The sequence below is a fragment of the Blastococcus sp. SYSU DS0616 genome (assembly GCF_054051015.1).
In genome coordinates, this window is sequence record NZ_JBJHAJ010000004.1 from 1 (window position 1) to 111263 (window position 111263).

General features: G+C 75.0%; 112 protein-coding genes, 2 tRNA genes and 1 pseudogene (1 of these 115 running past the window's edge). 74 read left to right on the forward strand and 41 right to left on the reverse strand.

Annotated features, from left to right (window positions below; translation table 11 throughout):
- Positions 1-74: 74 nt before the first annotated feature.
- Genes ACI79K_RS03795 through ACI79K_RS03810 form a run of 4 tightly spaced genes read left to right on the forward strand, consistent with a single transcriptional unit; the run spans position 75 to position 4246 of the window.
- Positions 75-1079: an ABC transporter permease gene (locus ACI79K_RS03795; protein WP_456588241.1), complete on the forward strand. Its 1005-nt coding sequence runs from the start codon at positions 75-77 to the stop codon at positions 1077-1079.
- 31 nt (positions 1080-1110) lie between these two features.
- Positions 1111-2052 (forward strand): ABC transporter permease, encoded by a 942-nt coding sequence (locus tag ACI79K_RS03800; RefSeq protein ID WP_456588240.1) that lies wholly within the window; start codon positions 1111-1113, stop codon positions 2050-2052.
- On the forward strand, positions 2049-3092 hold the full coding sequence (locus ACI79K_RS03805; RefSeq protein ID WP_456599014.1) for an ABC transporter ATP-binding protein: 1044 nt from the start codon (positions 2049-2051) through the stop codon (positions 3090-3092). The genes ACI79K_RS03800 and ACI79K_RS03805 overlap by 4 nt, the downstream gene beginning before the upstream one ends.
- On the forward strand, positions 3089-4246 hold the full coding sequence (locus tag ACI79K_RS03810; RefSeq protein WP_456588238.1) for an ABC transporter ATP-binding protein: 1158 nt from the start codon (positions 3089-3091) through the stop codon (positions 4244-4246). Before ACI79K_RS03805 ends, ACI79K_RS03810 begins: the two co-directional genes overlap by 4 nt.
- A gap of 73 nt (positions 4247-4319) precedes the next feature.
- On the opposite strand, the gene ACI79K_RS03815 is transcribed toward ACI79K_RS03810, so the two are convergent.
- Positions 4320-4682: a Rieske (2Fe-2S) protein gene (locus ACI79K_RS03815; protein WP_456588237.1), complete on the reverse strand. Its 363-nt coding sequence runs from the start codon at positions 4680-4682 to the stop codon at positions 4320-4322.
- 120 nt (positions 4683-4802) lie between these two features.
- Here ACI79K_RS03815 and ACI79K_RS03820 point away from each other — a divergent pair, with 120 nt between their 5' ends.
- Positions 4803-6866, forward strand: coding sequence for a TPM domain-containing protein (locus ACI79K_RS03820; protein ID WP_456599015.1), 2064 nt, complete (start codon positions 4803-4805; stop codon positions 6864-6866).
- 59 nt (positions 6867-6925) lie between these two features.
- Entirely contained in the window at positions 6926-7684 is a 759-nt protein-coding gene (locus ACI79K_RS03825) for a VOC family protein (protein WP_456599016.1), read from the forward strand.
- A gap of 48 nt (positions 7685-7732) precedes the next feature.
- On the opposite strand, the gene ACI79K_RS03830 is transcribed toward ACI79K_RS03825, so the two are convergent.
- From ACI79K_RS03830 to ACI79K_RS03840, 3 genes are all read right to left on the reverse strand, one after another.
- Positions 7733-8167 (reverse strand): PPOX class F420-dependent oxidoreductase, encoded by a 435-nt coding sequence (locus ACI79K_RS03830; RefSeq protein WP_456599017.1) that lies wholly within the window; start codon positions 8165-8167, stop codon positions 7733-7735.
- 14 nt (positions 8168-8181) lie between these two features.
- Positions 8182-9150 (reverse strand): pirin family protein, encoded by a 969-nt coding sequence (locus ACI79K_RS03835; protein WP_456599018.1) that lies wholly within the window; start codon positions 9148-9150, stop codon positions 8182-8184.
- A gap of 108 nt (positions 9151-9258) precedes the next feature.
- Entirely contained in the window at positions 9259-10257 is a 999-nt protein-coding gene (locus tag ACI79K_RS03840) for a pirin family protein (protein WP_456599019.1), read from the reverse strand.
- Positions 10258-10452: 195 nt separating this feature from the next.
- Between ACI79K_RS03840 and ACI79K_RS03845 the strand changes: the two genes are divergently transcribed.
- The 3 genes from ACI79K_RS03845 to ACI79K_RS03855 are packed head-to-tail and all read left to right on the forward strand — an operon-like array spanning position 10453 to position 14191.
- On the forward strand, positions 10453-11055 hold the full coding sequence (locus ACI79K_RS03845) for a helix-turn-helix domain-containing protein (protein WP_456588231.1): 603 nt from the start codon (positions 10453-10455) through the stop codon (positions 11053-11055).
- Complete coding sequence (locus ACI79K_RS03850) at positions 11052-12344, forward strand: MFS transporter (RefSeq protein WP_456599020.1); 1293 nt, start codon at positions 11052-11054, stop codon at positions 12342-12344. The genes ACI79K_RS03845 and ACI79K_RS03850 overlap by 4 nt, the downstream gene beginning before the upstream one ends.
- Before the next feature lie 26 nt (positions 12345-12370).
- Positions 12371-14191 (forward strand): ABC-F family ATP-binding cassette domain-containing protein, encoded by a 1821-nt coding sequence (locus tag ACI79K_RS03855; RefSeq protein ID WP_456599021.1) that lies wholly within the window; start codon positions 12371-12373, stop codon positions 14189-14191.
- Between the two features lie 136 nt (positions 14192-14327).
- Here the strand turns inward: ACI79K_RS03855 and ACI79K_RS03860 are convergent, their stop codons facing one another.
- Entirely contained in the window at positions 14328-15032 is a 705-nt protein-coding gene (locus tag ACI79K_RS03860) for a hypothetical protein (RefSeq protein ID WP_456599022.1), read from the reverse strand.
- Positions 15033-15177: 145 nt separating this feature from the next.
- Here ACI79K_RS03860 and ACI79K_RS03865 point away from each other — a divergent pair, with 145 nt between their 5' ends.
- The 8 genes from ACI79K_RS03865 (at position 15178) to mnhG (ending at position 23666) form a co-directional block, all read left to right on the forward strand.
- Positions 15178-16356 carry a sensor histidine kinase gene (locus ACI79K_RS03865; RefSeq protein ID WP_456599023.1) on the forward strand — a complete coding sequence of 393 codons (1179 nt, stop codon included), beginning with the start codon at positions 15178-15180 and terminating at the stop codon, positions 16354-16356.
- Positions 16353-17012, forward strand: a complete 660-nt coding sequence (locus ACI79K_RS03870; protein WP_456595771.1) for a response regulator — start codon at positions 16353-16355, stop codon at positions 17010-17012. Before ACI79K_RS03865 ends, ACI79K_RS03870 begins: the two co-directional genes overlap by 4 nt.
- Before the next feature lie 86 nt (positions 17013-17098).
- Complete coding sequence (locus tag ACI79K_RS03875) at positions 17099-19984, forward strand: Na+/H+ antiporter subunit A (RefSeq protein WP_456599024.1); 2886 nt, start codon at positions 17099-17101, stop codon at positions 19982-19984.
- A complete protein-coding gene (locus tag ACI79K_RS03880) occupies positions 19981-20511 on the forward strand; it encodes a Na(+)/H(+) antiporter subunit C (protein ID WP_456588224.1) in 531 nt (176 codons plus the stop codon). The genes ACI79K_RS03875 and ACI79K_RS03880 overlap by 4 nt, the downstream gene beginning before the upstream one ends.
- The gene (locus ACI79K_RS03885; protein WP_456599025.1) at positions 20508-22298 is read left to right on the forward strand and encodes a Na+/H+ antiporter subunit D; all 1791 of its coding nucleotides are present in this window, start codon (positions 20508-20510) and stop codon (positions 22296-22298) included. The genes ACI79K_RS03880 and ACI79K_RS03885 overlap by 4 nt, the downstream gene beginning before the upstream one ends.
- A complete protein-coding gene (locus tag ACI79K_RS03890) occupies positions 22295-22897 on the forward strand; it encodes a Na+/H+ antiporter subunit E (protein ID WP_456599026.1) in 603 nt (200 codons plus the stop codon). Before ACI79K_RS03885 ends, ACI79K_RS03890 begins: the two co-directional genes overlap by 4 nt.
- The gene (locus ACI79K_RS03895) at positions 22894-23220 is read left to right on the forward strand and encodes a monovalent cation/H+ antiporter complex subunit F (RefSeq protein WP_456588221.1); all 327 of its coding nucleotides are present in this window, start codon (positions 22894-22896) and stop codon (positions 23218-23220) included. Before ACI79K_RS03890 ends, ACI79K_RS03895 begins: the two co-directional genes overlap by 4 nt.
- Positions 23217-23666, forward strand: a complete 450-nt coding sequence (mnhG, locus tag ACI79K_RS03900; protein ID WP_456588220.1) for a monovalent cation/H(+) antiporter subunit G — start codon at positions 23217-23219, stop codon at positions 23664-23666. The genes ACI79K_RS03895 and mnhG overlap by 4 nt, the downstream gene beginning before the upstream one ends.
- 69 nt (positions 23667-23735) lie before the next feature.
- Here the strand turns inward: mnhG and leuA are convergent, their stop codons facing one another.
- The 3 genes from leuA to ACI79K_RS03915 all read right to left on the reverse strand — a co-directional run bounded on the left by leuA (position 23736) and on the right by ACI79K_RS03915 (position 28086).
- Positions 23736-25475 carry a 2-isopropylmalate synthase gene (gene leuA, locus ACI79K_RS03905; RefSeq protein WP_456599027.1) on the reverse strand — a complete coding sequence of 580 codons (1740 nt, stop codon included), beginning with the start codon at positions 25473-25475 and terminating at the stop codon, positions 23736-23738.
- Between the two features lie 228 nt (positions 25476-25703).
- Positions 25704-26345, reverse strand: coding sequence for a helix-turn-helix domain-containing protein (locus ACI79K_RS03910; protein WP_456588218.1), 642 nt, complete (start codon positions 26343-26345; stop codon positions 25704-25706).
- Between the two features lie 145 nt (positions 26346-26490).
- Positions 26491-28086 carry a phospholipase D family protein gene (locus ACI79K_RS03915; protein ID WP_456599028.1) on the reverse strand — a complete coding sequence of 532 codons (1596 nt, stop codon included), beginning with the start codon at positions 28084-28086 and terminating at the stop codon, positions 26491-26493.
- Between the two features lie 74 nt (positions 28087-28160).
- Here ACI79K_RS03915 and ACI79K_RS03920 point away from each other — a divergent pair, with 74 nt between their 5' ends.
- From ACI79K_RS03920 to ACI79K_RS03930, 3 genes are read left to right on the forward strand one after another with little or no spacing between them, the layout of a single operon-like run.
- A complete protein-coding gene (locus ACI79K_RS03920) occupies positions 28161-29429 on the forward strand; it encodes an aspartate kinase (protein ID WP_456588216.1) in 1269 nt (422 codons plus the stop codon).
- Positions 29426-30478, forward strand: coding sequence for an aspartate-semialdehyde dehydrogenase (locus ACI79K_RS03925; protein ID WP_456599029.1), 1053 nt, complete (start codon positions 29426-29428; stop codon positions 30476-30478). Before ACI79K_RS03920 ends, ACI79K_RS03925 begins: the two co-directional genes overlap by 4 nt.
- Before the next feature lie 52 nt (positions 30479-30530).
- Positions 30531-31007 carry a hypothetical protein gene (locus ACI79K_RS03930; RefSeq protein WP_456599030.1) on the forward strand — a complete coding sequence of 159 codons (477 nt, stop codon included), beginning with the start codon at positions 30531-30533 and terminating at the stop codon, positions 31005-31007.
- Here the strand turns inward: ACI79K_RS03930 and ACI79K_RS03935 are convergent.
- From ACI79K_RS03935 to ACI79K_RS03945, 3 genes are all read right to left on the reverse strand, one after another.
- A complete protein-coding gene (locus ACI79K_RS03935) occupies positions 31004-32797 on the reverse strand; it encodes a prolyl oligopeptidase family serine peptidase (protein WP_456599031.1) in 1794 nt (597 codons plus the stop codon). The two genes, ACI79K_RS03930 and ACI79K_RS03935, sit on opposite strands and share 4 nt — an antisense overlap.
- An 85-nt stretch (positions 32798-32882) precedes the next feature.
- A tRNA-Pro gene (locus tag ACI79K_RS03940) sits at positions 32883-32956 on the reverse strand.
- Positions 32957-33005: 49 nt separating this feature from the next.
- Complete coding sequence (locus ACI79K_RS03945) at positions 33006-33917, reverse strand: metallophosphoesterase (protein WP_456588212.1); 912 nt, start codon at positions 33915-33917, stop codon at positions 33006-33008.
- Positions 33918-33968: 51 nt separating this feature from the next.
- Between ACI79K_RS03945 and ACI79K_RS03950 the strand changes: the two genes are divergently transcribed.
- Positions 33969-34421, forward strand: coding sequence for a GatB/YqeY domain-containing protein (locus ACI79K_RS03950; RefSeq protein WP_456588211.1), 453 nt, complete (start codon positions 33969-33971; stop codon positions 34419-34421).
- Between the two features lie 64 nt (positions 34422-34485).
- Here ACI79K_RS03950 and ACI79K_RS03955 read toward each other — a convergent pair whose 3' ends face one another.
- The 3 genes from ACI79K_RS03955 to ACI79K_RS03965 are packed head-to-tail and all read right to left on the reverse strand — an operon-like array spanning position 34486 to position 39009.
- Positions 34486-36759 carry a transglycosylase domain-containing protein gene (locus tag ACI79K_RS03955; protein WP_456599032.1) on the reverse strand — a complete coding sequence of 758 codons (2274 nt, stop codon included), beginning with the start codon at positions 36757-36759 and terminating at the stop codon, positions 34486-34488.
- A gap of 40 nt (positions 36760-36799) precedes the next feature.
- Positions 36800-38017 (reverse strand): ArsA family ATPase, encoded by a 1218-nt coding sequence (locus ACI79K_RS03960; RefSeq protein ID WP_456595783.1) that lies wholly within the window; start codon positions 38015-38017, stop codon positions 36800-36802.
- Positions 38017-39009, reverse strand: coding sequence for an ArsA-related P-loop ATPase (locus ACI79K_RS03965; protein ID WP_456588208.1), 993 nt, complete (start codon positions 39007-39009; stop codon positions 38017-38019). Before ACI79K_RS03965 ends, ACI79K_RS03960 begins: the two co-directional genes overlap by 1 nt.
- A 94-nt stretch (positions 39010-39103) precedes the next feature.
- On the opposite strand from ACI79K_RS03965, the gene ACI79K_RS03970 reads away from it, so the two are divergent.
- The 3 genes from ACI79K_RS03970 (at position 39104) to ACI79K_RS03980 (ending at position 40656) form a co-directional block, all read left to right on the forward strand.
- The gene (locus ACI79K_RS03970; RefSeq protein ID WP_456588207.1) at positions 39104-39274 is read left to right on the forward strand and encodes a hypothetical protein; all 171 of its coding nucleotides are present in this window, start codon (positions 39104-39106) and stop codon (positions 39272-39274) included.
- Positions 39271-39741, forward strand: coding sequence for a RidA family protein (locus ACI79K_RS03975; RefSeq protein WP_456588206.1), 471 nt, complete (start codon positions 39271-39273; stop codon positions 39739-39741). The genes ACI79K_RS03970 and ACI79K_RS03975 overlap by 4 nt, the downstream gene beginning before the upstream one ends.
- A gap of 126 nt (positions 39742-39867) precedes the next feature.
- The gene (locus ACI79K_RS03980) at positions 39868-40656 is read left to right on the forward strand and encodes an NUDIX hydrolase (RefSeq protein WP_456588205.1); all 789 of its coding nucleotides are present in this window, start codon (positions 39868-39870) and stop codon (positions 40654-40656) included.
- 62 nt (positions 40657-40718) lie between these two features.
- On the opposite strand, the gene ACI79K_RS03985 is transcribed toward ACI79K_RS03980, so the two are convergent.
- Both ACI79K_RS03985 and ACI79K_RS03990 read right to left on the reverse strand, forming a co-directional pair.
- Complete coding sequence (locus ACI79K_RS03985) at positions 40719-41393, reverse strand: Crp/Fnr family transcriptional regulator (RefSeq protein ID WP_091929288.1); 675 nt, start codon at positions 41391-41393, stop codon at positions 40719-40721.
- A gap of 177 nt (positions 41394-41570) precedes the next feature.
- Positions 41571-41810: a hypothetical protein gene (locus tag ACI79K_RS03990; protein ID WP_456588204.1), complete on the reverse strand. Its 240-nt coding sequence runs from the start codon at positions 41808-41810 to the stop codon at positions 41571-41573.
- A 98-nt stretch (positions 41811-41908) separates the two neighbouring features.
- On the opposite strand from ACI79K_RS03990, the gene nth reads away from it, so the two are divergent.
- From nth to ACI79K_RS04015, 5 genes are read left to right on the forward strand one after another with little or no spacing between them, the layout of a single operon-like run.
- Complete coding sequence (gene nth / locus ACI79K_RS03995; protein ID WP_456599033.1) at positions 41909-42709, forward strand: endonuclease III; 801 nt, start codon at positions 41909-41911, stop codon at positions 42707-42709.
- Positions 42709-43278, forward strand: a complete 570-nt coding sequence (locus ACI79K_RS04000) for a TlpA family protein disulfide reductase (RefSeq protein WP_456588202.1) — start codon at positions 42709-42711, stop codon at positions 43276-43278. The genes nth and ACI79K_RS04000 overlap by 1 nt, the downstream gene beginning before the upstream one ends.
- The gene (locus ACI79K_RS04005; RefSeq protein ID WP_456588201.1) at positions 43275-44036 is read left to right on the forward strand and encodes an NUDIX hydrolase; all 762 of its coding nucleotides are present in this window, start codon (positions 43275-43277) and stop codon (positions 44034-44036) included. Before ACI79K_RS04000 ends, ACI79K_RS04005 begins: the two co-directional genes overlap by 4 nt.
- Positions 44033-44533: a plastocyanin/azurin family copper-binding protein gene (locus ACI79K_RS04010; protein ID WP_456588200.1), complete on the forward strand. Its 501-nt coding sequence runs from the start codon at positions 44033-44035 to the stop codon at positions 44531-44533. Before ACI79K_RS04005 ends, ACI79K_RS04010 begins: the two co-directional genes overlap by 4 nt.
- A 2-nt stretch (positions 44534-44535) precedes the next feature.
- On the forward strand, positions 44536-45717 hold the full coding sequence (locus tag ACI79K_RS04015) for a MarP family serine protease (protein ID WP_456599034.1): 1182 nt from the start codon (positions 44536-44538) through the stop codon (positions 45715-45717).
- 70 nt (positions 45718-45787) lie between these two features.
- Here ACI79K_RS04015 and ACI79K_RS04020 read toward each other — a convergent pair whose 3' ends face one another.
- The 3 genes from ACI79K_RS04020 to acs form a co-directional block, all read right to left on the reverse strand.
- Positions 45788-46714, reverse strand: coding sequence for an alpha/beta fold hydrolase (locus ACI79K_RS04020; protein ID WP_456599035.1), 927 nt, complete (start codon positions 46712-46714; stop codon positions 45788-45790).
- 4 nt (positions 46715-46718) lie between these two features.
- Positions 46719-47219 carry a phage holin family protein gene (locus ACI79K_RS04025; protein WP_456588197.1) on the reverse strand — a complete coding sequence of 167 codons (501 nt, stop codon included), beginning with the start codon at positions 47217-47219 and terminating at the stop codon, positions 46719-46721.
- 165 nt (positions 47220-47384) lie between these two features.
- Positions 47385-49334 (reverse strand): acetate--CoA ligase, encoded by a 1950-nt coding sequence (gene acs / locus ACI79K_RS04030; protein WP_456588196.1) that lies wholly within the window; start codon positions 49332-49334, stop codon positions 47385-47387.
- 133 nt (positions 49335-49467) lie between these two features.
- On the opposite strand from acs, the gene ACI79K_RS04035 reads away from it, so the two are divergent.
- Complete coding sequence (locus ACI79K_RS04035) at positions 49468-50166, forward strand: (2Fe-2S)-binding protein (RefSeq protein ID WP_456588195.1); 699 nt, start codon at positions 49468-49470, stop codon at positions 50164-50166.
- An 86-nt stretch (positions 50167-50252) separates the two neighbouring features.
- Positions 50253-51104 (forward strand): 4,5-DOPA-extradiol-dioxygenase, encoded by an 852-nt coding sequence (gene ygiD / locus ACI79K_RS04040; RefSeq protein WP_456588194.1) that lies wholly within the window; start codon positions 50253-50255, stop codon positions 51102-51104.
- Between the two features lie 83 nt (positions 51105-51187).
- On the opposite strand, the gene ACI79K_RS04045 is transcribed toward ygiD, so the two are convergent.
- From ACI79K_RS04045 to ACI79K_RS04055, 3 genes are read right to left on the reverse strand one after another with little or no spacing between them, the layout of a single operon-like run.
- Positions 51188-51478, reverse strand: a complete 291-nt coding sequence (locus tag ACI79K_RS04045; RefSeq protein WP_456588193.1) for a helix-turn-helix transcriptional regulator — start codon at positions 51476-51478, stop codon at positions 51188-51190.
- 3 nt (positions 51479-51481) lie between these two features.
- Positions 51482-52336 (reverse strand): ABC transporter permease, encoded by an 855-nt coding sequence (locus ACI79K_RS04050; protein WP_456588192.1) that lies wholly within the window; start codon positions 52334-52336, stop codon positions 51482-51484.
- Positions 52333-53211 (reverse strand): ABC transporter ATP-binding protein, encoded by an 879-nt coding sequence (locus ACI79K_RS04055; RefSeq protein ID WP_456588191.1) that lies wholly within the window; start codon positions 53209-53211, stop codon positions 52333-52335. Before ACI79K_RS04055 ends, ACI79K_RS04050 begins: the two co-directional genes overlap by 4 nt.
- Before the next feature lie 190 nt (positions 53212-53401).
- On the opposite strand from ACI79K_RS04055, the gene ACI79K_RS04060 reads away from it, so the two are divergent.
- Positions 53402-53560, forward strand: a complete 159-nt coding sequence (locus ACI79K_RS04060; protein WP_456599036.1) for a hypothetical protein — start codon at positions 53402-53404, stop codon at positions 53558-53560.
- On the opposite strand, the gene cobA is transcribed toward ACI79K_RS04060, so the two are convergent.
- A complete protein-coding gene (gene cobA / locus ACI79K_RS04065; protein WP_456599037.1) occupies positions 53557-54780 on the reverse strand; it encodes a uroporphyrinogen-III C-methyltransferase in 1224 nt (407 codons plus the stop codon). The genes ACI79K_RS04060 and cobA overlap by 4 nt on opposite strands.
- 11 nt (positions 54781-54791) lie before the next feature.
- On the reverse strand, positions 54792-55910 hold the full coding sequence (gene cobC, locus ACI79K_RS04070) for an Rv2231c family pyridoxal phosphate-dependent protein CobC (protein ID WP_456599038.1): 1119 nt from the start codon (positions 55908-55910) through the stop codon (positions 54792-54794).
- 63 nt (positions 55911-55973) lie between these two features.
- Here cobC and ACI79K_RS04075 point away from each other — a divergent pair, with 63 nt between their 5' ends.
- From ACI79K_RS04075 to ACI79K_RS04090, 4 genes are all read left to right on the forward strand, one after another.
- Positions 55974-56438 carry a hypothetical protein gene (locus ACI79K_RS04075; protein WP_456599039.1) on the forward strand — a complete coding sequence of 155 codons (465 nt, stop codon included), beginning with the start codon at positions 55974-55976 and terminating at the stop codon, positions 56436-56438.
- Positions 56435-56728 (forward strand): transcriptional regulator, encoded by a 294-nt coding sequence (locus tag ACI79K_RS04080; protein WP_456599040.1) that lies wholly within the window; start codon positions 56435-56437, stop codon positions 56726-56728. The genes ACI79K_RS04075 and ACI79K_RS04080 overlap by 4 nt, the downstream gene beginning before the upstream one ends.
- Positions 56729-56867: 139 nt before the next feature.
- On the forward strand, positions 56868-57932 hold the full coding sequence (locus tag ACI79K_RS04085; RefSeq protein WP_456599041.1) for an AbrB family transcriptional regulator: 1065 nt from the start codon (positions 56868-56870) through the stop codon (positions 57930-57932).
- A 146-nt stretch (positions 57933-58078) separates the two neighbouring features.
- The gene (locus ACI79K_RS04090; protein ID WP_456588184.1) at positions 58079-58294 is read left to right on the forward strand and encodes a hypothetical protein; all 216 of its coding nucleotides are present in this window, start codon (positions 58079-58081) and stop codon (positions 58292-58294) included.
- Positions 58295-58302: 8 nt separating this feature from the next.
- Here ACI79K_RS04090 and ACI79K_RS04095 read toward each other — a convergent pair whose 3' ends face one another.
- Complete coding sequence (locus ACI79K_RS04095; RefSeq protein ID WP_456588183.1) at positions 58303-58812, reverse strand: type II toxin-antitoxin system PemK/MazF family toxin; 510 nt, start codon at positions 58810-58812, stop codon at positions 58303-58305.
- A 184-nt stretch (positions 58813-58996) separates the two neighbouring features.
- Between ACI79K_RS04095 and ACI79K_RS04100 the strand changes: the two genes are divergently transcribed.
- Positions 58997-59194, forward strand: a complete 198-nt coding sequence (locus tag ACI79K_RS04100) for a hypothetical protein (RefSeq protein ID WP_456588182.1) — start codon at positions 58997-58999, stop codon at positions 59192-59194.
- A 21-nt stretch (positions 59195-59215) separates the two neighbouring features.
- Here the strand turns inward: ACI79K_RS04100 and ACI79K_RS04105 are convergent, their stop codons facing one another.
- Both ACI79K_RS04105 and ACI79K_RS04110 read right to left on the reverse strand, forming a co-directional pair.
- Positions 59216-59641, reverse strand: coding sequence for a VOC family protein (locus ACI79K_RS04105; protein WP_456599042.1), 426 nt, complete (start codon positions 59639-59641; stop codon positions 59216-59218).
- Positions 59642-59682: 41 nt separating this feature from the next.
- Positions 59683-60306, reverse strand: coding sequence for an MSMEG_1061 family FMN-dependent PPOX-type flavoprotein (locus ACI79K_RS04110; protein WP_456588180.1), 624 nt, complete (start codon positions 60304-60306; stop codon positions 59683-59685).
- A 40-nt stretch (positions 60307-60346) separates the two neighbouring features.
- On the opposite strand from ACI79K_RS04110, the gene ACI79K_RS04115 reads away from it, so the two are divergent.
- The gene (locus ACI79K_RS04115) at positions 60347-60736 is read left to right on the forward strand and encodes an acyl-CoA thioesterase (RefSeq protein WP_456588179.1); all 390 of its coding nucleotides are present in this window, start codon (positions 60347-60349) and stop codon (positions 60734-60736) included.
- Here ACI79K_RS04115 and ACI79K_RS04120 read toward each other — a convergent pair.
- The 5 genes from ACI79K_RS04120 to ACI79K_RS04140 form a co-directional block, all read right to left on the reverse strand.
- On the reverse strand, positions 60723-62225 hold the full coding sequence (locus tag ACI79K_RS04120; RefSeq protein ID WP_456588178.1) for a cobyric acid synthase: 1503 nt from the start codon (positions 62223-62225) through the stop codon (positions 60723-60725). The genes ACI79K_RS04115 and ACI79K_RS04120 overlap by 14 nt on opposite strands.
- A complete protein-coding gene (locus ACI79K_RS04125; protein ID WP_456588177.1) occupies positions 62222-62887 on the reverse strand; it encodes a lysophospholipid acyltransferase family protein in 666 nt (221 codons plus the stop codon). Before ACI79K_RS04125 ends, ACI79K_RS04120 begins: the two co-directional genes overlap by 4 nt.
- A 122-nt stretch (positions 62888-63009) precedes the next feature.
- The gene (locus tag ACI79K_RS04130; RefSeq protein ID WP_456599043.1) at positions 63010-63723 is read right to left on the reverse strand and encodes an ANTAR domain-containing protein; all 714 of its coding nucleotides are present in this window, start codon (positions 63721-63723) and stop codon (positions 63010-63012) included.
- Between the two features lie 147 nt (positions 63724-63870).
- Positions 63871-65319, reverse strand: a complete 1449-nt coding sequence (gene yczR / locus ACI79K_RS04135; protein WP_456599044.1) for a MocR-like transcription factor YczR — start codon at positions 65317-65319, stop codon at positions 63871-63873.
- 250 nt (positions 65320-65569) lie between these two features.
- Positions 65570-66514 (reverse strand): cobalamin biosynthesis protein, encoded by a 945-nt coding sequence (locus tag ACI79K_RS04140; RefSeq protein WP_456599045.1) that lies wholly within the window; start codon positions 66512-66514, stop codon positions 65570-65572.
- Positions 66515-66577: 63 nt separating this feature from the next.
- Between ACI79K_RS04140 and def the strand changes: the two genes are divergently transcribed.
- The 5 genes from def to ACI79K_RS04165 all read left to right on the forward strand — a co-directional run bounded on the left by def (position 66578) and on the right by ACI79K_RS04165 (position 69960).
- Entirely contained in the window at positions 66578-67135 is a 558-nt protein-coding gene (gene def, locus ACI79K_RS04145) for a peptide deformylase (RefSeq protein WP_456588173.1), read from the forward strand.
- Between the two features lie 90 nt (positions 67136-67225).
- Positions 67226-67720, forward strand: a complete 495-nt coding sequence (locus ACI79K_RS04150) for an FBP domain-containing protein (protein ID WP_456588172.1) — start codon at positions 67226-67228, stop codon at positions 67718-67720.
- Between the two features lie 52 nt (positions 67721-67772).
- Positions 67773-68951: a glucose-1-phosphate adenylyltransferase family protein gene (locus ACI79K_RS04155; protein WP_456588171.1), complete on the forward strand. Its 1179-nt coding sequence runs from the start codon at positions 67773-67775 to the stop codon at positions 68949-68951.
- 43 nt (positions 68952-68994) lie between these two features.
- Positions 68995-69324 (forward strand): tetratricopeptide repeat protein, encoded by a 330-nt coding sequence (locus tag ACI79K_RS04160; protein WP_456588170.1) that lies wholly within the window; start codon positions 68995-68997, stop codon positions 69322-69324.
- A gap of 120 nt (positions 69325-69444) precedes the next feature.
- Positions 69445-69960, forward strand: a complete 516-nt coding sequence (locus ACI79K_RS04165; protein ID WP_456599046.1) for an FKBP-type peptidyl-prolyl cis-trans isomerase — start codon at positions 69445-69447, stop codon at positions 69958-69960.
- A 307-nt stretch (positions 69961-70267) separates the two neighbouring features.
- On the opposite strand, the gene ACI79K_RS04170 is transcribed toward ACI79K_RS04165, so the two are convergent.
- The gene (locus ACI79K_RS04170) at positions 70268-70819 is read right to left on the reverse strand and encodes a histidine phosphatase family protein (RefSeq protein ID WP_456588168.1); all 552 of its coding nucleotides are present in this window, start codon (positions 70817-70819) and stop codon (positions 70268-70270) included.
- A 65-nt stretch (positions 70820-70884) separates the two neighbouring features.
- On the opposite strand from ACI79K_RS04170, the gene ACI79K_RS04175 reads away from it, so the two are divergent.
- Positions 70885-71673: an oxidoreductase gene (locus ACI79K_RS04175; RefSeq protein ID WP_456588167.1), complete on the forward strand. Its 789-nt coding sequence runs from the start codon at positions 70885-70887 to the stop codon at positions 71671-71673.
- Positions 71674-71683: 10 nt separating this feature from the next.
- The gene (locus ACI79K_RS04180; RefSeq protein WP_456599047.1) at positions 71684-72652 is read left to right on the forward strand and encodes an aldo/keto reductase; all 969 of its coding nucleotides are present in this window, start codon (positions 71684-71686) and stop codon (positions 72650-72652) included.
- Positions 72653-72655: 3 nt separating this feature from the next.
- Here ACI79K_RS04180 and ACI79K_RS04185 read toward each other — a convergent pair whose 3' ends face one another.
- The gene (locus tag ACI79K_RS04185) at positions 72656-73492 is read right to left on the reverse strand and encodes an HAD family hydrolase (RefSeq protein WP_456588165.1); all 837 of its coding nucleotides are present in this window, start codon (positions 73490-73492) and stop codon (positions 72656-72658) included.
- A gap of 125 nt (positions 73493-73617) precedes the next feature.
- Here ACI79K_RS04185 and ssd point away from each other — a divergent pair, with 125 nt between their 5' ends.
- The 7 genes and pseudogenes from ssd to ACI79K_RS04220 form a co-directional block, all read left to right on the forward strand.
- Positions 73618-74700 carry a septum site-determining protein Ssd gene (gene ssd, locus ACI79K_RS04190; protein ID WP_456599048.1) on the forward strand — a complete coding sequence of 361 codons (1083 nt, stop codon included), beginning with the start codon at positions 73618-73620 and terminating at the stop codon, positions 74698-74700.
- Entirely contained in the window at positions 74697-75836 is a 1140-nt protein-coding gene (locus ACI79K_RS04195; RefSeq protein ID WP_456599049.1) for a TadA family conjugal transfer-associated ATPase, read from the forward strand. Before ssd ends, ACI79K_RS04195 begins: the two co-directional genes overlap by 4 nt.
- The gene (locus tag ACI79K_RS04200; protein WP_456599050.1) at positions 75833-76624 is read left to right on the forward strand and encodes a type II secretion system F family protein; all 792 of its coding nucleotides are present in this window, start codon (positions 75833-75835) and stop codon (positions 76622-76624) included. The genes ACI79K_RS04195 and ACI79K_RS04200 overlap by 4 nt, the downstream gene beginning before the upstream one ends.
- The gene (locus ACI79K_RS04205; protein ID WP_456599051.1) at positions 76621-77349 is read left to right on the forward strand and encodes a type II secretion system F family protein; all 729 of its coding nucleotides are present in this window, start codon (positions 76621-76623) and stop codon (positions 77347-77349) included. The genes ACI79K_RS04200 and ACI79K_RS04205 overlap by 4 nt, the downstream gene beginning before the upstream one ends.
- 119 nt (positions 77350-77468) lie before the next feature.
- Complete coding sequence (locus tag ACI79K_RS04210; protein WP_456599052.1) at positions 77469-77723, forward strand: DUF4244 domain-containing protein; 255 nt, start codon at positions 77469-77471, stop codon at positions 77721-77723.
- Positions 77724-77726: 3 nt separating this feature from the next.
- Positions 77727-78101, forward strand: coding sequence for a TadE family type IV pilus minor pilin (locus ACI79K_RS04215; protein WP_456599053.1), 375 nt, complete (start codon positions 77727-77729; stop codon positions 78099-78101).
- Positions 78098-78424: pseudogene (locus tag ACI79K_RS04220) on the forward strand (Rv3654c family TadE-like protein); the annotation flags it as partial. The gene ACI79K_RS04215 and the pseudogene ACI79K_RS04220, both read left to right, overlap by 4 nt.
- A gap of 36 nt (positions 78425-78460) precedes the next feature.
- Here ACI79K_RS04220 and ACI79K_RS04225 read toward each other — a convergent pair.
- Positions 78461-80944, reverse strand: coding sequence for a DEAD/DEAH box helicase (locus tag ACI79K_RS04225; protein WP_456588158.1), 2484 nt, complete (start codon positions 80942-80944; stop codon positions 78461-78463).
- A gap of 187 nt (positions 80945-81131) precedes the next feature.
- Here ACI79K_RS04225 and ACI79K_RS04230 point away from each other — a divergent pair, with 187 nt between their 5' ends.
- The 3 genes from ACI79K_RS04230 to ACI79K_RS04240 all read left to right on the forward strand — a co-directional run bounded on the left by ACI79K_RS04230 (position 81132) and on the right by ACI79K_RS04240 (position 87342).
- Entirely contained in the window at positions 81132-83399 is a 2268-nt protein-coding gene (locus ACI79K_RS04230; RefSeq protein WP_456588157.1) for a sodium-translocating pyrophosphatase, read from the forward strand.
- A 266-nt stretch (positions 83400-83665) separates the two neighbouring features.
- Positions 83666-86530 (forward strand): type I DNA topoisomerase, encoded by a 2865-nt coding sequence (gene topA / locus ACI79K_RS04235; protein ID WP_456588156.1) that lies wholly within the window; start codon positions 83666-83668, stop codon positions 86528-86530.
- Positions 86530-87342: a class I SAM-dependent methyltransferase gene (locus tag ACI79K_RS04240; RefSeq protein WP_456588155.1), complete on the forward strand. Its 813-nt coding sequence runs from the start codon at positions 86530-86532 to the stop codon at positions 87340-87342. The genes topA and ACI79K_RS04240 overlap by 1 nt, the downstream gene beginning before the upstream one ends.
- Before the next feature lie 17 nt (positions 87343-87359).
- Here the strand turns inward: ACI79K_RS04240 and ACI79K_RS04245 are convergent, their stop codons facing one another.
- On the reverse strand, positions 87360-88184 hold the full coding sequence (locus tag ACI79K_RS04245) for a trans-aconitate 2-methyltransferase (protein WP_456599054.1): 825 nt from the start codon (positions 88182-88184) through the stop codon (positions 87360-87362).
- 196 nt (positions 88185-88380) lie between these two features.
- On the opposite strand from ACI79K_RS04245, the gene tmk reads away from it, so the two are divergent.
- The 3 genes from tmk to ACI79K_RS04260 all read left to right on the forward strand — a co-directional run bounded on the left by tmk (position 88381) and on the right by ACI79K_RS04260 (position 92032).
- Complete coding sequence (tmk, locus tag ACI79K_RS04250) at positions 88381-90660, forward strand: dTMP kinase (protein WP_456588153.1); 2280 nt, start codon at positions 88381-88383, stop codon at positions 90658-90660.
- A complete protein-coding gene (locus tag ACI79K_RS04255; protein ID WP_456588152.1) occupies positions 90657-91853 on the forward strand; it encodes a DNA polymerase III subunit delta' in 1197 nt (398 codons plus the stop codon). The genes tmk and ACI79K_RS04255 overlap by 4 nt, the downstream gene beginning before the upstream one ends.
- A gap of 106 nt (positions 91854-91959) precedes the next feature.
- Positions 91960-92032 (forward strand) — tRNA-Thr (locus tag ACI79K_RS04260).
- Between the two features lie 171 nt (positions 92033-92203).
- Here the strand turns inward: ACI79K_RS04260 and ACI79K_RS04265 are convergent.
- Positions 92204-93271, reverse strand: coding sequence for a hypothetical protein (locus tag ACI79K_RS04265; protein WP_456599055.1), 1068 nt, complete (start codon positions 93269-93271; stop codon positions 92204-92206).
- A gap of 125 nt (positions 93272-93396) precedes the next feature.
- Entirely contained in the window at positions 93397-93891 is a 495-nt protein-coding gene (locus ACI79K_RS04270) for an inorganic diphosphatase (protein ID WP_456588151.1), read from the reverse strand.
- A gap of 56 nt (positions 93892-93947) precedes the next feature.
- Between ACI79K_RS04270 and dacB the strand changes: the two genes are divergently transcribed.
- The 12 genes from dacB (at position 93948) to ACI79K_RS04330 (ending at position 104911) form a co-directional block, all read left to right on the forward strand.
- Positions 93948-95372, forward strand: coding sequence for a D-alanyl-D-alanine carboxypeptidase/D-alanyl-D-alanine endopeptidase (dacB, locus tag ACI79K_RS04275; protein ID WP_456599056.1), 1425 nt, complete (start codon positions 93948-93950; stop codon positions 95370-95372).
- Positions 95373-95420: 48 nt separating this feature from the next.
- Complete coding sequence (locus ACI79K_RS04280; RefSeq protein ID WP_456599057.1) at positions 95421-96503, forward strand: zinc-dependent metalloprotease; 1083 nt, start codon at positions 95421-95423, stop codon at positions 96501-96503.
- Positions 96504-96508: 5 nt separating this feature from the next.
- Positions 96509-97537, forward strand: a complete 1029-nt coding sequence (gene tilS, locus ACI79K_RS04285; protein WP_456599058.1) for a tRNA lysidine(34) synthetase TilS — start codon at positions 96509-96511, stop codon at positions 97535-97537.
- Positions 97534-98118, forward strand: a complete 585-nt coding sequence (gene hpt / locus ACI79K_RS04290; protein ID WP_456588147.1) for a hypoxanthine phosphoribosyltransferase — start codon at positions 97534-97536, stop codon at positions 98116-98118. Before tilS ends, hpt begins: the two co-directional genes overlap by 4 nt.
- A gap of 400 nt (positions 98119-98518) precedes the next feature.
- Positions 98519-100486: an ATP-dependent zinc metalloprotease FtsH gene (gene ftsH, locus ACI79K_RS04295; protein ID WP_456588146.1), complete on the forward strand. Its 1968-nt coding sequence runs from the start codon at positions 98519-98521 to the stop codon at positions 100484-100486.
- 13 nt (positions 100487-100499) lie between these two features.
- On the forward strand, positions 100500-101117 hold the full coding sequence (folE, locus tag ACI79K_RS04300) for a GTP cyclohydrolase I FolE (protein WP_456588145.1): 618 nt from the start codon (positions 100500-100502) through the stop codon (positions 101115-101117).
- A 13-nt stretch (positions 101118-101130) separates the two neighbouring features.
- Entirely contained in the window at positions 101131-101994 is an 864-nt protein-coding gene (folP, locus tag ACI79K_RS04305) for a dihydropteroate synthase (protein ID WP_456599059.1), read from the forward strand.
- On the forward strand, positions 101978-102349 hold the full coding sequence (folB, locus tag ACI79K_RS04310; protein WP_456588143.1) for a dihydroneopterin aldolase: 372 nt from the start codon (positions 101978-101980) through the stop codon (positions 102347-102349). The genes folP and folB overlap by 17 nt, the downstream gene beginning before the upstream one ends.
- Complete coding sequence (gene folK, locus ACI79K_RS04315; protein WP_456588142.1) at positions 102346-102852, forward strand: 2-amino-4-hydroxy-6-hydroxymethyldihydropteridine diphosphokinase; 507 nt, start codon at positions 102346-102348, stop codon at positions 102850-102852. Before folB ends, folK begins: the two co-directional genes overlap by 4 nt.
- A 7-nt stretch (positions 102853-102859) precedes the next feature.
- A complete protein-coding gene (locus ACI79K_RS04320) occupies positions 102860-103375 on the forward strand; it encodes a DUF3180 domain-containing protein (protein WP_456599060.1) in 516 nt (171 codons plus the stop codon).
- A gap of 70 nt (positions 103376-103445) precedes the next feature.
- On the forward strand, positions 103446-104372 hold the full coding sequence (locus ACI79K_RS04325; protein ID WP_456599061.1) for a helix-turn-helix domain-containing protein: 927 nt from the start codon (positions 103446-103448) through the stop codon (positions 104370-104372).
- Positions 104366-104911, forward strand: a complete 546-nt coding sequence (locus tag ACI79K_RS04330) for a dihydrofolate reductase family protein (RefSeq protein WP_456588139.1) — start codon at positions 104366-104368, stop codon at positions 104909-104911. Before ACI79K_RS04325 ends, ACI79K_RS04330 begins: the two co-directional genes overlap by 7 nt.
- On the opposite strand, the gene ACI79K_RS04335 is transcribed toward ACI79K_RS04330, so the two are convergent.
- Positions 104908-106098 carry an ABC transporter ATP-binding protein gene (locus ACI79K_RS04335; protein WP_456588138.1) on the reverse strand — a complete coding sequence of 397 codons (1191 nt, stop codon included), beginning with the start codon at positions 106096-106098 and terminating at the stop codon, positions 104908-104910. The two genes, ACI79K_RS04330 and ACI79K_RS04335, sit on opposite strands and share 4 nt — an antisense overlap.
- A gap of 17 nt (positions 106099-106115) precedes the next feature.
- Between ACI79K_RS04335 and ACI79K_RS04340 the strand changes: the two genes are divergently transcribed.
- The 3 genes from ACI79K_RS04340 (at position 106116) to ACI79K_RS04350 (ending at position 108705) form a co-directional block, all read left to right on the forward strand.
- Positions 106116-106835: an ABC transporter permease gene (locus tag ACI79K_RS04340; protein ID WP_456599062.1), complete on the forward strand. Its 720-nt coding sequence runs from the start codon at positions 106116-106118 to the stop codon at positions 106833-106835.
- Positions 106832-107566, forward strand: coding sequence for an ABC transporter permease (locus tag ACI79K_RS04345; RefSeq protein ID WP_456588136.1), 735 nt, complete (start codon positions 106832-106834; stop codon positions 107564-107566). The genes ACI79K_RS04340 and ACI79K_RS04345 overlap by 4 nt, the downstream gene beginning before the upstream one ends.
- A gap of 140 nt (positions 107567-107706) precedes the next feature.
- A complete protein-coding gene (locus tag ACI79K_RS04350; RefSeq protein WP_456599063.1) occupies positions 107707-108705 on the forward strand; it encodes a glycine betaine ABC transporter substrate-binding protein in 999 nt (332 codons plus the stop codon).
- A gap of 211 nt (positions 108706-108916) precedes the next feature.
- Here the strand turns inward: ACI79K_RS04350 and ACI79K_RS04355 are convergent, their stop codons facing one another.
- On the reverse strand, positions 108917-109522 hold the full coding sequence (locus ACI79K_RS04355) for a DUF1684 domain-containing protein (RefSeq protein WP_456599064.1): 606 nt from the start codon (positions 109520-109522) through the stop codon (positions 108917-108919).
- An 82-nt stretch (positions 109523-109604) separates the two neighbouring features.
- Here ACI79K_RS04355 and ACI79K_RS04360 point away from each other — a divergent pair, with 82 nt between their 5' ends.
- Positions 109605-111008 carry a DUF6779 domain-containing protein gene (locus tag ACI79K_RS04360; RefSeq protein WP_456599065.1) on the forward strand — a complete coding sequence of 468 codons (1404 nt, stop codon included), beginning with the start codon at positions 109605-109607 and terminating at the stop codon, positions 111006-111008.
- A 3-nt stretch (positions 111009-111011) separates the two neighbouring features.
- Here ACI79K_RS04360 and ACI79K_RS04365 read toward each other — a convergent pair whose 3' ends face one another.
- Positions 111012-111263, reverse strand: partial view of an SDR family oxidoreductase gene (locus ACI79K_RS04365; RefSeq protein ID WP_456599066.1) — the 3' end only. It continues 501 nt past the right edge of the window; only the last 252 of its 753 coding nucleotides appear in the window; the start codon falls outside the window, past its right edge; it ends in the stop codon at positions 111012-111014.

A 111263-nucleotide genomic window follows, 5' to 3' on the forward strand; every position in this document is an offset into this window, starting at 1 on the left:
GCGGCGGGCCCCTGCACGGGGGCCGCCGCGAGCCTGTCGGGCGGATCCGCTCAGTGAGAGGGTGACGCGAGCTCGTGCTCCGATTCATCGTCCGGCGGCTCCTCCAGCTGATCCCGATCCTGCTGGGCCTGTCGGTGCTGCTCTTCGCCTGGCTGCGCGCCCTCCCCGGGGGGCCCGCCCAGGCCGCGCTGGGGGAGCGCGCCACCCCGGAGGCGATCGCCCGGTACAACGAGCTGTTCGGGCTCGACGAGCCGATCTACGTCCAGTACTTCCGCTTCCTGGGGCGAGCGGTCACCCTCGACTTCGGCAACTCCACGCAGTACGGCCGGCCGGTCACCGAGGTGTTCCTCGAGCGGTTCCCCGGCACGATCGAGCTCACCGTCTTCGCGATGATCTTCGCCATCGGCGTGGGCATCCCGCTGGGCTACCTCGCGGCCCGCCGGTACGGGAGCTTCTTCGACTCCGCCTCCGTCATCGGATCGCTGATCGGCGTGGCGATCCCGGTGTTCTTCCTCGCCTACCTGCTCCGGCTGCTGTTCGCCGTGGAGCTCGGCTGGCTGCCCGGGTCGGGGCGCCAGGACGTCCGGATGGACGCCACCCGGATCACCAACTTCTACGTCCTGGACGGGCTGATGACCCGGGAGTGGGACGCCGCCTGGGACGCCGTGCTGCACCTGATCCTGCCGGCCATCGCCCTGGGCACCATCCCCCTGGCGATCATCGTGCGGATCACCCGGGCCTCCGTCCTCGACGTCGTCAACGAGGACTACGTGCGGACGGCGAACGCCAAGGGCCTGGCGACGGCGACCGTGCGCCGCCGGCACGTCGTCCGCAACGCCCTGCTGCCGGTGTCGACGACGATCGGGCTGCAGACCGGCCTGCTCCTGTCGGGCGCGGTGCTGACCGAGACGGTCTTCGCCTTCGGCGGGGTGGGCCTCACCCTCCGGGACGCGATCACCTACCGGGACTTCGCCGTCCTCCAGGGCTTCATCCTCATGCTGGCGGTGGTGTACGTGCTGGTGAACCTGCTGGTCGACATCTCGTACGGCCTGCTCGACCCGCGGGTGCGCGTCCGATGACGCCTGCGGAATCGGACGAGGAGCGCAGCCGATGACGGCTCTCGGTGAGGTCAAGCGCGAGCGCATCGACGCCCTCGCCGCCCGGGCTGGCCGGCTCCCGGAGGGCGACGGCGGCCTGTCGCTCACCCGCAGCGCGTTCCGGCGGCTCCGCCGCGACCCGGTGGCGATCGCCGGCGCGGTCATCGTCCTGGTCTTCCTCGTCGTGGCGGCGTTCGCGCCGTTGCTCGCCCCCAGGGACCCGGTCACCCAGTACCTGCTGTCGGAGATCCGGCCCGGTGAGATCCCCGGCGCGCGCGAGGGCTTCCCCCTCGGTGTGGACAACCTCGGGCGCGACCTGCTCTCCCGGCTGGTCTACGGCGCCCGGCAGTCGCTCCTCATCGGCGTGGTCTCCACCGTGCTTGGCCTGGTGGTCGGCATGGCCCTGGGCGTGCTGGCCGGCGCCTTCGGCGGCTGGGTCGACACCGTGGTCATGCGGTTCGTCGACATCATCCTGTCGATCCCCGGCCTGCTCATGGCGATCACCGTCTCGGTGCTGCTGGGCCAGAACCAGTACGCGCTGATGATCGCGATCGCGGTCGTCCAGGTGCCGGTGTTCGCCCGGCTGCTGCGCGGCTCGATGCTCGCCCAGCGCGGCAGCGACTACGCCGTTGCCGCGCAGGCGCTCGGGGTGAAGAAGACGCGGATCGTGTTCGGGCACGTGCTGCCCAACTCGCTGTCGCCGGTGATCGTCCAGGCCACGCTCTCCCTGGCGACGGCGATCATCGAGGCCGCCGCGCTCTCCTACCTAGGCCTCGGCGACCCGGACATCGCCCGGCCCGAGTGGGGCGCGATGCTGGCCAACGCCCAGGACTTCCTGTCCATCCGGCCGGCGCTCGCCGTGTGGCCGGCGCTGTGCATCATCGTCGTCGCGCTCGGGTTCACGCTGCTCGGGGAACGCCTGCGCGAGGCCCTCGACCCGAAGTTCCGGAGGTGAGCAGCCTGCAGGCACCGGTGCTCGTGGTGGAGGACCTCGCCGTCCGGTTCACCCGCCGCGGCGAGGCCCCGACCCTCGCCGTCGACGGCGTCAGCTTCTCCGTCGCCCCCGGCGAGACGATCGGTCTCGTGGGGGAGTCCGGCTGCGGCAAGTCGGTCACCTCGCTGGCGATCATGGGGCTGCTGCCCCGGCGCGGCGTGCAGGTGTCCGGCTCGGTCCGGCTGGACGGGCAGGAGCTGGTCGGCGCCGACGACCGGACGCTGCGCCGGCTGCGCGGGGCCGACATGGCCATGGTGTTCCAGGACCCGTTGTCCTCGCTGAACCCCACCGTGCCCATCGGCACCCAGGTGACCGAGGTGCTGCTGGAGCACCGGGACATGGACCGCGGGCAGGCCGCCGACGAGGCGATCGTGCTGCTGGACAAGGTCGGCATCCCCGACCCGCGGCGCCGGCTGAAGGAGTACCCGCACCAGCTCTCCGGCGGCATGCGCCAGCGCGCGCTGATCGCCATGGCGCTGGCGTGCTCGCCGCGGTTGCTGATCGCCGACGAGCCGACGACGGCGCTCGACGTCACCATCCAGGCGCAGATCCTGGAGCTCCTGCGCGAGCTCGTCGTCGACACCGGGACGGCGCTGGTGATGATCACCCACGACCTCGGTGTGGTCGCCGGGCTCTGCGACCGGGTGCACGTCATGTACGCGGGGAAGATCATCGAGACCGCCGACCGGCACGACCTCTTCGCCCGGCCCCGCCAGCCCTACACCGGCGGGCTGCTGGCCTCGGTGCCGCGGCTGGACTCCGCTCGCGGGGCACCGCTCACGCCGATCCGCGGCTCGGCCGCCGACGCCATCCCGTGGGCGGAGGGGTGCGCCTTCGCGCCGCGCTGCGACAACGCCCGCGACGACTGCCTGACCGAGGTCTCCGGCAGCACCGTGCCGCTGGAGTACGACGGCCCCGGTCGCGAGCTGCGCTGCCGGCACCCGATCGAGTACCCGCCGTCCCCGACCGCCGGGGCGACCGCTTCCGGAGCCGCCCGATGACCGCCGTCCCGACCGCTCCCGGCCAGGACGAGCTGCTGCGCGTCGAGGGCCTCGAGGTGCACTTCCCGATCAAGCAGGGGATCTTCTTCGACCGCACCGTCGGGCACGTGCGGGCCGTCGACGGCGTCGACCTCGTCGTCCCGCGCGGGGCCACCTACGGGCTGGTGGGGGAGTCCGGCTGCGGCAAGTCGACGCTGGGCCGGGCGATCCTGCGGCTGGTCGAGCCCACCGCCGGGCGGGTGCTCTTCGACGGCACCGACGTCGCCGCGCTCAAGGGTGAGCCGCTGCGGCGGATGCGCCAGCGGATGCAGATGGTCTTCCAGGACCCCCTGGGCAGCCTCGACCCGCGGCAGAACGTGGAGTCGCTGCTGTCCGAGCCGCTGCGCGCGCACGGCATCGGCGGCGGCAAGGAGGGGATCGCGCAGCGGATCCGCACCCTGCTCGACGCCGTCGGCCTGCCCTCGGCGGCGCTGCGCCGCTACCCGCACGAGTTCTCCGGCGGCCAGCGGCAGCGGATCGGCATCGCCCGCGCCGTGGCGCTCGAGCCGGACCTGCTGATCGCCGACGAGCCGGTGTCCGCCCTCGACGTGTCGGTGCAGGCGCAGGTGCTCAACCTGCTGGAGGAGCTGCAGGAGCGGCTCGGCCTGACCTACCTGGTCATCGCGCACGACCTCGCGGTGGTGCGGCACATCAGCGACGTCGTCGGCGTGATGTACCTGGGCTCCCTGGTGGAGCAGGCGCCGGCCGACGACCTCTACGAGCAGCCGCTGCACCCCTACACGCGTGCGCTGATGAGCGCCGTCCCCGTGCCCGACCCGGAGGTCGAGGAGAGCCGGGAGCGGATCCTGCTGGCGGGTGACCTGCCGTCGCCGGCGAACCCGCCCAGCGGCTGCCGGTTCCACACCCGCTGCCCGTGGCGGCAGGAGACGCGGTGCGACGACGAGGTGCCCGCGCTGCGCGAGCTGGCGCCGGGGCGGCTGGTCAGCTGCCACTGGGCGGAGGAGATCCGCGACGGCGTGCTGCGGCCGCGGTCGCCGGAGGAGGCGCTGCACGCAGCCGCGGCCGCCCGTCCGGGGCCAACCCGACGCGGCGACGACGACCCCACCCCCTTCCTCGGGCGGGACGAGCCGCTGCCCCGTCAGGAGCAGGGCTGACCCTGCCGCCCCGGGCATAGGAAGCTTTGCGTGCGTTCTCGCACCCGGATACGCACGAAAAGCTTCCTATGCCTCAGTCGGTCACCACGACGTCGTCCCCGCGGCGGACCGCCCGGCGCACGCGCAGCCGGGCCACCGACCCCAGCAGCCGCACCAGCTGGGTGTAGACCGGCGTCGGCCCGTGGTAGCCGAGGAAGCCGCGCGGTCCCTGCACCATCTCGCCGGTGCGCACGTCGTAGCGGCTGCCGTGCCACGGGCAGACCAGGCACCCGTGGGCGTCGACGCTGCCCTCGGCGAGGTCGGCCAGCTGGTGGCGGCACCGCCGGGAGACGGCGAAGTACTCGTCGTCCCCCCGGTTGCCCACGGCCCAGCCGCCGGCGCGGCGGACCGCTCCGGGCGGCAGATCGGCGGCGGGGACGGAGTCGGGCTCGGGCACGCGGGGCTCCTCGGCACGGCGGGTCGGCGGCGGAGGAGCCGTACCCACGGCGGTCGGGCCGGACCCCTCGGCCGTCGGTAGGGTCGTCCGGGTTCCCCTTCACCCGTCCAGGAGGTCTCCGTGCGCCGGCTGTGCGTCGTCCTGGGGGTGCTCGCCGTCCTCCTGCTCACCGGCGGGCCGGCGTACGCGGTGCCGCCGTTCCGGCTGCCCGACCAGGTCGTCGACGAGGTCGGCGTCCTCCAGGGTGGCACCGGGCGGGTGCAGGACGTCGTCGACGACCTGCGCGCCGACACCCGGACCGACCTCTACGTGGTGTTCGTGTCCAGCTTCGACGGCGCGGACCAGGAGGAGTGGGCCCAGGCCACGGCCGAGCTGACCCAGCTCGGCGAGGAGGACGCGCTGCTGGCCGTCGCCGTCGACGACGGGCAGTACGGCACGGTGCGGCCGGCCGACTTCCCGGTGACCGGCGCCGAGTTCGACTCGCTGACCGACGAGCGGGTCGCCCCGCAGTTCGGCGAGGGCGACTGGGCCGGCGGCGTGGCGGCGTTCGCGGATCTGCTGCGCGACGGCGGCGCGGCCGCGGAGGAGCCGACCGGGTCCGCCGACGGCGGCTCCGGCGGGGTGGGGCCGCTGCTGGTGCTCGGCGGCCTCGCGGTCGTCGGGGGCGGCGCCTACCTGCTCAGCCGCTCGCGCCGGAACCGGAGCGGCACCGCTCTGCCGCCCGGTCGGCGGCGGGAGCCCGATCCGTACGAGGGCGTGCCCACCGACCAGCTGCAGGGCCGCGCCAGCGAGGCGCTGCTGGACCTCGACGAGGCCGTGAAGACCTCGCAGCTGGACCTCGACTTCGCCCGGTCGCAGTACGGCGAGGACGCCGTCGCCGGCTTCGACGCCGCGCTGGCGCAGTCCAGGAAGGAGCTGTCCCGGGCCTTCACGCTGCGCCAGGAGCTCGACGACGACATCCCGGAGGACGAGCCCACCACCCGCCGGATGCTGGCCGAGATCCTGGCGCTCACCGGCGCCGCCGGCGCCCGGCTCGACGAGCAGAGCGAGGCCTTCCAGCGGCTGCGCGACCTCGAGCACAACGCGCCGCAGGTGCTGGACGCGCTGGAGCCGCGGCTGGCCGGGCTGGGCGACCGGATCCCGCAGGAGGAGCAGCGGCTGGCCGCGCTCCGGAGCCGGTACGCGGCGACCGCATCCGCTCCCGTGGCGGACAACGTGGAGCAGGCCCGGGCGCGGCTGGCCGCCGCCGAGCAGGAGGTCCGGGAGGCGCGGGCGGCGCTGGCCGAGGGGCGGAGCGGCGACGCCGTCGGCGACATCCGCGCGGCCGAGGACGCCGCGGCGCAGACGGGCACGCTGCTGGACGCCGTCGGCCGGCTCGCCGCCGACCTCGACGCCGCCGCCGGCCGGGTCGCGGCCGCCCGCGCAGAGACCGAGAAGGACCTGGCCGAGGCCCGGGCGCTGGTCGCCGCCGGGGACCGCACGGGCCTGGAGCCGCAGATCGCCCGCGCCGAGTCGGCGCTCGCGGCCTGCGATGCCGCCCTGCACCCGGCCGACGGCACCCCGGGTGACCCGCTGGCCGCGCTCCGGCAGCTCGAGGACGCCGACACCGCGCTCGAGGAGGCGCTCGCGGCGGCCCGCGACGCGCAGACCCAGGCCCGCCGGGCCGCGGCGGCGCTGGAGCAGTCGCTGCTCAACGCGCGCTCGGCGGTCGCCGCGGCCGCGGACTTCATCGACACCCGCCGTGGGGCGGTCGGTCCCCAGGCGCGCACCCGGCTCGCCGAGGCGCGGCGGCACCTGGAGGCAGCCGTCGACCTGGGCGGGACCGACCCGGTAAGCGCGCTGCGGGAGGCCCACCAGGCGGGCATGCTGGCCCAGCACGCCCTCGACCTGGCGCAGGACGACGTCGACCGGTGGAATTCCGGGTACGGACCCGGTGGGTTCGGCGGCGGCTACGGGGGCGGGTACCGCCGCGGTGGCGTGGACCTCGGCAGCCTCGTGCTGGGCGGCATCCTGCTGGGCGGCGGACGCGGCCACGGCGGCGGGTTCGGCGGCGGCTTCGGTGGTGGGGGCTTCGGCGGCAGCGGGTTCGGCGGTCGTGGCGGAGGCGGGTCGTTCGGCGGCGGCGGTCTCGGTGGGGGCGGCTCGTTCGGCGGCGGCGGCCGCGGCGGGGGCGGGACGTTCTAGCCCCGAACCGTCGTACTCCGGTGGGACGGTGACCTCCCCCACAACCGGAGGAGGCAACCATGCCCACGCGAGACACCGCCTGGCCGGCCGGGACGCCGTGCTGGGTGGACTACGGCGCCGCCGACCTGGCGGCGGCGAAGGAGTTCTACGCCGCGCTGCTCGGCTGGGAGTACACCGGCGGCGAGCCCGAGTTCGGCGGCTACCTGGACGCCCAGAAGGACGGGCGGGCGGTGGCCGGCCTCGGACCGCAGACGGACGGGGGCGCCCCGCCCCGCTGGACCACGTACTTCGCGACGGACGACGCGGCCGCCACGGTCACCCGGATCCGGGAGGCCGGTGGCACGGTCGTGGTGGAGCCGATGGCGGTCGGGCCGATGGGCACGATGGTCATCGCCCTCGACCCGCAGGGCCACCCGTTCGGCCTGTGGCAGGCCGGCGAGCACCCCGGCGTGCAGCGGTACAACGAACCGGGCTCGCTGGTGTGGAACGAGGCGGCGGTCGACGACCCGGCGGCGGCCCGGGAGTTCTACACCGCCGTCTTCGGGTTCCGGTTCGAGGAGATCCCGGGCGCGGAGGGCTACACGACCTTCGCCACCGGTGGTGACCCGCTGGGCGGGCTCGGCGGCGTGGTCCCCGGTGCGCCCAAGGGCTGGTCGACCTGCTTCGCGGTGGCCTCGACCGACGCCGCGGTCGCCGCGGTGACCGCCGCGGGCGGGAAGGTGCTCCTCCCGGCCGAGGACACCGAGTACGGCCGCTTCGCGGTCGTCGCAGACCCGTGGGGCGCGTCGTTCTCCGTCATGCAGGTGCCGGCCGGCTGAGCTCCGCCCGGCGGCCGGTGCGAACGGGGCGCACCGGCGGCGCCGGGCTCAGCCCGGCAGCTGCCCGTACGCGTGCTCGGGCCGGAACCGGACGACCAGCCGCCGGTCGGCGACCATCGCCGCCCGGTACTCGTCCCAGTTCTCGTGCTCGCCGGAGACGCCGCGGTAGTAGGCGATCAGCTCCTCGACGGTGGGGTCGTGCGGCTCCTGCGCGACCGGGGTGAGCTCGGCGGTGCCCTCGACGGCGACCCAGGTCCAGAAGTTCTTCGACGCCACGTGCAGCGTCACCCGCGGGTCGCGCTGCAGGTTGCGGGTCTTCGCGCGGTCGGCGGTCACCGAGACGCGGATCAGGCCGTCGTCCCAGGCGTAGCCGACGTTGGACAGCTGCGGTCGGCCGTCGCGCTTGATCGTGGCGAGCACGCCCCAGCGCTGCTCGGCGACGAACTGCAGCAGCCGAGGGTCCGGCCGGGTGGGGTCGCTCATGCCCGAAGCCTGCCTCAGCGGACCCGGCCGCGCGGCCGGAGCGCGACCGGGGGTAGCGGCGGCGCCTCCAGCCGGTCGCCGTCGTAACCGACGACGGTGCCGAAGCGCCGCGACTCGGCGTTCCACTGCTCGGCGTACGCGGCGACCTCCTCGCCCGAGCGGCCGATGAAGTTCCACCACATCACCAGGCGTTCCTCGAACGGCTCCCCGCCGAGCAGCAGCAACCGGGACGCCGCCCCTGCCCGCACCCGCAGCGCCGTGCGGCCGGTGCCCAGGTACAGCATCGCGCCGGGCTCGAGGACGACGTCGTCCACCGTGACCGACCCCGCTGACGCCAGGAGCCCGTACTCGAAGTCGGCCTCCAGCGGGAGCTCCACGTCGGCGCCGGCGGCGAGCTCCAGGTCGACGCCGACCAGCGGGGTGTAGGCCCGCCCCGGCGACGTCACCCCGCCGAAGCCGCCCATGAGCACCGTGGCGGTGAGCCCGTCGGAGCTGAAGCCGGGCAGGACGCCGTGGTGCTCGAAGTGCGGGGCGACCTCACGGTCGGCCTCCGGCAGGGCCACCCACAGCTGGGCCCCGTGCAGGTACCGCGGGTGGGTCGCCGGCGACTGCTCGGAGTGGGCGATCCCGTGCCCGGCCGTCATGAGCGCCAGCTCCCCGGGGCGGAACCGCACGTCGCTGCCGAGCGAGTCGCGGTGGTGCACCTCGCCGTCGAGCAGCCACGACACGGTCTGCAGCCCGGTGTGCGGGTGCGGCGGCACCTGCATGCCGGGGGACGAGGTGATGTCGTCGGGGCCGTAGTGGTCGACGAAGACCCAGGCGCCGACCATCCGCCGGCCGAGCGTGGGCAGGAGGCGGCGCACGCGGGTGCTCTCGCCGAGCAGCACCTCCTTGCCCGGCAGCAGGTCCAGGGCGGGGCCGGCGGTGGTGCCCGCCAGCCCGCCCAGCCCGCGAGCGGGCGGGCGCGGTTCCAGGTTGCTCATCGTCGACGACTCCCTCTGCCGGGATCCCGTGATCTCGGCGGTTCCGGGGGCTCGATGTGCCGAGATCCCGTGATCTCGGCACGGTGTCGCGGGGCGGGAGCCCCGCCGTCAGTCAGTCTCGCCCCGGACGGCGCGGTGCGGAACGGGTCCCTCGATGCGCTGCGCCGGGATCGAGCCGAGCCGGCCGGCGGAGAAGTCGGCGAACGCGTCGGCCACCTCCTGCCGGGTGTTCATCACGAACGGCCCGTACATGGCGATCGGCTCGTTGATCGGCCGCCCGCCGAGGACCACCACGTCCAGGGCCGGCGTCCGCGACTCCTGGTTCACCGCCCCGCGCACGGTCACGGTGTCCCCGGGGCCGAGCACCGCGAGCTGGCCGGTGCGCACCGGGGCGCCGTCGATCCCCACGGAGCCGGCGCCGGAGAGCACGTAGACCAGCGCGTTGAAGTCCGGCCGCCAGGGCAGGTCCAGCGTCGCGCCGGGGGAGACGGTCGCGTGCACCATCGCCATCGGGGTGTATGTCGAACCGGGGCCGGTGTGCCCACCCACCTCGCCGGCGATCACCCGCAGCAGGGCGCCGGCGTCCGGGCTGGCGAGCAGGACCGACTCCTTCGCGCGCAGGTCCTGGTAGCGCGGCTCGACCCACTTCTGCGCCCGAGGCAGGTTCACCCACAGCTGCAGGCCGTGGAACAGGCCACCGCTGACCACCAACTGCTCCGGCGGGCGCTCGATGTGCAGGACGCCGCCGCCGGCGGTCATCCACTGGGTGTCGCCGTTGCTGATCGTGCCGCCGCCGCCGTGGGAGTCGGCGTGCTCGAAGGTGCCGTCGAGGAGGTAGGTGACGGTCTCGAAGCCGCGGTGGGGGTGCCAGCTGGTGCCCTTCGGCTCACCGGGGGCGTACTCCACCTCGCCCATCTGGTCCATGTGGAGGAAGGGGTCCAGCGCGCGCAGGTCGACGCCGGCGAAGGCGCGGCGCACGGGGAAGCCCTCGCCCTCGAAGCCCGACGGGGCGGTCGTCACCGACCGGGTGCGGCGGCGCACCGTGCGGGGAGCGGGGAGCGGGACCCGCGGCAGGGTGGTGGTGTCCTCGACGGTCACGGCAGGCATGCCGGCCTCCTTGATTGAGGGCTCAACTAACGGTGACCGTAGCGCCCGGGGAGCCCGTTGTCTTCCCCTCTTCCCGCGCGAGATCTGCGAAGTGCCCCCTCGACGGCGGCTGATGGAGGCCAGTGTGCAGATCTGGTCCGGGCTGGGCGCAAAGAGACCTTTGCAAAGCTGTCTTTGTATTCGTAGCCTGACCGTGTGACCGAGAAGCCCCCGCCGCTGGAGCCGGCCGTCCAGGTGACCGACGTGCGCGCCCTGCGTGCACTGGCGCACCCGCTGCGCAGCCGGCTGCTCGGCCGGCTCCGGGTGCACGGCCCCGCGACGGCGAGCGGCCTGGCGCGGGCCGTGGGGGAGAGCAGCGGATCGACCAGCTACCACCTGCGCCAGCTGGCGGCCTACGGCTTCGTGGAGGAGGTCGAGGGCCAGGGGACGGCGCGCGAGCGGTGGTGGCGGGCCCGGCACCGGATGACCAGCTGGCAGGCCGGGGAGCTCGTCCCGCAGGAGGGCGGGGCCGAGGTGCAGGACGAGATGAGCCGGCTGCAGATCGACCAGCACGCCCGCGTGCTCGACGCCTGGTTCGAGCAGAAGGAGCAGCTCGACCCCGGCTGGACCGACGCCGCCACGCTGAACGACTACGGGCTCCGGCTGAGCCCCGACCAGGCGCGGGAGCTGATCGGCGAGCTGCACGCCACGCTCCGGCGCTGGATGGCCGAGCACCCTGGCGACGCGCCGCCGGCGGAGGGCACCGAGCAGGTCTGCGTGCTGCTCGACCTGGTCCCGCTGCGGGAGTGGCCGACGTGAGCGCGCCGCAGACCGTCCGCTCCGCCACCCGGCGGCTGGTCGGGCTGACCGCCCTGCGCTGGCTACCGGTCGGGCTCACGACGCCGATCACCGTCCTGCTCGCGCAGGCGCGGGGGCTCTCGCTCGCCGAGATCGGCGTGCTGTTCACCGTGCACGGGGTGCTGGTCGTGGTGCTGGAGCTCCCCACCGGCGGGCTGGCCGACGTGCTCGGCCGCCGTCCCGTCATCGTGGCCGGCGCCGTCCTGCACATCGCCTCGTGCCTGCTGATCGCGACGGCGACGTCGTTCGCCGGATTCCTGGCCGGGGTCGTCGCCCTCGGGGTGGGCCGCGTGCTGGACTCCGGCCCGCTCGAGGCGTGGTACGTGGACACGGTGCACCGGCTGGAGCCGGGCGCCGACGTCGCCCCGGGCCTGGCCCAGCACTCGGCGGCCGACGGGGCGAGCCTCGCCGTCGGCGCGGTCGTCGGCGGGTTCCTCCCGGTGCTGCTCGGCGGTGGCGGTGCCGAGGGGCTCGCGCTCTCCTACCTGGGGGCCGCCGTCCTCGACGTCGCGTTCGTCGGCGCGGTGCTGTGGCTGCTGACCGAGCACCGGCCACCGCGCGAGGGGAGCGTCCTCGGCGCGCTGGCCGCCGGGGTGCGTGCGGTGCCGGCGACCGTGGGGCAGTCGGTGCGGGTGTCAGTGGGCGACCGCACCCTGCGGCGGGTCCTGGCGCTGACCGCCGTCACCGGCGCCGGGCTGGTCGTGTGCGAGCTGCTGGGCCCGGTCCGGTTCGCCGAGCTGACCGGCGGCCGGGACGGCGGCGCCGCGGTGTACGGCGTGGTCCTGGCGATCTCGTTCGCAGCCTCCGCGGTGGGGGCGGTGCTCGCGCCGGCCCTGCGGCGGCTGCTCCGCGGCTCCACCCCGGCCGCCTGCGCCGCGCTGTTCGCCGTCGGGGGCCTGTCGCTCGCCCTGGTCGCGGGGCCCGACACGCTGGTGCCGGCCGCCGCCGGCTTCGCCCTGTACTACCTCTCGCACGGCTCCGTCTGGCCACTGCTCGCCGCAGTCCTGCACACGCGGGTCGACGCCGCGCACCGGGCCACCGCCGTCTCGGCGATGTCGCTGGCGCTGGCGCTCGGCGGGATCGCCGGCAACCTCACCGTCCCGCCGCTGGCCGCCGCGACGAGCACCGGGACCGGTTTCCTCGTCGTCGCCGGCGTCGTGGCGCTCGGCCTCCTCGGCTGCCTGCGGCTGCCCCGGTCGACCGTCGCGGGCACCACCGTGGCCCCCGGGGAGGCGGCCGTCGGATACTGAGGGCCCATGACTTCTGCGAGCAGCCGATGAGCGCGCCCCTCAACCTGGTCAACCTCGAGCGGGTGCACAAGGCCCACGGCACCACCGTGGTGCTCGACGACGTCTCCCTCGGCGTCGCCGCCGGCGAACGGATCGGGATCGTCGGCCGCAACGGCGGCGGCAAGAGCACGCTGCTGTCGCTGATCACCGGCGCCGACGACCCGGACTCCGGCCGGGTCACCCGCCGCGGGGACATCGCGATGGGGGTGCTCGACCAGTCCGGCACCCTCCCGCCGGGGGCGACGGTGCGCGACGTCGTGCTGCCGTCGTCGATGTTCGCCGCCGAGCACGAGTGGGCCGGCGACCCGGCCGTCCGCTCGGTGCTCACCGGCCTGGAGCTCGACCGGCTGGGCCTCGACGCGCCGGTCGCCCCCATGTCCGGTGGCGAGCGCCGGCGGGTGGCGCTGGCCGCCCAGCTCATTCGGCCGCTGGACCTGCTGGTGCTCGACGAGCCCACCAACCACCTCGACGTCGAGGGGGTGGCCTGGCTCGCCGAGTACGTGAAGCAGCGCACCGGTGGCCTGGTCGTGGTCACCCACGACCGGTGGTTCCTCGACGAGGTCTGCACGACCACGTGGGAGGTCGCCGACGCGAACGTGCACTCCTACGACGGCGGCTACTCGGCGTACACGCTGGCGCGGGCGGAGCGGGCGCGGATCGCCTCGGTCACCGAGGAGCGCCGGCTGAACCTGGTCCGCAAGGAGCTGGCCTGGCTGCGGCGCGGCCCGCCGGCCCGCACCAGCAAGCCGCGGTTCCGCATCGAGGCGGCCCAGGCGCTGATCGCCGACGAGCCGCCGCCGCGGGACTCGATGGCGCTGCAGGGCTTCGCCGCCCGGCGCCTGGGCAAGACCGTCTACGACGTGGAGGACGTCGACTACGCCGTCCCCACCGAGGACGGTCCACGCACCCTCTTCAAGGATCTGACCTGGCACGTCGGCCCGGGCGACCGGATCGGCATCGTCGGGGTCAACGGCGCGGGCAAGACGTCGCTGCTCAGGCTCCTCGTGGGCGAGACCGAGCCCGACGCCGGGCGCGTGGTGGTCGGCCAGACGGTGGCGCCGGCATACCTGTCGCAGCACGTCACCGAGCTGCCGCGCACGCTGCGGGTGGTGGAGGCGGTGCAGGAGGTGGCCCGCGTCGCCCGGATCGGCAACCAGGAGATCTCCGCCTCGTCGCTCGCCGAGCGGTTCGGCTTCATGGCGAACCGGCAGTGGACGCCGGTCGGCGACCTCTCCGGCGGCGAGCGGCGGCGGCTGCAGCTGCTGCGCCTGCTGATGGCCGAGCCGAACGTGCTGATCCTCGACGAGCCCACCAACGACCTGGACATCGACACCCTGACGGCGCTGGAGGACCTGCTCGACAGCTTCCCCGGCACCGTGCTGGTGGTCAGCCACGACCGCTACTTCGTCGACCGGGTGTGCGACAAGGTCGTGGCGCTGCTCGGCGACGGGTCGCTGGCCGAGCTGCCCGGCGGGGTCGAGGAGTACCTGCGCCGCCGCGCGGCCGGCGGCGCCCCGCTCACCACGGCGGCCGGGGACGACGGCGCCCGTCCGGTGGGCGCCCCGTCGACGTCGGCCCCGGCGGTGTCGGCGGCCGAGGCCCGGGCGGCGAAGAAGGAGGCCGCCAAGCTGGAGCGGCGGATGCTCAAGCTGGACGCCGACGAGAAGAAGCTGCACGAGCAGCTGGCCGCGGCTGCCGCGGACTACGCCAAGGCCGCCGAGCTGGACACCCAGCTCAAGGCGGTGCAGGCAGAGAAGGAGCAGGTCGAGGAGGCCTGGCTGGTCGCCTCGGAGACCGCCGAGGGCTGAGCGCCGCGCGGCCGGCCCACCCGCTCCGACCCGCCCGCTCCGGCGCCCGCCTCTGGGTCCTGGCTCAGCACACGGGGTCCTGGCTCACCGTCGACAGTGAGCCAGGACCCCTGTTGATCAGGTCACCTGATCAACATCAGGCGGCGGCCGCTTCGGCGCGGTTCCGCTCGATCAGCCGCAGCCCGACCACGAACGCCGGCACCGCGCCGAGCAGCATCAGCCCGGCGAACAGCAGCGGCGAGAACGTCAGCACCACCGCGAGCGCCAGCGAGGCGACCGCCGGGGCCAGCAGCCACCAGCCGACGACGCCGGCCCGGGCCAGCCCGATCGTCGCCACCAGCGGGCCGAGCAGCCCCAGCATGGTCACCGTGCCGACGATCGCCATGCCGGTCGAGGAGTGCACGTCGGCGAAGACCGCCTCGGCCGGCCCGGTGTCGAGGAGCCGGCCCACAGCCCCGACCCAGAAGTCGAACAGCACGTTGCCGGCCACGGTGACCAGCCCCAAGGCCGCCATGAGCGCGCCGACAACGGTCGGGATGCGCCCGCGCACGCCGCGGACGAGGGCCGGGGCGGCGAGCCAGGCCAGCCCGCTGAGGAGGTTGCCGTAGTGCAGCAGCAGCGCCGAGAGCGTCGTCTGCCCCTCGTCGCGGGCGAGCGAGGCGATGTAGTCGGCGTCGGCCATCGAGTCCTGCGGTGGCGAGGTGGCCATGCCCGCGACGAAGAGGAGCTGGCCGACGATCAGCGCGCCGCCGGCGATCGGCAGCAGCAGCGAGCCGGCGCTCCGGGGCGTCGGGGCGGTGGGCGGGGTCGCAGCCGAGGGGCTGCGCAGTTCGGTCGTCATGGCCGGAGAAGCTAGGGACGGCGGGCAGCGCCTCGCGTCCACCGCGACGGACCGACCTGGCTCCGCCCTGAGGGGGAACGCTGCGGCCCACCGTTCGGCCGCGCGGGGGATGCCCCCGGCTCCGCGCGGCCCCTACCGTGCTGCCATGCCGTCCTGGTCGCCCGCCCTCCTGCCCCGCGGCCGCCTGCTGTGGGTCGCCGTGGGCCTGGGCATCGCGCTCATGGCGCTGGCGGAGTCGGCGATCGACACCGACTACGCCGGCCGCTGGGGGATGGGCACGGCGCTGCCCGGCGTCGCCGTCGGTGCCCTGCTGGCGCTGAGCCCCCGGTGGCCGGCGGCCGCCGCGGTGCTGGGGGCCACCACCGTCGCCGGCAACCTCGCGATGGGGCTCCCCGGACCCGGCGGCGCGCAGCTCATCGGCATGGGGTTGCTGGTGGGGCACGCCGCCGCGGTGCTGCCGCTGCGCCGCGGCCTCCTGGCCACCGCCGGCGCCGCGGCCGTCTGCATGGTGCTCGGCGTCGTCGTGGTCGCGGCGTCCCCGTGGGAGGCGATCTTCTACTCGCTGATCCTCGGCAGCGCCTGGTGCGTCGGGCTGCTGGTCCGCCAGACGCGGGCCCGGTCGGTCGAGCTCCAGGTGCTGGCGGCGCGGCTGGCCGAGCAGCAGGAGGCGGTCGCCGCCTCCGCCGTCGTCGCCGAGCGGGCCCGCATCGCCCGGGAGGTGCACGACTCGGTCGCCCACTCGGTGAGCGTCATGGTGCTCCAGATGGGCGGCCTGCGCCGGCTGCTGCCCGACCACCCCGAGGCGCAGGACGTGCTGCTCGGGCTGGAGCGACTGGGGCGCGAGGCGGTCGAGGAGATGCGGCGCGTCGTCGGCATCCTGCGGGAACAGGCGGGTGGCGACCCCGCGCCGCAGCCCTCGCTGTCCCGGCTCGACGAGGTGCTCGACGAGCTGCGCGCCGGAGGGATGCCGGTCGAGCTGACCGTGACCGGGCAACCGGTGGAGCTGCCGCAGCTGGTCGACGTCTCGGCCGTCCGCGTGGTGCAGGAGGCGCTGTCCAACGTCGTCCGGCACGCGGGGGCCGCGGCCACCTGCGTGCGGGTCGACTGGGCCGGCGACCGCGTGGGCGTCACCGTCACCGACGACGGGCGCCCCACCGTGCCGGCGCCCCGCGCCGGCGGCGGCCCCGCGGCGGGAGGGCACGGCCAGCTGCACATGCGCGAGCGGGTGGCGGTGGCCGGCGGCACGCTCGAGGTCGGGCCGGTGCGCGGCGGTGGCTACCGGGTCCGGGCCACCTTCCCGGTGCCCGTCGCGGTGACCGCGTGACGATCCGCGTGGTGCTCGTCGACGACCAGGCGATGGTGCGCACCGGGTTGCGGATGGTGCTCGCCGCCGAGCCCGACATCGAGGTCGTCGGGGAGGCCGCCGACGGCGCCGAGGGCGTCCGCGCGGTCACCCGGCTGCGGCCCGACGTCGTCCTGCTCGACGTCCGCATGCCCGGCATGGACGGGCTCGAGGCGGCCCGCCGCATCCTCGGCGCCGACCTGCCCACCCGCGTCGTCGTGCTCACCACCTTCGACGAGGACGAGTACGTGGCAGCCGCGCTGCGTGCCGGTGTCAGCGGCTTCCTGCTCAAGGTCGCCCCGCCCGAGGACCTGGTCGCCGCCGTGCGCACCGTCGCCGCCGGACAGGGGTTGCTCGACCCGGCGGTGACGCTGCGGGTGATCGAGTCCTTCGCCGCGGCGCCCGCACCCGACCCGGCCCGGGCGAACGCGCTGCGCACGCTGACCGACCGGGAGACCGACGTCCTGGCGCTCGTCGCGGCCGGGCTCTCCAACGCCGAGATCGCTGCCCGCCTGCACCTCGGCGAGGCGACGGTCAAGACGCACGTCAGCCGGCTGCTGCTCAAGCTCGGGTTGCGCGACCGGGTGCAGGCCGTGGCGTTCGCCTACGAGAGCGGGCTGGTCACGCCGGGCGGATGAGCCGGTCTCGCCGATAAACTGCGGCTCACCGCCGGCCGTCCTCCGACGTCAGTGGTGTCCGAGCAGCCCCTGACTCCCGGAGACCCGTGCTCGCGCTCCTGCTCCTCCACCTGGTCGCCGCGGTGGCCGCACCCGTGCTGGTGCGCTGGTGGGGCCGGCAGGCGTTCCTCGCCCTCGCGCTCGTACCGGCGGCGGGGTTCGGCTGGGTGCTCGCGCAGCTGGGGCGGGTCACCGACGGCGGTGAGGTCACCGAGACCGTCCCGTGGGTGCCCACCCTGCGCCTCGACATCGCCCTGCGGCTGGACGCCCTGGCGCTGGTGTTCGCGCTGCTGGTCACCGGGGTGGGCGCGCTGGTCATGCTCTACTGCGCCCGCTACTTCGAGCCCCGGGACGAGGGGACGGGGCGGTTCGCCGGCACGCTCACCGCCTTCGCCGGCTCCATGCTGGGCCTGGTGGTGGCCGACGACCTGCTGCTGCTCTACGTGTTCTGGGAGCTCACCACCGTCTTCTCCTACCTGCTGATCGGTGGCTCGGGGACGAAGCTCGCCGCGCGCCGGGCGGCCGGCCAGGCGCTGATCCTCACCACCGCGGGTGGGCTGGCGATGCTGGTCGGGCTGATCATGCTCGGCGAGACCAGCGGCAGCTACCTGCTCTCGGAGGTCGTCGCCGACCCGGGGAGCGGCCCGCTGCTGGTGGCCGGGACGATGCTGGTCGTCGTCGGCGCGGTGACCAAGTCGGCGATGATCCCGTTCCACTTCTGGCTGCCCGCCGCGATGGAGGCGCCCACCCCGGTCAGCGCCTACCTGCACGCGGCCGCGATGGTGAAGGCCGGGATCTACCTGGTGGCCCGGCTGGCGCCCGGGTTCGCCGAGGTGCCCGGGTGGCGCCCGGTGGTGCTGGGGCTGGGCCTGGCCACCATGCTCGTCGGCGGCTACCGGTCGCTGCGGCAGAACGACCTCAAGCTGCTGCTCGCCTTCGGCACGGTGAGCCAGCTGGGCTTCCTCATGACGCTCGTGGGCGCCGGCAGCCGCGAGCTGGCGGCCGCGGGCCTGGCGATGACCCTGGCGCACGCCCTGTTCAAGTCGACGCTCTTCCTCACCGTCGGGGTCGTCGACCACGCCACCGGCACCCGCGACCTGCGCCGGCTGTCCGGGCTGGGCCGGCGGCTGCCCGTGGTGGCGGTCATCGGCACGCTGGCCGCGCTGAGCATGGCCGGCGTTCCGCCGCTGCTCGGCTTCGTGGGCAAGGAGGCGGCGTTCAGCGCGCTGTGGGACGGCGGGCTGCCCGACCGCACGGCGGCCGTCGTCGTCCTCGTCGGCCTGGTCCTCGGCTCGGTGCTCACCGCGGCCTACACCTTCCGCTTCCTCTGGGGCGCCTTCGCCCGCAAGCCCGGGCTGCCGGCCACCGCCCCAGCTCAGCTGGTCCACCCGCCTACCCCGCTGTTCCTGCTGGCCCCCGCCCTGCTGGCGCTGACCGGGCTGGCCGCCGGGCCGGCCAGCCCGTTGCTGGAGCCGCTGGTCGCCGGGTACGCCGACGGGCTGCCGCTGGTGGCCGAGGAGGCCGAGAAGCTGGCGCTGTGGCACGGCTGGCAGCCGGCGCTGGCGCTGTCGGCCCTCACCCTGCTCGGCGGCGCCGCCCTGTTCGCCGCGCGCTCGGCGGTGTTCCGCTTCCAGCAGCGGCGGGCCGTGGGCGCATCGGCCGACGAGGGCTACTGGAACACCATGCAGACGCTGGACCGGCTCGCCGTGCTGGTCACCGGCACCACCCAGCGGGGCTCGCTGCCGGCCTACCTCGGCACCATCCTCGTCGTCGTCCTCGCCCTCCCCGGCTCCGTGCTGCTGTTCCGGGCGCCGTGGCCGGGGGAGTGGCGGGCCTGGGACACCCCCATCCAGGCGCTGGTCGGGGCGGTGGTGCTGCTCGCGGCCGCCATGGCGCTGCGGATCCACCAGCGGCTGTCGGCGGTGCTGGCCGTGGGCGTCACCGGCTACGGCCTCGCCGTCCTCTTCGCCCTGCAGGGCGCCCCCGACCTCGCGCTCACCCAGTTCCTCGTGGAGACGCTGACCCTGGTCGTCTTCGTGCTCGTGCTGCGCAAGCTGCCCAAGGACATCTCCGAGCGGCACCGTCCCGGCGAGCGCGCGGTCCGCGGTGCGATCGCCGTGGGCGTGGGGCTGCTCATGGGCGCGGTCGGCGCGGTGGCGCTCAGCGCCCGCGACGCCACGCCGGTGTCGGTCGACTACCCGGAGGCGGCCTACGAGCTCGGCGGTGGGCAGAACGTCGTCAACGTGACCTTGGTCGACATCCGCGCCTGGGACACCCTCGGCGAGATCTCCCTGCTGGTCGTGGCCGCCACCGGTGTGGCCAGCCTGGTCTTCCTCCGGCGGCGCACCGGCGTGGTCCAGCGGCTGGACCCGGTGCGGGCGGCGCGGGACGCCCGGCGGTCGCGGCGGGCGCCCCGGCGGCAGTGGCTGTCGGCGACGGTGGCGCTCGCCCCCGAGCGGCGGTCGGTGGTGCTCGAGGTGATCACCCGGGTCCTGTTCCACACGATCGTCGTGTTCTCCATCTACCTGCTGTTCAGCGGGCACAACCAGCCCGGTGGTGGCTTCGCCGGGGGGCTGGTCGCCGGGCTGGCGCTCGTGCTGCGCTACCTGGCCGGCGGCCGCTACGAGCTGGGCGAGGCGGCGCCGGTCGATCCCGGTCTGCTGCTGGGCGCCGGCCTGCTGTTCGCCGGTGGGACCGGAGCCATGGGGCTGGTGCTCGGCGCCGAGGTGCTGGAGACGGCGATCCTCGAGACGACGCTGCCGGTGCTCGGCGACGTCAAGCTGGTCACCTCGCTCTTCTTCGACATGGGGGTGTACCTGATCGTGGTGGGGCTGGTGCTCGACGTGCTGCGCAGCCTCGGGGCCGAGCTGGACCGCCAGGCCGACGAGCGGGACCCGATCGACGGCGCCCCCGGTGAGGTGGTCCCCCGATGACCCCCACCGTGGTGCTGCCGGTGATCGTCGCGGGTCTCTACGCGGCCGGCGTCTACCTGCTGCTCGACCGCAGCCTGACCCGCGTGCTGCTCGGCTTCCTCCTGCTGGGCAATGCGACCAACCTGCTGCTGCTCTCCAGCGGTGGTCCGGCGGGGCTGGCGCCGATCGTGGGGATCGCCGAGCCGGAGGAGATGAGCGACCCGCTCCCGCAGGCGCTCGTCCTCACCGCGATCGTGATCACCTTCGGCATCGCCGCCTTCCTGCTCGCGCTCATCTACCGCTCCTGGCGGCTGGTGCGCCAGGAGGTCGTCGGCGTCGACGAGGAGGACCGGCGGGTGGCCGCCCGGTCCGGCACGGACGCCGACGAGATCGACCCCGACGACCTCGCGCCGGAGGACCGGCCGGCCGCGCACGCCGACAGCCTGCACGGCGAGGGGGACGACGTGGAGGAGCTGCTCCGGCGGCACTACGCCGGGATCCCGTCCGACGACGTGGATCTGCCAGCCACCCGGCGGCGGCGCCGGTGACCGGCGTCCTCACGCCCCTGCCGGTGCTGCTGCCGCTGCTCGGCGCGGCGGCGGCCCTGCTGGTCGGCGGCGGCCGCCCGCGGGCGCAGCGCACGCTCAGCATCCTGGTGCTCAGCACGGTCCTCGCCGTGTCGGTCGCGCTGCTCGTCCTCGCCGACGAGCAGGGCGCCGTGGCCGTCTCGCTGGGCGGGTGGGAGGTGCCGCTGGGCATCGTGCTGGTCGTCGACCGGCTGTCGGCCCTGATGCTCGTGGTCGCCTCGACCGTGGGCCTGGGCGTGCTCGTCTTCGCGGTCGGCCAGGGCGCGGCCGACGGCGACGAGGAGGCGCCGGTGTCGATCTTCCACCCGACGTTCCTGGTGCTCATGGCGGGCGTGGCCAACGCGTTCCTCGCCGGCGACCTGTTCAACCTCTACGTCGGCTTCGAGATCCTGCTGACCGCCAGCTACGTCCTGCTGACCCTGGGCGGATCGGCACCGCGGATCCGCGCCGGCGTCACCTACATCGTCGTCAGCCTGCTGAGCTCGCTGCTGTTCCTCGCCGCCATCGCCCTGGTCTACGCCTCCACCGGCACCGTCAACATGGCGCAGCTCGCCGGCCGGCTGGGGGAGCTGCCGGAGGGGACCCAGCTGCTCATCCACTCGCTGCTGCTGATCGCCTTCTCGATCAAGGCGGCGGTGTTCCCGCTGTCGGCCTGGCTGCCGGACAGCTACCCGACCGCGCCGGCCCCGGTCACCGCCGTCTTCGCCGGGCTGCTCACCAAGGTCGGCGTCTACGCGATCATCCGCACGCAGACCCTGCTCTTCCCGGGCGGCGGGCTGGACACGGTGCTGATGTGGGCCGCGCTGGCCACGATGCTGATCGGCATCCTCGGTGCGGTGGCACAGGCCGACATCCGGCGGATCCTGTCGTTCACGCTGGTCAGCCACATCGGCTACATGGTGTTCGGCATCGCGCTGGCCTCCCGGGCCGGGCTCGCGGGCGCCGTCTTCTACGTCGTCCACCACATCGCCATCCAGACCACGCTGTTCCTCGTCGCCGGGCTGGTCGAGCGGCAGGGCGGGGCGACCGCCGTCGACCGGCTCGGCGGCCTGGCGAAGGCATCGCCGCTGCTCGCCGTCCTCTTCTTCGTCCCCGCCATGAACCTCGCCGGGATCCCGCCGTTCTCCGGGTTCATCGGGAAGCTCGGGCTGCTGGAGGCGGGCGTGGCCGACGGCGGGTGGCTGCCGCTGGTCCTCGTGGCCGCCGGCGTGGTCGCCAGCCTGCTCACGCTGGTGGCGATCTCGCGGGTGTGGAGCCGGGCCTTCTGGCGGCCGCGGGCCCAGGAGCCGTCCGCGGACACCGACGAGGCCGCGGCGGCCGACGCCGGGCCGGAGCTCTCCCCGGAGCCGCTGCCCCAGCCCCCGACACCGGAGTCCGGTGAGGCGCAGGCCGACGGCCCCGGCCCGACCGACGAGGTCGAACCCACGCCGGTGCCCGCGTCCGCTTCCGTGGCGTCCGGGGGGGTCGGTCGCGCCGCCGCCCGGCGCGCGGCGTGGCAGCGGCACACGGCGGTGGCGACGGCGACCACGCCGGCCACCGACGGGCTCGGGGAGGACCCGGAGCGCGCCCGGCCGGACCAGCTGCTGCCGCGGGTCATGCTCGCCTCGACCGCGGCGATGGTCACCGTGACGGTTGCGCTCACCGCGCTCGCCGGTCCGCTGTACGCGGTGGCCGACCGCGCGGCCGGCGATCTGCGCGACCGCGCGCCCTACGTCCAGGCGGTCTTCGGCGCGGAGGAGGCCCCGTGACCGGCGCCCCGCACCAGGCCGGCCGCGGGGGCCTGGTCTACCAGCTGCGGCACCAGCTGCCCCTGCTGGTCTGGCTGGTGCTGGTCTGGAACCTGCTGTGGGGCACGTGGTCGTGGGCCAACCTGCTGTCCGGGGTGGTCCTGGCCCTCGCCGTGACCCTGCTGCTGCCCCTGCCGCCGGTGGAGGGCGGCCTGACCGTGCGCCCGGTGCCGGTGCTCGCCTTCGTCGGCACCTTCGTCGTCGACCTCGTGACCTCCGGGGCGGAGGTGGCGTGGCAGACCATCCGCCCGCGGGGGATCAGCCGGAGCGCGATCATCCGGGTGCAGCTGCGCACGGACTCCGACCTGCTGCTCACCATCATCTCGGAGGCGCTGACCCTCGTGCCCGGTTCGATGGTCATCGACATGGATCGGGAGCAGCGGACGCTGGCGGTGCACATCCTCCACGTGGAGGACGAGCGCGACATCGAGCGGCAGCGGAGGTCGGTGCTCACCATGGAGGAGCGGGTGGTGCGCGCCTTCGGCTCCGCCGCCGAGGTGACCGCCGTGACCACCGGCGCAGGCTCCCTCGGCATCGGCGACGGGCGGCGGACGCCGTGACCGCCGTCTACTGGGCCACCTACCTGATGCTGGGCACCGGGGCGCTGCTGGCGCTGGTGCGGCTGGCGCTGGGGCCCTCCCTGCTCGACCGGGTGGTCGCGACCGACACCCTGCTGGTGATCATCGCCGCCGGGCTGGCCGTGCACGCGACGCTGGATCGGGACCCCACGGTCGTGCCGGTGCTCGTGGTGGTGTCGCTGCTGGCGTTCGTCGGCTCGGTCTCGGTGGCCCGCTACGTCGGCGGCATGCTCATCCACTCGAGCCTGGGCACCCAGGGGCTCGACGTGGACGACCGGCCCCCGGACGGGGAGGAGGCGCGGTGAACGGGATCGAGACCGCGGGCGACGTGATCGCCGTCGTCCTGGTGCTGCTGGGCGCGTTCCTGTGCCTGACCGCCGGGCTCGGGCTGCTCCGCTTCCCCGACGTGCTCGCCCGGATGCACGCCGGCACGAAGCCGCAGGTGCTGGGCGTGCTGCTGATCATGATCGGCGGCGCGATCCGGCTGCAGGGCTGGTCGGCGACGTGGATGCTCCTGCTGGTCGCCGTCTTCCAGATGCTCACGGCACCGGTGAGCGCGCACATGATCAGCCGCGTGGCCTACCGGCGCCGGCACGTGCGGCGCGACCTGCTGCTGGTCGACGAGCTGCACACCGAGCGGCGGCCGGACCGGGTGTACCGCGGCGACGAGCCGGCCGACGCCCCGCCGGAGGAGCCGGGGCGGGCCCTGGCCGAGAGCCGCCGCGAGGAGCGGGAGGACGGGGCGCGCTGAGCGGCGCGCCCCGTCAGGTCCCGTTCCGGGCCCCGCCCGAGCCTGCGAGGGAAGGGGGAAAGGGAACCTTCAGCAGCGCTGGGCGCGGTTGACCGCGGAGACGACGGCCCGCAGCGAGGCGGTGACGATGTTCGGGTCGATCCCGACGCCCCACAGCACCCGCTCCCCGACGGCGCACTCGACGTAGGCGGCGGCGCGCGCGTCGCCCCCGGCGGACATGGCGTGCTCGGCGTAGTCGAGCACGCGGACGTCGACGTCGACGGTCCGCAGCGCGTCGACGAACGCCGCGATCGGGCCGTTGCCGCGGCCCTCGACGGTCACCGGTACGCCGGAGTCGACCAGCTCCACGACCATCTCGTCGAGCTGCCCGTCCCCGGAGGCGGTGTGCCGGTGCCCGCTGAGGGAGAACCGGCCCCACGGCGCGGCCGGGTCGGGCAGGTACTCGTTGCTGAAGGCGGTCCACATCTGCTGGGCGGTGACCTCGCCGCCCTCGTCGTCGGTGTGCCGCTGGATGACCGCGCTGAACTCGATCTGCAGCCGGCGCGGCAGGTCCAGGTGGTTCTCGGTCTTCATGATGTAGGCGACGCCGCCCTTGCCGGACTGGCTGTTCACCCGGATCACGGCCTCGTAGCTGCGGCCGACGTCCTTGGGGTCGATCGGCAGGTACGGCACCGCCCACGTCTGCTGCTCGACGGGGACGCCGGCGGCCTGCGCGTCGGCCTCCAGGGCCTTGAAGCCCTTGTTGATGGCGTCCTGGTGGGAGCCGGAGAAGGCGGTGTAGACCAGGTCGCCGCCGTAGGGGTGGCGCTCGTGCACGCCGAGCTGGTTGCAGTACTCGACGGTGCGGCGGATCTCGTCGATGTCGGAGAAGTCGATCTGCGGGTCGATGCCCTGGCTGAACAGGTTCAGCCCCAGGGTGACCAGGTCGACGTTGCCGGTGCGCTCGCCGTTGCCGAACAGGCAGCCCTCGATGCGGTCGGCGCCGGCCCGGTAGCCGAGCTCGGCGGCGGCGACGGCGGTGCCGCGGTCGTTGTGCGGGTGCAGGCTGAGGACCACGGAGTCGCGCCGGCCCAGGTTGCGGTGCATCCACTCGACCTGGTCGGCGTACACGGTGGGCTCGGCCATCTCGACCGTGGCCGGCAGGTTGAGGATCGTCGGCCGCTCGGGCGTCGGCTCCCAGACATCGGTGACGGCGTTGCAGATCTCGACGGCGAAGTCGAGCTCGGTGCCGGTGAAGGACTCGGGCGAGTACTCGAACCGGATATCCGTGTCGCCCATCTGCTCGGCCAGCTTGCGCACCACCTGCGCGCCGTGGACGGCGATGTCGACGATCCCGGCCCGGTCGGAGCCGAACACGACCCGTCGCTGCAGGGTGGACGTGGAGTTGTAGAGGTGCACGATCGCCTGCTTCGCGCCCTGCAGCGACTCGAAGGTGCGCTCGATCAGCTCGTCGCGGGCCTGGGTGAGCACCTGGATCGTCACGTCGTCGGGGACCAGGTCGTCCTCGATCAGCTGGCGGACGAAGTCGTAGTCGGTCTGGCTCGCCGCCGGGAAGCCGACCTCGATCTCCTTGTAGCCCATGCGGACCAGCAGCTCGAACATCCGGCGCTTGCGGTCGGGCGTCATCGGGTCGATCAGCGCCTGGTTGCCGTCGCGCAGGTCGACGGCGCACCAGCGCGGCGCCTGCGTCGTCACGGTGTCCGGCCAGGTGCGGTCGGGCAGCGCCACGGGGGTGAAGGGGACGTAGCGCTGGATCGGCATGCCGGACGGCTGCTGGGGGTTGCGGACGTGCGGGTGGGTCTCGCTCATGGGGGAGGGCTCCTGGTGCGGGCTGCGTGCGCGGAGTGCGCACGGCTCCGGGGGCGGTCAGCGGACGCCGGGGACGCCGGAACCCCGCGGCGAGGAAGCCGACCTAGGAGAGGGCCTCGCCGCGGCGGGTAAGCAGGAGGCTGCCGCGCACGCGCCCACGGTAGCAGCGGGTCAGCCCACGTCGCAGGGAGGACGGCGCGTCGCGGCCGCCGGGGACGGCCTGGCGGATCAGTCCACGTCGCAGCGGCAAGGGCAGTCGTCGACGTGGAACGGCCGAAGGCCGTCGTCGCCCTCCGCGCAGGCCGGCGGGCACGTGCAGGCGAAGTCGGTCAGCGTCGGCAGCTCACCGGCGAGCCGCCTGCGCTCCAGGTCCTCGCGCCGTCGCTGCGCCGCTTCCGCTCGTCGGGCGGCGCGGCGTTCGGCGGGGGAGTCGCCGGCCCGGGGCGGCTGGTGGTCGTCGGGTACTCCCCGGAGCCGCCGCTCACCGTCTCGCGCGCTGCGTGAGAGGTCGAAGGTGTACCAGGGCTGCGGTCGGCTGTACCGCTCGGAGCCGTGCCACCACCCCTCGTCCGAGTGACGCGGATCGAGGTGCGCGGGGAAGCGCCGTCCCCCGTGGTCCCGGATGGCACGGTCGGACATCGGCAGCACCTCCGCGCCGTCCGCACCGATGAGCGCCAGCCGGAGCCGTGCCACGGCGAGGACGCCGAGCAGTGCCCCGACCGGCAGGTCACGTGCGCCCGCCTCGGCCGCGGCCAGCGTGGACTTCGCGACCCCCGCAGCAGCGGCCATCTCGCGCTGGGAGAGGTCCGCCACCCGGCGGGCGCGGCGGAGCATCCCGGCCAGCAGCTCCGCCCGATCACCCTCGTCCACGCCGGGGATCGTGGCCCGCGCCGGCGGCCCGGGGCAGATGCTCCTGTGGAAGCTAGTGCCCTGCCCACAGGGGTGGGCAGGGCACTAGTTCCGCGGAGCTCACCTGGTGCCGTCCGCACGTGCGGGGCGCAGCCGCAGGCGGCGGTCAGAACTCCTTGCGCAGGCGCAGCCGCAGGGGCCGGCCGTCCGGGTCGACCAGCAGCCGGTAGAGCGGTGTCGCCCACAGCCGGGTGTGCCAGGGCAGCTCCTCCGGGCGGTGTGGGTGGAGCCGACCGGGTGGACGTGGCCCGCGGCGACCCCCCTCGTGCCACTCGGCCAGGGCGCCCGCCCGCTCCTCGAGCGTGGCGACGAAGCGCGCCGGATCCACCAGCAGGTCGTCGTCGCTGCCGTCCTCGGCCAGGTCCAGGTGCTCGCGCGCCAGCTCCAGCCGCAGGTCCCGCGCGAAGGTGCGGGCGCCGTCCCCGGTTCCTCCCAGGTCCCGCGGCTCGCGGGGGTCGAGCGTGGTGTCGAGGACGGCGGTGGAGAGCTCGCTGTCGTGCGTCCAGGAACGCCGGTTGAAGTTGTCGCTGCCGATGCTGGCCCACACGTCGTCGACGACGCACACCTTGGCGTGCACGTACACCGGCGTCCCGGCGTGGTTCTCCACGTCGAAGACGTGCACCCGGTCCTGGCCTCCCGCCCGGACGCACAGGTCGATCGCCTGCCGGCGGCCCACGGTCTGGGGAGTCGCCGAGAACGCGCCCTCCTGGTCGGGAATGCGGGGCACGACCACCACCAGGTGGAGGTCGGGGTTGTCCCGGAGGGCGTCGGCGAACAGCTGGGCGACCTCGGAGGACCACAGGTACTGGTCCTCGAGGTAGACCAGCCGCCGCGCCCGCTTCACCGCCTTCGAGTAGCCGCGGGCGATCGAGCGCTCGCCCTCGGGGGCGAAGTCGTAGCGCGGCAGGATCTTGGGGTAGGTGCGCAGGATCTGCACCAGGTGCGGGCCGGCCGGTGGGGGCGGCGGCAGCTCGGGCGGCAGCGGAGCGGGGTCCAGCCGGGCCCCGCGGAACCGGCCGACGACGTAGGCGATCGGGTTTCCCTGCACGGGGCTGGTCGGGTCGTCCCACCGCTCACGGAAGCTGGTCTCGAGCACGGCGACCGCCGGGCCGCGGATCTCCGCCTGCACGTCGTGCCACGGCGGGGTCGGCCCGTAGCCGGAGGCCATGTCCACCGCCTGGGGGTCCCCGTCGTGCCGCGCGTCGTCGCGGCGGCTGTGGCACAGGTCGATGCCCCCGGCGAACGCGACGTCGCGGGACGGGTCCGCGGGGCACCGGATGATCACCACCTTCTGGTGGTGGCTGCCGAACCGGCGCACGCGCTGGTCGAGCACGACCCGGCCGCCGTCGGCCTCGATCTCCCGGTCCAGCGACCGGTTCTGCTCCTTGCTGTAGGAGAGCGCGTCCGTGTGCGAGCGCCACACCAGGCCGCGCACGTCGACGCCGCGGAGCGCGGCCGCGCTGAACAGCTCGTCGACGGTGGGCCCGTCGGGGCGCAGCCGCTCGTCGGGGTCGCCCCGCCAGTCGGTGAACCAGACGCGGTCGCCCTCGCCCAGCTGCTCGACCACCTCGACGAGCCGGTCGAAGTACGCCGCGCCGTGGACGAGCGGCCGGACCAGGTTGCCCTCGGTCCAGGCCGGCACGGCGGCACCGCGGTTGTGGCGCTCCTCGGAGGTGAGCAACCACCGGTGCGGATCGTCCACCCGGCGATCACATCGGTCGGGCGCACGAGATGCAACCGCTCGGCCCGTGGACCGCGTCGGTAGCCTTCTGACCCGTGGCCCTCGTCGTCCAGAAGTACGGCGGCTCGTCCGTCGCCTCCGCCGAGCACATGAAGCGCGTCGCGGAGCGGATCGTCGCTGCCAAGAAGAACGGCGACGACGTCGTCGTCGTGGTCTCCGCGATGGGCGACACGACCGACGAGCTGCTGGACCTGGCCAGCCAGATCACCGACACCCCGCCCGGCCGCGAGCTGGACATGCTGCTCACCGCCGGCGAGCGAATCTCCATGGCGCTGCTGGCCATCGCGATCTCCGAGCACGGCTACGAGGCGCGGTCGTTCACCGGCTCGCAGGCCGGCGTGATCACCACGTCCAGCCACGGCAAGGCGCGCATCATCGACGTCACGCCCGGCCGCCTGAAGTCGGCGCTCGACGAGGGCTCGGTCGTCATCGTCGCCGGGTTCCAGGGCGTCAGCCAGGACACCAAGGACATCACCACCCTCGGCCGCGGCGGCTCGGACACCACCGCCGTCGCCGTCGCCGCGGCGCTGAACGCCGACGTCTGCGAGATCTACACCGACGTCGACGGCGTCTTCACCGCCGACCCGCGCATCGTCCCCAACGCCAAGCGGCTGGACACCATCACCTACGAGGAGATGCTCGAGCTCGCCGCCTCCGGGGCGAAGGTGCTCATGCTGCGCTGCGTCGAGTACGCCCGCCGCTACGGCATCCCCGTGCACGTCCGCAGCTCCTACTCACAGCTCCCCGGCACCACCGTGACCGGCTCGATGGAGGACCTCACCGTGGAACAGGCGATCATCTCCGGCGTCGCGCACGACCGCTCCGAGGGCAAGATCACCGTGTTCGGCGTGCCGGACCGGCCGGGTGAGGCGGCGCAGATCTTCCGCGTGCTCGCCGACGCCGAGGTCAACATCGACATGATCGTGCAGAACGTGTCGGCCGAGGCCAGCAAGCTCGCCGACATCTCCTTCACGCTGCCCAAGAGCGACGGCCCGGCCGCGCTGGCCGCCCTGGAACGGGTCAAGCACACCGTCGGCTACACCGACGTCAGCTTCGACCAGCACATCGGCAAGGTGAGCCTGGTCGGCGCCGGCATGCGCTCGCACCCGGGTGTCTCCGCCAAGTTCTTCGGCGCGCTGGCCGACGCCGGGGTCAACCTGGAGCTGATCAGCACCTCGGAGATCCGCATCTCCGTGGTGTGCCGCGACACCGACGTCGACCTCGCCGTCCGCGCGGTGCACGATGCGTTCGACCTGGGCACCGAGGACGCCCAGGCCGTGGTCTACGGAGGGACCGGACGATGAGTGGCTTCACCCCCGGCGGCCTGCGGGTCGGCATCGTGGGCGCGACCGGTCAGGTGGGCCGCGTCGTGCGCGACATCCTGGCCGAGCGGAACTTCCCGCTGGCCGAGCTCCGCTTCTTCGCCTCGGCGCGGTCGGCCGGCAGCACCCTGCCCTGGGCCGGTGGCGAGATCACCGTCGAGGACGCCGCGACCGCCGACCCGACCGGTCTGGACATCGCGATCTTCTCCGCCGGCGCGACCACCTCCCGCGCCCAGGCGCCGCGGTTCGCCGCGGCCGGCGTGACCGTCATCGACAACAGCTCGGCGTTCCGCCGCGACCCGGAGATCCCGCTGGTCGTCAGCGAGGTCAACCCCGGCGACATCGCGAAGGCGCACGGCCGGATCATCGCCAACCCGAACTGCACGACCATGGCCGCGATGCCGGTGCTCAAGCCGCTGCACGACGAGGCCGGCCTGGTCCGCATCGTCGCCAGCACCTACCAGGCGGTCTCCGGCAGCGGGGTCGCCGGCGTGGAGGAGCTGCACGGGCAGGCGAAGGCCGTCGTCGACAAGGCCGACGAGCTCACCCACGACGGGACCGCCGTCGCCTTCCCCGACCCGGTGAAGTACGTCGCGCCGATCGCCTTCAACGTGCTGCCGATGGCCGGCTCGGTCGTGGACGACGGCTCGTTCGAGACCGACGAGGAGCAGAAGCTCCGCAACGAGAGCCGCAAGATCCTCGGCATCCAGGACCTCCGCGTCTCGGGCACCTGCGTGCGGGTGCCGGTGTTCACGGGGCACTCGCTCTCGCTCAACGTGGAGTTCGCGCGCGAGCTGACCGTCGAGCGGGCCACCGAGCTGCTGCAGGCCGCGCCCGGGGTGGAGCTCTCCGACGTCCCGAACCCGCTGCAGGCCGCCGGCCGCGACCCCAGCTACGTGGGCCGCATCCGGCAGGACCAGAGCGTGGACGGCGGTCGCGGGCTGGTGCTCTTCGTCAGCAACGACAACCTGCGCAAGGGCGCCGCCCTCAACACCGTCCAGATCGCGGAGCTCATCGCCGCCTCCCGCTGACCCTGGTCGGGCTCCTCCGCGGAGGAGCCCGACCAGGCGGCAGGATGGTCCCGTGAACTCCGCGGACCTGCCTGCCTCCCCGCAGCACGCCTGGCCGGGGCCGGACCTCTACACGCTGCGCGGGATGCTCGAGCTGGACCTGGCGCTCGAGCGCGGGGTGACGGTGGACGCCGCCCACGCCCTGCTGAGCGACGCCGTCGTCCACGCGTTCGGGCCGCGGTGGTACGAGTGGTTGACCGACGCGCTGGCCGCCGAGGGGCGGGACCAGGCACAGCTGTCCGCCATCCTCACCGACGACCCCCTGGCCGAGCGGGTGCTGGGGGCGCTCCGGGCCCGGATGCTCGCCGACGAGGAGGCGCCGGACCCGCCGGACGAGGAGTTCGGCTGGTACGCCTACGCCCCCGGCGACCCGCGGGGGAGCCGGGGGCGGCTCCGCCGGGCGGTCCTGCGGCGGAGGGAGAGCGCCCGTCTGGCACTGCTCGCTCCACCGCGCCCCCGCGTGGCCGGCCGGCGGCGCCGGGACCGCTAGGGCCGCACGTGGCGCAGGGCGAAGGAGAGCGCGACCTCGACCTGCCGGATCGTCTCCTCGATGACCAGCGACCCGTGGCCGGCGTCGAACCGGTAGACCTCGTGCGGCTTGCCCAGCCGCTCCAGCTCGCCCAGGTAGTTGTCGATCTGCCGGATCGGGCAGCGCGGGTCGTTCGCGCCGGCCACCACCAGCACCGGCGCGGCGACGGCGTCGACGTAGGTGATCGGCGAGGAGCGCACGTAGACGTCGCGCACCTCCTCCGGTGACCCGCCGAACAGCGCCCGGTCGTAGGCCCGCAGGCCCTCCATCTCGTCCTCGTACGCCGCGAGGTAGTCGGCCACCGGCACCTCGGCGATCCCGGCCGCCCAGCGCTCCGGCTGGGTGCCCAGCCCCAGCAGGGTGAGGAACCCGCCCCACGAGCCCCCAGTGAGGAGCGCGCGGGCCGGGTCGACGACGCCCTCGGCCACCAGTGCGTCGTAGACCGCCCCGATGTCCTCGAGCTCGGTGAGCCCCGGGCGCCCCGTGAGCGCGTCGCGCCAGGCCGAGCCGTAGCCCGTGGAGCCGCGGTAGTTCACGTGCACGACCGCGTAGCCGGCGTCGACGTAGGCCGCCCGGCGGGCGCGGTAGGAGTCGTCGTCGGCCGCCTCCGGGCCGCCGTGCACCAGGAACGCCGTCGCGAACGGGCCCTCACCGGCCGGGCGCACCAGCAGGGCGTGCACGTCGCCGCCCGGGCCGGGGACCCAGCGGTCCTCGACCGGGTAGGCGGCGGGCGGCTCCTCGTCGGAGACCGAGAGGACGACGGGGCCGTCGGCGCGGCGGATGACCGGCGGCCGCTCGGAGTTCGACCACGCAAGCTCGACCGTGCCGTCGGGGCGGGCGGTGGCGCCGCGGACGACGCCGGGCGGGGTGTCGAGCTTCTCCAGCGCGCCGGAGTCGAGGTCGTAGCGGTACAGCTCGCTGCGGGCGGCGTGGTCGTGGCCCACCAGCAGCGCGGAGCCGTCGGGGTACCAACCGGCGGTCACGTCGCCGGGCAGGTCGAGCACGATCTCCGTCTCGGTGTCGGCGGCGACGTCCCAGACCAGCAGCTCCTCGCGACCGCGCCGCTCGTGGCCGACCAGCAGCCGGCGGTCACCGGGGAGCGGGGCGAACTCCAGCGCGTGCAGCCCGCGTCCCTCGCCGTCCCACTTCTCCGCGACCACCGAGTCGTCGGCCGTGCGGAGCACCCGCAGCGCGGGGTAGCGCGGGTCGCCGTGCTCGGAGTGCGAGATGACCAGCAGCTCGTCGTCGCGGGTCAGCGCGTCCACCGAGGCGGGGTCGGGGTGCCGGTAGACCACCCGCGGCGTGCCTCCGGTGGGCGCCAGCCACAGCTCGCTGCCGTCGTCGGTGCTGCGGCCGATGGCCACCAGGTCCCGGCCGATCTCCAGTCCCGCCGGGTAGGCGGGCCCCACCTCGGGGACGGCGACGGTGTCCTCGCCGCCGGTGAACGGCTGGGTCATCCAGACGCCGAACTCGTCGCCGTCGGTGTCGGCGAACCACCAGATCGTGTCGCCGTCACGGTCCAGCGTCGCGATCAGCGTGCCGTTGGGCCGGTCGGTGACCCGGCGGTGGGTGCCGGTCTCCCGGTCCCAGGCGTACTGCTCCACGACGCCGCTGACGTCGGAGCTGTACAGGTTGCGGTGCGGTGCCTCCTCGGCCCAGTCCGGCAGCGACACCCGGGGTGCGCGGAACCGGGCCTGCCAGCGGGCGGTGACCTCGGGGGGAAGGGCGGGGACGGTCTGCTCGGCGGTCACGCCACCATCTTCGCAGCGCCCCGGGAACGACCGGTGCCCCGGGAACGACTCAGGGGCCGCCTTGCGGCGGCCCCTGAGCGGAGGGTCGGGGTGACAGGATTTGAACCTGCGGCCTCGTCGTCCCGAACGACGCGCGCTACCAAGCTGCGCCACACCCCGAGGTGCGTCGACGAGTCTAACGCTCCACTGCGCGCGCCCCGGCGGCGGGTCAGGACGGCCGTGCGGTGAGGGTCAGCAGCGTCGCCTCGGGCGGGCAGGCGAACCGCACCGGGGCGTAGGGGCTGGTGCCCAGGCCGGCCGACACGTGCAGCCAGGTGCCGGCCGGGTGCTCCGGCGTGGGGGCCGCCCAGCGGTGCAGCCAGCGCACCCGGTGGCGGTCGATGCCGCAGTTGGTGACCAGCGCCCCGTAGAACGGCACCCGCAGCTGGCCGCCGTGCGTGTGACCGCACAGCAGCAGGTCGTAGCCGTCCGCGGCGAAGCGGTCGAGCACCCGCGGCTCGGGGGAGTGGGCCAGCCCGATCCGCACGTCGGCGCTCCGATCGGCCGGCCCGGCGACCAGGTCGTAGCGGTCCCGCTTCAGGTGGGAATCGTCGACGCCGGCGAAGACGATCCGCCGCCCGCCCACGGTGAGCTCACCGGCGGCGTTGGTGAGGTCCAGCCAGCCGCGCTCGCGCATGCCGTCGCGCAGGTCGCGCCAGGGCAGCTCGTCGCCGTGCACCCGCTTGTGGTCGCGCTTGAAGTACTTGAGCGGGTTCTTCGGGCGCGGGGCGTAGTAGTCGTTGCTGGCCAGCACGAAGGCGCCGGGCCGGTCCAGCAGCGGGTCCAGCGCGCGCAGCGTCGGCGGCACCGCGTCGAACCCCGCGAGGTTGTCCCCGGTGTTGATCACCAGGTCGGGCTCGAGGGCGGCGAGGCCCGCGACCCACTCCTGCTTGCTCCGCTGCCCGGCGGTCATGTGCAGGTCCGACAGCTGCAGGATCGTCAGCGGCGCCGAGCCCGGGGCCAGCACGGGCACCTCGAACCGGCGCAGCGTCCAGCGCGTGCGTTCGTAGAGGCTCGCGTAGGCGGTCACGGCCGCGCCCGAGGCGACGGCGGCGGTGGGGACGGCGGTGTACCAGCGCACCCGCCGAGCCTACGGGCGCACCCCGGCGCGGCGTCGTGCGAGGCTGGACCCGTGCCCGACCTCAAGGAACAGCTGCGCGCCGACCTGACCACCGCCATGAAGGCCCGTGACGAGCTGCGCACCGCCACGCTGCGCATGGTGCTCGCCGCCGTCAGCGCCGAGGAGGTGTCGGGCAAGGAGGCCCGCGAGCTCACCGACGACGAGGTGCAGGCCGTGCTCCGGCGCGAGGCGAAGAAGCGCCGCGAGGCGGCCGAGGCGTTCGGCTCGGCCGGTCGCGCCGAGCAGGCCGCCCGCGAGCGGGCCGAGGGCGAGATCCTCGCGGACTACCTGCCGGCTCAGCTGGACGACGCCGACCTGGCCGCGATCGTCGCCGACGTCATCTCCCGGACCGGCGCCTCCGGCATGAAGGACATGGGGAAGGTCATGGGCGCGGCGAACGGCGTGGTCGCCGGCCGGGCCGAGGGCTCGCGGGTCGCCGCCGAGGTCCGCCGCCAGCTCGGCTGAGCCCCGCGCGACGGGAACGACGAAGGGCCGGACCTCTCGGTCCGGCCCTTCGTCGTCGCTCCGGTCAGTTCGTCGGGAGGTCCCCGGTCGGCTCCGGTGCGGTCGTGCCGGCGTCGGCCGGCGGCGGCACCTGGGGCTCCACCTGGGGCTCCACCGGCGGGGGTGCCGGCGTCTCGGGCTGCACGGGCGGCGGGGAGGTGGTGCCTCCCGTGGTGCCCGTCGTGCTCGACCGGTCCGCCGAGCGGCTCGACGTGGTGCCGGACCGGGAGACGCCGGCCCCCTGCGGGGCGGCGTCGACGCCGCGGCCGGCGTACTGGGGATCGGCGGGCGGGAACTCGGCCGCCGGCTGGTTGGTCAGGATCGGTGCCATCGCGGCCCGCCAGATGCCGGCCGGGAGACCGCCGCCGTAGCTGCCGACGTCGTTGGTGTCCCGCGGGCGGAACACCATGACGCTGGCGGTGTACTCCGGCGTCGACCCCACGAAGGCCACCGAGTCGCGCTCGTTCACCGTGCCGGTCTTGCCGGCGATCTGGTGGCCGGGGATGTGGGCCCGGGCGCCGGTCTGCAGCCGGTTCCCCGGCTCGACGTCCTTGATCATCATCTGGTTCAGCGTGTCGGCGATGCCGGGCTCGATGACCTGCTCGCAGTCGTCGCCCTTCACCACCGGCTCGCCGTCCTCGCCGGTGAGCGGCTCGCCGTTCGGGGTGGTGATCGACAGCACCGGCGTGGGCGTGCACTTGACCCCGCGGGCGGCGATCGTCGCGTAGGCGTTGGCCAGGTCGAGCGGGCTCACGCCATCGGTGCCGTAGGCGAAGGACGGGCGGTTCTCGTCGATGATCTGCTGCGCCGGCGTCTGGGTGACCGAGTAGTCGAAGGTCATGCCAAGCCGCTCGGCCATCCGCACCGCCGGCTCGATCCGGCCCAGTGCGTCCTCCAGCGCGAGGAAGTAGGTGTTGGAGGACATGTAGAGCGCCTGCGTCATGGTCAGCGTGCGCGGGTACGAGCTGCCCACGTTGCCGATCGAGTAGGGCTCGATGCGCTGGGTCTCGGGGTCGTAGCTCTCGTAGACCTTCGACCGGTAGGGCTCGCTCGTGGTGATCGTGTGGCTGGCCGGGAGACCCATCTCCAGGGCGGCCGCGGCGACGAAGGTCTTGAAGGTCGACCCGGAGCCCTTGGTGGGGACGGTCGCGAAGTTCACCGACTCGCACTCGGGGCCGTCGCAGCCGTAGCGGCGGTTGACGCTCATCGCGAGCACGTGCCCGGTGCCGGGCTGGACGACGTCGTAGACGCCCACGGTGTCGGCGCCCATCGCCACGGTGTCCAGCACGGCCTGGTCACCGGCGGCCTGCATGTCCGGCCGTAGCGTCGTCTGGATGGTCAGCCCGCCCTTGTCCAACTGGGCCTTCGTCAGACCGAGCTCCTGGATGAGGTACTGCCGGGTGAAGTCGCAGAAGAAGCCGCCGATCGCGGCGTCGATGCAGCCGTTCGGGGGCGCCTGACCCGGCGCCACCTCCACCGGGGTGGGGGTGATCTCGGCCAGCTGCTCCGCGCTGACGTGACCCAGGTCGTGCATGCGCTGCAGCACCTGGTTGCGCCGGATCTGGGCGTTCTCCGGGTTGTTGATCGGCTCGTCGTAGAACGGCTTCTGCACCAGCCCGGCGAGCATGGCCGCCTGCGGGAGGGTGAGGTCGGCGGCGTTCACGCTGAAGTAGCGCTGGGCGGCGGCCTGGATGCCGTAGGCGCCCTGCCCGAAGTACACGATGTTCAGGTACCGGGTGAGGATCTCGTCCTTGGAGTAGGTGTCCTCCAGGGCGAGGGCCAGGCGGGCCTCCCGCAGCTTGCGGCCCACGGTCTGGGCGTCGGCGGCGTCCCGGTCCTCCGGCGTGGTGGCCGTCTGCAGCAGGGTCTGCTTCACCAGCTGCTGGGTCAGGGTGGAGCCGCCCTCCTGGACCTCGCCGGCGGCGACGTTCTTCACCAGCGCCCGCATCGTGCCCTGCACGTCCAGGCCGTTGTGGTCGTAGAACCGGGAGTCCTCGATGTCGACGAGCGCCTGCTTCATGACGTCGGCGATCTGGTCGGAGGTGACCGGCGTCCGGTTGTGCTCGTAGAAGTTCGTGATCAGCTGCCCGTCGGCGGCGAGCACCCGGGTGACGCCGGCCGGCGTCTTGTCGGTCAGCTCCACCGGCAGGGCGTCGAGCAGCGACACGGAGTTGCGTGCCGCCAGGCCGGTGCCCCCGATCCAGGGCAGCATGAGTCCGGCCAGCAGTGCGCCGGCGACGACGATCGTCGCGGCGAGCTTGGCGAGCAGACGGGTCCGGACACGCGCGTTCTCCGACATCGCGGCCAGGGTACGTCGCCCGGACGGGTGAGCGGAGCGCTCAGCCGCGGCGCGCGGGCAGGACGCGCGTCCGCGGCGTGCCGGTCGGCGTGTCGTGGTCGGGGCCGGTGAGGGCGTCGGCCATCATCCGCAGCCCGTCGAGGTCGTGGACGTCCCCGGCGGCGGCCGGCACCGTGCGCAGCGCGACGTCGGGGTGGGCGCTGGTGAAGCGGTCGGCCAGGTGCTGCTCCCGGCTCGCGAGCTGCATCCGGTCCGCGTGCACCCGCAGCGCCGCGGCCGCGAGCGCCGCGCCCTCGTCACCGCTCTCGGCGACCTCCTCGGCGGCGCCCTCCGCGCGGGTCGCCGACAGCGCCGTGGTGGCCGGGGGGTGCGTCCGGTTGACGACCAGTCCGGCCAGCGGCATCCCCTCGGCCGAGAGCCGGTCGACGAAGTAGGACGCCTCGCGCAACGCGTCGGGCTCCGGCGCGGCGACCACCACGAACGACGTGCCGGGGCGGCGCAGCAGCTCGAACGTCGCCGTCGCGCGCTCGCGGAACCCGCCGAACATGGTGTCCAGGGCCGCGACGAAGGCGGAGATGTCGCGCAGCAGCTGGCCACCGAGGATCTTGCTGACGATCCGGCTGAACAGCAGGAACCCGGCGCTGGCGAACTTGAAGCCGGCCCGGCTCGGCGCCATCAGCAGCCGGATCATCGTGCCGTCGAGGAACCGGCCCATCCGGTTGGGGGCGTCGAGGAAGTCCAGCGCCGACCGCGACGGCGGGGTGTCGACGATGATCAGGTCCCACCGGTCGCTGGCGCGCAGCTGCCCGAGCTTCTCCATCGCCATGTACTCCTGCGTGCCGGCGAACGACGAGGAGAGCGCTTGGTAGAAGGGGTTGTCGAGGATCTGCTGCGCGCGCTCGGGCGTGGAGTGAGCGGTGACGATGTCGTCGAACGTCCGCTTCATGTCCAGCATCATCGCGTGCAGCTCACCGGTCGCCCCAGGGACGTCCACGCGCCGCGGTTCGTTGTCCAGCTCGGTCAGCCCCAGGGACTGGGCCAGCCGCCGGGCCGGGTCGATGGTGAGGACGACGACGGTGCGCCCGGCCTCCGCCGCGGCCAGCGCCAGCGCCGCGGACGTCGTCGTCTTGCCCACCCCGCCTGCGCCGCAGCAGACGACGATGCGGGTCTGCCGGTCGGCGATCAGCGCGCCCAGGTCCATCGCCGGGGCCTGCCGGGGCGCCCGGGTGCGCGGCGCGGTGGCCGTGCCGGCGGCCATCAGGCGGCCACCTCCGTGCGCAGGTGCTCCTCGAGCCGCCCCGCCAGCTCGAACAGGCAGCCCAGGTCCATCGGGCCGGGCAGCAGCGGGATCTCGAGGCTGGGGCGGTCCAGCTCCGCGACCTGGGCCCGCAGGGCGTCCTGCGCCGCCCAGCGGCGGGCGTGCTCCACGACCTCGGCGACCAGCGCCTCGGCCAGCTGCTCGGCGCCCGGCAGGTGCGCGGCGTCCAGCGCGGGTGCGAGGTCGGCCCCGGTCAGCTCGCCGGCCGCCGCGCGGGACAGCGCGGCCGGAGGCAGCACCGGCTCGGTCGCCATGTTCACGATCACCGAGCCGATCGGCAGCCCGGCCGCCTCGAGCTCCGCGATGGCGTCCGCCGTCTCCTGCACCGGCATGTCCTCCAGGATCGTCACCAGGTGGACCGCCGTCTGCGGGGAGCGCAGCACCGCCATGACGCCGTCGCTCTGGGTCTTGATCGGGCCGGAGCGGGCCAGCTGCGACATCTCCCCGGTGACGCCGAGGAAGCGGGTGATCCGGCCGGTGGGCGGCGCGTCGACGACGACGGCGTCGTAGACCAGCCTGCCGTCCCGCCGCCGGGTGACCGCCTCCTTGATCTTGCCCGTGATCAGCACGTCGCGGAGGCCCGGCGCGATGGCGGTGGCGAAGTCGATGGCGCCCATCTTCCGCAGCGCCCGGCCGGCCCGGCGGAGGTTGTAGAACATGTCGAGGTAGTCGAGGAGCGCCTCCTCGACGTCGATGGCCAGCGCCTTGACCTCGCCCCCGCCGCGGGCGACGGCGACCCGGCGCTCCTCGTAGGGCAGCGGCGGGGTGTCGAACAGCTGGGCGATGCCCTGCCGGCCCTCGGTCTCCACCAGCAGCACCGAGCGCCCGTCGGCGGCGAGCGCCAGGGCCAGGGCAGCGGCGACGGTGGTCTTGCCCGTCCCTCCCTTGCCGGTGACCACGTGCAGGCGCGGGGCGGCGGGATCTGGGCTCACCTGTCCCAGCGTAGGAGCAGGCGACCGGGACGGCCTGCCCGTGCCAGGTGGCGTGACGGGCATCGCGTCCGGCGGCTGCGCTAGCGTCGCGGTCATGAGCGAAACCGCCCGCCAGAAGTGGGAGTACGCGACCATCCCGCTGCTCATCCACAACACCAAGGCGATCCTCGACTCCTGGGGCGTCGACGGGTGGGAGCTGGTGACCGTGCTCCCCGGGCCCGGTGGGCCCGAGCAGCCGGTCGCCTACCTCAAGCGGCCGGTATGACGGCCCCGGCTCCGGGCTGGCACGCCCGGCTCGCCGAGCTGGGCATCCGGCTGCCCCCGGTGGCCGCTCCCGTCGCCGCCTACGTGCCGGCCGTGCGCACCGGCTCCCTGGTGTTCACCTCGGGGCAGCTGCCGTTCGTCGACGGCGGCCTGCGCCGCACCGGCAAGGTCGGCGGGTCGGTCGACGTGGAGGCCGCCGCGGCCGACGCGAAGGTCTGCGCGCTGAACGCGCTGGCCGCGATCGACGACCTCGTGGGGCTGGACGCGGTGGCGCGCGTCGTCCGCGTCGTGGGCTACGTGGCCAGCGTCGAGGGCTTCACCGGTCAGCCCCGGGTGGTCAACGGCGCCAGCGAGCTGCTCGGCCGGATCTTCGGCGACGCCGGTCAGCACGCCCGCAGCGCCGTGGGGGTGGCCGAGCTGCCGATGGGTGCCCCCGTGGAGGTCGAGCTCACCGTCGAGCTGCGATGACACCGCGATCCTCCGCATCGCACCGCGGCCAGGTGCCATCCGTCGTTGCGCTGAGCGTGTCCCGGTCCCTCGCCGGGAGGTCCTCCGGACCCCCGCTGCTCGTAACCGACGACTGCGTCGTGCGGCATGCCTGAGCCGAAGCAGGCCGCGACGGTGCTGCTGCTGCGGGACGGCGCGCCCGGGCTCGAGGTGTACCTGCTGCGCCGCACGAAGGGCATGCCCTTCGCCGGTGGCATGACCGCCTACCCGGGCGGCGGCGTCGACCCCCGGGACGGCGACACCGAGATCGGGTGGGCCGGGCCCGCGCCCGCGCAGTGGGCGACCGCCTTCGGCTGCGACGAGCGGACCGCCCGGGAGCTCGTGTGCGCCGCGGTGCGCGAGACGTTCGAGGAGGCCGGCGTCCTGCTCGCCGGGCTGCCCGACGGGACCGTCGTTCCGGACGTCTCGGGGGAGGACTGGGAGGACCAGCGCCAGGCCCTGCTCAGCCGCGAGCTGTCGCTGGCCGGGCTCCTGGCCGGTCGGGGGCTGGTGCTCCGGTCGGACCTGCTGCGGCCGTTCGCGCACTGGATCACCCCACCGGTCGAGCCGCGGCGCTACGACACCAAGTTCTTCGCTGCCGCGCTGCCGGTCGGGCAGGAGGCGCGCGACGTCTCGGGGGAGGCCGACGAGGCCGCGTGGCTGGCACCCGCCGCCGCGCTCGCCGAGCTGGAGGCCGGCACCCGCCCGATGCTGCCGCCGACGTCGCACACGCTCGGCCAGCTGGTGGCCTTCCCCGACGTCGCGGCCGCCCTGGCCGGCTCGCCGCCAGAGCCCCTGCAGCCGATCAGCCCGCGTTTCGAGGAGACGCCCGACGGCCGCTGGGCGGTGCTGCCCGACGGCACCCGCATCCGGCTGGCCGTGCCGCTCCCCTCGTGAAGCGGTGAACGCGAGAGGCCCAGAACCGATGCGGTTCCGGGCCTCTCGCGTTCAGGCGTGCGTCAGCGCGCGCGGCGGCGCAGGCGCTCCTCGTCGAGGACGACGACGGACTTGCCCTGCAGCTGGATCCAGCCGCGGTGCACGAAGTCCGCCAGCGCCTTGTTGACCGTCTCGCGGGAGGCGCCGACCAGCTGGGCGAGCTCCTCCTGGGTGAGATCGTGCTTCACGCGCAGGCCGTCGGTGTCGCGGCTGCCGAAGCGGTCGGCCATCTGCAGCAGCGCCTTGGCCACGCGGCCGGGGACGTCGGTGAAGATGAGATCGGCGACCGAGTCGTTGGTGCGGCGCAGGCGCCGGGCCAGCACGCGGAGCAGCTGCTCGCCGATCTCCGGGTGCGCCTCGATCCAGGGCAGCAGCACCGACTGCGGCATCCGGGCCAGCTTCACGTCGGTGACGGCGGTGGCGGTCGCGGTACGCGGACCGGGGTCGAAGACCGACAGCTCACCGAACTGGTCGGAAGGTCCCATGACCGCGAGCACGTTCTCCCGGCCGTCGGGCGACCGACGGGAGAGCTTGATCTTGCCGGTCATGACGATGTAGAGGCTGTCGCCGGGCTCGCCCTCGTTGAAGACCACCCGGCCCCGGGGGAGGGTGATCGTCTCGAGGCGACTGATGACGGGGTCCACCGCGTCCTCGGAGAGCCCCTGGAAGAGCCCCGACTGAGCCAGCACCTCGTCCACTGCACGTCCTCTCGCACTGTCCTCGGACGCAGGGGTGCCCGCGTCCGGAGCGAGTCTAGGCGGCTGTGCGGTCAATCACCCGTTCGGTGGGCGGCCGCGTCCCCCCATGGAGCGAGTGGCCTCCCTGCAAGGGCCCGCCGCGAGCGTGCGAGCGGTGGGGGGCAGGGAGGTCCTTCCTCAGACCAGCGGGGGGTTCTGCGAGCGCCGGACGCGGTGGCGGCGACGGCGCCAGCGGAACAGCGCCCGCCGGATGCCCGAGGTGGCGAGCGTGTCGACCTCGCCGGGCGTCGCGGTGTCCAGGAACTCGCTGACCTCGCGGGGGGACGCCGGGCGGCGGAGGGGCTCCTCGACCCGCTCCATCACCAGCAGGAACGCGATCAGCAGCGGTGGGAACAGGATGACACTGAGGGCGACCATCCCGACCTCCTCTGCGTCGTCGGCGGAACGGGGAAGCGGTCCGTCCTCGATCATGGCACGCCGGGAGAGGGTCAGCAGCTCCGCATACCCTCGACCGCGTGTCCGCACCCGCGTCCTCACCGGCCTACGCACGCCCCACCCGGGCCCGGCGCCCCACCGCAGCCGCACTGACCGGGGCGTCGCCGTACGACCCGGCGGAGACGCCGCTGGCCCGCACCCGCCGGGCCCGTCGCATGGCCCGCGAGCTGGCCGCGATCCATCCCGACGCCCACTGCGAGCTGGACTTCACCAACGCCTTCGAGCTGCTGGTCGCCACGGTGCTGTCCGCGCAGACCACCGACAAGATGGTCAACAAGGTGACGCCCACGCTCTTCGCGCGGTATCCCGACGCGGTCGCCCTCGCCGGCGCCGACCGGGAGGAGCTGGAGACCATCCTCAAGCCCACCGGCTTCTTCCGGGCCAAGGCGAACTCGGTGCTGGGCTTGAGCCAGGCCCTGGTCGAGCGCTTCGACGGCGAGGTGCCCGCCCGGATGGCCGACCTGGTGACCCTGCCGGGCGTCGGGCGCAAGACGGCGAACGTCGTGCTGGGCAACGCCTTCGGTGTCCCGGGGCTCACCGTCGACACCCACTTCGGCCGGCTGGTGCGCCGGTTCGGCTGGACCGCGGAGGAGGACCCGGTCAAGGTCGAGGCGGAGATCGCGCAGCTGGTGCCGAAGAAGGAGTGGACCGACTTCAGCCACCGGGTGATCTTCCACGGCCGGCGCGTGTGCCACGCGAAGAAGGCGGCGTGCGGCGCCTGCGGCCTGGCGCAGTGGTGCCCCTCGTTCGGCATCGGCCCGGTCGACCCCGAGGTGGCTCTGAAGCTCGTGAAGACCCCCTCCGCCTCGGACACCGAGTGATGCGCCGGGTCCTGGCCGCCGCCGGGGCGGCGCTCGCGCTGCTGATGGCCGGCTGCACCGCCGAGGAGCAGCCCGAGGCCACGCCCGCGACGACCGCGGCCCCGTCGTTCACGCCGTGCCCCGACCAGCCCGACGTCGAGGCCGCCGGGGCCGAGCGGCTGCCGGCGCTCGCCTTCGACTGCCCCGGCGGTGGTTCCCTCGACCTGGCCAGGGCACCGGGCGTGCCGACGGTCGTGAACCTGTGGGGAAGCTGGTGCTCGCCGTGCCGGGAGGAGATGCCGGTCCTGCAGGAGTTCGCCGACCTCGCCGGCGACCAGGTGCGGGTGGTCGGGGTGATCAGCAAGGACGGGCTGCCGCAGGCCGGCTCGTTCGCCGAGGACGCCGGCGTCACGTTCCCCAGCGCCTACGACCGGACCGGGGAGCTGATGGCCGAGCTCGGGATCAACTTCCTGCCCTTCACCTACTTCGTCGACGCCGGCGGCGCGCTGGTGCACACCGAGGCCGGCGCGGTCGCCTCGGTGGACGAGCTCCGCGGCCTCGTCGCGGACCACCTCGGGGTGCAGCTGTGACCGCCGGGGCGGCCACCGACGGCCTGCCCGAGTACCTGCTCCGGCTGCTGGAGCGGGCCGACGACCTCCCGCTGCGCCACCGCATGCCGCAGGCCACCGCCACCGCCCGCCGCTCGGCGGTCCTCATCCTCTTCGGCGAGGGCCCGGCCGGGCCGGACATCCTGCTGATCGAGAAGTCCGCACACCTGCGCAGCCACGCCGGGCAGCCCGCCTTCCCGGGCGGCGGCGTCGACCCGGGCGACGACTTCCCGGTGGGCACGGCGTTGCGCGAGGCCCACGAGGAGGCCGGGATCGACCCCGACGGCGTCCGGGTCCTCGCCACCCTGCAGGAGCTGTTCCTGCCGCCGTCGAACCGGCTCGTCGTGCCGGTCGTGGGCTGGTGGGACGACCCGCGCGACGTCACGGTCGGCGACCCGCACGAGGTGGCGCGGGTCGCCCGGGTGCCGCTGGCCGACCTCGTCGACCCGGCCAACCGCTACCGCGTCCGGCATCCGGCGGGCTTCGTCGGGCCGGCGTTCGGCGTGGCCGACATGGAGGTGTGGGGCTTCACCGCCGGCCTGCTCGACGCGATCCTCGAAGCCGCCGGGCTGGCGCAGCCGTGGGACGCCACCGACGTGCGGCCGATCCGCCCGGAGCGGCTGCGCCCGTACACGCTGCCGGGCTCGGGGGACGACGACCCCGCCGGCGACTCCGCCGCGCCGACCGTCGCCGATCCCGCGCCCGGCGTCGCCCCGGCGCGTACGGTTCGGCCCCGATGAGCGGTGAAAGGACCACCTCCTCCCCGTCCCTCGCCGGCTCGGGGCGGGGCCCGGGAGGCGGCCAGGGCATCGGCGGGAAGGTCGTGGCGGTCGTCGCGGTGCTGGTCCTGCTGGTGACCGGCTGCGGTGGCGCCGGGGGGCAGGAGGTGACCGCGGCGCCGGTCGCCGAGGGGCTCGGTGAGGTGACGATCGCCGACGACGGCGTCCAGGAGGTCACCCTCCAGACCCAGGACGACTACGTGTTCACCCCCGACCGGTTCACCGTGTCGCCGGGGCGGGTGCGGCTGACCCTGGTGAACGTCGCCGAGCAGATGCCGCACAACCTCGAGTTCACCGACGAGGAGCTGCCCGAGCCGATCGACGCCGGGATCTCGATGCTCGCCGCGGGCGAGGAGAAGACGATCGAGTTCGAGGTGTCGACGCCGGGGGAGTACCCGTTCTCCTGCACCTTCCACCTCCAGCTGGGGCAGGTGGGCACGATGACGGTCAGCGGGTAGCGGTGTCCCTGGTCGACCTCCTGCTCATCATGCTGGCGCTGCTGTTCGCGCTGTCCGGGTTCCGGCAGGGCCTCCTGGTCTCGGCCACCTCGATCGTCGGCTTCCTGGCCGGGGCGGTCCTCGGGGCCCAGCTGGCGGGGCCGGTGGCCGACCGGATCGACGGCTCCAGCGTCAGCCGGGTCTTCGCCGCGCTCGTGGTGGTGCTCGTCGGCGCGCTGCTGGGCCAGATCCTGGCCGGGGCCGCGGGCCGGGCGCTGCGGTCCCGCGTCACGTGGGAGCCGGCCAAGATGGTCGACTCCGTGGCCGGCGCGGTCGTCTCGGCGGCGGCGGTCCTGCTGGTCGCCTGGATGGTCGCCTCACCGCTGGCGAGCTCGCCGTTCCCCGAGGTGGCCGGCCAGGTCCGCCAGTCGGCGCTGGTGCAGGCCGTGGACCGGGCGGTCCCCGACGAGGTCCGCACCGTCTACGAGGACCTGCGGGAGGCGATCGACCGGAGGGGGCTGCCCGACGTCCTCGACCCGCTCACCCCCACCCAGGCGCGCGACGTCCCGGCGCCCGACCCGGCGCTGCAGGAGAGCGCGGTGGTCGCCTCGGTGCAGGGGTCCGTGGTGCGGATCCGTGGGGTGGCGCCGTCCTGCTCCCGGCAGATCGACGGGTCCGGTTTCGTCTACGCGCCGGAGCGGGTGATGACCAACGCCCACGTGCTGGCCGGCGTCACCGCGCCGGTGGTCGTCGCCGAGGGCAGGGAGTACGACGCGATCCCGGTCGTGGTCGACGAGGAGATCGACGTCGCGGTCCTCGCGGTGCCGGGGCTGCCGCAGGTGCCGCTGTCGTTCACCCCGCAGCCGGCCGATTCGGGCGACGACGCGATCATCATGGGCTACCCGGGAGGTGGACCGCTGTACGTCGGTGCCGCCCGCGTGCGGGACCGCGGCGAGATCAGCGGTCCCGACTTCCGCAACACGCAGACCGTCGTCCGCGACGTCTACGCCCTGTACGGACAGGTGCGCGCCGGCAACTCCGGTGGCCCCCTGTTCGCCCCCGACGGCAGCGTCCTCGGAGTCGTGTTCGCCTCGGCGATCGACGACCCGCAGACCGGCTACGCGCTCACCGGACCGGAGGTCGCCGCGGCCGCCGATGCGGGCAGCGTCGCGCGCACCGAGGTGGCGACGGGCTCCTGCGAGTAAGAGGACCCCGCTGCCCCCCACCACTCGCTTCGCTCGTGCCGGGTCCCTGCAGCGGGGCCGTTCCAGCGGGTCACTTGGCCCAGTCGGCGATGGCCCGGGTGACCTCGTCGGGGGCCTCCTCCTGCGGGAAGTGGCCGACCCGGGGCAGCTCCCGCCACTCGTAGGCCCCCGCCACGTAGCGGCCGGACCCGCGCGCCGTACCCGGCAGCACGTACGGGTCGAGCGCACCGTGCAGCTGCAGGGTGGGCGCCGTGATCGGGGCCGCCATCCGCCGGGCGTACCGGAGACCGTCGGGCCGCAGCTGGGACCGGCCGGCCCAGCGGTAGTACTCCATCGCCCCGTACGCGGCCTGCGGGATGCGCGCCGCCGCGCGGTAGCGGTCCACGGCCGCCGCGAACTCCGCGGTGCGCGCCCACTCCGGCCCGGCCCAGCGCTGCATCAGGTCGGCCACCGGGTCGTCGTCGACCCGGGTCAGCCGCCGTTCGGGCAGCCGGGGCACCTGGAAACCGAGCGCGTGGCGCATCGCCCGGCGCTGGCGGCGGTCGGCCATACCGGCCCGCAGCAGCCGGGGGTGGGCCATCGACACCACGACCAGCCGGCGGACCACCCGCGGGTGCAGCGCGGCCGCCGTCCAGCCCAGCAGGCCGCCCCAGTCGTGGCCGACGACGACCGCATCGCGTTCCCCGAGCGCCCGCACCAGCGCCGCGACGTCGGCGGAGAGGGTCGGCAGGTCGTATCCGCGAGGTGGCTTGTCGCTGGCCCCGTAGCCGCGCAGGTCCGGCGCGACGACCCGGAACCCCGCCCCGGCCAGGGCCGTGAGCTGGGCGCGCCAGGTCCACCAGAACTGCGGGAAACCGTGGAGCAGCAGCACGAGCGGCCCGTCACCGGCCTCCGCCGTGTGCAGCCGCACCCCGTTCGCGGAGATGTCGCGGTGGGTCCAGGGCCCCGGCAGCAGCACGCTGACGGCGTCGGGACGGCCGTCCGGAGGGACGGTCACCGAGTCAGACCCGGTAGGTCTCGTTGCCGCGCAGCTCCACCTTGCCGCCGTTCACCACGGGGACGTCGCGGTGGCGCGCGCCGGGCGCCTCGCGGTGCATCACCTCGGGCAGCTCGCGCAGCGACTCGATCGTCCGCTCGGGCTTCTCGATCTTCTTGATCAGCCGCTTGCCGATCAGTGCGAGCACGCCGGCGACGAGCAGCAGCACGACCCAGACGATGAGGTAGGACAGCCAGCGGGGCACGCCCAGCGCGGTGAGCCCCTCGGCGAGGGCGATGAAGAGGAAGAACATCGAGAAGCCGGCGACGACGCCCGCCGCGCCGAACATCCCGCCGCCGATGGCGCCCTTCTTCGCGGACGTGCCGATCTCGGCCTTGGCCAGCTCGATCTCACCGCGCACCAGCGTCGAGACGTCGGCCATCGCGCTCTGCACCAGCGTGCCGATCGAGGGCTCGGCCGCCGCGCTGCTCCCGTCGGTTCGGGTCGTCGACACACTGTGGGCCACGGGTGGCTCCTCCTTCGGTGGAACTGCTGGTCGGGACGATCGTGCCCCATGGCCAGCGGGACCGCGTCCCGGTGCCTGCAGACTCGGTGGGGCGGGAGGGCATAGGAGGCTCTACCTGCGTGCCCGGGGTCCGAGGCGCAGGTAGAGCTTCCTATGCCTGGGAGGTCAGCCCTCCGCGGGAGTGGCGGGCAGCTTCTCCTTGATCATGTTCATCACCGACGAGTCGGTCAGCGTGGTGACGTCGCCCAGCTCGCGGTTCTCGGCGATGTCGCGCAGCAGCCGGCGCATGATCTTCCCGGACCGGGTCTTGGGCAGCTCCTGCACCACCATGATCTGCCGCGGCTTGGCGATCGGGCCGATGTCCTTGGCGACGTGCGTCTTGAGTTGCTGGACCAGCTCGTCGCCGGAGTCCTCGGCGTTCCCCCGGAGGATGACGAACGCGACGATGCCCTGGCCGGTGGTCGGGTCGCTGGCCCCGACGACGGCGGCCTCGGCGACCGTCGGGTGGCCGACCAGCGAGGACTCGACCTCGGTGGTGGAGATGCGGTGGCCCGACACGTTCATCACGTCGTCGACCCGGCCGAGCAGCCAGATGTTGCCCTCGGCGTCCTTCTTCGCGCCGTCACCGGCGAAGTAGACGTTCTTCCCGAAGCGCGACCAGTAGGTGTCGACGTACCGGTCGTCGTCCCCCCAGATCGTGCGCAGCATCGACGGCCACGGCTCGGTGAGCACGAGCAGCCCGGTGGAGTCGTCGGTGAGCTCGTTGCCCTCGTCGTCGACGACCTTGGCGGAGATGCCCGGGAACGGGTGCTGGGCGGAGCCGGGGGTGAGGGTGGTGACGCCGGGCAGGGGCGTGAGCATGTGCGCCCCGGTCTCGGTCTGCCACCAGGTGTCCATGATCGGGCAGCGGCCGCCGCCGATGTGCTCGTGGTACCAGAGCCAGGCCTCGGGGTTGATCGGCTCGCCGACCGAGCCGAGCAGCCGCAGGGAGGTCAGGTCGAAGCCGGCCGGGACCTCCTCGCCCCACTTCATGAACGTGCGGATGACCGTGGGCGCCGTGTAGAGGATCGTGACGCCGTACTTCTGGATCAGCTCGAACCAGCGGCCGCGGTGCGGGGTCTCGGGTGTGCCCTCGTACATCACCGAGGTGGCGCGGTTGGCCAGCGGCCCGTAGACGATGTAGCTGTGGCCGGTGACCCAGCCGACGTCGGCCGCGGTCCAGAAGACGTCGGTGTCGGGCTTGAGATCGAACGTGGCCCAGTGGGTGTAGGCGACCTGGGTGAGGTAGCCGCCGGACGTGTGCAGGATGCCCTTCGGCTTCGCCGTCGTCCCCGACGTGTACATGATGTACAGCGGGTGCTCGGCGTCGAAGAACTCGCACTCGTGCTCGGCGGACTGCCGGCCGACCACGTCGTCCCACCACAGGTCGCGGCCCTCGGTCCACTCCACGTCCTGCTCGGTGCGCTTGACCACGACGACGTTGCGGACACCGGGGCTGCGGCCCACCGCGTCGTCGACGGCGGGCTTGAGGGCGCTGGGGGCGCCGCGGCGGTACCCGCCGTCGGCGGTGATGACCAGGACGGCGCCGGCGTCGTCGAGCCGGCTCGCCAGGGCGTCGGCGGAGAAGCCGCCGAAGACCACCATGTGCACCGCGCCGATCCGGGCGCAGGCGAGCATCGAGATGATCGCCTCGGGGATCATCGGCAGGTAGATGGCGACCCGGTCGCCGGCCCGCACACCGAGCTCGGTCAGGGCGTTGGCGGCCCGGCAGACCTCGTCCTTGAGCTGGGCGTAGGTGATCGTCCGGGTGTCGCCCGGCTCGCCCTCCCAGTGGTAGGCCACCTGCTCGCCGTGGCCGTCCTCCACGTGCCGGTCCACGCAGTTGTAGGCCACGTTGAGCCGGCCGCCGACGAACCACTTCGCGAACGGCGGGTTGCTCCAGTCGAGCACGGTGTCCCACTCCTGGTCCCAGCTCAGCCGTCGCGCCGCGGACTCCCAGAACGCCAGCCGGTCGCGGGCGGCCTCCTCGTACACCTCGGGGCCCACGTTGGCCTGGGCGGCCAGGGCCTCGGGCGGCGCGAAGGTCCGGCCGTCCAGCTGGGGCGTCTCGCTCATGTGGTCCTCCCGGGTCCGGTGCCGCGGTGGGCCCGCGGCCGTGCAACGTGTGCCACGACACACCGTATGGCGGACAGTGCTCCGGCGTCTGCCCCACGCGAGCCCCCGAGCGACGACCGGCCACACTGGGCCGGTGAGCGGTCGCCAGGCGCAGGTCGCGGCCCGGATCCCGGGTGCGGCGGCGCTCGGCCTGGTGCCCCCGGAGGGCGCCCCGGTCGTTCCGGCGACCGCGTTCGCCGACCGGGTGTGGCTGACCGACCTGCTCGCCGGCCGGGCCCGCGGCGGCAGCCGCCGGGTGCACGCCACGGTGTGGTGGTACTCGGCCTCCGCCGTCCTCCTGGCGCCGCTGCTGGCCGGGCTCGCGGTCGGGCGTCCGCTCTCCGGCCGCCTCCCCGACGTCGCCGTTGCCCTGAGCCCGGGCGGTCTCCCGCTCGCCGCCGTCTCCTCGCGGGGGGACGACGACCCGGCGGCGGGGCTCCGCGAGACGCTCGGCGACGTCGTCCCCGCCCTGGCGGACGTCGCCGGGATGCGCGAGCGGCCGCTCTGGGCGATCGCCACCGACTCGCTGGCCAACGGGCTGCTGGGCCTCGGCCGCGCGCTGGGCGACGTCCCGGCGGTGACCGCGCTGGCCGCGCCGCTGGCCCGGGCGGTCGGCGCGCCGCTGCCGGCTCCCCGCTACGTCGACGTCGGCGGTGCGCGGTTCACCGCCCGGGTGTCCTGCTGCCTGGTGGACCGGCTGCCGCCCGGTGCGAGGTGCCTGTCCTGCCCCCGCCGCCCCCCGGCGGAACGGCAGGTGCTCCTCGAGGACGCGGCCACCCGGCTGCCGGGCTGATCCGTCGCTGTCGGTGCCGCGACGACGTCGCACCGCGAGGCTTCGCGCGAGATGATCGACGGAGGCGACGAGAGCGGAGGTCAGCGATGCCCGTGATGCCCGCCGCGTTCCTCGGCCACGGCAACCCGATGAACGCGCTGGAGAGCAACCGCTACACGGAGGCCTGGCGGGCCTTCGGGCGGTCGGTGCCCCGGCCCCGGGCCATCCTGGTGATCTCCGCCCACTGGTACGTGCAGGCGACCGCGCTCACCGCGATGCCGCGGCCGCGCACCATCCACGACTTCTTCGGCTTCCCGCGGGAGCTGTTCGACGTCCGGTACGAGCCCCCGGGCCTGCCGGAGCTGTACGACGAGGTGGCCGACATCGTGCACCCGACGTGGGTGGGGGCCGACCTCGACAGCTGGGGCATCGACCACGGCGCGTGGTCGGTGCTGGCACACGCCTTCCCCGACGCCGACGTCCCGGTGGTGCAGCTGTCGATCAACGCGCTCAAGTCCTTCGACTACCACCTCCAGCTCGGGGCGGCGCTGGCGCCGCTGCGCGAGGACGGGGTGCTGGTCATCGGCAGCGGCAACGTCGTCCACAACCTCGGCGGGGTCAGCCGCGCGCTGCCGGACGCCGGGTTCGACTGGGCGCAGCGGTTCGACGAGGCGGCGAAGGAGTGCATGCTGACCGACCCCACCGACGTCGGCCGTCTCGACGGGCACCGCGACTTCGACCTCGCCGTCCCGACGCCGGACCACTTCCTGCCGCTGCTCTACGTGGCCGGCATGGCGGGCGCGACCGACGCGCCGGTGGACGTGCTGGTCGACGGCTACGCCTACGGCTCGCTGTCGATGACCGCCTACACCGTCGGCATGGACGCCCCGGAGGCGGCGGGGTCGGGCGTCGCCGCGGCGCTGCCCGACGGCCCGCCCCCGGACGGCGCCAACATCTGATGGACCACCGACCAGGCATAGGAAGCTATGCATGCGTTTCCGGCGCGAGAACGTATGCATAGCTTCCTGTGCCCAGTGGGTCGCTATGCGGTGCGGGGCTCCTCGTCGGCGGGGCGGTGCAGATCGGTGATCCGGGGGAAGGGGCGCGTCGAGAAGACCGCCTCGACCGGTACGCCGAAGAACTCGGCGATCCGCAGGGCCAGGTGCAGGCTCGGGTTGTACTCGCCGCGCTCCAGGTAGCCGACGGTCTGGTAGTGGACGCCGAGGGCGTCGGCGAGCTCCCGCCGGGTCACCTGCTGCTCGGCGCGCAGCAGCGATATCCGGTTGTGGACGGCGTCGCCGGAACGGTCGCCGGCGGGGCGATCAGGAGCCACCGATCAGCGCACCCACTGCAGGGTGGCCTCCCGGGCCGCCTGCACCTGCGACCCGGACTGCCGGCGCGCCATCCGGCGCAGCACCCGGGGGGTGACCAGCGCGCCGAACACGGCCCAGGCGGCCAGGACCACGACGGTGAGGCCGGTGCGCCACGAGTCGCCGAGCTCGAGGGTCGCCGCCGCGTCGGGGAGGAACGCCGAGCGCAACCCCAGGCCGATCCAGTAGATCGGGAAGACCTGCGCCACGGCCTGCACCCACCCCCACATCAGCGTGATCGGGAAGAAGATCCCCGAGATCGCCGTGAGGACCAGTACCGGCAGCATGCCCCAGCTGCCCACCTTCTGCGTGCTCGGCACGACCGCCCCCAGGATCATGCCCAGCGGCAGCGTGGCCAGCAGCCCGAGCACGACCACCCAGGCGACGGTGAGCCACCCCGACGCGCCGCCGTGCATCAGCCCGTCGAAGAGCAGGAAACTCGGCACCAGCACGGTCAGCAGCGACGGGAACAGCGAGAGGGAGTGGTAGGTCAGCTGCCCGGTCACGTACCCCGGCATGCCGTGGGGGAGCGCCTTGTGCCGCAGCAACGTGCCGTCCTCGCGCTCCATGGCCAGCGCGAAGGCCGGACCGATCACCACACCGAAGGCCAGCAGCGCGCCGAGGATGCTGGGCAGCGCGTACGTCGGGTACATCAGCCCGGTGCCCTCGAGCTCGTTGTCCCGGTTGAACCAGAGGTAGAGCAAGGTGCCGACGGCGGTGAACAGGTAGAAGCCCTGGTCCTGCGGGCTGCGCAGGCTCAGGACGAACTCCGTCCAGCCCCGCTGGAGCCCCAGACCGATCGCGTGCCGGGTGGCGTTCATCGGGTGACCTCCTCCAGGACCGGGTCGGCCGGGCGGCCGGACTCGAAGCGCTGCACCATCGCCAGGTAGGTGTCCTCGAGGCTGGCGCGGCGGACCTCGAGGTCGGTGAGCCGGTCGCCGTGCTCCTCGAACAGCCGGCGGACGAAGGGGACGACGTCGTCGGTGGGGTGCACGTAGCGTTCCGCGCCGCAGGCCCAGCGCACCTCCGCCGTGCCGGCGACCTGGCGGGTGAGCTCGTCGGCGCTGCCGGCGGCGACGATCCGGCCGTGGGCCAGGATGAGGATCCGGTCGGCCAGCTTCTCCGCCTCGGCCAGGTCGTGGGTGGTGAGCAGGATGCTCGTGCCCTCCAGGTCGGAGAGCCGGTGCACCAGCTCGTGGAAGTCCCGCCGCGCCTGCGGGTCGAAGCCGGCCGTGGGTTCGTCGAGGAAGAGCAGCTCGGGCCGGCCGATGATGCCGACGGCCACGTCGAGCCGCCGGCGCTGGCCGCCGGAGAGGGTGCCGATCTTGCGGTCGGCGTGCTCGTCGAGGCCGACGGTGGCGATGAGCTCGTCGACGTCGTAGGGGCGCCGGCGCTCGGGTGTCGAGTAGGGCGTGAAGTAGCCGCCGAGCTGGGTGAGCAGCCGGCGCGGCGTCCAGCGGGCGTGGTCGCGCCAGGACTGCAGCACCACGCCCACCCGGGCCCGCCACGCGTCGCCCGCTGTGGCCGGGTTCTCCCCCAGCACCCGGACCTCGCCGGCCGAGGGCAGCCGGAAGCCCTCCAGGATCTCGATCGTCGTGGTCTTGCCGGCCCCGTTGGGGCCGAGCAGGCAGACGACCTCGCCGGGGTGGACCTCGAGGTCGACGCCGGAGAGGACTTCCTGCTCGCCGTAGGTCATCCGTAGCCCGCTGGTCCGGACGACCGGTTCACCTGCCGTGTCCCGCTGAGGACCCATACCGCCACACCCCTGTGCGCTCGTCGGTGCGGCCGATAGTAGGAGTACTACATCGAGAGCACAAGTACATACGGAACCGCGGTGACTCTCACGCCTCGTAGCGACTCGCGTGTGGGACGTAGCGACCCCCCGCGTGGACGAACGGATCCGCCACCGCGCCCGGAGCGCGCTCAGCGGGCATCCTGCGGAGGCCGACGTCGCGCTGGTCACCTGCGGCGGTGAGTTCGACGACGCTGCGGGGACCAGCACGGAGAACACCGTGGTGTTCGCGACGGTGGCCGACGGCTCCTAGGTGGCAGCGGTGAGCCCGGCCACCTCGCCGACGACCCAGACCGCCGGGGGGCGGACGGCGTGCTCGGTGAGGGTGGCCGGGAGGTCGGCCAGGGTGGTGCGCAGCGACCGCTGGGTGGGGGTGGAGCCGTCGGTGACGACCGCGACCGGGGTGTCGGGTGCGCGGCCGTGCTCGACGAGGGCGGCGGCGATGGCGGGGGCGGTGTCGACGCCCATGAGGACGACGAGGGTGCCGCGCAGTGCGCCGAGGGCGGCCCAGTCGACCAGTGACTGGGGGTGGCCGGGGGGCAGGTGGCCGGAGACGACGACGAACTCGTGGGTGAGGCCGCGGTGGGTGACCGGGATGCCGGCGAGGGCGGGGACGGCGACGGCGCTGGTGATGCCGGGCACGACCTCGACGGGGATGCCGGCCTCGGTGCAGGCCTGCACCTCCTCGAAGCCGCGGCCGAAGACGAAGGGGTCGCCGCCCTTGAGGCGCACGACACGGCGGCCGGCGCGGGCGTGGGTGACCAGCAGGTCGTTGATGGTCTCCTGGGCCATCGAGCGGCCGCGCGGCAGCTTGGAGGCGTCGACGACCTCGACCTCGGGGGGGAGCGAGGCGAGCAGTGACTGGGGGCCGAGGTGGTCGGCGACGACGACGTCGGCGGTGGCCAGCGCCTGCCGGCCGCGCACGGTGATCAGTCCCGGATCACCCGGGCCGCCACCCACCAGCACCACGCTTCCCGCGGGGGTCGGACGTGCGGCGCGGTCGCGGATGCTGCCGTCGGTCAGCCCGGCGACGATCGCGTCCCGCACCCCGATCGCCCGCTGCGGGTCCCCGCCGCCGTGCACGCCCACCACCAGGTCGCCCTGCCGGCCGATCGCCGGGGTCCAGACGCTGGAGGCGGCGCGGTCGTCGGCGCGGGCGCAGAAGATGCGGGCGCGCTCGGCCTCCTCGGCCACCGCCGCGTTGACCGCCGGGTCGTCGGTGGCGGCGACGGCGTACCAGGCGCCGTCGAGGTCCCCGGGCCGGTAGGGCCGTCGGTGCCAGGTCGTGCTGCCGGCCGCGGCGAGCGACTCGAGCGCCGGGGTGACCTCCGGGCTGACCACCGTGACGCGGGCCCGGGCCTCCAGCAGACCGGCGACGCGCCGGTGGGCGACCCGGCCGCCGCCGACGACGACGACCGGCCGGTCGCGCAGCCGCAGGCCGACCGGGTAGACCGTGCCCGACTCGGGGGGCACCGGGGTGGCGTTCAGCGGATCTCCTCGGGGATGCGGGGGGCGGTTCCGGGGGCGGAGCCGGGCCCGTGCGTCCCCGCCAGGATCCCAGCGAGCGTTCCGGCGAACGCGCGCGAGGTCTGCGGATCCCGCACCGCGACCCGGAGGTGGTCGGTCGTGAGGCCCGGGAAGGTGTCGCCGCGGCGCACCGCCCAGCCGGCGTCCCGCAGCGCGGCGCGCACCCGCGCGCCGTCGGGCACGCGCAGGAGGACGAACGAGGAACGGGGCTCGGCGACCACCTCGACCGGTGCCGGCAGCGCGGTGAGCAGCGCCTCCCGGTGGGCGACCAGTTCGACGGCCGCGGCGCCGGCCTCGGCGCGCGCGGCCGGGGTGCTGCAGGCCACCAGTGCGGCGAGCGCGGGCGTGCTGACCGGCCACGGTGGCTGCTGGGCGGCCATCGCCGCGATCAGCTCCCGTGGCCCGAGGGCGTAGCCGACCCGCACCCCGGCCAGGCCCCAGGTCTTGGTCAGGCTGCGCACCACGAGGAGCCCGGGCAGGTCGGTGCGCCCGGCGAGGGACTCCGGCTCGCCGGGGACCGTGTCCGCGAATGCCTCGTCGACCAGGACCACCCGTCCCGGCCGGGTCAGCGCGGCCAGGTCGCCGGCCGGGTGCAGCACCGACGTCGGGTTGGTCGGGTTGCCGAGCACGACGAGGTCGGCGTCGTCGGGGATCGCCGCGGGGTCGAGCCGGTAGCCGTCCTGGGGGCGCAGGAGGTGCCGGGTGACCGGGTGTCCGGCCGCCCGCAGCGCCGCCTCCGGCTCGGTGAAGGACGGGTGGACGACGACGGCCTTCCGCGGTCGCAGTGCGCGGGCGAGCAGCACGAACGCCTCGGCGGCGCCCGCGGTGAGCAGCACCTCGGCGGGGTCGCGGCCGTGCGCGGCCGCGACCGCAGCCCGGGCCGGCGCGGCGTCGGGGTAGCCGGCGCTGTCGTCCAGCGCGCCGCGCAGGACGTCGGTCAGCCAGGCCGGTGGCGTGCCGGCCCGCACGTTCACGGCGAGGTCGACCAGGCCGGGCGCCAGCTCGGCGTCCCCGTGGTGGCGCAGATCGGTCACGTCTCCTCTTCGCGGTCGTCGGGCGGACCGCCATGAGACCACGGCCGTGTAACGGTCGCGTGGCGCGACTTGACGGATCGGAAAGCGACGAGCAGCCTTTCCGACATGGAAAGCGACGAGCGTGCGACGGATGCGACGAGGGCGGCGGCGGAGCTCGCCACCCTCCGGGCCCAGCGCGTGGCGCTGGCCGAACGGGTGGTCCAGCCCTGGTGGTACGACGTGCTCCTCGGCGTGCTCGTCTTCGCCTTCCTGGGCAGCTACGCGACCCACAACTGGTGGCTGATCGGCGGCGCGGGGCTGGTGTTCCTCGCCGGCTGCTGGGGGCTGGTGACCGTCTACCGGAGGCTCACCGGCATGTGGGTCAACGGCATGCGGCCCGGTCCGACCCAGCGGGCGACGACGGTCTGGTTCTGGTGCTGCGTCAGCTGGGTGGTCGCCGCGTGCCTCGACGCCTTCCTCGACCTGCCGGAGCTGCTGCTCGGGGTGTCGGCGGCCTGCGGCGTCGCCGTCGCGCTGGTGAGCCGGTGGTGGACGCGCATCTACGCCGCCGAGCTCCGCGGCGAGTTGTGACCGCCGTCGAACCGCGCTTCGACCCGGTCGTGCACGCCCCGCCGCGGCTGCAGGTGTGCGGGCTGCTCGCCGTCGTCGACACGATGGACTTCGCCGCCGTCCGCGAGCAGGTCGGCGTCAGCGACTCGGTCCTCTCCAAGCACGTCAAGCAGCTGGAGGCGGCCGGGTACGTGACGGTCCGCAAGGTCACCCGCGCGTCCCGGGTGCGCACCAGCCTGGCCCTGACCCCGGCCGGCCGGGCGGCCTTCGACGCCCACGTCGCCGAACTGCGGCGGATCACCGGCGGCTGAGTCCGCCCTCGGGGCGGTGCGCCCGACTTCCCGTGCGGAGCGCCCTCGCTGCCGGGTCGCCGGCGGCCGACCACCCGCGCGTGGCCAGCGGCACACCGGCAGAGTGTGCGCCGGCGGCAGAACGGGGAGCGGGGGGCTGGTGCGGGGCGGACGGGGTGCGACGCTGCTCGACGCGGCCGTCGTCGTCGGCGGAGCCGTCGCGCTCGGCCTGCTGCTGGGCCTGGCCGGCCTGCCGTCGCCCGCGCTGTTCGGGGGCCTGGTCGCCGGGCTGGTCCGCGCGCTCGCGGTACCTGCACCGGCACGGGTCCCCGAGCGGCTCGGGACCGCCGGGCAGGCGGTCGTCGGCGTCTCCATGGGCGCCCTGGTCGACCTCGGCACGCTGCGGGCGGTGGCCGCCGACTGGCTCCCGGTCCTCCTGGTCACCGTCGGGACGCTCGTGCTGAGCCTGCTGGCCGGGCTCGCCCTGCGGCTGCACCGGGGGATCAGTCCGGTCACGGGGGCGTTCGCCATGATCGCCGGTGGCGCCTCCGGCATCGTGGTGATGGCCCGCGATCTGGGAGCCGACGAGCGGATGGTCGCGGTGCTCCAGTACCTGCGGGTGCTGCTCATCGTCCTGCTCATGCCGGTGGTCGCCACCACCGCCTACGGCGCCACCGCGGGAGCCGGGCTCACCCCCGGCGACGCCGGGGGGCCGGGCTGGCCCGCCGGGCTGGCGTTCACCGCCTCCTGCTCGCTCGTGGGGCTGGTCGGGGGCCGGCTGCTCCGGGTCCCCGTCGCCGCGCTGCTGGGCCCGCTGGTCGCCGCCGCGGTCGCCGACCTGACCGGCCTCTCCGGTGGTGCGGGGGTGCCCGCCCTCGTCGAGAGCGCGGCCTTCCTCGTGATCGGCCTGCAGGTCGGCATCAGCTTCACCCGCGGGAGCCTGCGTGCCATCGGCCGCGCCCTGCCGCTGGCGCTGGCGATCATGCTGGCCCTGGTGCTGGCGTGCGCCGGGCTGGGCGGGCTGCTGGCCGCCGCCACCGGGGCCACCGCGCTCGAGGGCTACCTGGCCACCACGCCCGGTGGGCTCTACGCGGTGCTGGCCACCGCCCGGGACTCGGGCGCCGACACCACCTTCGTCCTCGCCGTCCAGGTGATCCGGCTGTTCGTCATGCTCTTCAGCGCCCCACTGGTGGCGCGCCGGCTCCGGCGCAGACCCCCGGGCTGAGCGACCCGGCCACCGGGCTGCCGGGGGGCGGGGGACCTGACGGGCGGGCCGGACGCGCCTACCCTCGTGGACCGGCGCACGAGCGGGAGGAGAGGGACCTGTCCGAGGAGAACGCGGCCACGACCGGGGCCGACGCCGACGACGCGGTGCTGCTGTTCGTCGGTGGTCCGCTCGACGGCCGGGTGCAGATCCGGGAGGCCCGGCACGGTGACCCGCTGCCGACGGTGACCCACGTCCACCTCCACGGCGGGCCGAAGGTCGTGCACCGCTACGACCTGGAGCCGATCGGCGACGGCCTCGGCGTCTACAACCTGCGGCCGCCGGTGCGGCGGCCCGCGCGGGACGAGTCGGTCGCGGACTGACCCCCGCCTCACCAGCCCTGCACGCGGCGGGCCTCGGCCACGACGCGGTCGAAGCGGCTGCGGTCCAGCGCGGCGCCCTCCCGGCGGACCGTCCCGGGATCGAGCACCAGCAGCCGGTCCAGCCGCACCTCGCTCGCCCGCCCTCGCGGGTCCCAGGCGCCGGTGCCGATGTCGGTCCACGACCGGCCGTGCCGGGCCTCGTCGGCGGCGTCCCGGTCGTGGTCGCGGCTGGTCAGCATCAGGCCGAGGAGGTCCTCGCCCCGCCGGCCGATGATCAGCACCGGTCGGTCCTTGCCCCGGCCGTCGTCCTCCTCGAAGGGCACCCAGGCCCAGACGATCTCCCCGGGATCGGGACGGTCGTCGTCGAACGGCCGGTACTCCACGTCCGGCGCGCCGGCCGGCCGCGGGCTCCCCGGCGGCGCGGGCCGCCCGCGGGCGGGGGAACGGCTGCTGCGCAGCAGGTGCAGCACGCGGCCCGCGGTGTGCGCCGCCGTCCGCCCGAGCCGGAACCTGGCCATGACCGCACCGTACGGAGGGGTGGCCGCGACGGCATCGTGCGCCCCGGCGAGGACACAGGAGCATCACCGTGTGTCACACGTGACACATCGGCACCATCTGGTCACCGTGGGGGTTGGCGGTGTCGATACGGGGGCACGATGGGCGCACGGGAGCGTGGCGGCGCCCCCGGGAGAAGGGGGGCTCATGACTTCGGCCGAACCGGCGCGCCCGGCGCTCCCACGCGCACGGGAGGTGCAGGCGAGCGTGCTCGCCGCCTTCCAGTTGGTGGAGGACGCCCGCTACCTGGGCTCCAGTCGCAGACGCCGCCGCCTTCGGGTGCGCGCCGTGGCCGAGCGGGCCGTCGCCGACCGGAAGCTCGCCCGCGACCTGCGCGCCGGCTGAGCACCTGGGGGGAGTGCCTCCTCAGGTGAGGCAGAACTCGTTGCCCTGCGGGTCGGCCATCGTCACCCATGCGAACGGGCCCTGCTGGCCGCGCCACAGCTCTGTGGCACCCAGCCCGGCGAGCCGGGCCACCTCCTCCTCCCGCCGCTCGGGCCCGACCCGGACGTCGAGGTGCAGCCGGTTCTTGACGGCCTTCGGCTCGGGGACGAGCTGGAACAGCACGCGCGGGCGGCCCGGCTCCGTCGAGGTGATCGCGGCGCCTGCCTTCCACACCAGTGCGCCACGGTGCGTGGTGGTGTCCGACCCGGCGGCGGCGCCGGTCTCGACCATCCGGCGGATGAAGGCCTCGTCCTGGGGTTCCACCCGCCAGCCCAGCGCCTCGGCCCACCAGTCGGCGAGCTCATGCGGGGCGGACGAGTCGACCACGACCTGCACGTCGAAGGACATGGCCGCAGGTTAGGGCGCCGCACCGACAGAACCCGCCGGCGTCAGAGCTCCAGCGCCAGGTCCGCCCGGATCACCGCGTCGTCGGTGGGGATGGTGGTGTCCCGGCAGTGCTCGCGCATCACCTCGCCGAACGGCGCGAAGGCCGAGCGGTCCACCCGCTGCTCCGGGTCCCACAGGCCCGAGCGCATGACCGACTTCGGGCACTGGAAGTAGGCGCGCTCCACCTGGACCACCAGCACCGACAGCGGTGCCCGGCCGAACTCGGTGAGGTCGAGATCCAGCGACCCGGGGTCCACCAGCGACGTCGTCCCGTAGACCCGCAGCGTCTCGTCGAAGCCGGGGACGAAGAACATCAGCGCGGCCCTCGGGTTGGCCACCAGGTTGCGCAGGCTGTCGACCCGGTTGTTGCCGCTCCGGTCCGGCAGCGCCAGCCGGTGCTCGTCCAGCACGTGCACGAAGCCGGGCGCGCCGCCCCGCGGGGAGACGTCGGGCCAGCCGTCGGGCGAGGCGGTGGCCAGCGTGGCGAACGGGCTCAGCGCGATGAAGTCGCGGCAGTAGCCGTCCAGCGCGCCGATCACCTTGTTCAGCACCCGTGGAGACGCCTCCCGGTACCCGGCGAGCACGACGGCGTCGGAGGGCGGGGTGGCGGGCGTCTCGGGGTGCACGCCCCGACGGTATCGGCCCGTGCGGCTAGCGTGGCGACCCGTGCCCGAGGTTTGGAGTTCCCCCGTCCGCTACGTCGAGTGCGACCAGCAGGGCGTCGTCTTCAACGCCCACTACCTGACGTGGGCCGACGAGGCGTCGAACGGGTGGTGGGCCGCACAGGGGTTCGCGTGGGACGAGCTGGTCGCCCGCGGCATCGACCCGGTGGTCAAGGCCACCGCGCTCGAGTGGACGTCGTCGGCCCGCTGGGGCGACACCGTCGCCGTGGACGCCGAGACGGAGAAGGTCGGCCGCACCAGCGTGTCGGTGCGGTTCACCGTGCGCGTCGGCGACCGGGTCTGCTGCGTGGTGCGCACCACCTACGTCTCCGTCACCGACGGCCGCGCCACCCCCTGGCCGGACGACGTGCGGGCCCGCCTCAGCGAGGGCTGAACCCGGCGCCCGGCGGCAGCATCGGCAGGTCGGCGGGCGGTCCTGCCTCGATCAGCCGCCACAGCGCGTCGGTGTCGGCGTGCTCGGCGACCAGGTCGCCCAGCCGGTCCAGCCGGGCCTCCCGCACCGCCGCGAAGTCGGTGTCCGGGGAGGGGACGAAGCGGCGGCCGGTGATCCGGGCGACCTCGGCGAGGAAGGCCCGGCGGAAGCCGTCGTTCTCCAGCGCGCCGTGCCAGGTCGTCCCGAAGACCGATCCCGCGCGGGCCCCGTCGAGGAACGGCTCGGCGTCGCCGTCGACGGTCACGACCCCGTGGTGGATCTCGTAGCCGTGCACCGTCTCGCCCAGCGCGGACCCCACCGGGCGGGCCAGCGTCTTCTCCCGGGCGAAGCGGACGGCGGCGGGCAGCAGGCCCAGCCCGGTCACGGTGCCCGCCCGGGACTCCACCTCGTCGGTGATCGACCGGGCCAGCATCTGGTGGCCGCCGCAGATACCGAGCACCGGAGTCCCCTCCGCCGCCCGGCGCAGCACGGCGTCGGCGAGCCCGGTCGCGCGCAGCCAGGCCAGGTCGGCGACGGTCGCGCGCGTCCCGGGCAGCACGACCAGATCGGCGTCGGCGAGCTCCTCGGGCCGGGTCACGTACCGCACGAGCACACCGGGCTCGGCGGCCAGCGCGTCGAGGTCGGTGAAGTTCGACAGCCGGGGCAGCCGGGCGACCGAGACGCGCAGGACGTCGTCGCCGACCGGTGGCGAGGCGGCGGACGCGGCGGGCACGTTCAGCGAGTCCTCGACGTCCAGCTCCAGGCCGGAGAGCCAGGGCAGGACGCCGAGCGTCGGCCGCCCGGTGAGCGCGGTCAGCTGGTCCAGCCCGGGCCGCAGCAGCCGCACGTCGCCGCGGAACTTGTTCACCAGGAACCCGGCGACCAGCCGCTGGTCCGACGCCGGCATCAGCGCCACGGTGCCGTGCAGGGCGGCGAAGACGCCGCCCCGGTCGATGTCGCCCACGACGACCACGGGCAGGTCGGCGGCGGTGGCCAGGCCCATGTTGGCGATGTCGTCGGGCCGTAGGTTGATCTCGGTGGGGGAGCCGGCGCCCTCGCAGACGACGACGTCGTACCGCGACCGCAGGTCCGCGAGCGACTCGAGCACCTGCTCGAGCAGCGCCGCCTTCATCGGCCGGTACGACAGCGCGGTCACGTCGGCCACGGGCCGGCCGAGCACGACCACCTGGCTGGAGTTCTCCCCGCCCGGCTTGAGCAGCACCGGGTTCATGGCCGCCTCCGGCTCGACCCGCGCCGCCGCCGCCTGCATCACCTGGGCGCGGCCGATCTCGGCCCCGTCGAGGGTGACCATGGAGTTGTTGCTCATGTTCTGCGCCTTGAACGGCGCCACCGACACCCCCTGGCGCACCAGCCAGCGGCAGATGCCGGCGGTGACCACCGACTTGCCGGCGTCCGAGGTCGTGCCGGCGACGAGCAGCCCTCCGCTCACGCCGCCTCGCGCGGGGCGTCCCAGCCGGCCTTCTCCTGCCCGGAGAGGTCGGCGATCGCCAGCATGATCCGATCGGTGACCTCGCGGCGGGCCCGGTTGCGGTTCGCCTGGCCGGCCAGCTCGGGAAAGGTCAGCGGCTCGCCGAAGGTGATCGCGATGCGGTGCGGGCGCGGCCAGCGCGCGCCCACCGGCTGCACCTTGTCGGTGCCACGCACCGCGACCGGGACGACGGGGCAGTCGGCGGTGAGCGCGAGCCAGGCGACCCCGGTCTTGCCGCGGGCCAGCCGGCCGTCCTTGGACCGGGTGCCCTCCGGGTAGAGGCCGAAGGCGGTGCCGCCCCGCAGGATGCCGAGTGCGGTGTCCAGGGCGGCCTGCGCGGCCCGGTGGGTCTCCCGCTCGACCGGGTGGGCCCCCAGCGCGGTGAACAGCGTGCGGGTGAGCCACCCGCCGACTCCCCGGCCGGTGAAGTACTCGGCCTTGGCCAGGTAGGCCACCCGGCGCGGGGCGGCCAGCGGGATGGCGATGCTGTCGATGAAGGACAGGTGGTTGCTGGCGAGGATGACCGGCCGGTCGAGCGGCACGTTCTCGCGCCCGGTGATCTGCGGCCGGCACATGAGGAAGAACAGCGGGCGCAGCACGAATCGGGCCAGGACGTAGAACATCGCAGGCTCTCCCTCCTCGGCGGCCCGAGGGCCGCGACCCCGGACACCACGGGCTGCCCGCGATCCTGCCGGAACCCGCCCGGCGGCGGGACGGCGGCTCCGGCGAGGGCCCGGCCGGGCGGCTACCCCGGGGGGCAGGCGTCCCGGAGGATGAGGCGCACGTCCTCGGGCAGCCGGCCGTGCCCCGTGGCCGAGGCGGTGATGGCCTGGGCCACGTCCCGGACCTTCCGGTGGGTGTGGCTGGAGATGTGCGACAGCAGGTCGAACGCGACCTGCTCGGTGCAGCCCGTGAGCACCATGAGGATGCCCTTGGCCTGCTCGATGACCGCGCGGCTGGCCATGGCCGCCCGGAGCTGCTGGACCTCGGCCCGGAGGATCTCTGCGCCGGTGGGCCCGGCCACCGGTGGCCGGGAGCCGGCGAGGTCGACGCAGATTCCCTCCACCGCGCGCACGCCGCCCGCGTCGTCCCGGTCGGGCTCGCCGACCAGCAGCACCGGGCGCGGTGGACGTGCCGGGTGCACGACGCGGGTCTCGACCGCGAACGGCCGGCCGGCCCCGCAGGCCGAGAGGGCGGCGAGCACCCGCCCGGCGTCGTCGGGGTGCTGGACGCCGATCAGCGCCTCGGTGCAGGGCGCGGTGGCCGTGGCGTCCAGGCCGAGCAGGTCGTGCATCTCCGGGGACCACCACCAGCTCCCGGTGTGCCGGTCGAACCGGTAGCGGCCGGCGATCGCCGGCACCGGGGCGGGGTGCCGGGTGATGGTGCGGCGCGGTTCCCGGCCCCGGTCGAGCGGGGGGCGCGTGGCCGGAGGGGTGCGGGCGGGCGCCGGTGACGACATGGTCGACCTCCTCGGCGGAGGCGTGCCGGTGCCGGCAGACCCCCGGGCACCGGCTGTTCGACACCCGGGCGCCCCGGCTCCGACGGGCCGGGCCTCCCGATGCCAGGACCGTACGTCGACGCGGCGCTCCCCGCACCGGCACGCGCCTCAGACCACGGTGAGCGGGCGCGGTGGCGAGGCGGCGGGGCTGGTGCGGCGCACCGCCGAGTCGAGCCGGGCCAGCACGCCGACGGCGGCCCGCAGCCGCTCCGGGGGCAGGGTGAAGGGCAGGCGGAGGTGGTCGTCGAAGGCGTGACCGGTGCCGAACGCCCGCCCCTCGGCGAGCAGCAGCCCGAGCTCGGCGGCGGCCGAGGTCAGCTCGGCGGAGCTGGTCCCGGGCGGCAGCCGGCACCAGGCGGAGAGGCCGCCGGCGGGCACCGGCGCGCTCCAGTCGGGCAGCTGCCGGGCCAGCTCGGCCAGGAGGACGTCGCGCCGCTCCCGGAGCTGCACCCGCCGGTGCCCGAGGACCTCGTCGAGCTGCTGCACCAGGACGGTGGCGGCCAGCTGGTCGAGCACCCCGACCGACAGCTGCCGCCTGGCCAGCGCCTCGCCCAGCCGGGCGGCGAGGCTCGCCTCCGTCCGCAGCCAGCCGATGCGCAGGCCGCCCCACACCGCCTTGGAGAGGCCGCCGACGGTCACCACCGCGGCGTCGGGGACCCCGGCGGCGTACGGCGGCGCGGCCGGGCCGTCCAGCTGCAGGCCCGTGGCCACCTCGTCGACCAGGGTCACGATCCCGTGCTGCCAGAGCGTGGCGGCCAGCCGCCGGCGCCCGGTCGCCGACAGCCCGGCGCCGGTGGGGTTGTGGCAGTCGGGCATCAGGTAGGCCAGCCGGGGGCTGCTCTGCCGGGCGACCAGCTGGGCCATCCCGACCAGCGCGTCGGGCTCGGCCGGATCGACCACCGCGGGCACGCAGCGCCCGCCGGCCGCCGCGACCAGGCCCACCGCGCCGGGGTACGTCGGGTGCTCGACGAGCACCCGGTCGCCGGGCTCCAGCAGCGTCCCCAGGACGAGCGCGGCCGCATCGCCGACGCCCGCGGTGATCACCACCTGGTCGGCGTCGGTGGCCAGCCCGCGGGAGGTGAACCACCCGGCGACCGCCGCGCGCAGGCCGGGCAGCCCGCTGGGCGCGTAGCCGTGGGCGGGCAGGTGCGCCGGCAGCTCGCCGAACGCCCGCTCGTAGGCCGGCAGCAGCTGGGGGGCCGCCTCCGGTGCGGCGTGCGCCAGGTCGAGCACCCCGGGGGTGGTTCTCGGCGGCGACCAGCCGGTCCGGACGTCGGGGAGCGCGGTCACGGTGCCCGATCCGTGCCGGGTCCGGGCGAACCCCTCCTCGCGGAGCACCCGGTAGGCCGACGCCACGGTGACGCGGCTGACGTCCAGCTCGGCGGCGAGCTCCCGTTCGGCGGGGAGCCGGGTGCCGACGGGCAGCGAGCCGGCGGTCAGCAGCTCCCGGACCCGCCGGGCGACCCCGGCGTACCGCGGAGCGGGCAACCCGTCGGGCGGCCCGATGAGAGTGGCGAGCTCGCGAGCGCCGGTGGACTTCTCTGCTCCGGGTGGCATGCGGGCCACCATGCCGGATTGGCCTGGAATGTGCCAGCAACGACCGTGCCACTGTGCTCGGCATGGATGCAGGTGGTGTCGTCGCGATGGTGCTCGTTCTCCTGGGGCTGGGGTACCTGTCGGTGTCCACGCTCCTCGTCACGGTGCGGGGTGGCCGCGGGCCGGGGGACCCGCCGGCCAGCCATCCCCGGGTCGACCCGGCCGGCTTCCCGGTGCCGCCACGCCCGCGTGACGTCGCGCACCGGCGCCGTCAGCCGCGGAGCCGGCGCGCCAGCACCGCCGCGACCGCCGCCGCGGTCCACACCGCGCGGGAGAGGGTCACGGCCCGGGAGATGTCCGCGGTTCCCGGCGGCCGGCCGTCGCCCAGCGCCGGCCGGTCCTCCACCCGGCTGCCGTAGACGTTGCGCCCGCCCAGCCGCAGGCCGAGGGCGCCGGCGAGCGAGGCCTCGCAGCGCCCCGAGTTGGGGCTGGGGTGCGCGGCGCCGTCGCGGCGCCAGACGCGCAGCGCTCCGGCCGCGGACCCGCCCATCAGGGGGGCGCACCCGACCGTCAGGGCCGCGGTCAGCCGGGCGGGCGCCCAGTTGGCGACGTCGTCGGCCCGGGCGGCGGCCCAGCCGAAGCGGCCGTACCGCGCCGACCGGTGGCCCACCATCGCGTCGAGGGTGTTCACCGCCCGGTAGCCCAGCAACCCCGGCAGCCCGGCCACCGCACCCCAGAACAGCGGGGCGACGGCGGCGTCGGAGGTGTTCTCCGCCACCGACTCCACCGTCGCACGCGCGAGCTCCGCCGCCGCCAGCCCGCTCGGGTCGCGCCCCGCCAGGCCGGGCAGCGTGGCCCGGGCGGTGGGGAGGTCGTCGGCGGCCAGGGCCACGTGCATCCGCCCGGCCACCCGGGCCAGCGACGTGCCGCCCAGCACCGTCCACGTCGCGGCCGCCGTCGCCGCCGTGCGCAGCGCCGGGCGGGAGCGGGTGACGCGATCGGCCGCCACCCCGAGCGCGGTGGCGCCGCCCACGAGCACGGCCCAGTGGCCGGCACCCGCGGCGCGGGAGTCCCGCCACACCCGGCGCTCCAGCGCGGCGGCGGCGCGCCCGAAACCGGCCACCGGGTGCCCCCGCCGCGGATCGGCGAGCGCGAGGTCGGCCAGCGCGCCGAGCGCCAGCCCCAGCGCGGTCGCGGCATCGGGGCTGGGGCGCACCGCGCCATCGTGCCAAGGCCCCGGCGGGCGCCCGCCCGCGGTGGTCCTCCCTAGGATCGCCGCATGCGCCTGTTCGGCCGTTACGACGGCGTCGCCCGGCCGATCGTCACCTACGGCAGCAACCCGGTGCTGCACCGCAGGTGCACCGAGGTGACCGTCTTCGACGACGCGCTGCGGCGGCTGGTGCTCGACATGTTCGCCAGCATGGAGGCCGCCGACGGTGTCGGGCTGGCCGCCAACCAGATCGGCGTGGACGCGCGGGTCTTCGTCATCGACTGCCCGGACGCCGACGGGGAGGACGTCGTGGGCTACGTCGTCAACCCCGCCCTGACCGTCCTCCAGCCGGTCGGGGACGAGCCGGCCGAGGAGATCACCGAGGAGGGCTGCCTGTCGGTGCCCGGCCCCTACGCCGAGCTGCCGCGCGCCTTCCGGGCGCGGGTCGACGGCGTCGACCTGCACGGCGACCCGATGGCCATCGAGGCGACCGGCATGGCCGCCCGCTGCCTGCAGCACGAGGTCGACCACCTCGACGGCACCGTGTACGTCGACCGGCTCCCGGCGGAGCATCGGGAACGGCTGCTGGCCGAGGCGGCCGGTCCCGGTGGTGAGCTCCCCGCCTGACCGCGGTGCGGAAAACCGGGTGAGCCCGCCGGGCGGATGACCGATGATCGTCCGTCGGCACCCGCACCACCACGAGACGAGGCACCACCGGTGACACCCCTGACCGAGGCCGAGATCCGGCGTTCGTTCGTCAACTGCTCACGCGGCGAGGCGAAGACCCTCACCCTGCCCAGGGACTTCGGCGAGCTGGACTGGAGCGAGCAGGTCGTGCTCGGCTGGCGCGACCCGAAGGCGCCGCTGCGCGGGTACCTGGTGGCGCAGGTCGACGACGAGACCGTCGGCATCGCCGTCCGGGCCGCCGAGAGCCGCATGTCCAGCCGGACGACGGCGATGTGCCTGCTCTGCCAGACCGCGCAGCCGGGCGACGGCGTCTCCCTGTTCACCGCCCGGCGCACCGGCGACGCCGGGCGCAACGGCAACACCGTGGGCACCTACATCTGCGCGGACCTGCGGTGCTCCGCGCGGGTGCGGACCGAGATCCCGCCGTGGCTGCAGGAGCGCGACCCCGACGAGGTCGTCGCCGAGCGGTCCTGGGAGCTGGAGGAGCGGGTGCGCGGCTTCCTCGAGTCGGTGCGCCGCCCGTAGTCGCCGGGCACGCCCGCGGGTGGGTGTGCCCGCGGCGGGGTAGCCAGCCGCCATGGCGCTCCCGCGAATCCTCGTCCTCGTGCTGGCCGGCGGCGCCGGAGGCCGCCTCGAGCTGCTGACGGAACGGCGGGCGAAGCCGGCCGTGCCCTTCGCCGGGGTCTACCGGCTCATCGACTTCCCGCTGAGCAACTGCCAGAACTCGCAGATCCCCGACGTCTGGGTGTCCATCCAGTTCCACCCCACGTCGCTGCACGACCACCTGTCCAACGGCCGCCCCTGGGACCTCGACCGGACGGCCGGCGGGCTGCTCACCCTTCCCCCGTACAAGGGCACCGAGCGCGGCGGGTGGAACACCGGCACCGCGGACTCCCTGTGGCGGCACGCCGACCTGATCCGGGACTTCGACGCGGACGCGCTGGTCGTCGTCAGCGCCGACGCCGTCTACAAGCTCGACTACCGCGAGGTGGCCGAGGCGCACCTGGGCTCCGGTGCGGAGGTGACGATGGTGACCACCGAGGTGGCCCCGGACGACGCGTCGCGCTACGGGATCGTCGAGGTCGGGGAGGGCGACCGGGTGAGCGGGTACGCGTACAAGCCCGACGAGCCGGCGACGACGACGGCGACCAACGAGGTGTTCGTCTTCTCCCCGGCCCCCACGCTGGACCGGCTGGAGGCGCTGAGCGACCAGGTCGGGGAGGAGGGGCTGGAGGACCTCGGCACCCACCTGCTGCCGGCGATGACGGCCGACGGGCTGGCACGCGCCTTCCCCCTCCAGGGCTACTGGCGCGACGTCGGCACCATCCCGGCCTACTGGGAGGCGCACCGGGAGTTCATCGCCGCGGAGCCGCCGCTGGACCTCGACGCGCCGCGGTGGCCGGTGCACACCCGCGGTGGGCGGCACAGCGCCGCGCGGGTGCTCAGCGAGGCGCACGTCGAGGACAGCCTGATCTCCGGCGGCACCCGCGTCGGCGGGGAGGTCCGCGGCTCGGTCCTCTCGCCGGGCGTGGTGATCGAGGCCGGGGCCACCGTCGTCGACTCGGTGCTCCTCCCCGGTGTCCGGGTGCGCTCGGGGGCGACGGTGACCCGGTCGGTGCTCGACGACGGCGTCGACGTCGGGCGGGGGGCGTCGATCGGCGGGGACGGCGAGATCACCCTGGTGGGCCGGGCGGCGCGGGTCGCCGACGGCAGCGAGCTGGCCGCGGGCGCCCGCTTCCCCGAACCGGAGGGCTGAGCCCCGCGGGAAGCTGCCGCCGTGCGGGCGCGTTGGCGGGAGCATGCGTCAGCCGAGCGAGTTCGACCTGCACTCGGAGTTCCTCCGCGCCGACCTCCTGCTGAACATGGGGCAGGCCGACGCGGCCGTCCGCATCCTGCGGCCGGTCGTCGACGCCGAGCCGCGCAACGAGGCGGCGCTGGAGCTGCTGGCGCGGGCCTACTACGGCTCGGCGCAGCTGCGGTCGGCCGAGGAGGCGCTCGCCCGCCTGGTGGAGCTGGCGCCGAGCAACGGCTGGGCCCGCCGGGCCCTGGCGCGCACGCTGGAGCGGCAGAGCCGGCGGGACGAGGCGGCCGTGCACCACCGGGTGGCCGACGCCTTCGGCGCCGCCTGACCGCGCCCCGGGGCGGACCGGGCGTTCTGGGACGATGACCGCGGGGCCGTCGTGGCCCCCGTCCGCCCGGGCAGCGCCGTCCCGGTCCCGATCCGAGCCGCCGCTCGTCCAGGAGTCCTCATGCCCCGCCGCACCGTTCCCGGCACCCTGCTCGCCCTGGCCCTCGCCGCCGTCATGACCGCCTGCGGCGGGGACGACGGGACCGGCTCGTCGACCGGCGACCCCGCGGTGGTGATCGCCGAGGAGATCACCACCGACCTCACGCAGGCGCCTGACGTGCCCGCCTCGGACGCGCCCGCGCCGACCGAGCTCGCCGTCGAGGACGTGCTGGTCGGGCAAGGGGTGGGGGCCACCGAGGGCACCGCCGTCGCGGTGAAGTACGTGGGCGCGTTCTACGAGACCGGCGAGGAGTTCGACTCCTCCTGGAGCCGCGGAGCGGACGAGACGCTGCCGGTCACCCTGGGCGCGGGCCAGGTGATCCCCGGCTTCGACCAGGGGATCACCGGCATGCATGTCGGTGGCCGGCGGGTCATCGTCATCCCCAGCGAGCTGGGCTACGGCGAGCAGGACCGCGGACCCATCCCGGGCGGCTCGACGCTGGTCTTCGTGGTCGACCTGGTGGAGCTCGCTGCCTGACGCGACCGTGCCGTTCGGCGTGCAGCGCGTGACGCCACGCCGCGTCGGGCCGGCGCGTCGCCGTCGGCCGCATCGGTCCGGTCGGCGGCGGGCACCGGGTCCTGCATGAGCATCCTCGGGAAGCTGATGGGAACGGCGCAGAGCGCGACGCGGGGCGGCCGCGGCATGGGCCGCAGGACGTCGGCGAGCAGGGGCACCGGGCGTGGTCGCTCGGCCTCCTCCGGCGGTGGCATCGGGCGCCTCGTGCAGGGATTCCTCCGCCGTCGCTGAGCGGGGACGACGGCCCGGCCGCGCGGCCGGGCCGTCCTCACTCGCAGATCTCCAGCCGGGTCACCGAGCCGTTGTGCGGGGTGATCGCGGGCATCGCGTCGGGCCCCAGCCCGGCCGCCACGGCCTGCACCGCGCGGATCGTGTCCCCGTGGGTCACCAGCGCGACCACGTCGGCCGGGGGCTCGGCGCACAGCTGCGTGAGGTAGGCCGCCACCCGCGCGTGCAGCTCGGCCAGGCTCTCGCCGCCCTCGGCGGACCAGTGGGCGTCGGACCAGTCGACGACGTCCCACAGCTCCCGGGACGGCCGGCCCTCCAGGACGCCGTAGCCCTGCTCGCGCAGCGCCGGGGTGGTGCTGAAGGGCAGCCCCGTGGCGCGGGCGCAGTACTCGGCGGTCTGCACGGCGCGGAGCAGGTCGCTGGAGAGCAGCGCGCCCGGCCGCAGGCCGGCGAGCTCGGCGGCGGCCGCCTCGGCCTGCGTGTGACCCAGCGGCGTCAGGGGCACGTGGGCCACCTGCCCCTGCATGCGGCCGGCGGCGTTCCACTCGCTCTGCCCGTGGCGCACGAGCAGCAGGGTGACGGGTCGGGCCATGGCAAGGAGGCAGCGTAGGGCAGGGGTTCGCGGGCCCGCACGCCGCGCCTCGTACCGTCGTGGCCGTGAGCATCCCCGTCCGCCCCGGCGCGGCCCGTCCCGCAGCCCGTCCGGGTGACCCGGACCCCCTGGCGCCCCTCCTCGACCTGCCGGGCGTGCGCGACGCCGCCGACGCGGCCCGTGCCGGGATCGACCGGCTGCTGAGGCACAAGGTGTTGCGCCGGGAGTCCGCGGGCGTGAGCACCGAGTCGGCGCTGCGCGGGGCGCGCGCATCCGCGGCGCTGGCGGGCGTCGACGTGCCGCTCGCCGAGCTGCGGGCCGGCGGGGTGGACGACCCGGTGGTGCAGGGCGCGCTGCGGGTCTCGGCGGCGCTCGGCTCGATGGTCGAGACCTGGCCGCGGGCGCCCGGGCAGGTCATCGCCCGCCTGCACGTGCTGGCCGCCGCCGATCTCGCCGACCGGGCCGACCTCGGCCGGCCCGCCGCGCACGCCGGCCCCCGGCTGGCGGGCCTGTTCTCCCTGGCCACCGGCACCACGACCGTGCCCGCCGTCCTCGTGGCTGCCCTCGTGCACGGCGAGCTGGCCGCCCTCGCCCCCTTCGGCGTCGCCGACGGCGTCGTCGCCCGGGGGGCCGCCCGGCTGACCGGCATCGCCCGGGGGCTGGACCCCAAGGCGGTGTCGGTACCCGAGGTGGGCTTCACCGAGCTGGGCCGGGAGGCCTACGCCGAGGCGCTCGCCGGCTACGTGACGGGCACCCCCGAGGGCGTGGCCGCGTGGCTCGTGCACTGCTGCCGCGCCACCGAGCACGGGGCCCTGGAAGGCCTGGCCATCTGCGAGAGCCTGCTCCGCGGCTGAGACTGGGGGCATGCGCACTCTCGGCGTCCCGGGGCTGGGCCCCGTCAGCCGCATCGGTCTGGGCACCTGGCAGTTCGGGTCCCGCGAGTGGGGGTACGGCGACACCTACGCCGACCGGGCCGCCCGCGACATCGTGCGGCGGGCACGCGAACTCGGCATCACCCTGTTCGACACCGCCGAGATCTACGGCTTCGGGCGGAGCGAGCGGATCCTCGGCGAGGCGCTGGGGGAGGAGCGGGACCAGGTCGTCGTCGCCAGCAAGATCTTCCCGGTGGCGCCGTTCCCCCGGGTGGTGCGGCAGCGCTGGAGAGGCAGCGCCCGCCGCCTGGGCCTGGACCGCATCCCTCTCTACCAGGTGCACCAGCCCAACCCGGTGGTGCCCGACACGGCGACCATGCCGGGCCTGCGGGCGCTGCTCGACGAGGGGCGGATCGGCGCCGTCGGCGTCTCCAACTACTCGCTGGACCGCTGGCGGGCCGCCGACGCGGCGCTCGGTGCGCCGGTGATCGCCAACCAGGTGCAGTTCTCGCTGGCGCACGCCGGTCCGCTGGCGGACCTGGTGCCCTTCGCCGAGCGCGAGGACCGGCTGGTCATCGCCTACAGCCCGCTGGCCCAGGGCCTCCTCGGCGGGAAGTACTCGGCCGACCACCGGCCCGGGGGCGTACGCGCGGCCAACCCCCTGTTCGGCACCGAGAACCTGCGCCGGGTCGAGCCGCTGCTCGACGTGCTGCGCGAGGTGTCCGACGCGCACGACGCGACCCCCGCCCAGGTCGCGCTGGCGTGGCTCGTCGCGCAGCCGCGCGTGGTGGTGATCCCCGGCGCCTCGAGCGTCGAGCAGCTGGAGTTCAACGCAGCCGCCGACCAGCTGGTGCTGGCCGACGACGAGGTGGCGGCGCTGACCGCGGCCGCGCGCGCGTTCACCCCGGTGTCCGGCGTGCGCACCCTCGTCGACGGGCTCCGGGAGCGGTTCGGTCGCTGAGCGTCAGGCGCCGCGGCGACGCCGCCGCGGCGCCGGGCCGGGAGCCGGCAGCCCGGCGCGCAGCGCCCGGTGCCGGGCGTACCAGGCCAGCCCGACGACGGCGGCGCCGACGCCCATGGCGGCGCCGGTGACCACCGGCGCCGGCGGCACCGAGAAGCGGGAGCGCATGCTCACCGGGCGCTCGAACCGCAGCACCGGCCAGCCGTGCTGCAGCGCGGCCTTGCGCAGCCCGCGGTCGGGGTTGACGGCGGTGGGGTGCCCCACGACCGAGAGCATCGGCAGGTCGGTGATCGAGTCGCTGTAGGCGTAGCAGTCGGCCAGGTCGAACCCGCCCTCGGCGGCCAGCCGGCGGATCGCCTCGGCCTTGTGCTCGCCGTACGCGTAGAACTCGATCTCGCCGGTGTACCGGCCGTCCTCGACGACCATCCGGGTGGCGACGACGCGGTCGACGCCGAGCATCTCGCCGATGGGCTCGACCATCTCCGCCCCGCTGCTGGAGACGATGACGATCTCCCGGCCGGCGGCGCGGTGCTCCTCGATGAGGTCGGCGGCCTCGGCGTAGACCAGCGGGTCGACGATCTCGTGCAGGGTCTCCCGGACGATCTCGTGCACCGTGGCCACGTCCCAGCCGGTGACCATCGTGGTGAGCTGGGCGCGCAGCCGCTCCATCTGCTGGGCGTCGGCACCGGCGAGGGAGAAGACGAACTGGGCGTAGGCCGTCTTCAGCACGGCGCGCCGGTTGATCAGCCCACCGTGGAAGAACGGCCGGCCGAAGGCCAGCGTGCTGGACTTGGCGATGACCGTCTTGTCGAGGTCGAAGAACGCCGCGGCGCGGGACACGTCAGTCACGGTAGCTGGATCGGCAGGTAGGGCACCGAGATGCACGGTGTCCACACCCGATGGGGTCATCCACAATTCCCCTGCCGTTCTGGCGCCGTCCTCCTGGCGTCCGGTGGGGTCGCCCCGTGCCCGTCCCGATGCCGTCCCGACCGCTCCGTCCCCTCGTCGTCAGCACCGACGAGGAGCTGCTCGACGAGCTGCTCCGCCTGGTCGCCGCCGCGGGCGCCGAGGCGGAGGTGGCCACCGGCGGCCCGGCGCTGCGCCGTGCCCACCGCGAGGCGCCGCTGGTGCTGGTCGGCACCGAGGAGCTGAGCCGCGGGGCGCTGCGCGGGCTGCCCCGCCGACCGGGCGTGGTGGTGGTCTCCGGCGGGGAGCTGCCCGCCGCCGAGTGGGCCGTGGCCGTCGAGGTGGGGGCCGAGCGGGTGGCGGTGCTCCCGGCGGACGAGGCCTGGCTGCTCACCCGCTGCGCCAGCGCCGCCCGGGCGCCGGCCGAACGGGGTGGGTTGATCGCGGTGGGCGGTGCCTGCGGCGGGGCGGGCGCGAGCACGGTGGCCGCCGCGGTCGCCCTGGCCGCCCCCGGGGGCGCGGTGCTGGTCGACGCCGACGCCTGGGGCGGTGGGCTGGACCTGCTGCTCGGCGCCGAGCTCGCCCAGGGGCTGCGCTGGCCGGAGCTGACCGGCCTGCGCGGCGGCGTGGCCGGCCAGGCGCTGCTGGCCGCGCTGCCCGAGGTCGCCGGCGTCCACCTGGTCTCGGCCGACCGGGGCGGCGCGACGCCGGTGCCCGGTGAGGCGCTGGCCGCGGTGGTGGACGCCGGCCGCGGCACCGGGCGCCCGGTCGTCGTGGACCTGCCGCGCCCCGGCCCCGACGGCATCGGGCGCGGGCCGCAGGAGGTGCTGGCCGACGCCGACCTCGCGCTGCTCGTGGTGCCGGCCCGGCTGCGCGCCGCCACGGCCGCCCGCGAGCTCGTCGCGGCCGACGGCTCGCCGTGGTCCCCGGCGCAGCTGGTGGTGCGCACCGGGCCCGGCGGGCTGGCGCCCGGTGACGTGGCCGAGGTGGTGGGGCGGCCGGTGCTCGCCGAGCTGCCGCACGACCGGGGGGCGGTCGCCCGCGCCGAGCGCGGCCAGCTCCCCGGTGCGCACCCCCGGTCCCCGCTGGCCGCCGTCGCCCGGCGGGTGCTCGCGGCGCTGCCCGAGGCGGCCGGCCGGTGAGCGAGCCCTCGCTGCTGGACCGGGTGCGCGCCCGGCTCGCCGTCGCCGACGGTGTCCCCTCGCGGGCAGGCGTGGCCGCCCTGGTGCGCGACGAGGCCGGGGGGCTCCTGGGTGACCGGGACGTCCTGCTCGCCGCGCGCGACGCCGTGGACGAACTGGCCGGCGCCGGCCCGCTGGAGCCGCTGCTGCGACTGCCCGGCGTCACCGACGTCCTGGTCAACGGGCCCGAGGAGGTCTGGCTGGACCGCGGGGCCGGCCTGGAGCCGGCGGCCGGGATCCGGTTCCCCGACGACGACGCGGTGCGCCGGCTGGCCGTGCGGCTGGCCGCGTCGGCCGGGCGGCGACTCGACGACGCCTGCCCCTGGGTCGACGTCGGTCTCCCCGGCGGCACCCGGTTGCACGCGGTCCTCCCGCCGGTCTCCGGCGGCGGCACGTGCCTGTCGCTGCGGGTGCTGCGCCGGTGCTCGCAGGCGCTGGCCGACCTCGAGGCGCTGGGCGCGCTGCCCGGCGAGAGCGGGGCGCTGGTCCGCGCGGTCGTGGCGCGGCGGCTGGCGTTCCTGGTCACCGGGGGCACCGGCTCGGGGAAGACGACCCTGCTCTCCGCGCTGCTGGGTGAGGTACACCCGGCCGAGCGGCTGGTGCTGTGCGAGGACGCCGCCGAGCTGACGCCGCCGCACCCGCACGTGGTCCGCCTGCTCACCCGGCCGCCGAACGTCGAGGGCGCGGGCGCGGTCGGCCTGCGCGACCTCGTCCGGCAGGCGCTGCGCATGCGCCCCGACCGGCTGGTCGTCGGGGAGGTGCGGGGCCCCGAGGTGGTCGACCTGCTGGCCGCGCTGAACACCGGTCACGACGGCGGGTGCGGCACCCTGCACGCCAACCGGTCGACCGAGGTGCCCGCCCGGCTGGAGGCGCTGGGCGTGGCCGCCGGGCTGGGGCGCGCCGCGGTGCACAGCCAGGCCGCGGCCGCGCTCGACGTGGTGGTGCACCTGCGCCGGGCGCCCGGGGGACGCCGGGTGGAGGAGATCGGGCTGCTGCGCCGGGACGGTGAGCTCGTGGTGGTGGAGCCGGGCTGGCGGGCCGACGGCGGGCCGTGCCCGGCCGGTGAGGCGCTGCGGCGGCTGCTGGCGGGCCCGTGACCGCGGCGCTGCTGGCCGCCGCGGGCGCGGCGCTCCTCTGGCCGGACGGCCGCGCGGTGGTCCGCCGTCGGCTGCTTCGGGTGGCGCCGGCCGCTACCGGGAGCCCGTCTCGATTGCCACCGCTGCCGCTCGCCGCCGCGGTGGTCGCCGGCGGGGCCGGCGCGCTGCTCGGCACACCGCTGGTCGCGGTGCTCGCCGCCGGCTGCGCCGCGCTCGCGGCCCGCGACCGGCTGGCCCGCCGGAGGGACGCGGCCGACGCCGCGCGCCAGGGGGTGCTCGCCGACGCGCTGGCCGCGTTCGCGGCGGAGCTGCGGGCGGGCCGCACGCTGGACGAGGCGGTACGCGCCGCCGCCGCCGACTGCCCCGACCCGCAGTGCGCCGCAGCGCTGGTGCGGGCCGTCCGCGCGCCGGTGCCTGCGGGAGCTGCGGAGGCACCTGGCGCCGACGGGGTCGCCGCCGCGCTCGCCCGGCTCTCGGCCGCCGTCGCGCTGAGCACCCGCACCGGCTGCTCCCTGGCCGCCGTGGTCGCCGCGGTCGAGAGCGATCTCCGGGCCCGGCTGCGCCGGCGCCGCGAGCTGCTCGTGGCCACCGCCGGGCCCCGGGCCAGCGCCCGGCTGCTGGCCGGGCTGCCGGTGCTCGGCCTCGCGATGGGCGCCGGGATCGGCGCCGACCCGTGGCACGTGCTCACCCGCACCGGCACCGGGCAGGGGTTGCTGGTGGCCGGGGTGCTCCTGGAGGTGGCCGGCATCGCGTGGACCGGCCGCCTGCTGCGGCGGAGCGCGCGATGACCGGTGCGCTGCCGGTGCTGCTGCTCGCCGTGGCGGCGGCCGTGTGGGTGCCGGGCTCGGCCGTGGTCGGCGAGCGGGTCCGCCGGGTGACCGGGCCCGGCCCTCCGCCGGCCGTCGCCGGCGACGCGGCGGCGGGTGCTCGGCGCCGCTGGCTGCTCGCGGGCGCGGCCGGCGTCGCGGTGGGCCTGCTGCTGGGCGGTGTGCCCGGGGCGTGCGCCGCCGTCGTGGTCGCCGCCGCGGGGGAGCGGCTGCTGCGCGGCGCCTCCCCGGACGAGGACGCCGCCGAGCGCACGGCCCTGCTGCGCGAGCTGCCGGCGGCCTGCGAGCTGCTCGCCGCCTGCCTGACCGCGGGGCTGCCGGTCGCCGGGGCGCTCGCCGCCGTGGCCGGTGCGGTGCCCGACCCGCTCGGCCGGCGGCTGCGCGGCGCGGCCGGGCTGTACCGGATGGGTGCCGAGCCCCGCCGGGCCTGGGCCGACCAGCCGGCCGAGCTCGCCGGTCTGGCGCGCGTGCTGGTGCGGGCGGGGGAGTCCGGCGCCGCCGCGGTGCCGGCGCTGGTGGCCCTGGCCGAGGAGACCCGCACGGCGGCGCGGGCGCAGGCCCAGGCGGCGGTCCAGCGGGCGGGGGTGTGGGTGCTCGCCCCGCTCGGGCTGTGCTTCCTGCCGGCGTTCGTCTGCCTCGGCGTGGTGCCGCTCGTGCTCGGCATCGCCGGCGACGTCTTCGGCTGACGCCGTCCACATCCTCCGGCGCTCTCCACAGATGTCGCGTGCCCCTCGGCCGGGCCGCCCGCAACCCCGAGGCTCGATGGCACGGCCCCGCCGGGGGCCCCGACCGAGGAGGACGCCCGATGCCCGGAACCACGCCCGCTCCCTGCAACCCGTCACCGGAGGGGGCCGAGGAGCCGCCTCGCGGCCTGCTCCTCCGCCGCCGGTGGGCGCGGCTGCAGACACGTGCGGAGGCCGGCATGAGCACCGCCGAGTACGCCGTCGGCACCGTGGCCGCCTGCGCCTTCGCCGCGGTGCTCTACCGGGTGGTCTCGGGCGACTCCATCGTCACCGGGCTCACCGAGCTGGTCGACGCCGCGCTGGCCACCCTCTCCTGAGCGGTGGCACGTCGAGCGGCCCCGCGCCGGGAGGCCGGGATGGTCACCGCCGAGACCGCGGTGGTCCTGCCGGTCCTGCTGCTCGTGCTCGCCGGGGCCGTCGCCGCGGTCACCGTCGTGGGTGCGCAGCTGCGGTGCGTCGACGCGGCCCGGGAGGGGGCCCGGGCCGCGTCGCGCGGGGAGGAGGTCGCGGTCGTCGCGGAGTGGGCCGGCCGGGCGGCGCCGGCGGGTGCCGGCACGGCGGTCACCGGCAGCGGGAGCGAGGTCCGCGTGACCGTGACGGCGGAGGTCCGGCCCCTGGGCCCGCTGCCCTGGCGGGTCACCGTCACCGCCGCGGCGGTGACGCAGCGCGAGCCCGGGACGGAGCCCCCCGGATGAGCAGGGAGCGCGGCTCGGCCACGGTGTGGGTGCTGGTGCTCTGCGCCGTCCTGGTGACCGTCGCAGCCGGGGCGGTGCTGGTCGGCCTGGTCACGGTGGCCCGCCACCGGGCGGCGACGGCGGCGGATCTCGCCGCCCTGGCCGCCGCCGGGCGCGCGGTGCTGGGTGATCCGGCGGCCTGCACCGCGGCCGCCGAGGTCGCGGCCGCCAACGGCGCGGAGCTGACCGGGTGCCGGGTCACCGAGGGTGCGGTCGTCGAGGTGACCGTGCGCGTGCCGTTGCGGCTGGGCCGGCTCGGCGTGCACGGCGCGGAGGGCCGGGCCCGCGCCGGCCCGGTCGCAGCCGCCGCGCCGACCGGGTCAGAAGACGAGGTCCTCCTCGGTCGGCGCGGGCACCTCTTCGGCAGCAGTGACCGCGCCGGGAACCGGGGCGTCGTCGTCCTCGTCGGCGAGGTCGTCCGCGCCCCGCTCGTCGACGGTGGCCAGCTCGTCCAGGACGACGTCGAGCACCCGCACCGCGCCGGCCTTGTCGAGGGGGTCGTTGCCGTTGCCGCACTTGGGCGACTGCACGCACGAGGGGCAGCCGCTCTCGCACTCGCAGCTGGCCACGGTCGCGCGGGTGGCCTGCAGCCAGCTGCGCAGTGCCGCGTAGCCGCGCTCGGCGAAGCCCGCCCCGCCGGGGTGGCCGTCGTAGACGAAGATCGCCGCCGTCCCGGTGTCGGGGTGCACCGCGGTGGAGAGCCCGCCGAGGTCCCAGCGGTCGCAGGTGGCCAGCAGCGGCAGGATGCCGATCGCCGCGTGCTCGGCGGCGTGCAGCGAGCCGGGCAGCGCCGCGTCGTCGACCTCCGCCCGCTGCACGGCGCGGGAGTCGAGGGTCAGCCACACCGCCTTGGTCCGCAGCTGGCGCGGCGGCAGGTCGAGCGGGAACTCGGCGAGCACCTCGCCGGTGCCCAGCCGCCGCCGCTGGTACGCGACCACCTGGTTGGTCACGTCGACGACGCCGGTGTGCGCGGTGACCGTGCCCAGCGACCGGGTCTGCTCGATCGAGACGATCGCCAGGTCGGTGACGTCGCGGGCCACCGTGGTCCAGTCGGGGCTCTCCGGGTGCACGACAGCGCAGGCGTCGTCGAGGTCGAACTCGTCGACGACGAAGGTGTCGCCCCGGTGCACGTAGAGGGCGCCCTCGTGCACGGTGGAGTGCGCGGCGCCGCCGTCGACGGTGCCGAGCAGCCGGCCGGTGCCGGCTTCGATGATCGCCACCGGCTCGTCCCCGCTGCCGCGGATGTCGACGTCGGGGCGGCCGCGCCCGGCCCAGTACCAGCCGGCCGGCCGCCGGCGCAGCTGCCCGGCGGCCACCAGCTCGTCCAGCTGCGCCTCGGCCACCGGGCCGCCGAAGTCGGCGAGGTCCGCGGGCACCAGCGGGAGCTCGGCCGCGGCGCAGCACAGCTGCGGGCCCAGCACGTAGGGGTTGGCCGGGTCGGTGACGGTGGCCTCGACCGGCCGCCCGAACACCGCCCGCGGGTGGTGGGCCAGGTAGTGGTCCAGCGGGTCGTCGCGCGCGACGAACACCACCAGTGACTCCCGCTGCGCCCGCCCGGCCCGCCCCGCCTGCTGCCAGAGCGAGGCGAGCGTCCCGGGGTAGCCGGCCAGCAGGACCGCGTCCAGTCCCGCGATGTCGATGCCGAGCTCGAGCGCGTTGGTGGTCGCCACGCCCAGCAGGTCCCCGGCCGAGAGCGCCCGCTCCAGCTCCCGGCGCTCCTCGGGCAGGTAGCCGCCGCGGTAGGAGTCCACCCGGGGGACGAGGTCGGCGCGGCCGCGGTCGTGCAGCAGCCGGCGGGCCTGCTCGGCCACCGACTCCGCGCTGCGGCGCGAGCGCACGAACGCCAGCGTCCGCGCGCCCCGCTCGACGAGGTCGGCGAGCAGGCCGGCGGCGTCGGCGGCGGCCGAGCGGCGCAGCGGCGCCCCGTGCTCGCCGGTCCGCTCGGTGAGCGGTGGTTCCCAGAGCGCGAAGGTGGCGCCCGGGCGCGGGGAGCCGTCGTCGGTGACGGCGACGACGTCCGCCCCGATCAGCCGGGTCGCCGCGGCGGCCGGGTCGGCCACGGTGGCCGACGCGAGCACGAAGACCGGGTCCGCGCCGTAGCGGCGGCAGATCCGGCGGAGCCGGCGCAGCACGTGCCCGACGTGCGAGCCGAACACCCCGCGGTAGGCGTGGCACTCGTCGATCACCACGTAGGCCACCCGGCGCAGCGTGCTCGACCAGCGCTGGTGCGCGGGCAGGATCCCGCGGTGCAGCATGTCGGGGTTGGTGACGATCCAGCGGGAGTGCCGCCGGACCCAGTCCCGCTCTTCGGCCGGGGTGTCGCCGTCGTAGGGGGCCGGCCGCACCGAGGGGTCCGCGAGCTCGGCCACCGAGGCCAGCTGGTCGCGGGCCAGCGCCTTGGTGGGCGCGAGGTAGAGGACGCAGGCGCGCGGGTCCTCGGCGAGCGTGGTCAGGGCCGGGAGCTGGTAGGCCAGCGACTTCCCCGACGCGGTGCCGGTGGCGACGACGACGTGCCGGCCTTCCCGCGCCGCCTGCGCCGCCGCGACCTGGTGCTGCCACGGAGCGCGCACGCCCCGTGCCACCAACCGGTCGCGCAGGCCCGGCTCCACCCACTCCGGCCACGCGGCCGTGCGGCTCTCACGCACCGGCAGGTGGTGCACGTGGGTCACCGGCTGCTCGTCCTCGGCCGTGTCCGCCAGCAGCGCGGCCAGCAGCTCGCCGCCGCCGGGCCAGGCCGCAGCGCCCCCGGACCGGTCGTCCGTGCCGGGAGGGGGAGCCGACCGGACCGGGTGGAGCGTGGTCACCTCCCCACTGTCACACCCGGGCGCAACCGGCCGTCGCCCGCCGGGAGAAGGAGCGCGCGGACCGGCCACATGCAGTGTGATCTCCCTTACACTTCGCGCCGTCCCGGGGCCCGCCCCCGGGACGCCGACCTCCGCCGCACCGGGGAGCACGGCGCCTCCCGGGCGGCCGCAGACGCCTGGAGGAGCCATGCCTGACGGATCGCTGTCCGGCGGGGAGACGGCGCTGGTCGCCGTCATCCTCGCGATCTCCCTCGCCGCGCTGGCCTTCGCCGCCTACCTGGTCCGTGCCGTCATCGCCGCCGATCAGGGCACGGAGAAGATGAAGGAGATCGCCCGGGCCGTCCAGGAGGGCGCGGCGGCCTACCTGCGTCGGCAGTTCCGCACGCTCAGCGTCTTCGCGGTGATCGTCTTCGCCCTGCTGCTGGTCCTCCCCGTGGCCGACGGCGGCTTCGGCACCCGGGTGGGACGGGCGGTGTTCTTCCTCGTCGGGGCACTGTTCTCGGCGCTGGTCGGCTTCATCGGCATGACCCTGGCCACGCGCGGCAACGTGCGGGTGGCGGCCGCCGCCCGCGAGGGCGGCTACCGGCCGGCCTTCCGCATCGCGTACCGGACCGGTGGCGTCTGCGGGATGATCACCATCGGCCTCGGCCTGTTCGGCGCGGCGCTGGTCCTGCTGCTGTTCGACGAGACCGCGCCGGTCGTCCTCGAGGGCTTCGGGTTCGGCGGTGCGCTGCTGGCGATGTTCATGCGCGTCGGCGGCGGCATCTTCACCAAGGCCGCCGACGTCGGCGCCGACCTGGTCGGCAAGGTCGAGGCCGGCATTCCGGAGGACGATCCCCGCAACGCCGCGACCATCGCCGACAACGTGGGCGACAACGTCGGCGACTGCGCCGGGATGGCCGCCGACCTCTTCGAGTCCTACGCCGTCACCCTGGTCGCCGCCCTCATCCTGGGCCAGGTCTTCTTCGGCTCGGTGGGCATGGTCTTCCCCCTCGTGGTGGCCGCGATCGGGGTCATCGCCTCGGTCGTGGGCATCCTGGCCACCAACCCGGGCAAGAACGACCGCAACGGCCTGGCCCCGATCAACCGCGGCTTCTTCGTCTCCGCCGTGGTGTCGCTGGTGCTCGTGGCGGTCGCCGCGTTCACCGTGCTGCCCGGCACCGGTGGGGGTGCGGGCCTGGCTGTCAGCCCGCAGGTGCTCGGCCTCGTGGCGGTGCTCGTCGGCGTCGTGCTGGCCGCGGCCATCCAGCAGCTCACCGGCTACTTCACCGAGACCAGCCGCAAGCCGGTCCAGGACGTCGGGCGCAGCTCCCTCACCGGACCGGCCACCGTCATCCTCTCCGGCATCTCGCTGGGCCTGGAGTCGGCGGTCTACGCCGCGCTGCTCATCGGGGGAGCGGTCTACGGCGCCTTCCTCATCGGGGGCGGGGCCGCGCTCTACGCCGTCGCCCTGGCCGGGTGCGGGCTGCTCACCACCGCCGGCGTGATCGTCTCCATGGACACCTTCGGCCCGGTCAGCGACAACGCCCAGGGCATCGCCGAGATGTCCGGCGACATCGACGACGACGGCGCCCGGGTGCTCACCGACCTCGACGCCGTCGGCAACACCACCAAGGCGATCACCAAGGGCATCGCCATCGCCACCGCCGTCCTCGCCGCCACCGCGCTCTTCGGCTCCTACAACGCCCAGGTCGCCGTCGCGCTCGACGAGGCCGGCGCCACGCTCGGCACCGCCTTCAGTCTGGTCAACCCGAACAACATCGTCGGTGCGGTCCTCGGCGCCGCAGTGGTCTTCTTCTTCTCCGGGCTGGCCATCAGCGCCGTGTCCCGGGCCGCCGGACGCGTGGTCTTCGAGGTGCGCGAGCAGTTCCGCACGCACCCCGGGATCATGACGTTCGAGGAGCGGCCGGACTACAGCCGGGTCGTCGACATCTGCACCAAGGACTCGCTGCGCGAGCTCGCCACCCCGGGCCTGCTGGCCGTGCTGGCGCCGGTGGCCGTGGGCTTCGGTCTCGGCATCGGCCCGCTGGCCGCCTACCTCGTCGGCGCCATCGCGGCGGGCACGCTCATGGCGGTGTTCCTCTCCAACTCCGGCGGCGCCTGGGACAACGCCAAGAAGATGGTGGAGGACGGCAGCTACGGGGGGAAGGGCAGCGAGGCCCACGCGGCCACCGTCATCGGCGACACGGTGGGCGACCCCTTCAAGGACACCGCCGGCCCGGCGATCAACCCGCTGATCAAGGTGATGAACCTGGTGGCACTGCTCATCGCACCCGCGGTGGTCGCCCTGTCGGTCGGGGAGGGCGCCAACACCCCGGTCCGGGTGGCGATCGCGCTGGCCGCCGTCGTCGTCATCGTGGTCGCGGTCGTGGTGTCCAAGCGGCGCTCGGTCGTCGTCGGCGAGGCGACGACGGCGTCCTCCACCGGGTCCGAGCTCACCACCAGCGCGCCCTGAACACCGCCGGCGGCTGACCCCTTGGCGGTACACCGCCTTCCACCTGCGGGAACACGGCCGCACCATCCACGTTGGTCGGGGTGGCGGCACGCCCATGGAGAGGTCGCCCCCGGCGCCACGGCGCCGGGGTGGCTTACCGTGGCCCGCCGAGGGGCGTTCCGCGGTGGCGCCCGCCGCCCCGGCACCCGCCGGGGCGACGCAGGAGACCGGCCGACCGGCCGGTCCCGCCGCACCCGCACCGCCCCCGCAGCACCGACAGGAGTCCCGTGCCCACCAAGACCACGCAGACCGAGAGCGACCCCACGACGGACGGCGCGAAGAAGACGCCGGCCCGCCGGGGCTCGGCCGCGTCCGGCGGCCGGCCGCTGGTCATCGTCGAGTCGCCGACGAAGGCGAACAAGATCGCCGGCTACCTGGGCAGCGGCTACGTCGTCGAGGCCAGCGTCGGGCACATCCGCGACCTGCCGCGCAACGCCGCCGACGTCCCGGCCGAGCACAAGGGCGCGGCGTGGGCGCGGCTCGGTGTCGACGTCGACAACTCCTTCGAGCCGCTCTACGTGGTCAGCCCCGACCGCAAGCAGCAGGTCACCCGACTCAAGCAGCTGGTGAAGGACGCCAGCGAGATCTACCTCGCGACAGACGAGGACCGCGAGGGCGAGGCCATCGCCTGGCACCTGATCGACACCCTCAAGCCGCGGGTGCCGGTGCGCCGGATGGTCTTCCACGAGATCACCCCCGAGGCGATCGCCCGTGCCGTGGCCAACCCGCGGGAGCTCGACACCCACCTGGTCGACGCGCAGGAGACCCGGCGCATCCTCGACCGGCTCTACGGCTACGAGGTCTCCCCGGTCCTCTGGAAGAAGGTGCTGCCGAAGCTCTCGGCCGGCCGCGTCCAGTCGGTGGCCACCCGCATCGTCGTGGAGCGCGAGCGGGAGCGGATGGCCTTCCACGCCGCCGACTACTGGTCGCTGGAGGGCACCTTCGCCGTCCCCGGCCGCGCCGCCGGCGCCGACGCGGGCGAGCCCACCACCGTGCGGGCCAAGCTGGTCAGCGTCGACGACAGCCGCGTCGCCACCGGCAAGGACTTCGACGCGGCCACCGGCCGCGTCACCGGTGACGTCGTGCACCTCGACGAGGCCGGCGCCCGCGGCCTGGCCGCCCGGCTCGAGGGCCGCCAGGTGAGCGTCAGCCGGGTCGACGAGAAGCCCTACCGCCGTCGTCCGTACGCCCCGTTCACCACCTCCACGCTGCAGATGGAGGCCGGTCGCAAGCTCGGCTGGTCGTCGGCGCAGGTCATGCGGGTGGCGCAGCGGCTGTACGAGAACGGCCACATCACCTACATGCGGACCGACTCGACGAACCTGTCGGCCGAGGCGGTCAACGCCGCTCGCACCCAGGCGCGGGAGCTGTACGGCGACGCGTACGTGCCGCCGGAGGCGCGGGTCTACAGCAAGAAGTCCAAGGGGGCGCAGGAGGCGCACGAGGCCATCCGGCCCGCCGGGGACAGCTTCCGGACCCCCGGCCAGCTGGCGTCGGAGCTGGCGCGCGACGAGTTCCGGCTCTACGAGCTGATCTGGCAGCGCACCGTCGCCTCGCAGATGGCCGACGCCGTCGGCCAGACCGTCAGCGTCCGGCTGGCCGGTCGCAGCAGCACCGACGAGGCGGTCGAGTTCACCGCCAGCGGCCGCACGATCACCTTCCCCGGCTTCCTGCGGGCCTACGTGGAGTCCCGGGACGAGGGCGCGCAGAAGGACGGCGACGACGACCACGGCAGCGACGACGCCGAGCGCCGGCTGCCGCGCCTGGAGCGCGGCCAGACCCTCGACACCCGGTCGCTCGACGCCAAGGGCCACACCACCCAGCCGCCGTCCCGCTACACCGAGCCGAGCCTGGTGGCCCGGCTGGAGGAGCTGGGGATCGGCCGGCCGTCGACCTTCGCGTCGATCATGCAGACCATCCAGGACCGCGGGTACGTGTGGAAGAAGGGCAACGCCCTCGTCCCGTCGTTCGTGGCGTTCGCCGTGGTCAACCTGCTCGAGCAGTACTTCGCCCAGCTGGTCGACTACCAGTTCACCGCGTCGCTGGAGGAGGAGCTCGACGAGATCGCCGGCGGGAACCTGGGCCGGGTGGACTGGCTGACCGAGTTCTACTTCGGTGGCGAGGGCCGGCACGCCGGCGCGATCGCGCAGTCCGGCGGGCTCAAGCAGGTCATCGGCCAGCGACTGGAGGAGATCGACGCCCGCGGCATCAACTCGATCCCGCTGCGCGCCACCGACCGCGAGGGCCGCCCGGTCGTCGTCCGCGTCGGCCGCTACGGCCCCTACCTGCAGGCCGACGGCGAGGACGGCGCGCGCGTCAGCATCCCCGAGGACCTCGCGCCCGACGAGCTGACCGAGGAGAAGGTCCGCGAGCTGCTGGAGGCGCCCTCGGGCGACCGGGAGCTGGGCACCGACCCGGAGTCCGGGCACCCGGTCGTGGTGAAGGCAGGCCGCTACGGCCCCTACGTCACCACCGTCGTCCCCGAGGGGAGCAAGGAGTCGCCGCGCACGGCGAGCCTGTTCTCGTCGATGTCCCCGGAGACGGTGACCATCGACGACGCGCTGAAGCTCCTGACGCTGCCGCGCACCGTCGGCACCGCGCCCGACGGCGAGGAGATCCAGGCGCTCAACGGCCGGTACGGTCCGTACCTGAAGAAGGGCACCGACTCCCGCTCGCTCGACAGCGAGGAGAAGTTGTTCACCACCACGCTGGACGAGGCGCTGGCGATCTTCGCCCAGCCCAAGCAGCGCGGCCGGGCGGCGGCCAAGGCCCCGCTCAAGGAGCTCGGCCCCGACCCGGTCACCCAGGGCGTGGTGACCGTGCGCGAGGGTCGCTTCGGGCCCTACGTCACCGACGGCGAGACCAACGCCAGCCTGCGCAAGGGCGACGACGTCGAGTCGATCACGATCGAGCGCGCCGCCGAGCTCCTGGCCGACCGCCGAGCCGCTGGACCGTCGAAGAAGAAGGCCGCCAAGAAGACGACGGCGAAGAAGACGGCGGCGAAGAAGACGACCGCGAAGAAGGCCACCGCGAAGAAGACGACCGCGAAGAAGGCCGCCACGACGGCGTCGGACCCGGTCACCGCGGGCTGATGAAGGACCCCGTCCCCCGCACCCCTCGCATGCTCGGGGGAGGCCTCGGGGCGGGGCCGCCGGACGAGGACGCGCTGGGGGCACGGGCGCGCTCGTTCGGGGCGGTCGCGGCCGGGTACGCCGCGCTGCGGCCGACGTACCCGGTCGACGCGGTCGAGTTCCTCCTCGGCCGGGACCGGTCGCTCGACGTGCTCGACGTCGGTGCCGGCACGGGACTGCTCACCCAGGTCGTGCTGGGCCTGGGGCACCGCGTCCGCGCGGTCGACCCGTCCCCGGAGATGCTGGCCGAGCTCGGCGCCCGGTTCCCGGCGGTCGCCACCGCCGTGGGGACCGCGGAGCGGCTCCCGGCTGGGAACGCCTCGGTCGACGCCGTCGTGGCCGGGCAGGCCGCGCACTGGTTCGACCCGGTCCCGGCCGCCCGCGAGATCCGCCGGGTGCTCCGTCCCGGTGGAGTCCTCGGCCTGGTCTGGAACACCCGCGACGACCGGGTGCCCTGGATCGCCGCACTGGAGGAGCTGATCGCCGACGAGGCGCGCGGGCACGAGGCCGACCAGCGCGTCGTCGACCGCTTCGCCGAGGAGCTCGGGGCCGACGTCGAGGTCGTCGAGTCGGGGATCGTGCAGCGTGCGGGCCCCGAGGACGTCGTCGGCGGCATCGCCACCCGCAGCTACGTGGCGGTCATGGACGGCGCCCGGCGCGAGGAGTTCCTCTCCGCGATCCGCCGGCTGCTGGCCGACCACCCCGGCACCCGGGGGCGGCCGGAGCTCGAGCTGCCCTACCGGACGCACGCCTACCGGCTCACCCCGCGCTGACCGCCGCCGGCCGACGGTCAGGACAGGCGGGTGCCGACGGCGAAGACCCGCCGGAAGGGCAGCAGCGTCGTGCCGTCGGGTCGGGGCGGGTAGGCCGTCCGCAGGGCCTCGGCGTAGGCGGCGGAGAACGCGGTCGCGGCGTCGTCGTCCAGCCGGGCGAGGACCGGGCGCAGCACCGTCGAGCGCACCCAGGCCAGCACCGGGTCGGGCCCGCTCAGCTCATGCAGGTACGTCGTCTCCCAGACGTCGGGCACCAACCCCGCCCCGGTGAGCACCTCGGCGTAGCCGGCGGGCTCGAGCACGGCGTCGGCCCGCGGCGCGACGCCGGCCAGCCGGTCGGCCCACTCCGGGCGGCGGCACAGGTCGGCCAGCAGCGCGTGGGTGGGTGCCCGGAAGTTGCCCGGCACCTGGACGGCGAGCCACCCGCCGGCCGGCAGGGCCGCGGCCCAGCGCGCCATGAGGTCCGGGTGCCCGGGCACCCAGTGCAGGACGGCGTTGCTGACGACGACGTCCACCGCGCCGGCCGGGGTCCAGTCCCGCACGTCGCCGAGCCGGAACTCCACGTGCCCGGGAGCGGTGGCGGTGGCCGCGGCCAGCATCTCGGGGGAGGAGTCGACGCCGATGACGCGGGCACCCGGCCAGCGCTGCGCCAGCGAAGCGGTCAGGGAGCCCTCTCCGCAGCCCAGGTCGACGACGACCCGCGGGTCGGGGGCCCCCACCCGGGCGAGCAGGTCGGCGAACGAGCGGGCGCGTTCCCCGGCGAACCGCAGGTAGGTGTCCGGGTGCCAACGGCCGGGTGAAGTCTTGCCGGCCTGGCGCGTCGGATCCCCGGTCGCACTCATCATCCCCGACCCTGACAGGGCTCCGCCCGTCCGCGGAGCCGTCGAGAACCGCCCACCCGCCGGGTAATGCGGTGCCGGAACGTGGTCCCCGGCCGGTACCGTAACCCCGCTGGGCCCGCTCCGCCCTGCCGCCCACCGACCTGGGGAGCTCGCCATTCCGGCCGACCCGAACTCACCGGCACCGCCCGAGAAGGCGGTGCCGGCTGCTCCGGTCGGGGAGCCGGCCGCCCCGGGCGACGGGCTGCCGCCCGCCGGCACGCCGGTGCCGCCGTCCGCGGGCCCGCCCCTGACCGACGTCGGCCCGGACGGCGCACCCCCCGGCTCGTCCGCCTCGGGCGCGGACGGCTCCGGTGCGGTGGGCACGGTGGCCAAGATCCGCGCGGTGCTGCGGGTGCGCGACTTCCGCAAGCTCTGGCTGTCCACGCTGCTGTCCAGCTTCGGTGACTGGCTCGGCCTGCTCGCCATCACCGTCACGGCGACGATGACCTTCGACGACTACGCCGCGCAGAACTTCGCGCTGGCCGGCGTCCTGCTCTTCCGGCTGCTCCCGGCCATCGTGCTCGGCCCGGTGGCCGGGGCCTTCGCCGACCGGTTCGACCGGCGGAAGACGATGGTGGTCACCGACATCTTCCGGTTCGGGCTGTTCGCCTCGATCCCGATCGTCGACAACCTCATCTGGCTCTTCATCGCCCAGTTCGTCATCGAGGCCTTCAGCCTGTTCTGGATCCCGGCCAAGGACGCCGCCGTCCCCAACATGCTGCGCAAGGACCAGCTGGAGCCGGCCAACCAGCTCTCCCTGGTCACCACCTACGGGCTCACCCCGGTGGCCGCGGCGATCGTGTTCGCCCTGCTCACCAGCGTGGGCGGCGAGCTCAGCGCCGTCCTGCCGGGCGTGGACGAGGTGGACCTCGCCCTCTACCTGAACGCGCTCACCTTCCTGGTCGCGGCCTTCGTCATCTGGAACCTGCCGTCGATCAGCGGCCGCCGGGCGGAGGGGGCGGTGGTCGGCCAGCAGGAGAGCTTCCTCGGCTCGCTGGTCAAGGGCTTCTCCTTCGCCGGGCACACCCGCCTGATCCGGGGCCTGGTCGTGGGCATCACCGGGGCCTTCGTCGCGGCGGGCGCGATCATCGCCACCGGGCAGGCCTACGTCAACGTGCTCGGGGGCGGCGAGGCGGCGTACGGCCTGCTGTTCGGGGCCGTCTTCGTCGGCCTGGGCCTGGGTATCGGCATCGGCCCCAGCGTGGCCCGCGACCTCGCCCGCGAGCGCATCTTCGGGCTGGCGATCGTCGGCGCCGGGGTGGTCGTGGTGCTGCTGTCGCTGTCCTTCGCGCTGTGGATCTCGCTGCTGCTCGTGGTCGTCATGGGCTTCTTCGCCGGCATGGCCTTCCTGGCCGGGATCACCCTGATCGGCACCGAGGTGGAGGACTCGATCCGGGGCCGCACCTTCGCGATCGTGCAGTCCCTGGTCCGCGCGGCGCTGATCATCTCCCTGGCCCTCGTGCCGATCGGGGTGGGGCTGATCGGCCGGGAGGAGCTCGACCTCGGCGCCGTCGTGCTGCCGCTCTCCGGCGAGCGGATCATGCTGCTCGCGGCCGGGCTGCTGGCCATCGGCGTCGGGTTGCTCGCCTACCGGCAGATGGACGACCGGCGCCCCATCCCGCTGTGGGCCGACGTCGTCACCGCGCTGCGCCGCGACACCACCGCGCGCCGCAGGCTGGCCGGGGGCGGGGTGCTCATCGCCTTCGAGGGCGGCGAGGGGGCCGGCAAGTCCACCCAGGTGCGCCGGCTGCAGGAGTGGCTCGCCGACGAGGGGCTGACCGCCCGTGCGTCCTTCGAGCCCGGCGCCACCCCGCCGGGGGCCGGGATCCGCTCGATCGTGCTCGACCGCGCCCAGGTGGGCATCGCCCCGCGGGCCGAGGCGCTGCTCTACGCCGCCGACCGCGCCCAGCACGTGCACGAGGTGCTGCGCCCCGCGCTCGACGCCGGCGAGGTCGTGATCACCGACCGGTTCATCGACAGCTCGCTGGCCTACCAGGGCGCCGGGCGCACGATCCCGCTCGACGACGTCCGCACGATCTCCCGCTGGGCCAGCCAGGGCCTGCAGCCCGACCTGACGGTCCTGCTCGACCTGCCGCCCGAGGTGGGCCTCGCGCGAGCCCGCGGCCGGGCCGCCGCCGACCGGCTGGAGTCGGAGTCGCTGGAGTTCCACCAGCGGGTGCGGCGCACCTTCCAGGAGCTCGCCGAGGCCGAGCCCGACCGCTACCTGGTGCTCGACGCGCGGCGTTCACCCGACGAGCTCGCGGCCGCGATCCGGGTGCGGGTCGCCGAGCTGCTCTCCGGGCTGCCGCTGCAGACCCCCGCACCGCCGGCCGCGCAGACCCAGGTCGCTCCCGAGCTGCGGCACGACGGCCGGGGCGGTGCCCACGCGCACCATCCGCACGCGCAGACCGGCGCCACGCCGCAGCTGCACCCGTGACCGCGCCGGTGGTGGCGCCCGAGGAGGGCGTCTGGACGCAGGTGGTCGGCCAGCCGGCCGTGGTGGCCGAACTGCGGGCGGCGATCGCCGACCCGACCGCGATGACCCACGCCTGGCTGTTCACCGGCCCGCCGGGGTCCGGGCGGTCGGTGGCCGCGCGCGCCTTCGCCGCCGCGCTGCAGTGCCCCGCGGGCGGGGACGGCACCTGCCACGCGTGCCGCACCGTGCTGGCCGGGACGCACGCCGACGTGCAGATGATCGTCCCCGAGGGCCTGTCCATCGGCGTCGCCGAGGTGCGCGAGCTCGTGCGCATCGCCGGCCGGGCCCCCTCGCAGGGCCGCTGGCAGGTGGTGGTGGTCGAGGACGCCGACCGGATGACCGAGCAGGCGTCCAACACCGTGCTCAAGATGCTCGAGGAGCCGCCGCCGCGCACCGTGTTCCTGCTGTGCGCGCCCAGCCTCCACCCGGACGACGTGCCTGTCACCATCCGCTCGCGCTGCCGCGTCGTCGGGCTGCGCACCCCGCCGGCGGAGGCGATCGCCGAGGTGCTGGTCCGCCGGGACGGCGTCGACCCCGCGCTGGCCGCCTGGTCGGCCGCGGCGTCGGGCGGGCACGTGGGCCGGGCCCGGCGGCTGGCCCGGGATGAGACGGCACGGCTGGCCCGCAAGGCGGTGCTCGACGTCCCCCTGCGGCTGGTCTCCCTCGCCGCGTGCCTGGACGCCGCCGACGACCTGGTCGGCGCGGCGAAGGAGGAGGCCGACGAGGCCTCCGCCGCTCTGGACGGGGCCGAGACCGAGGCGGTCAAGGCCAGCCTGGGGGTCGGTGCGCGCGGGCCGGGCGTGGCCGCCGCCAGCCGGGGTGCGGGCCAGCTCAAGGAGCTGGAGAAGCGGCAGAAGTCGCGGGCCACCCGGCTCGGTCGCGACTCCCTGGACCGCGCGCTGGTCGACCTGGCCGGGCTCTACCGCGACGCACTGGTCCTCGACGCCGCTGTGTCCTCCCCGACCCACCCCGCGCCGCAGCTCAACCACCCCGACCGCCGCGCCGACGCCGAGGAACTGGCCCGGCGGATCGGCGCAGAGGGGGCGCTGCGCCGCATCGACGCGATCCTGGCCTGCCGGCGAGCGCTGGAGCAGAACGTGAAACCCCAGGTCGCCCTGGAGGCGCTGACCGTCGCGCTGCGCCTGCCCGCCTGAGGAAGGCCCTTGCTGCCCTCCTTCGCTCCTGGGCTCGCCGGGGACCGTGCGGGAGGGCCGCTGCGCGGAGCGGGGCGTGCGGTGTCGTAGGCTGTGCGGGCAGTTCGCCGCCTTAGCTCAGTCGGTAGAGCATCTCACTCGTAATGAGAAGGTCGTCGGTTCGATTCCGACAGGCGGCTCGCGCAGCACGGGCCCGTCCGCGAGGACGGGCCCGTCGTCGTTCCCCGGTGAGCGCAACGGCGCCCGTGCGCGCCGGGCACCGATGAGCCCCGGGAGAAGCACTGGTGCAACCGACTGCTCACGCGGCGCCGTGCTCGCCGTTGGCGGGCACGTTCGGCCGCCGCGGCGGGTCAGAGCCACCCATTCCCCGCTCGGATGAACGGGATACGGACCGGGTCGCTGGAGAAGGCTCCCCGGGTGTGCGGGATGAAGGACAGCCTCTTCTCCCAGTCGGCCTGCGTTGGCCGGTCCAGGGACGACCACAGCGCTTCGCTCACGAATGAGTAGTGCGTTCCCCAGGTGAGGCAGTGGAGCGCGAAGGCGAGGACCTTGCTCGGCGCGGCTCGCAGTTCCGATTCGAGGCGGAGGACCGCTTCCTTGCCTTCGTCCAGCGCCCCGAGCACCAGGTGGAAGCCCGCGGGGTCGGACAGGCCGCACATCGCCAGCGGCGTCGGGTCCCGGAAGTCCACATCGCCTCGCCGTGGCACCCGGAGGGCGTCGGCGAACTGCGGCCAGTCCACGTCCGGCACGTGCACGGAGCGGATGAAGGCCCCAGGGCCTGACGCCGACCGCGAGCGGTCAAGAGCATCGCGGAGCCGCCGTAGATCCGCCAGCAGGGGCGCCGCCTCCGTCGCTGACTGCGCCAGCGACGCCGCCTCCGTCGTCAGGAAGGCGGCATCCGCCGGACCGAGGAGGTGGCTCACGTGCTGGAGTCCGGTCGCTGTAGGAGCCAGTTCCCGTCCGAGCGTGGAGAGCACCGCTGCCCGTAGCCCGACTTCATGGATGGAGGCATCGGTCACCCGCATCAGCTGGCTCGCAGGGGCGTCCGGGCCGCTGAACCGTCCGGTCTTCTCCCAGGCGAACAGCCGGTCGTCGTGATCGTGGCAGTACCCGGGGAAGGTCGGTGCCGACGAGCCGGTCATCGGTCGCATCTCGACCGCGGTACCACCGATGACCACAGGGGTGCGGAGCCCGCCTCCGCTGCCGTTCGCAGTGAGGAAGGACCTGGGGATGACGTGCGAGTCGATCGCCGGTTCGTTGCATCCGGCAATGCGGCAGCGAGAGGGCGTGGAAAGCCGGTGAGCCCCGTGCACGGCACCGATCGTCGCCTGCACGGACGCGGTCACGGTCGCATGGAACGCGTGTCCGAAACGGTCGCGGATGCGGTGGATCAGGTTGTCCAGACCGAGGTTCGGCAAGGTGCGCTTCCTTCCTCAGGGCACGGTCTGGGGATGCCGCAGGCATGGCTGACGGCGGCACGCCTCCGTGAGGTGTGCCGCCGTCGGGTGCACCCGACGCCCGGTCCGGAAGGCCGGGCGGGAGGTCAGTGGTGCGTGGAGTTGTTCTTGGCGCGCTCGATCGAGGCCAGGATCTCGGCCTCGGCCGCGTCGCGGCCGACCCACTCGGCGCCCTCGACCGACTTGCCCGGCTCGAGGTCCTTGTAGGTCTCGAAGAAGTGCTGGATCTCGAGGCGGTCGAACTCCGACACGTCCTCGATCTCCTTGAGGTGCGCCACCCGCGGGTCCGTCGCCGGGACGCAGAGGACCTTGTCGTCCCCTCCGGCCTCGTCGGTCATGCGGAACATGCCGATGGCCCGGCAGGTGACCAGGCACCCGGGGAACGTCGGCTCCTCGAGGATCACCAGGGCGTCCAGCGGGTCGCCGTCCTGCCCCAGGGTGTTCTCGATGTAGCCGTAGTCCGCCGGGTAGCGGGTGGAGGTGAACAGCATCCGGTCCAAGCGGATGCGTCCGGTCTCATGGTCCAGCTCGTACTTGTTCCGCTGGCCCTTCGGGATTTCTACCGTCACGTCGAACTGCACGGACGTAGTGTGGCCCACGGGGGACGATCCGGTCGGCGCAGGCCCCCCTGTGGGGGGTGGGCACCATCTCGTCGAGCGGCTCGACGATCGTCACGGCCAACTACGGCCGCTTCCGACGGCGCATGACGATCGGCGTCGTGGTCCTCGTGCTGCTGCTCGCCGCCGGGGGTGTCGGGCTCGGCGTCGCGCTCGGCGGCGACACGGGCCGGGACGGCGCTGTCGCCGTCCCCGACGCGGAGCTGCCCAGCCTGGGCGAGGCCGAGCCCGTCCTGGCCGGGCTGGCGGCCGACGCGCCCCTCCCGGACCCCGACGTCCTCGCGGCCACGCTGACCCCGCTGGTCACCGGCCCGCCGCTGGGGCCTGGGACGACGGCGCAGGTCATCGACGTCGCCACCGGTCAGGTGCTCTACGACCAGGACGCCGGCGCCCCCCTGACCCCGGCCTCCACCGCCAAGCTGCTCACCGCCGCCGCCGTGCTCACCACCCTCGACCCGGCCGACACGTTCGAGACCCGGGTCGTCAGCGGCGCCACCCCCGGCGAGGTGGTGCTCGTGGGCGGCGGGGACCCGACGCTGTCGCGCACCGAGCCGTCGCTGACCTATCCCGGCGCCCCGACCATGGCCGACCTCGCCACCCAGGTGGTCGCCGCGCTCCCCGCCGGCACCGCCGTGACCCGCGTCGTGGTCGACAGCTCGCTGTTCAGCGGCCCGCTCACGGCCAGCGGCTGGGGCGCGGGGGACGCCCCCTCCAGCTACGCCGCGCCGATCACCGCCACCGCCGTCGACGGCGCCCGGGTCAGCCCCGGCGCGACCGCCCGGAGCGGGCAGCCCGGCCTGGATGCCGGCTCCGCCCTCGCCGACGCGCTCGGCGCGCCCGGCGCCGCCGTGGTCCTCGGGCAGGCCCCCGCCGGGGCACGGACGCTCGGCACCGTGGAGTCCGCACCGGTCGCCCGGCTGGTCGAGCAGGCGCTGTCCATGTCCGACAACGTGCTCGCCGAGTCCCTGGCCCGGCACGTGGCGCTGTCACGGGGGGAGCCGGCGACGTTCGAGGGCGCGGCCCGGGCCATCGTCGACACGCTGGACGAGGCCGGCCTGGACGTCACCGGCGTCGCCCTCGCCGACGCCAGCGGCCTCTCCCGGGAGGACGTGGTGACCGCCGAGCTGCTCACCGCCCTGGTGCGCGGGGCTGCCGACGGCAGCCTCGGGAACGCCGCGGGCCTGCTCGCCGGGCTCCCGGTGGCCGGGTACGACGGCACCCTCGCCGACCGCGGGGACGACGACCCGGCGACCGCGCCGGGGACCGTGCGCGCGAAGACCGGCACGCTGCTGGGTGTCAACGCCCTCGCCGGCACCATCGTGACCGCGGACGGACGGCTGCTGGCCTTCGCCGTGGTGGCGGACGAGGCGACGGGCAGCGAGGTGGCCGCGGAGGCCGCGCTCGACGAGGTCGCCGCCACGCTGGCCGCCTGCGGCTGCCGGTGACGCCGCGGCCCGCCGGGCCGGGGGGCGCTCCACGCGTACGGTGAGGCGATGAGCAGCGCCTCCTCGATGGTCGACTGGGATCTCGCCGGACGCACGGCCCGCCGGCTGGTGAGCAGCGGCCCGAGCACGACCCGGGAGGAGGCCGCCGCCGTCGTCGCCGAGCTGCACCGGGCCGCGGCCACCGCCGTCGCGCACGTCGAGGCCCTCACCGGGTTGCGGCCCGCCCCCGGGGGCGCGGTCCCGGAGGTCGTCGTCGTCGACCGACCGGGCTGGGCGGACGCCAACGCCCGCGGCATGGCCGCCCTGCTCGACCCGCTGGTGCACAAGCTGACCGAGCGCCAGGAGAGCCGTCCCGGCGCCCTCGCCACGGCCATCGGCTCCCGCGCCACCGGGCTGCAGGCCGGTGGGCTGCTGGCCTTCCTGTCCTCGCGGGTGCTCGGCCAGTACGAGGTCTTCGGCACCGGTGGCCGGCTGCTGCTGGTGGCGCCGAACATCGTGGCGACCGAGCGGAAGCTGGGCGTCGACCCGTCGGACTTCCGGCTCTGGGTCTGCCTGCACGAGGTCACCCACCAGCTGCAGTTCACCGGCGTCCCCTGGCTGACCGGCTACCTCGAGTCGCAGATCGCGGAGTTCGTCGCCGCCACCGACCTCGCCCCCGACGTGCTGCGCGAGCGCCTGCAGGACCTGCTGCGCGGCCTCGCCGATGCGGTGCGGGGCGGGGACGGCGGCTCCGAGGGGCTGCTGGCGCTGGTGCGCGACCCGCGGCAGCGGGCCGTGCTGGACCGGGTGACCGCGGTGATGAGCCTCGTCGAGGGCCACGCCGAGTACGTCATGGACGGTGTCGGGCCCGACGTGGTCCCGTCGGTGCGCACCCTGCGCAAGCGGTTCGCGCAGCGCCGCAAGGGTCGCGGACCGCTCGACCGCGTGATGCGCCGGCTGCTGGGGCTGGAGCAGAAGATGAAGCAGTACGCCGACGGCCGGCACTTCGTCGGCGGGGTGGTCGAGCTCGCCGGCATGGAGGGCTTCAACCGGGTCTGGGAGGGGCCGGCGAACCTGCCGCTGGTCGACGAGCTCACCGCGCCCGAGCGGTGGGTGGAGCGGGTGCTCGGCCGCCCGGCGCTCCCCGCCTGAGGCCGGTGGCCGGGCCACCTCGCGCGGTCGCCGCGGTGCGGCTCGCGGTCCGCGCCGGGCTGCGGTCCGGCGCGGGCCCGGTGCTCGCCGCCTGCAGCGGGGGAGCGGACTCGCTGGCCCTGGCCGCCGCACTCGCCTTCGAGGCGCGGTCCGCCGGCGTGCGCGTCGGCGCGGTCACCGTCGACCACGGCCTGCAGCCCGGTTCGGCCGCGCGTGCGGAGAGCACGGCCGCGCTGCTGCGGCAGCTGGGCCTGGACCCGGTGCTGGTGCTGCCCGTGCGGGTGGCCGGCCCCGGTGGCCCCGAGGCGGCGGCCCGCACCGCCCGCTACGCCGCGCTGGCCGCCGCGGCGCGGGAGCGCGGCGCCCGGGTCGCCCTCGGGCACACGCTGGACGACCAGGCGGAGACGGTCCTGCTCGGCCTGGGCCGCGGCTCCGGGCCCCGGTCGGTCGCGGGCATGGTGCCCTTGCGGGTCTCCGACGGCGTCTCCTGGTGGCGGCCGCTGCTCGGCGTCCGCCGCGAGACCACCCGGCGGGCTTGCGCGGACCAGGGGCTGCCCGTGTGGGACGACCCGTGGAACACCGACCCCGCCTACACCCGGGTGCGGCTGCGCACCGAGGTCCTGCCGCTGCTGGAGGAGGTCCTCGGCGGCGGTGTGGCGCCGGCGTTGGCGCGCACCGCGGGGATGCTCCGGGAGGACCTCGACGCGCTCGACGACCTGGCGGCCGCCGAGCTCGCCCGGCTGGCCGCGGAGTCCGGCGACGGCGGCCTGCCCGCCCGGCCGCTGGAAGCGCTGCCGGCCGCGCTCCGCCGGCGCGTGCTCCGCGGGTGGCTGCGCGGTGCCGGGGTCCCCGACCTGCAGGCGGTCCACCTGCGCGCGGTCGAGAGCCTGGTCACCGGCTGGCGGGGGCAGGGCGTGGTCGACCTACCCGGCGGCGCGGGCGTCGTCCGGGCGTCTGGCAGTCTGGTGCTGCTGCCGCCGGAGGCTCGGCGCAGCACCCCCGGAACCGCACCCCACGAGGAGCACACTCCGTGACGGAGCCTGCCAGCACGCCCGGCGCACTCGGTCCCGACCACGGCTACGGCCCGGACATCGACCACGTCCTGCTCAGCGAGGCGCAGATCCGCGACAAGATCGCCGAGCTCGCCGCGGCGGTCGCCGCCGACTACGCGGGCAGGGAGGTCCTGCTCGTCGGCGTGCTCAAGGGCGCGGTGCTGTTCATGAGCGACTTCGCCCGCGCGCTCCAGCTGCCCACCCAGATGGAGTTCATGGCGGTTTCCTCCTACGGGTCCGCCACCAGCTCCTCGGGTGTCGTGCGCATCCTCAAGGACCTCGACCGGGACATCACCGGCAAGCACGTGCTGGTGCTCGAGGACATCATCGACTCCGGGCTGACGCTCTCCTGGCTGCTCAAGAACCTCGGCGGCCGGAACCCCGCGTCGCTGGAGGTCTGCACGCTGCTCCGCAAGCCCGACGCGGTCAAGGTGGAGGTGCCGGTGAAGTACGTCGGCTTCGACATCCCGAACGAGTTCGTCGTCGGCTACGGCCTGGACTACGCCGAGCGGTACCGCGACCTGCCCTACATCGGCACGCTCAAGCCCGAGGTCTACGCCTGACACGTCGTCGTCCTCCGGACGACGACCGCGGCCGGGTGCCGTGCCCCGGCTGCGCTTGAGCCCTCCCGTCGCGGCCGGTGAGGAGCCTCCGGGCCCGTCGCCGGCTGCGACCCTCGCGGGGCGGATCACCTCCGGTGCCGCGACCGCCTGCCGTCCCCGCCCCGTGTCCCGCGCGTCTGCCGTGACCGGCGAGGACCCTCCGGGCCCGTCGCCGGTCACGTCGCCCGGGCGGGGGACGTTCCCAGCTCGCACGCAGGGATCGCCCAGGTGCACCGGTGTACCGTCGATCCCGACGACGCTGCACCGAGCGCCGGGGTCCGTGCCCGGGCCGTGGCGGCGTCCCCGGGACGGTCAGGAGGGTCGACGGGCGAGCCGGCACGCCGGCGCCCGGCATCGGTGTATGGAACGTAAGAAGATCTTCCGCTCCGTGTGGTTCTGGGTGGTCCTGGTCATCCTGCTGGCCCTGACCGTCTCGTCGCTGTTCAGCGGCGAGGGCAACCGCCAGGAGATCACCACCTCGACGGCCCTCGAGCAGATCGAGAGCGGCAACGTCGAGTCGGCGACGCTCAACACCAAGGAGCAGACGCTCGACCTGGAGCTGACCGACGAGGTCGAGGGCAGCACCGAGGTCACCACCTCCTACCCGGTGGCGGTCGAGGGCGACATCGTCGACCTCCTGCGCGCCCAGGAGGACGAGCAGTTCGACACCAACGTCACCCAGGACAGCCTGCTGGTCAGCCTGCTGGTCAGCTTCCTGCCGTTCCTGATCCTGCTCCTGCTGCTCTTCTGGCTGTTCAACTCCATGCAGGGCGGCGGCCGGGGCGTCATGGCCTTCGGCAAGTCCAAGGCCAAGCAGATCACCAAGGACATGCCGAAGACGACGTTCGCCGACGTCGCCGGCGCCGACGAGGCGATCGAAGAGCTGCACGAGATCAAGGACTTCCTCGCCAACCCGGTGAAGTTCCAGGCCGTCGGCGCGAAGATCCCCAAGGGCGTGCTGCTCTTCGGCCCGCCCGGCACCGGCAAGACCCTGCTGGCCCGCGCGGTCGCCGGCGAGGCGGGCGTGCCGTTCTTCTCGATCTCCGGGTCGGACTTCGTCGAGATGTTCGTCGGTGTCGGTGCCAGCCGGGTCCGCGACCTGTTCACCCAGGCCAAGGAGAACTCCCCGGCGATCATCTTCGTCGACGAGATCGACGCCGTCGGGCGGCAGCGCGGCGCCGGCATGGGCGGCGGGCACGACGAGCGCGAGCAGACGCTCAACCAGATGCTCGTCGAGATGGACGGCTTCGACGTCAAGGGCGGGGTCATCCTGATCGCCGCGACCAACCGGCCCGACGTCCTGGACCCCGCGCTGCTGCGCCCGGGTCGCTTCGACCGGCAGATCGCCGTCGACCGCCCCGATCTCGAGGGCCGCAAGAAGATCCTCGAGGTGCACGCCAAGGGCAAGCCGCTCGCGCCCGACGTCGACCTGGAGACCGTGGCCCGCCGCACGCCGGGCTTCACCGGCGCCGACCTCGCCAACGTGCTCAACGAGGGCGCGTTGCTCACCGCCCGCAACAACGGCTCGATGATCACCGACGCGACCCTCGAGGAGGCGATCGACCGCGTCATCGCCGGCCCCGAGCGCAAGACGCGGGCGATGAGCGAGAAGGAGAAGAAGGTCACCGCCTACCACGAGGGCGGGCACGCCCTGGTGGCGCACGCGCTGCCCAACCTGGACCCGGTGCACAAGGTGACGATCCTGCCCCGCGGCCGCTCGCTGGGGCACACCCTCGTGCTGCCGACCGAGGACAAGTACACCCAGACCCGGTCGGAGATGATCGACACCCTCGCCTACGCCCTCGGCGGGCGGGCCGCCGAGGAACTCGTCTTCCACGAGCCGACCACCGGGGCCGGCAACGACATCGAGAAGGCCACCTCGATGGCCCGCGCGATGGTGACCCAGTACGGCATGAGCGCCAAGCTGGGCGCGGTGAAGTACGGCAGCAGCGACTCCGAGCCGTTCCTCGGCCGGGACATGGGGTCCCGCCCCGACTACTCCGAGGCCGTCGCCGCCGACATCGACGCGGAGATCCGCGCCCTGATCGAGGCCGCGCACGACGAGGCGTGGGAGATCCTGGTCGAGTACCGCCACGTCCTCGACCAGCTCGTGCTCGAGCTGATCGAGAAGGAGACGCTCTCCAAGGACGACATGGCGCGCATCTGCGCTCCGGTCGCCAAGCGGCCGGCCCTCGCCCCGTACAACGGCTTCGGCAAGCGCACCCCGTCCGACCAGCCGCCGGTGCTGACGCCGGCGGAGCGGGCCGGGCAGAACGGGTCGGGGGCCACCAGCCCCGTCGGTGACGTCGGGGCCCCGGTCCAGGGATGAGCCGGGACCACCGATGAGCGAGATCCCGGCCGAACCCGCCGACCAGCTGCTGACCCCGGCGCCGGGGGTGGACCAGGAGCGGGCCGCGGCGGCGGTCCGGGAGCTGCTGCTCGCCATCGGCGAGGACCCCGATCGGCCGGGCCTGCAGGACACCCCGGCGCGTGTCGCGCGGGCCTACGCGGAGACCTTCGCCGGGCTGGCGCAGGACCCGTACGACATCCTCGCGACCACGTTCGACGAGGACCACGACGAGCTGGTGCTGGTCAAGGACATCCCGATGTACTCGACCTGCGAGCACCACCTGGTGCCCTTCCACGGGGTCGCGCACGTCGCCTACATCCCGGGGCAGGACGGCCGGGTGACCGGGCTGTCCAAGCTGGCCCGGCTGGTCGAGGTCTACGCCCGCCGGCCGCAGGTGCAGGAGCGGATGACCCGGCAGATCGCCGACGCCCTCGACGACGCCCTCAAGCCGCGCGGCGTGCTGGTCGTCGTCCAGGCCGAGCACCTGTGCATGGCGATGCGCGGCGTCCGCAAGCCCGGTTCCTCCACGGTCACCTCCGCGGTCCGCGGCATCTTCCGCGAGAACGCGGCCACCCGCAGCGAGGCCATGGCCCTCGTGCTCGGCCGGTGAGCGGGGCGCGTCGATGAGCCCCGCCGCGCTGCCCCGTCCGGGTCGCTGCCTGGTGATGGGCGTCCTCAACGTCACGCCCGACTCCTTCTCCGACGGCGGCTGCTTCGCCGACCCCGCCACCGCGATCGCGCACGGACTGGCCATGCACGGCGCGGGCGCCGACTACGTCGACGTCGGCGGGGAGTCCACCCGCCCGGGAGCCGACCGGGTGGACGCCGAGGAGGAGTGCCGCCGCGTGCTCCCGGTCATCCGGGAGCTCTCCGCCGCGGGCGTGCGCACCAGCGTCGACACCACCCGCGCCGAGGTGGCCGAGGCGGCGCTGCACGCCGGCGCGGTGCTGGTCAACGACGTCAGCGGTGGGCTGGCGGACAAGAACATGGCCGACCTGGTGGCCGAGGCGGGCGTGCCCTGGGTGCTCATGCACTGGCGCGGGCACAGCCGGGAGATGTACGCGGCGGCGCAGTACGGCGACGTCGTCACCGAGGTCTGCGCCGAGCTCACCGCCCGGGTGGAGGACGTCGTCGCCGCCGGGGTGCGCCCCGACCAGCTGGTGCTCGACCCCGGCCTGGGCTTCGCCAAGCGCGCCGAGCACAACTGGGCGCTGCTGGCCGGGCTCGACCGGCTCGTGGCCGTGGGGCTGCCGGTGCTCGTCGGCGCCTCGCGCAAGACCTTCCTGGGCCGGCTGCTCGCCGACGTCGACGGCGTCCCCCGCCCGGCCGAGGAGCGCGACGCCGCGACCCTGGCCACCACGGTGCTCGCCGCGCAGGCCGGGGCCTGGGGCGTACGGGTGCACGACGCCGCCGGCTCGGTCGACGCCATCCGCACCGTGGCCGCCGTCCGCGCGGCGAGAGGAGCCGGCCGTGGCCAGCACCCCTGACCGGATCGTCGTCCGGGGCATCCGCGCCCACGCCCACCACGGCGTCTACGCCTTCGAGCGCGAGCGCGGGCAGATGTTCCGGGTGGACGCCGTCCTGGAGCTGGACACCACCGCCGCGGCCGCGGCCGACGACCTCGCGCGGACGGTGAACTACGCCGACCTGGCCCAGCGGTTGCACCACGTGGTCGCGGGGGAGCCGGTCAACCTGCTCGAGACCCTCGCCCAGCGGCTGGCCGACGTCTGCTTGGCCGACGAGCTCGTCGACGCCGTCGAGATCACCGTGCACAAGCCGCAGGCCGAGCTGGGGGTGCCGTTCGACGACGTCGAGGTCACCATCCGCAGGGAGCGCCGGTGAGCCGCGCCGTCCTCTCGCTGGGCGCCAACCTGGGCGACCGCGCCGGCGCGCTGCGCACCGCGCTCACCGCGCTGAAGGACGACGGCGTGCTGGTCGCCCGCTCCACGCTGTACGAGACCCCGCCGTGGGGGCCGGTCGAGCAGCCGCCGTACCTCAACGCGATCGCCGTCGTCCGCGGCGAACGGGATGCCCGGGGCTGGCTCGCGCGGGCGCAGGAGCTGGAGCAGGCGGCCGGCCGCACCCGCGAGGTGCGCTGGGGCGCCCGCACGCTCGACGTCGACGTGGTCACCGTGACCGGTGACGACGGCGCCCCCGTGCTCTCCGACGACCCCGCGCTGACCCTGCCGCACCCGCGGGCGCACGAACGGGCGTTCGTGCTGGTGCCCTGGCTGACCCTCGACCCGACCGCAGTCCTCCCGGGCCGCGGCCGGGTCGCCGACCTGGTGGCCGCGCTCGACCCCGCCGACGTGGCGGCGGTCGTGCGCTGGGACCACCTGCACTGAGGACGCCGTGACCCCCGTCCGCCGCCGCGACCTCGTCGTCCTCGCCCTCGGGCTCACCGTGGCCGCGTGGCTGCTGGTGCGCGCCTGGTACGGCGACCTGCCGCCGTTGCGCTGGTGGCTGCCGGCGCCGCTGGCAGCGCTGGCCCTGGCCGAGGCGCTGGGGGCCCGGGTGCTGCGCTCCCGCCTGCACGCGCTGCGCGAGGCACGGGCCGGCCGCGGCCCCCGGGAGCGCGACGCCGCGAGCGTCCGCCCGGTCGAGCCGATGCTCGTCGCCCGGCTGGCGGTGCTCGCCCAGGCCAGCGCCTACGTGGGCGCCGTCTTCACCGGCGTCTGGCTCGGCGTCCTCGCCTACACCGGCCCCGCGGTGGGCCGGTTGCAGTACGCCGGCAGCGACACGGTGACCGCGCTGCTCGGCCTCGTCACGTCCCTCGCGCTGGTCGCCGCGGCGCTGTGGCTGGAGTCGGTGTGCCGCGTCCCGCCGGGCTCGTCCGACGACGATCCGGCCCCCGGGGTCTCGGCCTAGCGCTCGCCCGGCCCCGCGCCGGGCAAGAACGGTCAAGCGCCGGCGGCTCCCGGGACGGCACGCTGCAGGCATGACGGGACGCGACCGCCTCCGCGAACTCCTCGACGCCGTGCTGGACGAGGAGAACCACACCCTCGCCGAGATGGCCGGCGACGCCTACGCCTCCCCGTTCCACTTCAGCCGGGTCCTGTCCCGGGAGGCCGGGGAGGCGCCCGTGGCGATGCGGCGCCGGGTGATGCTCGAGCGCGCCGCCTGGCAGCTGCGGCAGGGCAGCAGCGTCACCGAGGCCGCGTGGGCGGCCGGGTACGAGTCGGTCGAGGGGTTCAGCCGGGCCTTCACCCGCGCCTACGGCCGGCCGCCCAGCGCGGTGGACGCCGGGTCCGGCCACTGGCTGCCGGCGCCCAACGGCATCCACTTCCACCCGCCCACGTCCCTGTGGGTGCAGAGCACGGAGCACGCGATGAACCCGCTCACCGAGCAACTGGTGGCGCACGACCTCGACGACACCCGGCACCTGCTCGAGGCGGCGAAGGGGCTGACCGACGAGGAGTTCCGCGCGACGCGGCTGCCCGGCCTGGTCGTGCTGCCGTGGGACGGCCCGGAGGAGTCGGTGCAGGCGGTGCTGACGCACCTGGTCCACACGGTCGAGGTCTGGCTGGCGTCGATCGAGGGGCGCGACGTGCCCGACCGTCACGCCGACGCGGACCCCGCCACGTTGCTGGAGCGGCACGACGCCGTGGCTCCCCGGTGGCTCGCGGTGGTCCGCGACGTCGACCGCCGGGGCGGCTGGGACGACCGGCTGATCGACGCGCTCTGCGAGCCGCCGGAGAGCTTCGTCCTGAGCGGCGTCGTCGCCCACGTGCTCACCTTCTCGGCCCACCGGCGTCAGCTGGTCCGGCACCTGCTGCGGACGGCGGGCCGCCGGATCGACACCGGCGACCCCATCGACTGGCTCCGCGCCCGCCGCGGCGAGACCCCTGGAGGAGACCCGTGCTGACCTACTACACCGCCACCACCCTCGACGGCTGGATCGCCGACCCGCAGGACTCCCTCGACTGGCTGCTGCGCCAGCCGCACGACGAGGCGGGTGCCTTCGGCATGGACGCCTTCATGGCCGGGATCGGCGCCCTGGTCATGGGGTCGACGACCTACGAGTGGGTCCTGGAGCACGAGGCCGGCAAGCCGTGGCCCTACACGCTGCCGACGTGGGTGATGACCTCGCGCCACCTGGTAGCGGCAGGGCCCGCGGTCCGGTTCGCCTCCGGGGACGTCCGTGCCGTCCACGAGGCGATGACCGCGGCGGCGGGCGGGAAGGACCTCTGGCTGGTCGGCGGGGGCGACCTGGCCGGTCAGTTCGCCGAGGCCGGGCTGCTGGACGAGGTCGTGGTGTCGATCGCGCCGGTGACCCTCGGCGCGGGCCGGCCGCTGCTCCCGCGCCGGCTGGACCTCGAGCTGGTCGAGTCAGCGGTCAACGGGGCGTTCGTCAGCGCGCGGTACCGGGTGGCCGGCCCGCTGCTGGAGGACCGGCGTCCCTAGGCCGACGCGGCTCCGGCCGTCTCCGGCACCCGCCCCTCCACCGAGCGGCGCAGCGCCGAGTGCAGCGACTCCGGCGTGAGGACGCCGAGGAACTGGTCGCCGTCGAGCACCGCCACCCACCCCGCCTCGTGCTGCAGCATCGTGGCGAACGCCGTCTTCAGCGACGCCTCGCGCGGCACCCAGGCCTCCATCCGCCGGGCCGCGGATCCGACGGTCCCGCCGCCCGTGGCGCGGTCCGGCGACAGCCAGCCGTGCAGGTGCTCGGCGTCGTCGAGCACCACGGCCCAGCGCGCGCCGGACCGCTGCAGCGCCGACCGGGCGTCGGCCAGCCCGTCGTCGACGTGCAGCACCGGCGGCTGCTCCAGGTCCTCGGGGTCGATGCCGGTGACGGCGAGCCGCTTGAGGCCCCGGTCCGCGCCGACGAAGTCGGCCACGAACTCGTTCGCCGGCCGGCCCAGCAGGTCGGCGGGGGTGGCGAACTGCTCGACCCGGCCGCCCTCGCTCATGACCGCGATGCGGTCGCCGATCCGCACGGCCTCCTCGATGTCGTGGGTGACGAAGACGATGGTCTTGCGCACCGTGGCCTGCAGCCGCAGGAACTCCGCCTGCAGCCGCTCGCGAACCACGGGGTCGACGGCGGAGAACGGCTCGTCCATGAGCAGCACCGGCGGATCGGCGGCCAGCGCCCGGGCCACCCCGGCCCGCTGGCGCTGCCCGCCGGAGAGCTGGGCGGGGTAGCGGTCGCCGTGCACCGCCGGATCGAGGCCCACGGTGGCCAGCAGCTCGTCGACCCGCGCCCGGATCTCCCTCTTGTCCCAGCCCAGCAGCCGGGGGACCGTTCCGACGTTGGCGCGGATCGTCTGGTGCGGGAAGAGGCCGACGTTCTGGATGACGTAGCCGATGCGGCGGCGCAGCTCCACCGGATCGGCCCGGGTGACGTCGTCGCCGCCGATCACGATGCGGCCGGTGGTGGGCTCGATGATCCGGTTGATCATCTTCATCGTGGTCGTCTTCCCGCAGCCGGACGGGCCGACCAGCACGGTCAGCTCGCCCGCGGCGAAGGTGAGGTCGAGCTCGGCCACGCCCACGGTGCCGTCGTCGTAGACCTTGCCCACGCCCTCCAGCCGGATCTCCGCCGCGTCACCGGACGCGCTCGCGGTCGGTGGAGTGTGCGCAGTAGCGTCCACGGGGTGGCCCTCCTGGGATGCGCCCGGTGCTGAGCGCGGGTGCCGGTACGTCCGCCTCCGGCGCGGTGCTGGCCGTGGACGGGGCGCCGAACCCGTGGTTCGACGCAACCTACGTGGTGGCGAACTGGGACACCATTCTGCGGTACCTCGGGGAGCACGTCAGGCTCACCGTCGCCGCCGTCGTCATCGGGGCGCTCGTCGCCCTGCCGCTGGCCCTGCTCGCCCGTCGCGTCCGGTGGCTGGCCGGCCCGGTGCTCGGCTTCTCCTCGATCGTCTACACGATCCCGTCGCTGGCGATGTTCGCCCTGATCTTCCCGTTCACCGGGCTGACGGCGACGACGGTGCTGATCGGGCTGGTCGTCTACTCGCTGGTGATCCTGGTCCGCAACTTCCTGACCGGCCTGCAGGGCGTGCCGGCGGAGGTGCGCGAGGCCGCGCAGGGCATGGGCTACGGCCGGATCCGGCTGTTCTGGCAGATCGACCTGCCGCTGGCGCTGCCGGCGTTCATGGCCGGGCTGCGGATCGCCACCGTCTCCACCGTCGCGCTCACCACCGTGGGTGTCCTGGTGGGGCACGGCGGGCTCGGCCAGCTGATCTTCGGCGGCTTCAACGCCAATTTCTACCGGGCCGAGATCGTCACCGGCGCGGTCGGCTGCGTGCTGCTCGCGCTGCTGGCCGACGTGCTGCTCGCCGGCGCGGAACGGCTGCTCACCCCGTGGGCGAGGGCGCGGTCGTGACCGGCTTCGGCGACGCCCTCGTCTACCTCAACGACCCGTACAACTGGACCCGGCCCGGCGGGCTGCTGGACCTGCTCGTCGAGCACCTCGCGGTCTCGGCGATCGCCGTCCTCGCCGCCTTGGTTCTCGCGCTGCCCCTGGGCATCGCCCTGGGCACCAGCGGGCGCGGCGGGGGAGCGGTGGTCGTCCTGTCGAACGTCAGCCGCGCGGTGCCCACGCTCGCGCTGCTCACCCTGTTCGCGGTCAGCCCGATCGGCTTCGGCAACCGGGCCACGGCGATCGCCCTGGCCGTGTTCGCCTTCCCGCCCATCCTCACCAACACCTACGTCGGCTTCCGGGGGGTGGACGGCGACGTCCGCGAGGCCGCCCGCGCCATGGGCATGACCCGAGGGCAGGTGCTGCGCCGGGTCGACCTGCCGCTGGCGCTGCCCCTGGTCATGACCGGGGTGCGCACCGCCGCCGTGCAGGTGGTGGCGACGGCCGGGCTCGCGGCACTCGTCGGCGGGGGTGGCCTGGGCCGGGTGGTCAACCTCGGGTTCGGCCAGCAGGACTACGGGCTGATCATCGCCGGCGCGATCGTCATCGCGGCGCTGGCGCTGCTCACCGAGCTGGTGCTGGTGGTGCTCTCCTGGGCGGCGCGGCCCGGGCCGAAGCGGGTGCCCCTCGTGACCGGTCGCCGGCGGGCCGTGCGGGGAGAGCCCGAGCTGACCGCGACCGGCGTCCCCCAGTGATCACACGTCGGTAACGGATCGCCGGGCGCCGGATACCCGATTGCGTGGTGCACAACGGGACGGTTCGATGGTGGCGCGGGAGTCCTCCCGCCAGACACGCGTGCCGACCGGCACGGGACACAGAAGGCGGGCCTCCGACCATGCGCGCACGAATCCGTTCCCTCGCTCCACTCGCCCTCGCCGTCGCGCTGACCGCGGCCTGCGGGGAGTCGGGGTCCTCCGGCACCGGGGGCGCGGGGGACACCGGCGGCGGCCAGGCCTCCGGCGACGCCTGCGCCCCGGTCGCCGGCGACCAGCTCGTCGTCCTCGACGACGACCAGGACCTGCAGAACGCCGACAACATCATCCCGGCGGTCAACGCGGCCGCGGCCGAGGCGAACCCGGCGCTGCTGCCGGCGCTGGACGCCGTCTCGGCGGAGCTCACCACCGAAGACCTCATCGACATGAACGCCGCGGTCGACGTCGAGCGGCAGAACGCCGAGGACGTCGCCGCCGCCTGGGTCGAGGAGAACGTCGACACCGCCGGCCTCGCCCAGGGCAGCGGCCCGATCGTCGTGGGCGCCGCCAACTTCACCGAGTCGACGATCCTCGCCACCATCTACGCCGACGTCCTCAGCGCCGCCGGGTTCGACGCCTCCGTCCGGGAGGCCGGCAACCGGGAGCTGTACCTGCAGGCGCTGCGCAACGGGGAGATCCAGGTCTTCCCCGAGTACCTGGCCACCGTCACCGAGACGCTCGAGGGTGACGAGCAGAACCAGGTCGCCAGTGGCGACGTCCAGGAGACGCTGGCGGCCCTCCAGCCGCTGGCCGAGGAGGCTGGCCTGGTCGTCGGGGAGCCGGCGGAGGCCGCCGACCAGAACGCCTTCGCCGTCACCCAGGCCTTCGCCGACGAGCTGGGGGTCAGCACCCTCTCCGAGCTCGCGGAGGCCTGCGGGGACGGCTCGCTCGTCCTCGGCGGGCCCACCGAGTGCCCGACCCGGCCGTTCTGCCAGCCGGGGCTGGAGGAGACCTACGGCCTGGAGTTCGCCGAGTTCCGGGCGCTGGACACCGGCGGCCCGCTGACCAAGGCGGCGCTGCAGCGGGGCGAGATCTCCCTCGGCCTGGTGTTCAGCTCCGACGGCGCCCTCGCGCAGGGCTGACCGCCGTCCCGGCCCACCCCTCGGGCTCGCTCCTGGCTCACCACTCGGGGTCCGGGCTCACCGTCGACGCTGAGCCAGGACCCCTGACGATCAGTCGAAGGACCGCCCTTCCCTCCACGCCTCGGACGCTCGGCGCGGGACCCTGAAGGGCGGCCGTTCCAGCACGTCACGGGCTCGCGGCGGGTCCCTGCACGGGGGCCGTTCCAGCACGTCACGTCCAGCCGCCGGGGGGCAGCTGTTCCCCGGCGGCGACCGCAGTCGGCACCCGGTTGCCCTCCGGTGCCAGCGGGCACGACCAGCGCGGGTCGTAGGCGCACGACGGGTGGTAGGCGAAGTTGAGGTCGACCACCAGCCGGTCGCCGTCGCTGCCGAGGTCCGCGCCCTTCACCGTGTCCAGCAGGTAGCGGCCACCGCCGTAGGTGGTGTCGCCGGCGGTCCCATCGCGCAGCGGCAGGAAGACCCCACCCCCGTAGAGGGCGATCCACCAGACGTCCAGCCGGCCGACGCCGGGCAGCGCCACCGCCCCGATCCGCTCCAGCGGCACCACGCCGTCGGCGGCCGTCGGTACCTCCAGGCGCCGGGGTCCCGCGGGCTCGAGCACCGGCTCGAACCGCAGCCCCGGGTCGTACGGGGCGACCGGCAGGCCGCGGAAACCCGCCCGGGCGGTCGCGCTCAGCGGCGACTGCGGGTGGCCGGCGAACAGTTCGTCGCGGCCGTCCCGCCAGCGCCGCCAGCCCCGTTCGGGATCGGGGTCGTCCCGGACGGCGGCGTGCAGCGCGGCCACCCGGCGGCGCCAGTCGAGCAGGGAGAGGGTCACCTCCGCACTGTTGCACCTGTGGCCACTGTGGGCACGGGGGCGAATGCTCCCCGTGAACGCCGCACGTCGTTACGCTGGAGCCATGCCCCGCCGCGAGGACGACGACGTCGACCGCGGCCCGGCCGCTCCGGGTCCTCGGACGCTGCTGCAGGCCGGCGGTTTCCTGCTCGCCGCCGGCGCCACGCTCGCCGTCTTCCTGACCGACAACGCCCAGCTGCTGCGGGTGGCGGTCGTCGCCGTGGCCTGGGCGTTCGTGCTCGCCACCTTCGCCGCCGGCCGGCGCGGCACCGACCGGGTGCGCGCCGAGGCCCGCGAGGCCGGCCTGCGGCGCGCCTACGAGCGGGAGCTGGAGCGGGAGGTCGCCGCCCGCCGCGAGTACGAGCTGGAGCTCGAGAACGAGCTGCGTCGCGAGACCGAGGACGCGATGCGCGACGAGCTGGATGCGCTGCGCGGCGAGATCGCCTCCCTGACCGGCCTCCGCGACGAGATCGCCCGGGTGGCCGGGATGCGGGGGGAGATCGCCGCGCTCGGCGAGCTGCGCGACGAGGTCGCCCGCGTGGCCGCGCTCCGTGACGACGTCGCCGCGCTGACCGGCCTGCGCACCGAGCTCGGGCAGCTGGGGGCGCTGCGGGAGGACATGGGCCGCTTGCGCGCCGAGCTCGCCGAGCAGCTGTCCAGCGAGATGCTGGTCGAGCGGATCGTCATGCGCACCCAGGCCAGCCGGGTGGACGGGCCGGCCCGCACCCTCGACGGCGGCGCGGCGTGGAGCGACGACGCGCCGCCGCGCGAGCTGACCGGGGGGTGGCCGGCCATCCGGCTGGACGAGCCACGCCCCACCCAGCAGTTCGAGCAGGTGCGCACGAGCACCAGCACGTGGTCCTCCGCCCCGCCACCGGCTCCGGCCGTCCCCGTGACGCCGCCGGTCCGCCCCGCCGCGTCCGCGCCGCCGGTCCCGCCGCCGCTGCGTCCTCCGGTCCCGCCGGTGCCGGGCCGCCCGGCCGCACCGGTGCCTTCGGGGCTCGGCCGACACGAGCGCGCCGCGGCGCACGAGGACGACCCCTACCTCGGGTCGCGGCATGCCCCGGCCGAGCCCCCGCCGCCGGTTCCCGTCGCGTCGCCCGTGGTCACGCCCTCGGCCCCGCGGCCGCCGGCCGACCCGCCGCAGTCCCCGCTGGAGTGGCTGGCCGCCCGGTCCCTGCTGGACGCGCCCGCCCCGCCCCGGGTCGACGACGCACCCCGCCGCCGGCGCACCGACGAGCCGGCGGAGCCGCCGCTGCCCGCCGAGTTCACGCCCACCACCGCGCACCCCGCGGTGACGCCGGAATGGACGGCGCAGCCGGAGGAGGAGCGGGCGGACACCTCCGACCGGCTGGCGCGGATCCTGGCCGAGAACGCCGTCAGCCCGGTCTCCGGCGGGCGCCGCCGGCGGCGGTACCGGGAGGACGGCGAGAGCGACGACGTCCTGGCCCGGGTCCTCGGCCGCTGAGCCTCACCGCGGACCGCGGGACAGCCCACCCCCGTCGAGCACCAGCGTCTGGCCGGTGACCCAGCCGGCGCCGTCGCCCAGCAGGTAGGCGGCGGCCTCGCCGACATCCTCGGGGGTCCCCAGGCGCGCCATCGGGTAGACCGCCGCGGCCTCCGCCTCCCGGCCCTCGAACAGGGCTCCGGCGAAGCGGGTCTTCACCACCGCGGGGGCGACCGCGTTCACCCGCACCTTGGGTGCGAGCTCCACGGCCAGCTG

Bases quoted from the DNA above. Each gene is read 5' to 3' on its own strand.
- ACI79K_RS03855 (WP_456599021.1), top strand. From the start codon at position 12,371: ATGAGCGCGCCCCTCAACCTGGTCAACCTCGAGCGGGTGCACAAGGCC.
- ACI79K_RS03830 (WP_456599017.1), bottom strand. From the start codon at position 8,167: ATGAGCGACCCCACCCGGCCGGACCCTCGGCTGCTGCAGTTCGTCGCC.
- ygiD (WP_456588194.1), top strand. From the start codon at position 50,253: ATGCCCGTGATGCCCGCCGCGTTCCTCGGCCACGGCAACCCGATGAAC.
- ACI79K_RS04010 (WP_456588200.1), top strand. From the start codon at position 44,033: ATGAGCGGTGAAAGGACCACCTCCTCCCCGTCCCTCGCCGGCTCGGGG.
- ACI79K_RS04050 (WP_456588192.1), bottom strand. From the start codon at position 52,336: ATGAACGCCACCCGGCACGCGATCGGTCTGGGGCTCCAGCGGGGCTGG.
- ACI79K_RS03810 (WP_456588238.1), top strand. From the start codon at position 3,089: ATGACCGCCGTCCCGACCGCTCCCGGCCAGGACGAGCTGCTGCGCGTC.
- ACI79K_RS03825 (WP_456599016.1), top strand. From the start codon at position 6,926: ATGCCCACGCGAGACACCGCCTGGCCGGCCGGGACGCCGTGCTGGGTG.
- ACI79K_RS04205 (WP_456599051.1), top strand. From the start codon at position 76,621: ATGACCGGTGCGCTGCCGGTGCTGCTGCTCGCCGTGGCGGCGGCCGTG.
- ACI79K_RS03835 (WP_456599018.1), bottom strand. From the start codon at position 9,150: ATGAGCAACCTGGAACCGCGCCCGCCCGCTCGCGGGCTGGGCGGGCTG.
- ACI79K_RS03925 (WP_456599029.1), top strand. From the start codon at position 29,426: ATGAGTGGCTTCACCCCCGGCGGCCTGCGGGTCGGCATCGTGGGCGCG.
- ACI79K_RS03955 (WP_456599032.1), bottom strand. From the start codon at position 36,759: ATGTCGGAGAACGCGCGTGTCCGGACCCGTCTGCTCGCCAAGCTCGCC.
- ACI79K_RS04240 (WP_456588155.1), top strand. From the start codon at position 86,530: ATGAAGGACCCCGTCCCCCGCACCCCTCGCATGCTCGGGGGAGGCCTC.
- ACI79K_RS04095 (WP_456588183.1), bottom strand. From the start codon at position 58,812: ATGGCCAGGTTCCGGCTCGGGCGGACGGCGGCGCACACCGCGGGCCGC.
- ACI79K_RS04210 (WP_456599052.1), top strand. From the start codon at position 77,469: ATGCCCGGAACCACGCCCGCTCCCTGCAACCCGTCACCGGAGGGGGCC.
- def (WP_456588173.1), top strand. From the start codon at position 66,578: ATGCGCCTGTTCGGCCGTTACGACGGCGTCGCCCGGCCGATCGTCACC.
- ACI79K_RS03980 (WP_456588205.1), top strand. From the start codon at position 39,868: ATGCCTGAGCCGAAGCAGGCCGCGACGGTGCTGCTGCTGCGGGACGGC.
- ACI79K_RS04125 (WP_456588177.1), bottom strand. From the start codon at position 62,887: ATGTTCTACGTCCTGGCCCGATTCGTGCTGCGCCCGCTGTTCTTCCTC.
- ACI79K_RS04325 (WP_456599061.1), top strand. From the start codon at position 103,446: ATGACGGGACGCGACCGCCTCCGCGAACTCCTCGACGCCGTGCTGGAC.
- ACI79K_RS04180 (WP_456599047.1), top strand. From the start codon at position 71,684: ATGCGCACTCTCGGCGTCCCGGGGCTGGGCCCCGTCAGCCGCATCGGT.
- ACI79K_RS04165 (WP_456599046.1), top strand. From the start codon at position 69,445: ATGCCCCGCCGCACCGTTCCCGGCACCCTGCTCGCCCTGGCCCTCGCC.
- ACI79K_RS03800 (WP_456588240.1), top strand. From the start codon at position 1,111: ATGACGGCTCTCGGTGAGGTCAAGCGCGAGCGCATCGACGCCCTCGCC.
- ftsH (WP_456588146.1), top strand. From the start codon at position 98,519: ATGGAACGTAAGAAGATCTTCCGCTCCGTGTGGTTCTGGGTGGTCCTG.
- ACI79K_RS03860 (WP_456599022.1), bottom strand. From the start codon at position 15,032: ATGACGACCGAACTGCGCAGCCCCTCGGCTGCGACCCCGCCCACCGCC.
- ACI79K_RS03865 (WP_456599023.1), top strand. From the start codon at position 15,178: ATGCCGTCCTGGTCGCCCGCCCTCCTGCCCCGCGGCCGCCTGCTGTGG.
- folE (WP_456588145.1), top strand. From the start codon at position 100,500: ATGAGCGAGATCCCGGCCGAACCCGCCGACCAGCTGCTGACCCCGGCG.
- acs (WP_456588196.1), bottom strand. From the start codon at position 49,334: ATGAGCGAGACGCCCCAGCTGGACGGCCGGACCTTCGCGCCGCCCGAG.
- ACI79K_RS04155 (WP_456588171.1), top strand. From the start codon at position 67,773: ATGGCGCTCCCGCGAATCCTCGTCCTCGTGCTGGCCGGCGGCGCCGGA.
- ACI79K_RS04360 (WP_456599065.1), top strand. From the start codon at position 109,605: ATGCCCCGCCGCGAGGACGACGACGTCGACCGCGGCCCGGCCGCTCCG.
- ACI79K_RS04230 (WP_456588157.1), top strand. From the start codon at position 81,132: ATGCCTGACGGATCGCTGTCCGGCGGGGAGACGGCGCTGGTCGCCGTC.
- ACI79K_RS04075 (WP_456599039.1), top strand. From the start codon at position 55,974: ATGGAAAGCGACGAGCGTGCGACGGATGCGACGAGGGCGGCGGCGGAG.
- ACI79K_RS03970 (WP_456588207.1), top strand. From the start codon at position 39,104: ATGAGCGAAACCGCCCGCCAGAAGTGGGAGTACGCGACCATCCCGCTG.
- ACI79K_RS03975 (WP_456588206.1), top strand. From the start codon at position 39,271: ATGACGGCCCCGGCTCCGGGCTGGCACGCCCGGCTCGCCGAGCTGGGC.
- ACI79K_RS04280 (WP_456599057.1), top strand. From the start codon at position 95,421: ATGAGCAGCGCCTCCTCGATGGTCGACTGGGATCTCGCCGGACGCACG.
- ACI79K_RS03960 (WP_456595783.1), bottom strand. From the start codon at position 38,017: ATGGCCGCCGGCACGGCCACCGCGCCGCGCACCCGGGCGCCCCGGCAG.
- ACI79K_RS04350 (WP_456599063.1), top strand. From the start codon at position 107,707: ATGCGCGCACGAATCCGTTCCCTCGCTCCACTCGCCCTCGCCGTCGCG.
- yczR (WP_456599044.1), bottom strand. From the start codon at position 65,319: ATGCCACCCGGAGCAGAGAAGTCCACCGGCGCTCGCGAGCTCGCCACT.
- ACI79K_RS03990 (WP_456588204.1), bottom strand. From the start codon at position 41,810: ATGGTCGCCCTCAGTGTCATCCTGTTCCCACCGCTGCTGATCGCGTTC.
- ACI79K_RS04055 (WP_456588191.1), bottom strand. From the start codon at position 53,211: ATGACCTACGGCGAGCAGGAAGTCCTCTCCGGCGTCGACCTCGAGGTC.
- ACI79K_RS04130 (WP_456599043.1), bottom strand. From the start codon at position 63,723: ATGTCGTCACCGGCGCCCGCCCGCACCCCTCCGGCCACGCGCCCCCCG.
- ACI79K_RS04340 (WP_456599062.1), top strand. From the start codon at position 106,116: ATGCGCCCGGTGCTGAGCGCGGGTGCCGGTACGTCCGCCTCCGGCGCG.
- leuA (WP_456599027.1), bottom strand. From the start codon at position 25,475: ATGAGCGAGACCCACCCGCACGTCCGCAACCCCCAGCAGCCGTCCGGC.
- folP (WP_456599059.1), top strand. From the start codon at position 101,131: ATGAGCCCCGCCGCGCTGCCCCGTCCGGGTCGCTGCCTGGTGATGGGC.
- ACI79K_RS04000 (WP_456588202.1), top strand. From the start codon at position 42,709: ATGCGCCGGGTCCTGGCCGCCGCCGGGGCGGCGCTCGCGCTGCTGATG.
- ACI79K_RS04170 (WP_456588168.1), bottom strand. From the start codon at position 70,819: ATGGCCCGACCCGTCACCCTGCTGCTCGTGCGCCACGGGCAGAGCGAG.
- ACI79K_RS03880 (WP_456588224.1), top strand. From the start codon at position 19,981: ATGACCCCCACCGTGGTGCTGCCGGTGATCGTCGCGGGTCTCTACGCG.
- ACI79K_RS04245 (WP_456599054.1), bottom strand. From the start codon at position 88,184: ATGAGTGCGACCGGGGATCCGACGCGCCAGGCCGGCAAGACTTCACCC.
- ACI79K_RS04105 (WP_456599042.1), bottom strand. From the start codon at position 59,641: ATGTCCTTCGACGTGCAGGTCGTGGTCGACTCGTCCGCCCCGCATGAG.
- ACI79K_RS03840 (WP_456599019.1), bottom strand. From the start codon at position 10,257: ATGCCTGCCGTGACCGTCGAGGACACCACCACCCTGCCGCGGGTCCCG.
- ACI79K_RS04100 (WP_456588182.1), top strand. From the start codon at position 58,997: ATGACTTCGGCCGAACCGGCGCGCCCGGCGCTCCCACGCGCACGGGAG.
- ACI79K_RS04160 (WP_456588170.1), top strand. From the start codon at position 68,995: ATGCGTCAGCCGAGCGAGTTCGACCTGCACTCGGAGTTCCTCCGCGCC.